This window comes from Streptomyces sp. NPDC086554 (assembly GCF_040686095.1).
GTDB lineage: Bacteria > Actinomycetota > Actinomycetes > Streptomycetales > Streptomycetaceae > Streptomyces.
This window is the reverse complement of sequence record NZ_JBFBJK010000007.1, coordinates 113,897-228,790: the sequence shown is the minus strand read 5'-3', so window position 1 is coordinate 228,790 and position 114,894 is coordinate 113,897. Positions and strand designations below refer to the sequence as shown.

At 71.2% G+C, this 114,894-nt stretch carries 99 protein-coding genes, 1 tRNA gene and 6 pseudogenes (1 of these 106 running past the window's edge); 59 read left to right on the top strand and 47 right to left on the bottom strand.

Features of this window, described 5'->3' with window-relative positions:
- The first annotated feature begins 237 nt into the window (after positions 1-237).
- The 5 genes from AB0O76_RS14075 to AB0O76_RS14055 all read left to right on the top strand — a co-directional run bounded on the left by AB0O76_RS14075 (position 238) and on the right by AB0O76_RS14055 (position 2,455).
- Positions 238-1,104 carry a DUF6192 family protein gene (locus AB0O76_RS14075; RefSeq protein WP_365489469.1) on the top strand — a complete coding sequence of 289 codons (867 nt, stop codon included), beginning with the start codon at positions 238-240 and terminating at the stop codon, positions 1,102-1,104.
- Between the two features lie 3 nt (positions 1,105-1,107).
- Positions 1,108-1,518, top strand: a complete 411-nt coding sequence (locus AB0O76_RS14070; protein WP_365489466.1) for a hypothetical protein — start codon at positions 1,108-1,110, stop codon at positions 1,516-1,518.
- Positions 1,519-1,592: 74 nt separating this feature from the next.
- Entirely contained in the window at positions 1,593-1,718 is a 126-nt protein-coding gene (locus AB0O76_RS14065; protein ID WP_365489463.1) for a hypothetical protein, read from the top strand.
- Positions 1,719-1,724: 6 nt separating this feature from the next.
- Positions 1,725-1,886 (top strand): transposase, encoded by a 162-nt coding sequence (locus AB0O76_RS14060; protein WP_365489790.1) that lies wholly within the window; start codon positions 1,725-1,727, stop codon positions 1,884-1,886.
- Between the two features lie 29 nt (positions 1,887-1,915).
- Positions 1,916-2,455: a transposase gene (locus AB0O76_RS14055; protein WP_365489787.1), complete on the top strand. Its 540-nt coding sequence runs from the start codon at positions 1,916-1,918 to the stop codon at positions 2,453-2,455.
- Positions 2,456-2,562: 107 nt separating this feature from the next.
- Here the strand turns inward: AB0O76_RS14055 and AB0O76_RS14050 are convergent, their stop codons facing one another.
- Positions 2,563-3,597: a LacI family DNA-binding transcriptional regulator gene (locus AB0O76_RS14050; RefSeq protein WP_365489460.1), complete on the bottom strand. Its 1,035-nt coding sequence runs from the start codon at positions 3,595-3,597 to the stop codon at positions 2,563-2,565.
- A gap of 194 nt (positions 3,598-3,791) precedes the next feature.
- Between AB0O76_RS14050 and AB0O76_RS14045 the strand changes: the two genes are divergently transcribed.
- The gene (locus tag AB0O76_RS14045) at positions 3,792-4,841 is read left to right on the top strand and encodes a LacI family DNA-binding transcriptional regulator (protein WP_365489457.1); all 1,050 of its coding nucleotides are present in this window, start codon (positions 3,792-3,794) and stop codon (positions 4,839-4,841) included.
- Between the two features lie 134 nt (positions 4,842-4,975).
- On the opposite strand, the gene AB0O76_RS14040 is transcribed toward AB0O76_RS14045, so the two are convergent.
- Genes AB0O76_RS14040 through AB0O76_RS14025 form a run of 4 tightly spaced genes read right to left on the bottom strand, consistent with a single transcriptional unit; the run spans position 4,976 to position 9,697 of the window.
- Positions 4,976-6,394 carry a glycoside hydrolase family 32 protein gene (locus AB0O76_RS14040; protein ID WP_365489455.1) on the bottom strand — a complete coding sequence of 473 codons (1,419 nt, stop codon included), beginning with the start codon at positions 6,392-6,394 and terminating at the stop codon, positions 4,976-4,978.
- 32 nt (positions 6,395-6,426) lie between these two features.
- On the bottom strand, positions 6,427-7,290 hold the full coding sequence (locus AB0O76_RS14035) for a carbohydrate ABC transporter permease (protein WP_365489784.1): 864 nt from the start codon (positions 7,288-7,290) through the stop codon (positions 6,427-6,429).
- A gap of 23 nt (positions 7,291-7,313) precedes the next feature.
- A complete protein-coding gene (locus AB0O76_RS14030) occupies positions 7,314-8,258 on the bottom strand; it encodes a sugar ABC transporter permease (protein WP_365489452.1) in 945 nt (314 codons plus the stop codon).
- Positions 8,255-9,697, bottom strand: a complete 1,443-nt coding sequence (locus AB0O76_RS14025) for an extracellular solute-binding protein (protein ID WP_365489450.1) — start codon at positions 9,695-9,697, stop codon at positions 8,255-8,257. The genes AB0O76_RS14030 and AB0O76_RS14025 overlap by 4 nt, the downstream gene beginning before the upstream one ends.
- Positions 9,698-9,875: 178 nt before the next feature.
- Here AB0O76_RS14025 and AB0O76_RS14020 point away from each other — a divergent pair, with 178 nt between their 5' ends.
- Complete coding sequence (locus AB0O76_RS14020) at positions 9,876-11,447, top strand: glycoside hydrolase family 32 protein (protein ID WP_365489448.1); 1,572 nt, start codon at positions 9,876-9,878, stop codon at positions 11,445-11,447.
- A gap of 4 nt (positions 11,448-11,451) precedes the next feature.
- On the opposite strand, the gene AB0O76_RS14015 is transcribed toward AB0O76_RS14020, so the two are convergent.
- The 15 genes from AB0O76_RS14015 to AB0O76_RS13945 all read right to left on the bottom strand — a co-directional run bounded on the left by AB0O76_RS14015 (position 11,452) and on the right by AB0O76_RS13945 (position 25,996).
- Entirely contained in the window at positions 11,452-12,528 is a 1,077-nt protein-coding gene (locus AB0O76_RS14015) for a mechanosensitive ion channel family protein (RefSeq protein WP_365489446.1), read from the bottom strand.
- A gap of 117 nt (positions 12,529-12,645) precedes the next feature.
- The gene (locus AB0O76_RS14010; protein WP_365489443.1) at positions 12,646-13,545 is read right to left on the bottom strand and encodes a hypothetical protein; all 900 of its coding nucleotides are present in this window, start codon (positions 13,543-13,545) and stop codon (positions 12,646-12,648) included.
- A complete protein-coding gene (locus tag AB0O76_RS14005; RefSeq protein WP_365489440.1) occupies positions 13,542-14,552 on the bottom strand; it encodes an SPFH domain-containing protein in 1,011 nt (336 codons plus the stop codon). The genes AB0O76_RS14010 and AB0O76_RS14005 overlap by 4 nt, the downstream gene beginning before the upstream one ends.
- A gap of 87 nt (positions 14,553-14,639) precedes the next feature.
- A complete protein-coding gene (locus AB0O76_RS14000) occupies positions 14,640-14,933 on the bottom strand; it encodes an SAM-dependent methyltransferase (RefSeq protein ID WP_365489437.1) in 294 nt (97 codons plus the stop codon).
- 5 nt (positions 14,934-14,938) lie between these two features.
- Positions 14,939-15,649 carry an Asp/Glu racemase gene (locus AB0O76_RS13995; RefSeq protein ID WP_365489782.1) on the bottom strand — a complete coding sequence of 237 codons (711 nt, stop codon included), beginning with the start codon at positions 15,647-15,649 and terminating at the stop codon, positions 14,939-14,941.
- 107 nt (positions 15,650-15,756) lie between these two features.
- Positions 15,757-16,248, bottom strand: coding sequence for a MarR family winged helix-turn-helix transcriptional regulator (locus tag AB0O76_RS13990; protein WP_365489434.1), 492 nt, complete (start codon positions 16,246-16,248; stop codon positions 15,757-15,759).
- A 39-nt stretch (positions 16,249-16,287) separates the two neighbouring features.
- Entirely contained in the window at positions 16,288-17,139 is an 852-nt protein-coding gene (locus tag AB0O76_RS13985; protein ID WP_365489431.1) for an alpha/beta hydrolase, read from the bottom strand.
- Positions 17,136-17,792, bottom strand: a complete 657-nt coding sequence (locus tag AB0O76_RS13980; RefSeq protein ID WP_365489429.1) for an isochorismatase family protein — start codon at positions 17,790-17,792, stop codon at positions 17,136-17,138. The genes AB0O76_RS13985 and AB0O76_RS13980 overlap by 4 nt, the downstream gene beginning before the upstream one ends.
- Positions 17,789-18,466 (bottom strand): SRPBCC family protein, encoded by a 678-nt coding sequence (locus tag AB0O76_RS13975; RefSeq protein WP_365489426.1) that lies wholly within the window; start codon positions 18,464-18,466, stop codon positions 17,789-17,791. The genes AB0O76_RS13980 and AB0O76_RS13975 overlap by 4 nt, the downstream gene beginning before the upstream one ends.
- Positions 18,466-18,993 (bottom strand): (2Fe-2S)-binding protein, encoded by a 528-nt coding sequence (locus AB0O76_RS13970; protein ID WP_365489423.1) that lies wholly within the window; start codon positions 18,991-18,993, stop codon positions 18,466-18,468. The genes AB0O76_RS13975 and AB0O76_RS13970 overlap by 1 nt, the downstream gene beginning before the upstream one ends.
- The gene (locus tag AB0O76_RS13965) at positions 18,990-21,350 is read right to left on the bottom strand and encodes a xanthine dehydrogenase family protein molybdopterin-binding subunit (protein WP_365489421.1); all 2,361 of its coding nucleotides are present in this window, start codon (positions 21,348-21,350) and stop codon (positions 18,990-18,992) included. Before AB0O76_RS13965 ends, AB0O76_RS13970 begins: the two co-directional genes overlap by 4 nt.
- On the bottom strand, positions 21,347-22,195 hold the full coding sequence (locus tag AB0O76_RS13960; RefSeq protein ID WP_365489418.1) for a xanthine dehydrogenase family protein subunit M: 849 nt from the start codon (positions 22,193-22,195) through the stop codon (positions 21,347-21,349). The genes AB0O76_RS13965 and AB0O76_RS13960 overlap by 4 nt, the downstream gene beginning before the upstream one ends.
- Positions 22,196-22,233: 38 nt before the next feature.
- Positions 22,234-23,631, bottom strand: coding sequence for an MFS transporter (locus AB0O76_RS13955; protein ID WP_365489414.1), 1,398 nt, complete (start codon positions 23,629-23,631; stop codon positions 22,234-22,236).
- A gap of 17 nt (positions 23,632-23,648) precedes the next feature.
- The gene (locus tag AB0O76_RS13950; RefSeq protein WP_365489411.1) at positions 23,649-24,920 is read right to left on the bottom strand and encodes an FAD-dependent monooxygenase; all 1,272 of its coding nucleotides are present in this window, start codon (positions 24,918-24,920) and stop codon (positions 23,649-23,651) included.
- Between the two features lie 44 nt (positions 24,921-24,964).
- Entirely contained in the window at positions 24,965-25,996 is a 1,032-nt protein-coding gene (locus AB0O76_RS13945; RefSeq protein WP_365489408.1) for a hypothetical protein, read from the bottom strand.
- A 371-nt stretch (positions 25,997-26,367) separates the two neighbouring features.
- Here AB0O76_RS13945 and AB0O76_RS13940 point away from each other — a divergent pair, with 371 nt between their 5' ends.
- From AB0O76_RS13940 to AB0O76_RS13915, 6 genes are read left to right on the top strand one after another with little or no spacing between them, the layout of a single operon-like run.
- A complete protein-coding gene (locus tag AB0O76_RS13940; protein ID WP_365489405.1) occupies positions 26,368-27,504 on the top strand; it encodes an ROK family protein in 1,137 nt (378 codons plus the stop codon).
- Positions 27,505-27,557: 53 nt separating this feature from the next.
- Positions 27,558-28,814, top strand: a complete 1,257-nt coding sequence (locus AB0O76_RS13935; protein ID WP_365489403.1) for a sugar ABC transporter substrate-binding protein — start codon at positions 27,558-27,560, stop codon at positions 28,812-28,814.
- A complete protein-coding gene (locus AB0O76_RS13930; protein ID WP_365489400.1) occupies positions 28,811-29,758 on the top strand; it encodes a sugar ABC transporter permease in 948 nt (315 codons plus the stop codon). Before AB0O76_RS13935 ends, AB0O76_RS13930 begins: the two co-directional genes overlap by 4 nt.
- A complete protein-coding gene (locus AB0O76_RS13925; protein ID WP_365489397.1) occupies positions 29,751-30,623 on the top strand; it encodes a carbohydrate ABC transporter permease in 873 nt (290 codons plus the stop codon). Before AB0O76_RS13930 ends, AB0O76_RS13925 begins: the two co-directional genes overlap by 8 nt.
- 33 nt (positions 30,624-30,656) lie before the next feature.
- Entirely contained in the window at positions 30,657-31,742 is a 1,086-nt protein-coding gene (locus AB0O76_RS13920) for a Gfo/Idh/MocA family oxidoreductase (protein WP_365489394.1), read from the top strand.
- Positions 31,739-32,752 (top strand): Gfo/Idh/MocA family oxidoreductase, encoded by a 1,014-nt coding sequence (locus tag AB0O76_RS13915; RefSeq protein ID WP_365489391.1) that lies wholly within the window; start codon positions 31,739-31,741, stop codon positions 32,750-32,752. Before AB0O76_RS13920 ends, AB0O76_RS13915 begins: the two co-directional genes overlap by 4 nt.
- A gap of 585 nt (positions 32,753-33,337) precedes the next feature.
- Here AB0O76_RS13915 and AB0O76_RS13910 read toward each other — a convergent pair.
- Positions 33,338-34,705: a CAP domain-containing protein gene (locus AB0O76_RS13910; protein ID WP_365489388.1), complete on the bottom strand. Its 1,368-nt coding sequence runs from the start codon at positions 34,703-34,705 to the stop codon at positions 33,338-33,340.
- A 190-nt stretch (positions 34,706-34,895) separates the two neighbouring features.
- On the opposite strand from AB0O76_RS13910, the gene AB0O76_RS13905 reads away from it, so the two are divergent.
- Positions 34,896-36,233: a radical SAM protein gene (locus AB0O76_RS13905; RefSeq protein ID WP_365489385.1), complete on the top strand. Its 1,338-nt coding sequence runs from the start codon at positions 34,896-34,898 to the stop codon at positions 36,231-36,233.
- Positions 36,234-36,252: 19 nt separating this feature from the next.
- Here AB0O76_RS13905 and AB0O76_RS13900 read toward each other — a convergent pair whose 3' ends face one another.
- The gene (locus tag AB0O76_RS13900) at positions 36,253-36,870 is read right to left on the bottom strand and encodes a helix-turn-helix domain-containing protein (RefSeq protein ID WP_365489382.1); all 618 of its coding nucleotides are present in this window, start codon (positions 36,868-36,870) and stop codon (positions 36,253-36,255) included.
- 80 nt (positions 36,871-36,950) lie between these two features.
- Between AB0O76_RS13900 and AB0O76_RS13895 the strand changes: the two genes are divergently transcribed.
- The 4 genes from AB0O76_RS13895 to AB0O76_RS13880 all read left to right on the top strand — a co-directional run bounded on the left by AB0O76_RS13895 (position 36,951) and on the right by AB0O76_RS13880 (position 40,648).
- Positions 36,951-38,003, top strand: coding sequence for a saccharopine dehydrogenase NADP-binding domain-containing protein (locus AB0O76_RS13895; protein ID WP_365489379.1), 1,053 nt, complete (start codon positions 36,951-36,953; stop codon positions 38,001-38,003).
- 5 nt (positions 38,004-38,008) lie between these two features.
- A complete protein-coding gene (locus AB0O76_RS13890) occupies positions 38,009-38,980 on the top strand; it encodes an NAD(P)H-binding protein (protein WP_365489376.1) in 972 nt (323 codons plus the stop codon).
- A gap of 87 nt (positions 38,981-39,067) precedes the next feature.
- Positions 39,068-39,802: an SDR family oxidoreductase gene (locus AB0O76_RS13885; RefSeq protein WP_365489374.1), complete on the top strand. Its 735-nt coding sequence runs from the start codon at positions 39,068-39,070 to the stop codon at positions 39,800-39,802.
- Positions 39,803-40,093: 291 nt separating this feature from the next.
- On the top strand, positions 40,094-40,648 hold the full coding sequence (locus AB0O76_RS13880) for a GNAT family protein (protein ID WP_365489371.1): 555 nt from the start codon (positions 40,094-40,096) through the stop codon (positions 40,646-40,648).
- Between the two features lie 20 nt (positions 40,649-40,668).
- Here AB0O76_RS13880 and AB0O76_RS13875 read toward each other — a convergent pair whose 3' ends face one another.
- Positions 40,669-42,198: an amino acid permease gene (locus AB0O76_RS13875; RefSeq protein ID WP_365489368.1), complete on the bottom strand. Its 1,530-nt coding sequence runs from the start codon at positions 42,196-42,198 to the stop codon at positions 40,669-40,671.
- A 98-nt stretch (positions 42,199-42,296) separates the two neighbouring features.
- Positions 42,297-43,289 (bottom strand): hypothetical protein, encoded by a 993-nt coding sequence (locus AB0O76_RS13870; protein WP_365489365.1) that lies wholly within the window; start codon positions 43,287-43,289, stop codon positions 42,297-42,299.
- A gap of 296 nt (positions 43,290-43,585) precedes the next feature.
- On the opposite strand from AB0O76_RS13870, the gene AB0O76_RS13865 reads away from it, so the two are divergent.
- From AB0O76_RS13865 to AB0O76_RS13830, 8 genes are all read left to right on the top strand, one after another.
- Positions 43,586-45,058 carry an FGGY family carbohydrate kinase gene (locus tag AB0O76_RS13865; protein WP_365489362.1) on the top strand — a complete coding sequence of 491 codons (1,473 nt, stop codon included), beginning with the start codon at positions 43,586-43,588 and terminating at the stop codon, positions 45,056-45,058.
- A 48-nt stretch (positions 45,059-45,106) separates the two neighbouring features.
- Positions 45,107-45,298, top strand: a complete 192-nt coding sequence (locus tag AB0O76_RS13860; protein WP_365489359.1) for a hypothetical protein — start codon at positions 45,107-45,109, stop codon at positions 45,296-45,298.
- A complete protein-coding gene (locus AB0O76_RS13855; RefSeq protein WP_365489356.1) occupies positions 45,295-46,737 on the top strand; it encodes an FAD-dependent oxidoreductase in 1,443 nt (480 codons plus the stop codon). Before AB0O76_RS13860 ends, AB0O76_RS13855 begins: the two co-directional genes overlap by 4 nt.
- Positions 46,734-47,966: an FAD-dependent oxidoreductase gene (locus AB0O76_RS13850; protein WP_365489353.1), complete on the top strand. Its 1,233-nt coding sequence runs from the start codon at positions 46,734-46,736 to the stop codon at positions 47,964-47,966. The genes AB0O76_RS13855 and AB0O76_RS13850 overlap by 4 nt, the downstream gene beginning before the upstream one ends.
- A gap of 194 nt (positions 47,967-48,160) precedes the next feature.
- Entirely contained in the window at positions 48,161-49,348 is a 1,188-nt protein-coding gene (locus AB0O76_RS13845) for a thiolase family protein (protein WP_365489350.1), read from the top strand.
- 83 nt (positions 49,349-49,431) lie between these two features.
- Entirely contained in the window at positions 49,432-50,949 is a 1,518-nt protein-coding gene (locus tag AB0O76_RS13840; RefSeq protein ID WP_365489347.1) for a long-chain fatty acid--CoA ligase, read from the top strand.
- Between the two features lie 46 nt (positions 50,950-50,995).
- Entirely contained in the window at positions 50,996-51,742 is a 747-nt protein-coding gene (locus AB0O76_RS13835) for a sulfite exporter TauE/SafE family protein (protein WP_365489345.1), read from the top strand.
- 305 nt (positions 51,743-52,047) lie between these two features.
- A complete protein-coding gene (locus AB0O76_RS13830; protein ID WP_365489342.1) occupies positions 52,048-52,788 on the top strand; it encodes a cobalt-precorrin-6A reductase in 741 nt (246 codons plus the stop codon).
- Here the strand turns inward: AB0O76_RS13830 and AB0O76_RS13825 are convergent, their stop codons facing one another.
- The 3 genes from AB0O76_RS13825 to AB0O76_RS13815 form a co-directional block, all read right to left on the bottom strand.
- On the bottom strand, positions 52,789-54,786 hold the full coding sequence (locus AB0O76_RS13825) for an MDR family MFS transporter (RefSeq protein ID WP_365489779.1): 1,998 nt from the start codon (positions 54,784-54,786) through the stop codon (positions 52,789-52,791).
- Positions 54,787-54,955: 169 nt separating this feature from the next.
- Positions 54,956-55,738 (bottom strand): precorrin-6A synthase (deacetylating), encoded by a 783-nt coding sequence (cobF, locus tag AB0O76_RS13820; protein WP_365489339.1) that lies wholly within the window; start codon positions 55,736-55,738, stop codon positions 54,956-54,958.
- A gap of 137 nt (positions 55,739-55,875) precedes the next feature.
- The gene (locus tag AB0O76_RS13815) at positions 55,876-56,394 is read right to left on the bottom strand and encodes a DUF309 domain-containing protein (RefSeq protein ID WP_365489336.1); all 519 of its coding nucleotides are present in this window, start codon (positions 56,392-56,394) and stop codon (positions 55,876-55,878) included.
- 108 nt (positions 56,395-56,502) lie between these two features.
- Here AB0O76_RS13815 and AB0O76_RS13810 point away from each other — a divergent pair.
- A tRNA-Pro gene (locus AB0O76_RS13810) sits at positions 56,503-56,576 on the top strand.
- A gap of 215 nt (positions 56,577-56,791) precedes the next feature.
- Here AB0O76_RS13810 and AB0O76_RS13805 read toward each other — a convergent pair.
- Together AB0O76_RS13805 and AB0O76_RS13800 are read right to left on the bottom strand one after the other, a co-directional pair.
- Positions 56,792-57,688, bottom strand: a complete 897-nt coding sequence (locus AB0O76_RS13805) for a Sir2 family NAD-dependent protein deacetylase (RefSeq protein WP_365489333.1) — start codon at positions 57,686-57,688, stop codon at positions 56,792-56,794.
- Between the two features lie 244 nt (positions 57,689-57,932).
- Positions 57,933-58,121 carry a response regulator gene (locus tag AB0O76_RS13800; RefSeq protein ID WP_365489776.1) on the bottom strand — a complete coding sequence of 63 codons (189 nt, stop codon included), beginning with the start codon at positions 58,119-58,121 and terminating at the stop codon, positions 57,933-57,935.
- On the opposite strand from AB0O76_RS13800, the gene AB0O76_RS13795 reads away from it, so the two are divergent.
- From AB0O76_RS13795 to AB0O76_RS13785, 3 genes and pseudogenes are all read left to right on the top strand, one after another.
- The gene (locus tag AB0O76_RS13795; RefSeq protein ID WP_365489773.1) at positions 58,036-59,367 is read left to right on the top strand and encodes a bile acid:sodium symporter family protein; all 1,332 of its coding nucleotides are present in this window, start codon (positions 58,036-58,038) and stop codon (positions 59,365-59,367) included. The two genes, AB0O76_RS13800 and AB0O76_RS13795, sit on opposite strands and share 86 nt — an antisense overlap.
- Before the next feature lie 97 nt (positions 59,368-59,464).
- Positions 59,465-59,560 (top strand): annotated as a pseudogene (locus AB0O76_RS13790) (aminoglycoside phosphotransferase family protein); the annotation flags it as partial.
- Between the two features lie 18 nt (positions 59,561-59,578).
- Entirely contained in the window at positions 59,579-60,058 is a 480-nt protein-coding gene (locus AB0O76_RS13785) for an NUDIX domain-containing protein (RefSeq protein ID WP_365489330.1), read from the top strand.
- A gap of 70 nt (positions 60,059-60,128) precedes the next feature.
- On the opposite strand, the pseudogene AB0O76_RS13780 reads toward AB0O76_RS13785, so the two are convergent.
- Positions 60,129-60,221, bottom strand: a pseudogene (locus AB0O76_RS13780) (IS5/IS1182 family transposase); the annotation flags it as partial.
- A gap of 19 nt (positions 60,222-60,240) precedes the next feature.
- Here AB0O76_RS13780 and AB0O76_RS13775 point away from each other — a divergent pair.
- The 6 genes and pseudogenes from AB0O76_RS13775 to AB0O76_RS13750 form a co-directional block, all read left to right on the top strand.
- A pseudogene (locus AB0O76_RS13775) lies at positions 60,241-60,573 on the top strand (short chain dehydrogenase); the annotation flags it as partial.
- Positions 60,574-60,826: 253 nt separating this feature from the next.
- Complete coding sequence (locus tag AB0O76_RS13770) at positions 60,827-61,624, top strand: VOC family protein (protein ID WP_365489327.1); 798 nt, start codon at positions 60,827-60,829, stop codon at positions 61,622-61,624.
- A 443-nt stretch (positions 61,625-62,067) separates the two neighbouring features.
- Positions 62,068-63,606, top strand: a complete 1,539-nt coding sequence (locus tag AB0O76_RS13765) for an amidase family protein (RefSeq protein WP_365489324.1) — start codon at positions 62,068-62,070, stop codon at positions 63,604-63,606.
- Positions 63,607-63,779: 173 nt separating this feature from the next.
- Positions 63,780-64,940 (top strand): alkaline phosphatase PhoX, encoded by a 1,161-nt coding sequence (locus AB0O76_RS13760; RefSeq protein WP_365489321.1) that lies wholly within the window; start codon positions 63,780-63,782, stop codon positions 64,938-64,940.
- 24 nt (positions 64,941-64,964) lie between these two features.
- Positions 64,965-65,678, top strand: coding sequence for an MBL fold metallo-hydrolase (locus AB0O76_RS13755; RefSeq protein WP_365489770.1), 714 nt, complete (start codon positions 64,965-64,967; stop codon positions 65,676-65,678).
- A 222-nt stretch (positions 65,679-65,900) separates the two neighbouring features.
- A complete protein-coding gene (locus tag AB0O76_RS13750) occupies positions 65,901-66,509 on the top strand; it encodes a response regulator transcription factor (protein ID WP_365489318.1) in 609 nt (202 codons plus the stop codon).
- A 67-nt stretch (positions 66,510-66,576) separates the two neighbouring features.
- Here the strand turns inward: AB0O76_RS13750 and AB0O76_RS13745 are convergent, their stop codons facing one another.
- The 5 genes and pseudogenes from AB0O76_RS13745 to AB0O76_RS13725 form a co-directional block, all read right to left on the bottom strand.
- A complete protein-coding gene (locus AB0O76_RS13745) occupies positions 66,577-68,766 on the bottom strand; it encodes an ATP-binding cassette domain-containing protein (protein ID WP_365489315.1) in 2,190 nt (729 codons plus the stop codon).
- The gene (locus AB0O76_RS13740; protein WP_365489312.1) at positions 68,763-70,478 is read right to left on the bottom strand and encodes an ABC transporter ATP-binding protein; all 1,716 of its coding nucleotides are present in this window, start codon (positions 70,476-70,478) and stop codon (positions 68,763-68,765) included. The genes AB0O76_RS13745 and AB0O76_RS13740 overlap by 4 nt, the downstream gene beginning before the upstream one ends.
- A gap of 69 nt (positions 70,479-70,547) precedes the next feature.
- Positions 70,548-70,676, bottom strand: a complete 129-nt coding sequence (locus AB0O76_RS13735) for a SapB/AmfS family lanthipeptide (RefSeq protein ID WP_365489309.1) — start codon at positions 70,674-70,676, stop codon at positions 70,548-70,550.
- A 6-nt stretch (positions 70,677-70,682) separates the two neighbouring features.
- A complete protein-coding gene (lanKC, locus tag AB0O76_RS13730) occupies positions 70,683-73,295 on the bottom strand; it encodes a class III lanthionine synthetase LanKC (RefSeq protein WP_365489306.1) in 2,613 nt (870 codons plus the stop codon).
- Positions 73,296-73,460: 165 nt separating this feature from the next.
- A pseudogene (locus AB0O76_RS13725) lies at positions 73,461-73,937 on the bottom strand (LysR substrate-binding domain-containing protein); the annotation flags it as partial.
- A gap of 362 nt (positions 73,938-74,299) precedes the next feature.
- Between AB0O76_RS13725 and AB0O76_RS13720 the strand changes: the two are divergent.
- On the top strand, positions 74,300-74,995 hold the full coding sequence (locus tag AB0O76_RS13720; RefSeq protein ID WP_365489303.1) for an SDR family oxidoreductase: 696 nt from the start codon (positions 74,300-74,302) through the stop codon (positions 74,993-74,995).
- Here the strand turns inward: AB0O76_RS13720 and AB0O76_RS13715 are convergent.
- Complete coding sequence (locus AB0O76_RS13715) at positions 74,947-75,972, bottom strand: LysR family transcriptional regulator (RefSeq protein WP_365489300.1); 1,026 nt, start codon at positions 75,970-75,972, stop codon at positions 74,947-74,949. The two genes, AB0O76_RS13720 and AB0O76_RS13715, sit on opposite strands and share 49 nt — an antisense overlap.
- 112 nt (positions 75,973-76,084) lie before the next feature.
- Between AB0O76_RS13715 and AB0O76_RS13710 the strand changes: the two genes are divergently transcribed.
- Entirely contained in the window at positions 76,085-77,287 is a 1,203-nt protein-coding gene (locus AB0O76_RS13710) for a M6 family metalloprotease domain-containing protein (protein WP_365489297.1), read from the top strand.
- Between the two features lie 64 nt (positions 77,288-77,351).
- On the opposite strand, the gene AB0O76_RS13705 is transcribed toward AB0O76_RS13710, so the two are convergent.
- Genes AB0O76_RS13705 through AB0O76_RS13685 form a run of 5 tightly spaced genes read right to left on the bottom strand, consistent with a single transcriptional unit; the run spans position 77,352 to position 83,062 of the window.
- Positions 77,352-78,359, bottom strand: a complete 1,008-nt coding sequence (locus tag AB0O76_RS13705) for an oligopeptide/dipeptide ABC transporter ATP-binding protein (protein ID WP_365489295.1) — start codon at positions 78,357-78,359, stop codon at positions 77,352-77,354.
- Positions 78,356-79,360 carry an ABC transporter ATP-binding protein gene (locus AB0O76_RS13700; RefSeq protein ID WP_365489292.1) on the bottom strand — a complete coding sequence of 335 codons (1,005 nt, stop codon included), beginning with the start codon at positions 79,358-79,360 and terminating at the stop codon, positions 78,356-78,358. The genes AB0O76_RS13705 and AB0O76_RS13700 overlap by 4 nt, the downstream gene beginning before the upstream one ends.
- Positions 79,360-80,346 carry an ABC transporter permease gene (locus AB0O76_RS13695; protein ID WP_365489290.1) on the bottom strand — a complete coding sequence of 329 codons (987 nt, stop codon included), beginning with the start codon at positions 80,344-80,346 and terminating at the stop codon, positions 79,360-79,362. Before AB0O76_RS13695 ends, AB0O76_RS13700 begins: the two co-directional genes overlap by 1 nt.
- Positions 80,343-81,305 carry an ABC transporter permease gene (locus tag AB0O76_RS13690; RefSeq protein WP_365489287.1) on the bottom strand — a complete coding sequence of 321 codons (963 nt, stop codon included), beginning with the start codon at positions 81,303-81,305 and terminating at the stop codon, positions 80,343-80,345. Before AB0O76_RS13690 ends, AB0O76_RS13695 begins: the two co-directional genes overlap by 4 nt.
- Positions 81,306-81,319: 14 nt before the next feature.
- On the bottom strand, positions 81,320-83,062 hold the full coding sequence (locus AB0O76_RS13685; protein ID WP_365489285.1) for an ABC transporter substrate-binding protein: 1,743 nt from the start codon (positions 83,060-83,062) through the stop codon (positions 81,320-81,322).
- 262 nt (positions 83,063-83,324) lie between these two features.
- On the opposite strand from AB0O76_RS13685, the gene AB0O76_RS13680 reads away from it, so the two are divergent.
- The 8 genes from AB0O76_RS13680 to AB0O76_RS13645 all read left to right on the top strand — a co-directional run bounded on the left by AB0O76_RS13680 (position 83,325) and on the right by AB0O76_RS13645 (position 91,748).
- The gene (locus AB0O76_RS13680) at positions 83,325-84,479 is read left to right on the top strand and encodes an FAD-binding oxidoreductase (RefSeq protein ID WP_365489282.1); all 1,155 of its coding nucleotides are present in this window, start codon (positions 83,325-83,327) and stop codon (positions 84,477-84,479) included.
- 49 nt (positions 84,480-84,528) lie between these two features.
- Positions 84,529-84,843, top strand: a complete 315-nt coding sequence (locus AB0O76_RS13675) for a (2Fe-2S)-binding protein (RefSeq protein WP_365489279.1) — start codon at positions 84,529-84,531, stop codon at positions 84,841-84,843.
- Positions 84,824-86,284 (top strand): NAD(P)/FAD-dependent oxidoreductase, encoded by a 1,461-nt coding sequence (locus tag AB0O76_RS13670; RefSeq protein ID WP_365489276.1) that lies wholly within the window; start codon positions 84,824-84,826, stop codon positions 86,282-86,284. The genes AB0O76_RS13675 and AB0O76_RS13670 overlap by 20 nt, the downstream gene beginning before the upstream one ends.
- Before the next feature lie 74 nt (positions 86,285-86,358).
- Entirely contained in the window at positions 86,359-87,279 is a 921-nt protein-coding gene (locus tag AB0O76_RS13665; RefSeq protein WP_365489273.1) for a dihydrodipicolinate synthase family protein, read from the top strand.
- A gap of 47 nt (positions 87,280-87,326) precedes the next feature.
- Positions 87,327-88,334: a proline racemase family protein gene (locus AB0O76_RS13660; RefSeq protein ID WP_365489270.1), complete on the top strand. Its 1,008-nt coding sequence runs from the start codon at positions 87,327-87,329 to the stop codon at positions 88,332-88,334.
- The gene (locus tag AB0O76_RS13655; protein ID WP_365489267.1) at positions 88,331-89,716 is read left to right on the top strand and encodes an aldehyde dehydrogenase family protein; all 1,386 of its coding nucleotides are present in this window, start codon (positions 88,331-88,333) and stop codon (positions 89,714-89,716) included. Before AB0O76_RS13660 ends, AB0O76_RS13655 begins: the two co-directional genes overlap by 4 nt.
- A 46-nt stretch (positions 89,717-89,762) precedes the next feature.
- Complete coding sequence (locus AB0O76_RS13650) at positions 89,763-90,437, top strand: GntR family transcriptional regulator (RefSeq protein WP_365489264.1); 675 nt, start codon at positions 89,763-89,765, stop codon at positions 90,435-90,437.
- 45 nt (positions 90,438-90,482) lie between these two features.
- Positions 90,483-91,748 (top strand): alpha/beta fold hydrolase, encoded by a 1,266-nt coding sequence (locus tag AB0O76_RS13645; RefSeq protein ID WP_365489261.1) that lies wholly within the window; start codon positions 90,483-90,485, stop codon positions 91,746-91,748.
- Positions 91,749-91,760: 12 nt separating this feature from the next.
- On the opposite strand, the gene AB0O76_RS13640 is transcribed toward AB0O76_RS13645, so the two are convergent.
- Positions 91,761-92,882 carry an NAD(P)/FAD-dependent oxidoreductase gene (locus tag AB0O76_RS13640; protein WP_365489258.1) on the bottom strand — a complete coding sequence of 374 codons (1,122 nt, stop codon included), beginning with the start codon at positions 92,880-92,882 and terminating at the stop codon, positions 91,761-91,763.
- Positions 92,883-93,104: 222 nt separating this feature from the next.
- Here AB0O76_RS13640 and AB0O76_RS13635 point away from each other — a divergent pair, with 222 nt between their 5' ends.
- From AB0O76_RS13635 to AB0O76_RS13625, 3 genes and pseudogenes are all read left to right on the top strand, one after another.
- Positions 93,105-93,488 (top strand): hypothetical protein, encoded by a 384-nt coding sequence (locus AB0O76_RS13635; RefSeq protein WP_365489256.1) that lies wholly within the window; start codon positions 93,105-93,107, stop codon positions 93,486-93,488.
- A gap of 132 nt (positions 93,489-93,620) precedes the next feature.
- Complete coding sequence (locus AB0O76_RS13630) at positions 93,621-94,322, top strand: hypothetical protein (protein WP_365489253.1); 702 nt, start codon at positions 93,621-93,623, stop codon at positions 94,320-94,322.
- Between the two features lie 66 nt (positions 94,323-94,388).
- Positions 94,389-94,535 (top strand): annotated as a pseudogene (locus AB0O76_RS13625) (cyclase family protein); the annotation flags it as partial.
- Here AB0O76_RS13625 and AB0O76_RS13620 read toward each other — a convergent pair.
- Positions 94,525-95,003 (bottom strand): annotated as a pseudogene (locus tag AB0O76_RS13620) (MMPL family transporter); the annotation flags it as partial. The pseudogenes AB0O76_RS13625 and AB0O76_RS13620 overlap by 11 nt on opposite strands.
- A 419-nt stretch (positions 95,004-95,422) precedes the next feature.
- Between AB0O76_RS13620 and AB0O76_RS13615 the strand changes: the two are divergent.
- Positions 95,423-95,911: an NUDIX hydrolase gene (locus AB0O76_RS13615; RefSeq protein WP_365489250.1), complete on the top strand. Its 489-nt coding sequence runs from the start codon at positions 95,423-95,425 to the stop codon at positions 95,909-95,911.
- Between the two features lie 2 nt (positions 95,912-95,913).
- Here AB0O76_RS13615 and AB0O76_RS13610 read toward each other — a convergent pair whose 3' ends face one another.
- Positions 95,914-96,429, bottom strand: a complete 516-nt coding sequence (locus AB0O76_RS13610; protein WP_365489247.1) for a flavin reductase family protein — start codon at positions 96,427-96,429, stop codon at positions 95,914-95,916.
- Positions 96,426-98,015 carry a tryptophan halogenase family protein gene (locus tag AB0O76_RS13605; protein WP_365489244.1) on the bottom strand — a complete coding sequence of 530 codons (1,590 nt, stop codon included), beginning with the start codon at positions 98,013-98,015 and terminating at the stop codon, positions 96,426-96,428. Before AB0O76_RS13605 ends, AB0O76_RS13610 begins: the two co-directional genes overlap by 4 nt.
- A gap of 255 nt (positions 98,016-98,270) precedes the next feature.
- Between AB0O76_RS13605 and AB0O76_RS13600 the strand changes: the two genes are divergently transcribed.
- From AB0O76_RS13600 to AB0O76_RS13580, 5 genes are all read left to right on the top strand, one after another.
- Entirely contained in the window at positions 98,271-99,731 is a 1,461-nt protein-coding gene (locus AB0O76_RS13600) for an NAD(P)/FAD-dependent oxidoreductase (protein ID WP_365489241.1), read from the top strand.
- Entirely contained in the window at positions 99,732-102,956 is a 3,225-nt protein-coding gene (locus tag AB0O76_RS13595) for a ferritin-like domain-containing protein (protein ID WP_365489238.1), read from the top strand.
- A 24-nt stretch (positions 102,957-102,980) separates the two neighbouring features.
- The gene (locus AB0O76_RS13590; protein ID WP_365489235.1) at positions 102,981-104,237 is read left to right on the top strand and encodes a cytochrome P450; all 1,257 of its coding nucleotides are present in this window, start codon (positions 102,981-102,983) and stop codon (positions 104,235-104,237) included.
- 149 nt (positions 104,238-104,386) lie between these two features.
- Positions 104,387-106,288: a BTAD domain-containing putative transcriptional regulator gene (locus AB0O76_RS13585; RefSeq protein WP_365489232.1), complete on the top strand. Its 1,902-nt coding sequence runs from the start codon at positions 104,387-104,389 to the stop codon at positions 106,286-106,288.
- A 504-nt stretch (positions 106,289-106,792) separates the two neighbouring features.
- Positions 106,793-109,651 (top strand): AAA family ATPase, encoded by a 2,859-nt coding sequence (locus tag AB0O76_RS13580; protein ID WP_365489230.1) that lies wholly within the window; start codon positions 106,793-106,795, stop codon positions 109,649-109,651.
- 35 nt (positions 109,652-109,686) lie between these two features.
- On the opposite strand, the gene AB0O76_RS13575 is transcribed toward AB0O76_RS13580, so the two are convergent.
- Both AB0O76_RS13575 and AB0O76_RS13570 read right to left on the bottom strand, forming a co-directional pair.
- Positions 109,687-110,742, bottom strand: a complete 1,056-nt coding sequence (locus tag AB0O76_RS13575; protein ID WP_365489227.1) for a class I SAM-dependent methyltransferase — start codon at positions 110,740-110,742, stop codon at positions 109,687-109,689.
- The gene (locus tag AB0O76_RS13570) at positions 110,705-111,370 is read right to left on the bottom strand and encodes a TetR/AcrR family transcriptional regulator (RefSeq protein WP_365489224.1); all 666 of its coding nucleotides are present in this window, start codon (positions 111,368-111,370) and stop codon (positions 110,705-110,707) included. The genes AB0O76_RS13575 and AB0O76_RS13570 overlap by 38 nt, the downstream gene beginning before the upstream one ends.
- Positions 111,371-111,540: 170 nt before the next feature.
- On the opposite strand from AB0O76_RS13570, the gene AB0O76_RS13565 reads away from it, so the two are divergent.
- From AB0O76_RS13565 to AB0O76_RS13550, 4 genes are all read left to right on the top strand, one after another.
- A complete protein-coding gene (locus AB0O76_RS13565; RefSeq protein WP_365489221.1) occupies positions 111,541-113,010 on the top strand; it encodes an MFS transporter in 1,470 nt (489 codons plus the stop codon).
- Between the two features lie 224 nt (positions 113,011-113,234).
- Complete coding sequence (locus AB0O76_RS13560; protein WP_365489218.1) at positions 113,235-113,849, top strand: SchA/CurD-like domain-containing protein; 615 nt, start codon at positions 113,235-113,237, stop codon at positions 113,847-113,849.
- A complete protein-coding gene (locus AB0O76_RS13555; RefSeq protein ID WP_365489215.1) occupies positions 113,846-114,247 on the top strand; it encodes a cupin domain-containing protein in 402 nt (133 codons plus the stop codon). The genes AB0O76_RS13560 and AB0O76_RS13555 overlap by 4 nt, the downstream gene beginning before the upstream one ends.
- Positions 114,244-114,894 carry the 5' portion of a beta-ketoacyl-[acyl-carrier-protein] synthase family protein gene (locus AB0O76_RS13550; protein ID WP_365489212.1) on the top strand. 615 nt of this gene lie beyond the right edge of the window, so the window shows 651 of its 1,266 coding nt (coding positions 1-651); its start codon is at positions 114,244-114,246; its stop codon lies beyond the right edge, outside the window. The genes AB0O76_RS13555 and AB0O76_RS13550 overlap by 4 nt, the downstream gene beginning before the upstream one ends.

The following is a 114,894-nucleotide window of genomic DNA, read 5'->3' as shown; positions in this document are numbered from 1 at the left end:
CTCCCCGGTGCCGCAAACGGGCCTGGCACAGGCGGCGCGCGTCGCCCGGGACGGTGTGAGGCCGCGCGCACGGCGGACGCGGTGTCGCTTCACGCGCCGTGCGCGTGCGCTCTGTCCGGCGGGCGGAGCCGTCGGATGGTGCGAAGTAGCGGTGTTCCAGGGTGAGTTGGCGGCATCGGCAGGGTGTCGCACCCCGGGCCCGTGGGGGTGGCCAAGGTGTCTGGGACAGTCGGGAGTGTGACCCGGGAACGCTACGACGAGCTGGTCAAGCTGGGGCGGGACTGGGTCGCCACGATGAGTTCGGCTCAGTGGCAGGTCGGAGACGCGGCCCTGGAGATCGAGCCGATGCGCACGCATGGCGGCCCGAAGGAGATGTTCAACGTCAGCGAGGCGATCCGCCTGTTCGCGGAGGACATCGGCCTGGCCTACACGACGGTGCGGGATTACCGGTGGGTCGCCTCGCGCTGGCCCAAGCAGCGCCGGCGCTCGGACGTGTCCCACACCATCCACAAGATCCTGGCCTCGATCCCCGACGAGGTGGAGCGGTTCAAGGCGGTGAACAACCCTCCGCCCCACCCCCGCTACGCATCGCCTCGGTGGACCAACGACAGCGCGAAACGGGTGGTGGGCTGGAAGGTCGACTCCCCGCAGGACGTCCAGGAGAAGGTCGAGGCGATCCACGACCTGGCCAGTGATGATGCGGTTGCCGCGGTGGTGACCACGGACTTCCTGCGCCGCCCCGCGGTCGCGACCAAGGCGATGGCCGACGACACGGCCCGGCATGCCGTGAACGAGGCCCAGTTCGACCGGTTCCGCCAGCAGGCCCAGTACGTCCACGAGGAAGCGGCCCCGCAATTGCGGCAGATGGAGCACGGCACGCAGTTCATGGACCTGGTCGCGGCCTGCGCGCAGTTCGTCGCGACGGCCGGAAGGATCGTGCCGAACCTGAAGGGCGAGCACTACGACGACGCCGAACGCGACACGATCGAGCGCGGCCTGGCCCGGGTTCGCGCGGCGGCGGACTGGATCGCGAACGCCGTCACCCGCGGCGAGGTCGACCTGGACGAGCAGCTGGAGAAGCTGCTGAAAGGCTCGGGTGAGTAGGCGATGGGGCGGGGTGTCCCCGCTCACGTCCATGCCGAAGCCGTCCTGAAGGCCCTGCTGGAGGCCCGTCCGTCAGGGCTGGACATCACGCAGATGATGGCCGCCACCGAACGCACCCGCGCGCAGTGCTACACCGGGATCACGCACCTGCGGAAGATCGCCGCTGCCCGCAGCCTGCCGCCGGTGACCTGGGACAAGGTCTGGGGCTACCGGATGCTGGAGGACACGCCGGAGGTGTGGATCGGCTACAAGCGGGCGTTCTTCGACCTCGTCCGCCACCGAGTGACGAACTTCATCGAGGGCATCCTGCTCGCCCACGAGAAGCAGGAACCCGAGGACCTCTACATCCGCACCGTGATCACGCAGATGAGGGCGGTGGAGTCCACCTTCGCCCTCCTGGCCGGCCTGGAATGACCTGAGCAGAAAGGCAACGGCCGCGACCGCCGGGCAGTTGGCCCCTCACCCCGCGGTCGCGGCCCGGCTCTGTCATGCTGCCGCGTTACCACTACCCCTCGGACCTGTCCGACCTCGAATGGGTCCAGCTCGAAGGCCTCCTGCCCGTCCCCGCCTGCCAAACCGCCAAGGGCGGCGCGCCGGAGAAGTGGCCGCGCTGACGGGTCATCGACGCGATCCGCTACATCGTCGACAACGGGACGAAATGGCGCGCTCTTCCCGCCGACTTCGGCATCCCCTGGCGCACCGTGTTCGGGTATTTCGCGCGCTGGGCGAAGCGGGCGTCCTCACGAAGATCCTCGACCAGCTGCGGCGGCGCATCCGCCTGAACAGCGACCGCTGCCCCTGGCCAGTCCGCGTGATCATCGACGCGCAGTCCGTCAAGGGCGCCGAAACCGTCTCCAGTGCCACTCGCGGCTATGACAAACGCAAGGACATCAACGGGAGGAAGCGCCACCTCATAGTTGATCAAGATGGCCTCTTCGTCGATCTCCTCGTCACGCCCGCGGACGTCCAGGAGCGGGCCGCCGCCCACATCCTGCTCACCCGCCTGCACGCGGCTCACCCCGAGATCGTGCTGGTCTGGGCCGACAACGCCTACGGCGGAGTGGAGTTCACCGCCTGGGCGCAGAACACTCTCGGCATCACGATCAAGGTCGTGCCCCGGCCGGACGACGCGAAGGGCTTCATCTTGTTGCCGAAGAGGTGGGTGGTGGAGCGGTCGAATTCGTGGACGATGCGGGCCCGCCGCAACACGAGGGACTACGAACGCCTCATGTCTCACTCCGAAGCCCACATCCAGTGGGCCTTCATCACCCTCATGACCCGCCGCCTCGCCCGCCAACACCGCCGCTCCGCGGCGGCGCTGGCCCAGGAACAGCTCACAGCGGCCGCCTGACCTTTGGCGTTCGCCTTTCCGTCCCGTCGACGCCGAACCGAACGGGAAATGGGATCACCCTCGCAGATCATGCCTACAACCTGCACGAAGAGATGTGACACAGCTTCTCAGCGGGCCCCCGCCGGCGGGCGGACCGAGTCCCGGGCGACCACGGGGCACGTCAGGCGGCGCGCGGCCGCACGGTCCACCGGCTCACCCGCTTCGGAGGCGTCGAGCAGCATACGGACCGCCGTCGCGCCCATCTCGTGGTGCGGGAGCGCGATCGTCGTCAGGGCCGGGACCAGGCGGTCGGCCATCTGGTCCTGGTCGTCGTAACCGACCACCGAGAGATCACCGGGTACGTCGATGCCCAGACGGGCAGCGGCGAGCAGCGTGCCCATGGCCACCCGGTCGTTCGCGCAGACCACACCCGTCGGCCGGGCGGGACCGTCGAGCACCCGCAGCGCCGCCGCGTACCCCTCGTCGATCTGCCAGCCCGCGCGGAGCACCCACTCGTCGCGGGCGGTGATCCCGGCGGCCCGCAGTCCGTCGCGGAAGCCGCGGGCCCGGTCCGACGCGGCGATGTCACCGGTCGAGCCGCCGAGCAGGGCGATGTCGCGGTGCCCCGCCTCGATCAGCACGTTCACCGCGGAACGGCCGCCCGCGCGCTCGTTCGGCACCACCGACGCGTACGAACCGGGCTCGAGCGGCAGGCAGTTGGCGAGCACCGTGCGCGACGGGTCGATGCCATCGGGCACGGCGGTGCGGCGCATCGACATCGCCGCGTACACGATCCCGTCCACCCGGCGGGCCCGCAGCTCGGCGACCGCCTCCGCCTCGGCGGCCGGATCGAGCCGGGATTCCAGGAGCAGCACCTGGTGCCCGCGCTCACGGGCCGCCTCCATCGCACCGAGCACCAGACGGCCGGCGAAGGGGCTCGTCGCGATCTCGTCGCTGAGCAGTCCGATCACCGCGCTGCGCTGCTTGCGCAGCGAGCGCGCCACCTCGTCGGGACGGTAACCCAGCTGGTCGGCGGCCTTCCTGATGCGCGCCTGGGTCTTGGCGGAGAGGTTCCCCGCGGCGCGGCCGCTGAACACGAAGGACACGGCGGCGCGTGACACCCCGGCAAGCTCGGCGACATCGCGGGCGGTGGGGCGGCTCACGTCGCGTCTCCTCCTGGTGTGTGACTGCGGGCGACAATCGTCACGGCCAGTATCGCCGGAACGTCCGGCCGTACCGGGACGCAGGGGTCGCGACCCCGGCAGGACCCATCGGACAGGCCCTAGGCTGACGTGGATCAAGGTGGAGCACCCGTGCGGCATCGAAGGGGGCGGGGAACATCGAGAGCGCCGACAGCGTGAGCAGGGACGCGGACAGGCCCGAGCGGCCGACGTCGAAGGACGTCGCGCGTCTCGCCGGGGTCTCGCACACCGCCGTCTCCTTCGTCTTCAACGGCCGGGCCGACGGCAATCTCTCGCCCGCGACCCAGGCGCGCATCCGCAAGGCCGCCGAGCAGCTCGGCTACCGGCCCAACGCCGTCGCCCGTGGCCTGCGCCGCCGCCGAACGGCCGTGATCGGCCTGGTCACCGACCACATCGCCTCGTCGCCGTTCGCCGGTGCGCTGCTGCGCGGCGCGATGGAGACCGCCTGGGACCGCGAGCACCTGGTGCTCACCGTCGACTCCACCGGCGACCCCGCCAAGGAGGACGCGGCCGTCGCCGAGCTCCTCGACCGGCGGGTGGACGGCATCATCTACGCCGCCATGTCCCTGCGCTCGGCCCGCGTCCCCGTGGGCCTGAACCGCACCTTCGCGGTGCTCGCCAACTGCCTTCCGGACGACGGGTCGCTGCCCGCGGTGATCCCCGCCGAACGCTCCGGCGGCCGGGCGGCGGCCAAGCTCCTGCTCGACGCGGGGCACCGCAGGATCGCCCTGGTCGGCGGGCTCGACGACATCGCGTCGACGGAGCGCCTGCGCGGCTTCCGGGACGCGCTGCGGACGGTGGGGGAGCGGGCGGGCAAGGACCGGATCGTGCGCGGGGGAGGCGAGATCTCGGCCGGGTACGAGGGAGCGATGCGCCTGCTGGACGGCGTGCCGGCAGAGCACCGCCCCACGGGCATCGTCTGCTACAACGACCGGGTCGCGGCGGGCGTCCTGCACGCCGCGGCCCGTCTCGGCATCGACGTCCCCGGCGAGCTTTCGTTGGTCGGCTACGACGATCAGGAGCACATGGCGGGGTTCCTGGACCCGCCGTTGACCACGGTGGCGTTGCCGCACCGTGCGATGGGAGAGGTGGCGACGGGGCTGCTTCTGGACGCCATAGAGAACGCCACGCCCCCCGCCGTGGAGGTCCGGCGTCTGGAGTGTCCTGTGGTGGTGCGTGACTCGGTGGGGCCGCCTCGTTCGTGAGGGCGCGGGGTACGAGGCGCGGGGCGCGGGGTGCGGTCCGACTGCGGGCGCGTCGTGGCTTGCCGCGCCCACGCGGCGGAGCCGCACATGTCACAGCCCCGCGCCCCTGCGGGGCGCTTCTTGCTGAGGCCCGCTCACTCGTGCCCCGGCGGTATCACTTCCCAGCCGGTGACCCTTGCGCCTTTTCCGTCGACCGTCAGTTCGGCGACGTCGTCCGGTCGCCGGTACACCCGTTCCGTTGCCACCGCGCGGTCCGCCACGAAGAGTTCGAGCAAGGAGCCGTCGACCAGGATTCGGGCGTCAAGTCCCCCTGAAGGGGAGGGAGTTGAGCTTAGTGTGATCGGTGCCGTGCCGTCGGGGCGCTCGCGGGGCCAGGCTGTGCGGTCCAGTGTTGCCGTGCCCGCCGCCGGGTCGAGCGTCAGCGTCAGCTCCGCGCCCGATGTGGCTCGCAGCAGCGTGACCGTGGTGGGTGCGGCGGCGGTGATCTCGATGTCGTACGCGACAGGGAGCGGTGTACGGCCTGCCCCCGGCTCCGTGAGGAACGGCTCCGCCGCGCGCAGGAGTTGGAGTTCCGGCGCCGGGGTGACGCGTACCCTGCCGTCGGGGTGCGTGCCGACCACGCGCGGTGCTGTCAGGACGCCGGACCAGCCTGCCTCGTCCACTTCCCGCTGCCCCCGCGCCTCCCAGGACCAGCCCCAGAGCAGATTGCGGCCCGCCTCGGTGTCGTGCAGGACGGCGGGCGCGTAGCAGTCCCTGCCCAGGTCGAGCGGACCGCCGACGCGGGGGGTGAATCCAGTCAAGTCGCCGTCTGTAGATGTGATGAGACGCCCCGTCAGATACGCCGTCGACAGGGGAGAGCCGTCCCACAGCGACACCACCAGCGTCCAGTCGCCGCCGTCCCCCTCGTACAGCTGGGGGCACTCCCAGCCCACCGCGCCGCCGCCGAACGTCTGCTCCGCCACCGGATCGTGCCCGTCCACCAGCACCCCGGCGAAGCGCCAGGACTTGAGGTCGTCGCAGTCGTACAGGAGTACCGACGGTGTGCCGTCGGCGTGGCCCGCGCCGACCACTGCCCAGCGGCGCCCGCCGTACCGGAAGACGAACGGGTCGCGAAACATCGTCACGTCCAGGCCCGGTGGCGGGCCTGGCACCACCGGCTCGGGGAGCGTGCGCCAGGTCGTCAACTCCGGGGATTCCGGGGCCACTTGGGCCAGGCAGATGGTGCCGAGCCCGGTGTGTTCGTGGTCCACGCCGGTGTAGACGGCGGTGGGGATGCCCGCGTCGTCCACCACGCAGCCCGACCAGCAGCCTCCCTCGTCCGGGCCGCCCGGTGTCGGGGTGAGCGCGATGGGGTGGTGCTCCCAGTGTGCGAGGTCGGCGCTGGAGACGTGGCCCCAGTGCATGTTCGCGTGCATGGGAGCGTCGGGGTTGTGCTGGTAGAAGAGGTGGTAGCGGCCGCGCCAACGGAAGGGCCCGTTGGGGTCGTTGATCCAGTTCGCGGGCGGCCTGACCCGGAAGCGCGGGGCGTGGACGTCGGATGTGGGGCGGGACATGCCCGACGGTTCACTTGTGGGGCGGGACATGCTCAACGGTTCACTCCAGCGGATGTGATGCCCTCGCGCAGAGGGCGCTGGCCGACGGCGAAGACGGCGATGGCGGGGATCATGGAGAGCGCGACGCCCGCGAGGACGACGGAGACGGATCCGGTGCCGAGGTTGCCCTGGAGCGAGACCAGACCGAGCGGGAGCGTGAAGTTGTCGGTCGACGTCTCCAGGATCAGCGGGCGGAAGAACTCGTTCCAGTGGTAGTTGAAGGCGAGGACACCCACGATGGCCAGGCCCGGCGCGGCCAGCGGCGCGTACACCGAGCGGAAGATCCGCCAGGGTCCCGCACCGTCGATCATCGCCGCCTCGCCGAGATCCTTGGGCATGCCGAGGAAGTACTGCCGCATCAGGAACGTCCCGAACGCGGTGGGCCAGGCGGGGATGATCAGGCCGAGCAGCGTGTCGGTGAGGCCCATCGACTTCAGGACCAGGAACACCGGCACGATCGTGACCTGCAACGGCACCATCATGGTGGCGAGGACCAGGCCGAAGAGCGGCTTCTTGAAGCGGAACTCCAGGCGCGCGAAGGCGTATCCGGCGAGCCCCGCGGTGATCATCTGTCCGACCGCGATCAGCGCGGTCACCAGGGTCGAGTTGAGTGCGAGCAGCCATACGTCGATCTGCGCGAAGACCTGGCTGTACGCCTCGGTCGTCGGCTCGGACGGGATGATCTGCGGGGGCAGGTTGAAGGACTCGGCGGGGGCCCGCAGCGAGGTGGACACGGTCCAGATCACCGGGCCGAGGGTGAGCAGCGCGACCACGGTCAGGCCGGCGATCCGGGCCCAGGACGCCCAGGACGCCCAGGACGCCCAGGACGACAGGCCGTACTTCATGCCGTACTTCATACGGTTCACAGGGCTCACCCGGCTCACTGGTAGTGGACGAATCGCCGGCTGAGCCGGAACTGGAGTGCCGTGACGGCCAGGATCAGGGCGAAGAGCAGCACGCCGACCGCCGAGGCCTCGCCGAACCGCAGCTGCTCGAAGGCGCTCTGGTAGATGACCATCACGACGGTGCGGGTGGAGTCGCCGGGCCCGCCGTCGGTGAGGACGTACGGCTGCTCGAAGACCTGAAGGGCGTTGATGATGCCCACCACCGAGGCGACGAGGAGGGTGGGGGAGAGCAGGGGCAGGGTGACGGCGAGGTGCTTGCGGATGCCGGTGGCGCCGTCGAGCGAGGCGGCCTCGTGGATCTCCTTGGGGATGTTGTTCAGGCCCCCGACGAAGAGCAGGAAGGAGAAGCCGAACTGCTGCCACACATAGACCAGGACGACCGCGGCCATCGCCGAGTCCTCCGAGGTGAGCCAGGGGACCGGGTCGATGCCGACATGGCCGAGCAGCCAGTTGATCACCCCGAATTCCTGGTTGAAGAGGTACTTCATGACCACCGAGATGGATGCCGCGGACAGCACGAGCGGGAAGAAGAACGCCGAGCGGAAGGCCGAACGCAGCCAGCCGGGCAGCCGGTTGTTGAGCGTCAGCGCGAGAGCAAGCGCGAGCAGCAGCTGCAGGGCGACCGCGAAGAACATGAAGAGGAGGGTGTTGGTGAAGGAGACGAGGACCGTGTCGTCGGTGAAGGCCTCGCGGTAGTTGTCGGTCCCTGCGAACGTCGGCGACTCGATGACGTCCCAGTGGAAGAAGCTCAAGACGACGGACCCGACGATCGGTACGACGGTGAAGACCAGGACGCCGATGACGGTCGGCGCGAGGAAGAGCGTGGCCAGGAGGCGTGATCCACGGTCTCGGGCGGTGGGACGGGGCGCCTGCTTCTTGACGGCGGGCGGGGCCTCTGCCGTGTGCTGGGTGGTCGTCATGCGTCACGCTCCATGGCCTTCTCCAGATCGCCCTGCAGCCGCCGCAGCGCGGGACGCACCCCGCGCGGATCGGCGAGCGCGCTACCGGTGTGCTTGAGGAGGAGCTGCTCGACCTCGGCGACCTGGGGCGGTGCCGGGATCGGTCCTGTGGTGGGGAACTTGTCGAGGGTGTCGTAGAAGACCTGCCAGTTCGTCGGCCCGGTCTTCTCGTAGCGGGCCGCCTGAACCATCGAACGGCGGGCCGGGGTCGTCTGGTTGGCCTGGAAGAGCTCGGTGAGCACGTCCTTGCGCACGGAGTATTTGATGAACTCCCAGGCCTCGTCCTGCTTCTTGGACGTACGCAGGACGGCGTATCCCGCGGCGCCGAACTGATGGCGCTGGGTGCGCCAGCGCGGGAAGTACTGCACGTCGTACCCGGTGCGCGGCATGCCCGCCGTGTGCAGGCCGCCCGCCCAGAAGCCGCCCGCCGGGGTGACGCCGACGCGGCCGGTGGAGAACACCCCGACCAGGTTGTTGCCGCTGCCGCCCTCGGGGCGTGAGCAGAGCCGGTCCTGGATGAGCGAGGCCAGGTAGTCGTACACCTCCTCGACGCGGTCATGGGTGGCCTGGGGGGTGCGCCAGCGGTAGCCGCCGCCCCGGCCGCGGCGCTGGTCGGCCGGGTAGAAGTCGTTCCACAGCCAGTCGCCGCCGGGGGCCTTGGACTCGACGAGTACGTTCGTGTCGTTGGCGAACAGCCACGGGACGACGCCGCCCCACAGACGGTTGGTCCAGAAGTACGGCGTGAAGTGCGAGCCGCCGCCGCGCTTCAGGTCCCGCAGCAGCGCGGTGAACTGGTCGCGGGTCCAGTCGGGCGGCGGCAGTTCGGAGCCCGCCTTCCGCAGGACCCGGGTGTTGAGGTACATGTCGGCCGCGTTGAACTCGACCGGGAGCTGATAGAGGCTCCCCTCGTACATCATCGACTCGACCAGCGAGGGATGGACGTCCGCGAAGTACTCGCGCAGTTCGTCCGCGTCGCGCTTCACCCAGGCGTCGAGCGCAACCCCGAGACGCTGTGCGAAGAGCTGCACGCCCTCGGTGGCGACATAGACGACGTCGGGCTCGGTGCCCGCGGCGATCTGGGTGAGGATCTTGGCGAAGAAGTCCGACCAGTCGGTGGCCTGGATCGGCAGCAGCCGCACCTTGATGTCGGGGTGCAGCTTCTCGAAGCCTTCGCGCAGGGCGCGCTGCGCGGCCGGATCGATGGCGGAGCCGAGCGTGGCGACGACCAGCGAGTCGCCGTCCCGGCCGGGGATGTCGGCGCCGGTGAGCCGGTCCCAGCTCGCGGCGGTCCCGGCGAGGGCGGCGGCGCCGGCGCCGTAGCCGCCGTAGCGGAGCAGCGTGCGGCGGGGGAAGGTGCGGCGGGGGAAGGTGCGGTCGGGAGGGTGGGGCGAGTCGGTCATCGGAGGGCCTAACTCGTGTTAGTAAATTTCTGTGACCCAGATGATGAGAACCGTGTTGCGCCGGTGTCAAGTCCTCTGCGGCGCTTGACCTTTAACGAGTTAGGTCTACAGTCCTCACCCAGCGCGAACCAGCGTGCGTCACCGTGAGCCGCCAGTGACAGGAGAGTGACGAGAGACGATGCGTGAGATGACCCGAAGGGCGCTGATCCGGGCCGGAGCCGTGGGCGCGGCACTGGCCGCGATACCCGCCGGATCGGCGGCCGCCCTGAGCGCTGCCTCCGCCCTGGACCGCAAGTCCGCCAAGCGGGGCGCGAGTTACCGCGCCGAGTACCACTTCACCGTCCCCGACCAGTGGAAGAACGACCCTCAGAAACCCATCTGGATCGACGGCGAGTACCACTACTACTACCTCTACAACGCCGACTACCTCAGCGGCGGCACCACCACGGGCACCGCCTGGCGCCTGGCCACCAGCACCGACCTGGTCTCCTTCAAGGACCGCGGAATCGCGATCCCCAAGGACACCACCCCCAACGGCGACGTCTGGTCCGGCTCCGCGGTGGTCGACACGGAGAACACCGCGGGCTTCGGCGCGGGCGCGGTCGTCGTCCTGGCCACCATGGAGCCGGACCGGACCGCCAACACCCAGGCCCAGTACCTGTGGTACTCCACCGACAAGGGCCGCACCTTCAAGAACCACGGCACGGATCCGGCCGTCCCCAACCCGGGCGTGAAGGACTTCCGCGACCCCAAGGTGATCCGCGACGAGGAGCGCGGCCGCTGGGTGATGGTGCTCGCCGAGCACACCAAGGTCGGCTTCTACCACTCCGCGAACCTCAAGGACTGGACGTACGTCGGCGGCTTCGTGAAGGAGGGCATCGGCGTCCTGGAGTGCCCCGATCTGTTCCGCATCGCCACCGCCGGCGGCACCGCGAAGTGGGTGCTCGGGGTCAGCGCCAACGGCAAGGCGTCCGGTCTGCCCAACACCTACGCGTACTGGACGGGCGAGTTCGACGGCACCACGTTCACGCCCGACGCGCCGGAGCCGCAGTGGCTGGACCACGGCTTCGACTGGTACGGCGCCGTCACCTTCGAGAAGCACGCCGCGAACGGCGCCGTCGACCCGGCCGTCCGCTACGCGATCGGCTGGCTCAACAACTGGGATTACCCCAACACCACCCCGACCATCGACGCCGACGGCTTCAACGGCACGGACTCGATCGTCCGCGAGATCACCCTGCACCGCGCCGCGTCGGGCACCCACTACCTGGCGTCCCGCCCTGTGCAAGCCCTGGACCAGCATGTCTCACGGACCGTCGATCTCGGCGACGTGACCGTCGACGGCCAACTGGTCCTCGACTACACGGGTACGGCGTACGAACTGTCCACCGAGATCACCTGGGACCAGCTGACCGGCGCGGGCGTCCAGCTGCGCAGGTCCGCCGACGGCAGCAGGCACATCGACGCGGGCGTGTACGGCGACTACGCCTTCGTGAACCGCCGGGGCGCCGCCAACCCCGACACCTCCGGCAAGTGGCAGGAGAGCAAGACCCCCTTCGACGCATCGGCCCACAAGGTCACGCTGCGCGTCCTGGTCGACCGCACCTCGGTCGAGGTCTTCTTCGACGACGGGCGGCACACCCACTCGATGGAGGCGTTCCCCTACCTCACGGACACCCGGCTCGCGCTGTTCACGATCGACGGCAGGGCGGTCTTCAGGAACACCGTGATCCGGGAGTTCACCGTCTGAGCGGTCACGAGGACGAGGCGTCCCGCTGCTGCGGGATCAGGCTCGGCGGCAGCTCTCCCTGCTGGACGTTCACCGTCCTGACCGGCGACGGGACCCGGATGCCCTCGGCGCGGTAGCGCTGGTGGAGCTGCTTGATGAACTCGTGCTTGATGCGGTACTGGTCGCTGAACTCGCCGACGCCCAGGATCACCGTGAAGCTGATCCTGGAGTCGCCGAACGTGTGGAAGCGGACGGCCGGTTCGTGGTCGGGGAGAGCGCCGTCGACGTCCTTCATGACGTTCTCCACGACCTCGGTCGTGACGCGTTCGACGTGCTCCAGGTCGCTGTCGTAGCTGACGCCGACCTGCACCATGATCGACAGGTCCTGCTCGGGGCGGCTGAAGTTGGTCATGTTGGTGCCCGCGAGCTGGGCGTTGGGGATGATGACGAGGTTGTTCGACAGCTGACGCACCACCGTGTTGCGCCAGTTGATGTCCACGACGTAGCCCTCCTCGCCGCTGCTGAGCCGGATGTAGTCGCCGGGCTGCACCGTCTTCGCGGCGAGGATGTGTACGCCCGCGAAGAGGTTGGCCAGGGTGTCCTGGAGGGCCAGGGCGACCGCGAGACCGCCCACGCCGAGCGCGGTGAGCAGCGGGGCTATGGAGACGCCGAGTGTCTGCAGGACGACGAGGAACCCGATCGCGAGGACCACGACGCGGGTGATGTTCACGAAGATCGTCGCCGAGCCCGCAACTCCCGACCGGGACTGGGCCAGGGACTTCACGAGGCGGGTGACCACCCGGGCCGCCGTCAGGGTCGCCGCGAGGACGAGCAGCGCGGTCAGCGTCATCGTGACGTTGCGGCCGGTCCTCGGGGTGAGCGGGAGCGCCGCCGCGGCGACCGCGGCGCCGGCGGTTATCGCCGCGCAGGGGACCAGTGTGCGTACGGCGTCGACGATGATGTCATCGCCGCTCCAGAGGGTCCTGCTGGCCCGTTCACCCAGCCACCGCAGGATGACGCGCAGCAGCAGACCTGCCGCGATGCCGGCGGCCACCGCGATACCGGCGGCGATCAGGTCGTGCCATGTGAGGGCTCGCTCCATCAGTTCATTCTCCAGGTTGTGCGGGCGCGCCGGACATATGTTCGTGTCCGGCGTCGCGAGCGTCATCCTGCCCCATCGGCACACCGCTGCCGCCGGGGGGCCGCACTCAGCCTGCCGTCAACTCACCAGGCGCAGGGCGATGTCCGACATTCCGATGCGGACGCTCTGACCCCAGGTCAGTTCGAGCGCGTCGCTCTCCACCCCGTCGCCGAAGGCGACCAGGCGGTCCGACTCGACGGTGACGCGCAGCCGCTCGGCCGCCGCGAGGACTCCCTCCACGCGGGAGGTCCCGGTCGCGGGCGACGGCCACGCCTCCCGTACGAACCAGATGAGCCTCCGCTCGACGGGGCCTGGCATCGGCAGGGCGCTCCCGCTCTGCTGCCACAGCGAGCGCAGCCAGCCGGTGGCGCCGGTACCGGTGCCGACGAGGACGCCGGAGGAGGCCTGCGCCTCGGGGGTTGCCGTGTCGGTGTCAGGGCCCAGGCGGTAGCGGGCGGTCTGGTGTCCTGGTGGGCCGAGGTAGATCTCGTTGAGGGCGAGCAGCCGCTGGGTGTCGTCGGACACGGCCTCCACCATGGTGAGTTCGTCCACGCCCGCTCCGGGCCCGAGCGCCGCCGCGAGGAGCTTGGCCGCGTCCGCGCCCCGGTGGCGTACGAGAACCCCGGGATTGCGGCCGGGCTCGGTGTCGATGCCGACGACCGGCTGCCCGGCGAGATACTTCGCCGCGTTGGCGACGAGACCGTCCTGCCCGACGACGACCACGACGTCCTCGGGCCCGAAGAGGAAACGGTCGAGATCGGCGCGCTCCACCCGCGCCCGCCGCCACCGCGCGGGTACGGCGGCCGCCACTTCGGCGAGTGTCCGGTGCGTACGGTGATGCCGCTCGGCCACCTCCTGGATGCTCCGGCCGCGCGATGCGAGGAAGAACTCGGCCTGCCCGTGGGTGCCGTGCCGGGCGAGCAACTCCTCGTACTCGGTGGTGCGATGGACCAGGACCGCGCGCGGCGCGAGGCTCATGGGCGTTCACCCGCGCCGTGCCCCAGCTTGGCGAGCAGGCCGGTGATGACGTCGGGGGAGAGGGTGAGGCTCTCGATGCGGGGGACGTTCTCGGCGAGCCGGGTCGCAGCGAGGGCGTGCAGCGTGGCCGCGTCCACCGCGGAGTGCGCGGCGAGCCAGGCGGCCTGGGCCGCGGCCTTCGCCTCGCCGACCGTGCGCGCCGACTCGGCCTCGGCCCGGGCAAGGCGCTCGGTGCGCTCGGCCTCCGCTGTCGCGCGCACGGCGTCCGCCGCCGCGTTCTCCTCGGCCTCGCGGCGTTGGTTGGTGCCGCGCTGCTCCACCAACTCCTCTTCCTGGCGGGCCAGTTCGATGCGGCTGGTCAGCTCGTTCTCCGCGATGGCCTTCTCCCGCTGGACGGCCACGGCACGCCGTTCGTACGTCGCCCGGTCGGCGTCCTGCTGGATGCGCTCACGGGCGGGGGTGCGCAGCGCCCGCTCCACCTCGGGCTCCGGGCGGATCGCGACGACGCGCACGGCCACCACCTCGATGCCGGTGGCGGGCAGCCGGGGCTCCCCGGCGAGGCCCTCGGAGATCCGCTCGCGGACCGAGGTCACGCCGTCGGCGAGCGCTTCGGACAGCGGGGTGCGGGCCAGCACGTCGAGGGCGTTCTGCTGGGCGGACTCCGTGAGCAGAGCGGCGAGTTGCTCAAGGGGTGCCCCGCGCCAGGCTCCGGTGCCGGGGTCGACCGCGAAGTCGACGCGGGCCGCGGCGAGGGCCGGATCGCTGATCCGGTACGTCACCGTGGCCTGCACGGTGACGTCCTGGAAATCGGCCGTACGCGCATGGAAGGTGACCGCCAACTCCCGGTCGTCGACCGGCACTTCGGAGATCGCCGCGCTGAGCGCACGGAACCAGAAGCTGAGCCCGGGCCCGTCGTGGACAAGGCGGCCGCGCTTGTGGAGGCGGATGTGGGCGGTGGGCGCGGAGCGCAGATGGTGCAGCCAAAGACGCCTGGTGATGTCGGCCATGGTGGAATCCCTCCCTGTTCTCGTCGCATCGACGATATGGGGTGCTCCTGCTTATCGTCAAGAAGATGAAAAGGGGAGGGTGGCGGACTACTGCTTGCGGCCCACTCCGGCGTACAGCGGTACCGGAGTCCCGTTCCTGGCCTCGCCCACGCCGAGCTCCGGATGCCAGTCCGGCAGCCACGCGATGCCGGGATCGAAGTCGCTCGCCATCTGGGACAGGACCAGATGGCTGCCCGGCGCGAGCGCGGCCCAGAGCCGCTCCACGATGTCGTACGCGCCGTCGTCATCGCGGACATGCGTCAACTCCCTTGAGGGCGGCGGGCATTCGGGCGTACCCCAGGTGTGGCGGGTGCGCCCGGCCATCGTGCCCGGTCGGTGCACCGCCCTCAACCGTCACTCGGATCCCGCAGCAGACTCCCCGCGCCCGGCACGACCGGCGGCAGGCCGAGCTCGGTGAGGATCCGGTACGCCGTCGCGGTGGCCGCCGTCAGGACGGGCAGGCCCGCGGCGTCCTCCACCGCCTGCACCGAAGCGAGCGACGGCATCTGCACACACGCGGAGAGGACCAGCGCGTCGGCGCGGCTCAGGTCGAGGCGCCGCCAGTGGTCGCGCAGATCGGCGGGGTCCAGGCGGGCGACGGCCAGATTGTCCGGCACCTCCAGGCTGAGCGCGTCCACGACTTCCACCCCGGCGTCCTCGATGTAGTCGACGACCAGCTGTGTCAGCGGCTTCATGTACGGAGTGACGATCGCGACCCGGGACGCGCCGAGCGCCTTGATCCCGTCGAGCAGCGCGCCCGCGCTGGAGATCACCGGCGCCCCGGCGCCCTCGGACCGCAGCGCGGCGGAGATCTCGTCCTCCGCCACGCAGTGGTGGCCAGGACCCTGGGCCATGATCGCGACGAGGCAGGCGGTGGCGACCACGTCGGGCCTGGCGTCGGCGAGTTCAAGGGCCGCGCGCTCGGTCTGCGCGTTCATCGCCTTCAGCTGCTCGGGCGTCACATGCTTCATCCGCATCCGGCTGCTGTGGAAGACGAACCGATCCTGTGGGGCCACGGACTCGCGCTCGCGCAGCATGCGCGGCAGCTCCGTCTCCATCGTCAGGTTCGAGCTGGGCACGATCAGGCCGATGTGGTGGTCGGTCGCGGTCGTCGCCTGCACTGCCACGGGTTCCTCCGGTGTCCGCCGTACGCCATCACGTACGGCTATGAGTCCTCGGCGAGCCCCTCCCAGTGATCGGCGAGGGACGTGAGGAGTTGCATGACTTCTTCGCGCCGCTCATCACCGAACGGCTCGAGGAGCCGCTGGTCGAGTTCGCGGGCACGACGGTGGGAATCGCGGAGGGTGCGTTCGCCCTCCGCGGTCAGATAGAGCAGCTTGCGGCGGCCGTCGTCGGCGGCCGTCTTCCGCACGATCAGCCCCCGGTTCTCCAGGCGCCGTGCCACGTCCGCCATCGTCGACGTGTCCAGGGCCACCGCCGACGCCATGGACCGCTGGTCATGTCCCGGCGAGGCGTCCACGGCCGTGAGCACCGCGAACTGCGGGCCGGTCAGCGTCGGGTCGACCGCACGGATCCAGACCGCGAGATACGCCTGGTACAGACGCCGGACCTGGTAGCCGGGCGCGGCCGTGAGGGCGGCGGGCGGCCCGGGCTGCCCAGCGGATGCAGTCATCGATGGGATGGTTTCGTCAGCCATGGAGCCCACTTAAGCACGGGGGCTGATCGGTTCGTTCGGTCAGGTCAGCATCGGGCGCAGGGCCTCGCGGAGGGCGGAGACGGCCGCTCGCGTGTTGTCCCAGAACAGCATGTGGCCCGCGTCCGGGATCTCGGAGAGGACGGCCGACGGGAGCAGTCCGGCCGCCTCGGCGGCGCCCGCCGCCGTGACCACGGGGCTGTCCGCGCCGTGGAGCAGCGCCGTCGGCCCGGGCACGGACGGCCACCAGTCGAAGAAGTCCTCGGTCTCGAAGCCGCGGTGCGTGGCCGCGACCGCCTCCTCGTCGCAACTGGCCAGCCAGCGGGCTCGCAGCTCCTGCTCCCTGCGGGGCCAGCGCGGCCACGACAGGGCCACCTCGTCGGCGTCCGTACCGCGCCGCGCCTGCGCGAGCTGGTCGAGGAAGGCCGCCAGAGGGGTCGGGTAGGGGCCGCGTCCTGGCCCGCTCATCGGCGGGTCGCCGAGCACCGTGCCGCGCAGCGCCACCTTGCCGCGGACGGCGGTGACCGCGGCGATGCGTGCGCCCATGGAGTGCCCGAACAGCACGGGACGGTCGAGGCCGAGCCCGGTCACGACGGCTTCGACGTCCTCGGCGTACTCCTCCAGGGTGTAGGAGCCGCCGCCGTCGGAGAGCCCGCGGCCTCGCACGTCGAGGACCAACGGGCGTACGAGGTCGGTCAGTTCACGCGCCACGAAGTCCATCGTGACGGCCGGGCTCGTGATGCCGGGCAGGATGAGGAGAGGGGTGCCGGGGCCGCCGTGGTCGAGGACGTGCAGCCGGGTGGTCCCCGAGCGGACCCAGCGGCCGGTGGCGGGAACGTCGTCGAGGTCGGCGAGCGCCGCCTGCGGCAGACAGCGGTCGGGCGCGGCGGTCATGCGGTGGTCCTCCCGGTGAGGGTGCCGAGGTAGTCGATGGCTTCTTTCAGGTCGATGACGTCCCCGTACTTGGCCTGGATGTCGAAGAGGCTCGCCTCGTGCGGACCCGTGGCGCGGTCGCCCACGCACTCACGCGGCACGAGGACGGAGAACCCGCTCTGCACGGCGTCGACCGCCGTCGCCCGCACACAGCCGCTGGTCGTCGCCCCGCACACCAGGAGCGTGTCGCAGCCGATTCCGGTGAGGAGGGCGGCGAGCGAGGTGCCGAAGAACGCCGAAGCGCCCTTCTTCACCACCGTCAAGTCCTGCTCTTGGTACGGCAGTCGGGGATCGAGGGCGACTTCATCGCTGCCCTCGACCAGCGACCGCATGCCCTGCGCCTTGTGCAGCCAGGTGACCGCGTCGCCCGTGGCCTCGGCGGGCGTGTAGGCGATCGCGGTGAAGATCACGGGCACTCCGGCCGGACGACCGCTCCCGATCAACTCCCCGACCGCACCGACCACTTCGGTCAGATCCGCGCCCGACGGGAAGCCGTCCTCGGTGAAGCCGCGCGTGAGGTCGACGACGACGATCGCGGGGCGGCTGCCGCGGCGTACGGGAGCGCCGAATCCGGCCCGTTCATAGGTACGTTCCGTCTCCTGGCCGTAGTTCACGAGGTCCTCCTCGGTGCGCGCAGGGCCGCAAGGTCGCGTGCCTGCGCGCCGAGCCGGCCCAGAAGCCAGCCCTCGAAGACGCCGAAGGCGAAGGCTCCGGCGACCAGGCCGTACTTGGCGGCGGCGGGGCCGATGAGCAGGGACAGGCCGTCGAGTTCGGGTTCGGCCGGTAGCGCGGGGTGATTGGCGCGGGGCGCCGCGGAGGGCAGGGCCGCGGCGGCCGGTGTCCGCTCCTGGTCGAGCAGACTGCCCAGGTTCTGGGCGAACTGCTGCAGGATCCGGTCGGACACCGTGGCGATCGCGCCCTTCCCGAACTGGGCGATCTTGCCCCGGATCACCAGATCCGTGGAGAGCTGGAGCAGCGCGCCCTCGGCGGCCGCGAGCACCTCAAGGGCGACCTCGGCCTCCGCGTCGCCGCTCCCGTGGGTGTCGGCCCCGCGCGCCTGGACCCGCAGCCGCCGTCCCGCAGGATCGACCTCCAGGAAGCGGACCGTGCCCGCGTACGCGGCGCTGATCGGGCCGACCTTGATCTTCACGGAACCCCGCCAGGTGTCTCCGTCGCGTCCGTCGAGCGCGGCGCCCGGCATGCACGAGGCGACCCGCTCGACGTCGTTCATCAGGGCGAAGATCTCGTCGGGCGAGGCCTTCACCGGGACCGAGTTGGTGAGCTGCATCAGGACTCCTTGGGTCCGCGGGTACAGCGCCGGGCGACGGCGCACCCGTCGATCGCCTCGACGATGGTCTGGTAGCCGGTGCACCGGCAGAGGTTGGCGGCGACGACCTCGCGTATCTCGTCCTTGGTCGCCTCGGGGCGCTCGGCGAGGAACCCCTCGGCGAGCATCAGGAAGCCCGGGGTGCAGAAACCGCACTGGAGACCGTGGTGATCGCTGAACGCCCTTTGCAGATCGCTCAGTTCGGCACCGTCCGAGAGCGACTCGACGGTACGGATCCGGGCGCCGTCGGCCTGCGCCGCGAACATCAGACACGCCCGTGCGGGCCGGTCGTCCACCAGGACCGTGCACGCGCCGCAGATACCGTGCTCGCAGCCGACGTGGGTGCCGGTCAGACGCAGATCGTGGCGGAGCACGTCGACGAGGGTGCGCCGGGGTTCGGTGATCACCTCGTGCTGCTCGCCGTTGACGTCGAGGGTGAGCAGCAGAACATCGGTGGTGTTGCCGGTGCCGGTGGTGATGTCGGTCATGGGGAGGGCTCCAGGTTCAGGGCGCGATGCACCGTCTCCGGCGTGATGGGGGTGTGGTCGAGCTCCACGCCCGTGGGGCGCAGCGCGTCGTTGACGGCGTTCAGCACGGCGGCCGGCGCCCCGATGGTGCCGCCCTCGCCCGCGCCCTTCGCGCCGGTCTCGGTGAACGCGCAGGGTGTTTCGAGGTGGTGGATGAGTACGTCGGGGATCTCGTGCGCGGTGGGCACCTTGTAGTCCATGAAGCTGGTCGCCGACGGCTCGCCCTGCGCGTCGTACGTCACCTGCTCGAAGAGCGCGCCCGCGATGCCCTGGGCGATGCCGCCCCGGCACTGCCCCTCCACCACTTGGGGGTTGATGGCGACACCGCAGTCCTCGACGCAGACGTAGCGCAGGATCTCCACCTGCCCGGTGTCTTCGTGGAGTTCGACGACGACGCCGTGGGTGGCGTTGGAGAAGGTCCCGTCGTTCAGGACGTCGAAGGTGGCGGTCGCCGAGAGCCCCGGCTCGATGTCCTTGGGCAGCAACTGCGCCTGGAGATAGGCGACATCGGCCAGTTCCTCGTACGTGAGGACCCTGCCGTCACGGTGCCGTACGCACCCGGCCGCGAGCTCCACCTCGTCCGGTCCTGCCTCCCACCGCGCCGCCGCGATCCGGCGCAGCTTCTCGCCGAGCTTCGCCGCCGCGACGCGCACCGCGCTGCCGCCGATGGTGATGGAGCGGCTCGCGAAGGTCCCGAAGCCGTAGGTGATGCGGTCCGTATCACCCTGATGGAGTCTCACCTTGCCGATGTCCAGGCCGAGTTCATCGGCGACGATCTGGGCCATCGTCGTCTCGTGGCTCTGCCCGTGGCTCATCGTGCCGGTGGTGACGGTGACCGCGCCGCTGGTGTCCATCCGCACCTCGGAGATGTCGAAACCGGGGACGACCCGCATCTTGCGCTGCGCGAAGGCGGCGGAGCCGTAGCCGGTGCGCTCGCTGAAGCAGGAGTAGCCGATGCCGATGTGGCGGCCTTCCGCCGCTGCCGCGGACTGCTTCTCGTACCAGCCCTCGTCCTTGACGAGCCGCTCGCACAGGTTCAGCGACTCCAGATAGGAGCCCGGGTCGTACGTGATGTTGTTGACGCCCGTGTACGGGAACTCGGTGATGACGTTGCGGCGCCGGATCTCGACCGCGTCCAGGCCCAGTTCACGGGCGGCCCGCTCGAAGAGCCGCTCCATCACCATCACGTACTGCGGCCGGCTCACCCCCCGATAGGGCGCGGTGGGCGCCTTGTTGGTGGTGACCGCGCGGCCGCGCACCCGGTATGCGGGCACCTTGTAGACACCGGGCATCTCCGCGGACGCCATCAGCGGCTCGATGCCCGCCGTGAACGGATAGCAGGAGTACGCACCCATGTCGCACACCACATCGGCATCGAGCCCGAGGATCCTGCCGTCCGCGTCGAAGGCCGCGCGCACGTCGTAGTGCTGCTCGCGGGCGAGGAACGACGCGGACAGGGCGTCCTTGCGGTCCTCGATCCACTTCACCGCCCTGCGCAGCCGCAGCGCCGCAGCGGCGGCGGCGATCTCCTCGCGCCCGACGACGCACTTCTGGCCGAAGCCGCCGCCCATGTCGGGCACCACGACCCGGACCGCGCGCTCGTCGAGACGCAGGCATCCAGCGGCCACCGTCCGTACCAGGTGCGGGACTTGGGTACAGGTCTGCACCACGAGCTGTTCCTCGCGGTCGTCCCAGTGGGCTACGGCGCCTCGCGTCTCCAGCGGCAGTGCGTTCTGCCGTCCGGTCCGCGACTCGACGTGGACGACACGGGCGGCGGTGTCGAAGATCTCGTCGATGCCGTCCGTGGCGAAGAGCGAGACGTCCACCAGGGTGTTGCCCGCGGCCCCGTCGTGGATCAGGGGAGCACCGGCCGCCAGGGCCTGCGCCTCGGACATGACCGGTGGCAGTACGGCATAGGCGACCTTGGCCGCCTCCAGGCCGTCCTCGGCTGCGTACGCGTCACGCGCCACCACGATCGCGACGGGCTCCCCGACATAGCGCACCCGGTCGCGGGCCAGGACCGGCGTCGCGGTCGGTACGAACTCGCTGAGCGGGCGGCCCAGTTGGGCGGTGATGTCGGTCAGGTCCAGGTCGTCGGCCATGAACGCCGCGACCACGCCCGGCACTTCACGCACCGCCGTGAGATCCACCGATGTGATCTCGCCGTGCGCGACCGTGCTGCGGACGAACTGCGCGTGCAGCATGCCCGGGAGCGCGATGTCGTCGACGAAACGCCCGCGCCCGGTGAGCAGACGTGGATCCTCGCGTCGTGCGACGGAGCGGCCGACCAACTGCCCTTGTTCCACTGGCTCGTTCATCGGGACATCGCCTCCTCGCAGGCGCGCCGGACCAGCGTGCGGATGAGCTGCTTGCGGTAGTGGGTGCTGCCGGACGCGTCCGCCGGCGGATCGACGGCTTCGGCCGCAGCCGCGGCGCACTCGGCGAAGGAGCCGCCGCCCGCGAGGACGGCCTCCGCCTGCGGGACCCGCGTCACCGCCGCGGCGACCCCGCCGAGCGCCACCCGACCGCCGCGTACCGTGCTGCCCCCGACGTCGAGGTCCACAGCGGCGGAGACCAGGGCGAAGTCACCCTGCCGTTCGGCGAATTCGGTGAGCGCGGCATGCGGCGCCGGGCGCGGGAAGACGATCTCGACGAGGATCTCGTCGAAGTCGAGTGCGGTCGTGTAGTAGCCGAGGAAGAAGTCACCGGCCGCGATCCTGCGCTCGCCGCGCGGACCGCGGGCCACGAACTCGGCGTCCAGCGCAAGCGCGAGCAGGCACCACTCCGCGGTGGCGTCGGCGTGCGCGATGCTGCCGCCGACGGTGCCACGGGTGCGGATCGGCAGATGCCCTATCCACCGCATGGCGTCGCGCAGCACCCTGAAGTCCGCCCCGAGCCGCCCCGCCGGGTCGCGCTCCACCGTGTGATGGGTGGTGAGCGAGCCGATACGCAGCTCGCCCCCGCCATTCGTGTGGAGCCGGTCGAGCTCCCGCAGGCCGCCTATGTCGACCAGGTGCCGGGGCCGGGCGAGCCGGAAGTTCATCATCGCGACCAGGCTCTGGCCGCCGGCCACGACCTTGGCGTCGTCACCCAGCTCGGCGAGCAGCCGGGTCGCGCCGTCCAGGTCGCGGGCGCGGTGGTAGGCGAAGGGGGCGGGCTTCATGGTCCTCCTGTCGTACGTACGGTGCGTGCGGGCGTCGGTCAGAGCGCCGCTTGCTCGGTGACCGGCAGGGGCGCTGCGGTCGCCGGAGGCTCCCCCTCACCGTCCAGGACCCGCCCGTTCGTCTCCGGAGCCGCCACCGCCATCCAGCCGACGGCCACCAGGACGGTCCCGCCGAGCACGGCGAACGTCAGCGGAAGACCGAGCACCGGCCACATCAGCGAGCCGAAGATGAGCGGTGCGAACCCGGTGAGGACGCGGCTGACCGAGGACGCCCAGCCGAAGCCGCTGGCCCGCAGGGGAGTGGGGTAGAGCTCGGAGACGTACGCGTACAGGGCGGGGATGGCCAACTGCGCGAGGAAGCCGAAGACGGCGATCGCCACGACCGAGCCGGTCGGCACGTCCCGCACCAGCGCGAACACCACCAGGGCGGCCGATGCGACCGGCGCCGAAACGCCGATCAGCCACTTGCGGCCGACGATGTCGACCAGGGCGGTGGAGACGAGGACGCCGACGATGCCGACACCGCTCATCAGGGTCGTGCTCATGAAGGCGGCCGTGTCGCCCTGGCCCTCCTCCTTCAGGATCGAGGGCATCCAGCTCAGGGCCGCGTAGTAGACGAGCATGATCGTGGCGAAGAGCAGCCAGGCCGCGGACGTGACGCGTGGGCTGAAGCTCCAGATGCGGCGCAGTTGATCGGCCGCGGCGGCCACTCCGCGCGGCCCTTCGTCCGGCACCGGCTCGGGGATGACGTAGGGCTCCACGGCGGCGCCCGTCCGTGCCACCAGGTCGTCGATGACCTTCCGTGCCTCGGCCTCGCGCCCCTTCTTCGTCAGATAGATCGGCGACTCGGGGATGCCTCGGCGGGCCCAGAACAGGAGCAGCGCGGGCAGCACCATCGTCGCCAGCATCCACCGCCAGTTGCCGGCGAGGGTCAGCATCGCCGTGGAGACGAGCCCGCACAGGGTCACGCCCACCGGCCACCACGCGTCGAGCGCGGTGAGCACCCGGCCCCGGTACTTGCGCGGCGAGAACTCACCCACGAGGGCGTAGTCAACGGGGATGCAGCCGCCGAGCCCGACCCCCGCGAGGAACCGCAGGGCGAGGAAGACCGGATATGTCGGCGCGAGCGCGCCGAGGACCGAGAACAGCGCGAAGATCAGCAGCGTGACGCTGAACGCCTTCTTGCGCCCGATCCGGTCGGCGACCGCGCCCCAGGCGACGGCTCCCACGGCCATGCCCACCAGGTTCGCGGTGGCGATCAGGCCCCGCTCGCTGAGCGACAGGTCGAAGTGCTTGCCGAGGAGCGGCATGAGGAAGCCGTTCAACGCGATGTCGTACGCGTCGAAGAGGTAGCCGAGGCCACCGATGATGAAGATCTTTCCCTGGACGGACCATCTCCAGGGCAGTTCCTGAACGATCTGATCGCCTGTTTTCACGTTCGCTCCAAGTGGGTTCAGCGCGTGAACTGGTAGGAGAACGCACCGAGATCGGGGTCGTTGAGCGGGCTGCCGCCCCAGAGCCAGTCGTACGAGAGGTCCGACTCGCCGTCGAAGTCGCGCCGGAGCTTCTCGTCCCTGGCGCGCTGCTCGGGACCGTCGGGGAAGTGGTAGAAGGTCTTGTTCTGCAGCGAGGCGTCCTGGACCATCCCGGCGTGCTTGGCGCGCCGGTCGACATAGCGCCGCAGCGCCCCGTCGATCCCGCCGACGGTGACCGCGCCCAGCTCCTCGGCGAGCACGGCGGCGTCCTCCATGGCCTGCGATGCGCCCTGCGCCTGGTAGGGGAGCATCGCGTGGCAGGCGTCGCCGAGCAGGGCGACCCGGCCGTCGAGCCACACCGGGTCGCGGCGCCGATGGTAGAGCGCGAAGCAGGAGACGTCCTCCTTCGCCTTGGACAGCATCGCCGGCACGCGGTCGTCCCAGCCGGGGAAGGCGTCCACGAGGTCCTGCGCGGTGGCCGCGACGGACCACTTCTCGGCGACCTCGTCGGTGCAGGGCACACAGGCCACGATGTTGAGGAACTCGCCGCCGCGGATCATGTAGTGGACCAGATGCCGGTCGGGTCCGTACCAGATGGTGGACTGGTAGCGGTCGACCAGCCAGCGCGTCGCCGGGTCGGCGGCGATCAACTCGCCAGGTATCAGGGCGCGGTAGGCCATCTCGCCGGAGAACTGCAGGGTGTCGGGTGCGCCCATGAGGTCGCGCACCGCCGAGCGGATGCCGTCGGCGCCGATGACCAGGTCGGAGGCGAACCGCCGCCCGCCGTCGGTGACGGCCACCGGGCGCTCGGGGTCCGTGCGGTCGAGCTCGGCGACCTTGCTGGCGGTGTGCAGCGCGACGACCGGTCCCGGCCCTGCCGGGTCGACGCACGCGTCCATCAGGACGCGGTGCAGATCGGCCCGGTGGTAGTGCCAGTACGGCGCGTTGAACTGGTCCTTGCAGCGCTGCCCGAGCGAGGTCAGGCCGATGACGCTGCCGTCCTTCCAGCGCCGCCGCACCTGGTCGAGCGGCTCGGTGTGAATGGCCTCCAGCTGTCGCCGCAGACCGAGGCCGAGCAGGATCCGGCTGGCGTTCGGCGCCGTCTGGATGCCCGCGCCGACCTCGCCGAGCTGCGCCGCCTGCTCGAGCACGGTGACCCGAAGGCCGCGCTGCCGCAGCGCGAGGGCGGCGGTCAGACCACCGAGGCCGCCTCCGACGACGGTGACTTCGTACGACTGACTGGACGCCACACTTCCTCCAACTTCCGTGTACGTACGCGTGGTTGGCGCGCGGGTCAGCGCTCGGTGAGCCTGCCGTCCGTGACGACCCGGGTGCCGTCGACCGCGACCGTGCAGCCGCGCACGGCGATGTCGAGGTGTGCGTACGACTCACGCCCGAGGACCGGGTGGGGCCCGGTGGACCACAGGAAGTTCCCCGCGAAGGCGCGGGCGTCCATGCCCATCAGGTCGTCCTTGCCGTACATCGCGGTGGCGAACCAGTCGGCCGTACGCATCAGACCCCAGCCCATGTGGGAGAGGCTGCGCGCCCACTGGTCGTCGGCGTCCTCGAAGAACGTGGAGAGCAGTTCGGCCTCGGCGCCGCCCGTCACCTTCTCGATCTGGCCGCCCGCGATCTGCAGGGTCACCGGCTGACGCACGTACTCCTTGAAGGGCAGCAGGATGTCGCCCTCGGCGAGCACGATCTGCCCGTCGGAGATCTCCGGCCAGCACAGCACCATGGTGCTCGGCCAGTGGTCCCAGCGGCCCGGGTCGTCGGCGAAGCCGCACTGGAACTCGGGCTTGGAACCCGCGAGTTGAACGGTCAGATCGGTGCCCGCGTCCGAGGTGACACGCATGACGGAGGACCGCTTGAGCAGCTGGACGCCTTCGAGCACCTCGTCCTTGTCCGCCTCCTTGGGGAGATTGCGGATGAGGACGTCGGGCGCGTCGCAGACGAAGATGATGCGGGTGCCCGCGCGCAGGATCTCCTGCTGGACCGGCGCGTGGATGAAGCCCTCACGGGTGAGGTCGACGACCAGGTCGGCGGACTTCAGCAGGTCCTGCGCGGTGGAGTCGTTGAGCACGGACACCAGGCCGGGGCCCGCGCCGGTGTGGGTGCTCGGCATCGGCGCGGGGCTGCCGCCGGGCACGGTCGCGGCGATGACATGCGCGCCGCAGGCCTTCGCGGCACCGAACGCGGCCGCCACGTAGTCACCGCGGCTGCCCGGCTCGGAGAGCACGACGACGTGCTCCGACTCGCTCAGCTTGCACAGGCGCAGTTCACGGGTGAAGGCGTCGAGCAGATCGACGGACGAAAGATCGAACACGGGGGATCCCTTCTTTCGGGCTGCCGAGGGCATGCGGGGCATGCGGGCAGCACGACTCCGGACACATCGTGCGAGGGGAATGGGGCAGCTGTGAGGGCAGCGCAGGCAGGCCTGACCGGCCCGCCGTACAGGGTCTGAACTGCGGATACGAGGCGGTGGGTGACCGCCCGACTGAGATAATCCGAACACGTACGATCTGCCTTGGCAAGGGGTCGCGCACGGAGTTAACACGGGTGTTTCTCTCTGCTTCCGACACTGCGAAGGGGGTTCCCAGCCGCGTGTGGATATGAAAGTGTCCTGCCAAATATCCGGGGGCACGCGTCGACCAGCCGTTCAACAGCGCTGCCTCGGCCTCGATCTGGGGTGAAGAAGTGTTGCGTAACGAGACGCGGGGCCATGACCTCGCCTCACTGCGGCGGCTCAACACGACGGTCGTGTTGCGTGCCCTGCACCGCCGCAGCCCGCAGACGCTCGCCGAACTCGCCACCGGCACCGGGCTCTCCCGGCCCACCGTCGAGTCGGCCCTCGAAGAGCTGGCCGCGCACGGCTGGGCGGGGGAGGCCGAGCGCGACGAGGGCGAGCGCGCGCCGGGGCGGCCCGCGCGGCGGTTCCGGTTCCGTGTGGAGGCGGGCAGGGTCGTGGGCGCCGACATCGGGCTGCACAAGATGGTGCTGCTCCTCGCCGATCTCGGCGGGACGGTCCTCGCCGCGCACCGCGAGGACATCGACCCGGACCTTGGCGGAGCCGCGCGGCTCGACCTTCTCCGCAGGGGACTTGAAGCCTTTCCGGACGCGCACTCGGTACGTCGTGACACCATCCTCGCCCGCTGTGTGGGCGTACCCGGCGTCGTCGACTCCGGCGGCACCATCACCTCCTACGTGATCCCCGAGTGGTCCGGCGTCGGCCTCGGCCGGCTGCTCGCCGACGGGGAGCCGGGGCACACGCTCGTCGAGAACGACGTGAACCTCGCGGTTCTCGCCGAGCGCTGGCAGGGCGCGGCCACCCTCGCCGGTGACGTCGTCTGCGTCCTGACCGGACACCGTGTCGCGTGCAGCCTCACCATCGACGGGCGGCTGCACCGCGGGCGGCGCGGCGGCGCGGGTGAACTGGGGCTTCTTCCGCTGCTCGGCATGAACACCGCGCAGGACGCGCTCAGTTGGAAGGGCGCCCGGCGCACGGGCGAGTCCGAGGTGGCGGCGCTCGTCCGTGCCGCCGACGCCGGGGACCCGCGCGCCCTCGCCGCCGTCGCGGACTTCGCCGACCGCATCGCGCCGGGCATCGCCGCCCTCGCGCTCGCCGTCGACCCGGAGCTGATCGTGCTCACCGGCGGCGCGACCCCGCTCGGCGGGCATCTCGTCCCGCTGATCGACGAGCGGCTGCGCCCGCTGACCCTGTATGTCCCGCGCATCGCGCTGAGCACGCTGGGCGAGCAGGGCGTGGCGATCGGCGCCGTACGCAAGGCACTCGACCAGGTGGAGGCCGGGCTCCTCGCGGGCTCGGCGACATAGGCAACCCGCACCATTCCCGGCCACTCATGGCAGCGACCGAAGCGGAGGCGCGTATGCGCAGGAGAACTCTGCTGTACGGAGCGATGGCGGCACCCCTGCTCGCCGCCTGCTCCGGCCAGAGCGAAAGCACGGACACCGGCGGCGGCCGCACCACCCTGTCGTACGGGGTGTGGGACGTGGCCCAGGTGCCGGGACTGCAGAAGGTCATCGACGCCTTCGAGAAACGGAACCCCCGGATATCCGTGCGCATGGAGCTCACGCCCTGGTCGAGCTACTGGACCACCCTGAAGACCGCGATGCGCGGCGGCACGGCCCCCGATGTGTTCTGGATGAACGCGGTCAACTTCCAGCTGTACGCGTCCAACGGCGTCCTGGAGCCGTTGGGCGGGCACATCAAGAGCGATGCCACGCCCGTGGACCGCCACCCCGAGTCGCTGGTGAAGCTCTACTCCTACCAGGGCACCCAGTACGGCCTTCCCAAGGACTTCGACACCATCGGTCTCTGGTACAACAAGGCGCTCTTCGACAAGGCGGGCATCAAGTACCCGGACGCGACGTGGACTTGGGATGACGTGCGCGACGCCGCCGCCGAACTCACCAACCCCCGCGAGCGGGTGCACGGCATCGCCGCCGAGATGGACCGCCAGTGTCAGCTCTACCCGGCCATCCACGGTGCGGGCGGCTACGTCCTGAAGGACGGGAAGTCCGGCTTCGGCGACGAGCGTTCCATCGAGGGCCTTCGCTACTGGACCGACATGATCGACCGCGCCTTGTCACCGCCGCAGAGCGCGATGGTCGAGTCCAAGGGCCGCAACCGCTACTGGTCGGAGAAGGCCGCCATGGTCTACGACCTCTCCGCGATGGCCGGGCAGATGTACGCCGTACCCGCGCTCAAGGACCACGGCGGCGTCGCCGTGCTGCCCAAGGGCCGCGAGCGGGCCACGATCATCCACGGCCTGGCCAACGTGATGTCCGCCAAGAGCCGCAAGAAGGCGGCCGCCTGGAAGTTCGTGCACTTCATGGCCGGCCGTGAGGCCGCCGAGATCCAGGCGTCGGCGGGCATCACGATCTCCTCGTACGCCGGGACGCAGGATGCCTGGCTCAAGTCGATGCCCGAGTTCGACCTCAAGCACTTCATAGAGATGCAGGAGTACGCGGTGCCGTACCCGAGCTCGAAGAACACCGCGGTGTGGGAGAACCTCCAATACCCGCTCCTCGGCGCCGCGTTCAGCGGCAAGGGCGGCATCGAGAGCGCCGCCCGCACGCTGGGCAAGCAGATGGACCGGGCCCTGAAGGAGGAGCGCGCATGATGAGCGTCCTGCCCTCCACGGCGGCCGCGAAGGCGGCACAGCGCCGGGGGACCGCCACGGGCTCCGCGCCCAAGTCCCGTGGCCGGCGCACCGCCTACCTCTTCATCGCGCCCCTCGGCATCGGCTTCGCCGTCTTCTACTTCTGGCCGCTGCTCCAGACCTTCTACTTCAGCTTCACCGAGTTCGGAGCGTTCGGCGGCAACACCTGGACGGGGACGGACAATTACGTACGCGTCCTCAAGGACGTCACCGTCTGGCAGGCGCTCGGCAACACACTGATCTACTGCCTCATCGGGCTTCTCGCGCTGCCGCTCGCGATCGTCGTCGCCGCGCTCCTGAACCGGCGCGGGCTGCGCGGCGTCGCGGTCTACCGCGCCCTGTACTTCATCCCGTTCGTGACGCTGCCCGTGGCCGTAGGCCTCGTCTGGAACTGGCTCTACAACGGCGACTACGGACTGATCAACGAGGTCATCGAGTGGTTCGGCGCGGACCGCCGCTACTGGGTCTCCGACCCGTCGACCGCCGTGTACGCGATCGGCACCGTGATGGTCTGGTCGACCACCGGCTACTACTTGATCATCTTCATGGCGGGGATCAAGAACATCCCGCAGGACTACTACGAGGCCGCCGAGTTGGACGGCGCAGGCCCACTGCGCCGCTTCTTCACCATCACCCTGCCGCTGCTCAGCCCGACGATCTTCTTCGCGTCCATCGTCTGCATGATCAACTCGCTGCAGACCTTCGACCTGATCTACATCATGATGGCCGAGAAGAACCCGGCGATCGGCGACACCCAGTCCGTGGTGAGCCTCTTCTACAAGTGGGCCTTCGTCGAGAACGCCCAGGGCGCGGCCGCCGCGCTCGCCTTCCTGCTCATGCTGATCATCGCGGCGCTGACGCTGGTGCAGTTCAGGCTGCAGAAGAGGTGGGTGCACTATGCGTGAGTCCTCGCCCCGTCGACGTATCAAGGCCGGACGCTTCAACGCCGGACGCTTCAACGCCGGATCGGTCGCCACCCACGCGGTGCTCTCGCTCGGCGCCCTGGTGATGGTCTTCCCGTTCCTGTGGCAGCTCCTGACCTCGGCCAAGTCCCTCGCCGAGACGGCAAAGGTGCCTCCGACCTTCCTGCCCGACACCTGGAACTGGTCGAGCTATGAAGAGGTGTTCACGGCGCTCCCGTTCAGGGAAATGCTGGTCAACAGCCTGCTCAACACCGTGGGCCGGACCGTCGGCCAGCTGGTGTTCTGCTCCCTCGCCGCGTACGCCTTCGCGCGGATGCAGTTCAAGGGGCGCAACGTACTGTTCGCGCTCTTCCTCTCCGTCCTCATGGTGCCGAGCTCGCTGCTCGTCCTTCCGCAGTACGACATCATCCAGCGGCTCGGCCTGCTCAACTCCGCGCCCGCGCTCTTCCTGCCCGGCATGTTCAGCGCGTTCGGCACGTTCATGCTCCGGCAGTTCTTCCTCACGCTGCCCAAGGATCTTGAGGAGGCCGCGCGCATCGACGGCGCGGGGTCGCTGCGCATCTTCTGGTCGGTCATGCTGCCGCTGGTGCGTCCCGCGCTCGCCGCGCTCGCCGTCATCACCGCCATGTGGTCGTGGAACGACCTCCTGTGGCCGCTGATCGTCAACACCGACCCGGAGAAGATGCCGATCAGCGCCGGACTGACCTCCCTGGAGGGGCAGTTCGAGACCAACTTCCCCGTGATGATGGCCGGTTCGCTCATCGCGAGCCTGCCCATGCTGCTCGTCTACATCTTCCTGCAGCGGCACTTCGTGCAGAGCGTCGCGCTCTCCGGCTCCAAGAGCTGACTCCCCCTTCCGGCATCAGGAAAGGCAACTCCCTTGATACGACCGCTTCATATCGGCCTGCTCGGCGCGGGCGGCATCGCACGCGCCCATCTGCCCGGCTGGCTGGAACTGGGTGCGCGCGTCAGCGTGTACACCGTCGACGGATCGGCCCAGAAGCTCGCCGCCGAGCACGAAGGGCGCGCAGGGTACGAAGGGCAGGTCGCCGCCGTGTCGAGCCTCGACGCGCTGCTCGACGACTGCACGGCCGTCGACATCTGCACCCCCACCCCCACCCACAAGGAGCTCGCCCTCGCCGCCGTCGCCGCGGGCCGGCACGTCGTCTGCGAGAAGCCCCTGGCCCTGACCGCGCGGGACGCCGAGGAGATCGCGACGGCCGCCGAAGCGGCGGGCGTCCACCTGCACCCCGCCCATGTCGTGCGCTACTTCCCGGCGTACGCGGCGATGCAACAGGCAGTGAAGCGCGGCGAGTTGGGCGACTTGGCGGTCCTGCGGTTCACGCGGGGCGGGGCGCGTCCGCAATGGGCGCCCTGGTTCGGCGACCCCGCCAAGTCCGGCGGCGTGATCATGGACCTGATGGTGCACGACATCGACATCGCCCGCTGGATCGCGGGCGATGTCGTCCGGGTGCACGCGCAGACGCGCGGCGTCGAGCACGCCACCGGCGCGGTCGCCGAGGTCGTCTCGGCGACCGCCGTCCTCACCCACGCCTCCGGCGTCATCAGCCATGTCACAGGCCTGTGGGGGCTCGCGGACCAGCAGTTCCGTACGACGTTCCGGATCGCGGGGGCCGACGGCCTGCTGCGGCACGACTCGACGTCCGTGCCCGGCTACCGCATCACCGCACAGGGGGTGCGCGCCGCCAACGAGGGCATCCCTTCCAGCCCCATGACGGAGAGCCCCTACCTGGCGGAGCTGCGGGAGTTCGCCGCGTCATGGCAGGAGGGCGGTGCCGCGCCACGGGTGAGCGCGCGGGACGGCATCGAGGCGGTGCGCATCGCCGAGGCGGCGATGGAGTCGAGTCGCACGGGCCGTGCGTTGCAGATCCGGACGGACGCCAAGCCCATGGACGCCATGGACGCCATTGAGGCCATTGAGGCCAATCAGGAGGTCACGCGATGAAGGTCGCCGTGCTGTCGTTCGCCCATGTCCATGCGGGCGGGTATCTGCGGCTGCTCGCCCGGATGCCGGGAGTCGAGGTGATGGGCAGCGACCCGGACACCGGGTCGGCCGCGCCGGGTGAAGTACGGGGGCGTGCATTCGCCGACGATCTGGGGGTCGCGTACGCGGAGACGTACGAGGAAGCTTTCGCCTGGGGCCCGGACGCGGTGATCGTCTGCTCGGAGAACGCCCGCCACCGCCCGCTGGCCGAACTCGCGGCGTCGCACGGCGTGAACATCCTGTGCGAGAAGCCCCTCGCCACGACGGTCGCGGACGGCGAGGCGATGCTCGCCGAGTGCCGGGCGGCCGGGGTGCGGCTCGCGGTCGCCTTCCCGGTCCGCTTCAGCCCCGCGTACGCGGCGGTGAAGGCGGCGGTCGCCTCGGGCGAGGCGGGCCGAGTCCTGACCGTGTCCGGCGCGAACAACGGCGTCATGCCGACCCGCGCCCGGCGCTGGTTCGCGGATCCCGAACTCGCGGGCGGCGGCGCCCTGATGGACCACACGGTCCACATCGCCGACCTCCTGGACGACCTGTTCGGCGACGCACGCCCCGTCGACGTGTACGCGCAGACCAACAACCGGCTGTACGAGGGCGAGGTCGACGCCGAGACCAGCGGGCTCGTCACCGTGACCTACGACAACGGCGCGGTCGCCACGATCGACTGCAGCTGGTCCCACCCGCGTTCCCACCACTCCTGGGGCGGTCTCGAACTCACCGTCGTCGGCGAGCGCGCGACGTTGGAGATGGACGCCTTCGACCAGTCGGTGCACGGCTACAGCGAACGGAGGCGCCAGGGCCTGGAACTACCCTTCGGCGCCGACCTGGACGAACGGATGCTGCGGACGTTCCTGCACGGGCCGCAGGACACCGGCATGGATGTCGCCGACGGGGAGGGCGGCCTGCGGACACTGAAGATCGTGACGGCGGGCTATGCGTCGGCGCGGAGGGGGGTTCCGGTGGCGGTCGCCTGACGGGCCCGGCCGGCGTTCCCGGCTGGCGGCCTTGGTCGAGGGCTCCTGCGGAGAGCCCTGGCGGTGGCGCGGGCTGGTGCGTGAAGGCCGCATCGCGCGCTCTGGCCTGGGCGGATGGGGTTCTGGTGGTGGTCGGCTGACGGGCCCGGCCGAGGGCTCCTGCGGAGGGCCCGGTGGTGGCGCGGCCTGGTGCGTGAAGGCCGCATCGCATGCCCTGGCTCGGGCGGATGGGGGTTTTGCCGGCGGTCGGCTGACGGGCCCGGCCGGCGTTCCCGGCTGGCGGCCTTGGTCGAGGGCTCGGCGGAGGGCTCCGGTGGGTGTGCGGGCTGGTGTGTGAAGGTCCCACCGCACACCCTGGCCCGGGCGGATGGGGGTTCTGGTGGCGGTCGGCTGACGGGCCCGGCCGGTGTTCCCGGCTGGCGGCCCCGGCCGAGGGCTCCTGCGGAGGGCCCCGGTCGATGGTCCCGCCGGAGGGCCCCGGTCGATGGACCCGGCGGTGGCGCGGACGCGGGCCGGTGCGTGAAGGCCCCACCTCGCGCCCCGGCCCGCTCTGCAGGCAGACGCCGTCCGTGCCGCCGGGGTTGCTCAGCCGCCGAAGAGCTGGGTCCAGTAGGTGCCCGCCGAGCCGCCGCCCGCGAGTCCGACGCCGAGGTGGGTGAAGGAGGGCTTGAGGATGTTGGCCCGGTGGCCGGGGCTGTTCATCCAGCCGTCCACCACCTCGGCCGGACTGCGCTGGCCGCAGGCGATGTTCTCGCCTATCGCGCGGTGCGCGCTGCCCGCGGCGGACGCACGGTGCCAGGGTTCGCCGCCGTCCGGCGACGTATGGGAGTAGAAGTCGCGCGCGACCATGTCCGCGCTGTGCCCCTGCGCGGCCACGGTGAGGAGCGGGTCGGGGGAGAGGGGCCGCAGACCGGCCGCCGTCCGCTCGGCGTTGGTGAGCCTGAGCACGGCGGAAGCCCAGTCGGCCAGGCCCTGCGGAGTGAGCGGGGTGGCCCACACCGCCGTCCAGAAGACGTCCCCGGAGCGGCCGTCGACGCACTGGGCGACACCGACCTGCGCGTACGCCCGGTCGATGACCGTACGCCGCGACTGCTCGCCCGAGAGGCAGTACTCCACGAACTCGGCGGGTGTGCGCGGCCCGGAGACCAGATGCTCGCCGATCGTCAGATACGCGTACCCGCCCGCGACGACCCGCTGGTAGAGGGACGAACCGTCCGCGTTCTCGGAGCTGAGCGACGACCGTGCCGCCATGCCGGCGGTGTGCGCGCTCGCGGCCGCGGTCAGCCGGGCGTCGAGCGCGACGGGCGGTGCCCCGGCCTTCCCGCGCGCGGCGTTCACCAGGGGCAGGAATCCGTCCAGGCCGGGAGGCGCGGCAGGGGCGGGCGCCGCCGCCCGGAGCGGCGGAGGCGGAGACGAGAGCAGCGGAGACGGGAGCGGCGGAGGCGACGGTGCGTAAGGCGCGGGTGGGCCCTCGTCCTCCGTCACATCCACCCCGAAGTCCCGCGCCACCCCCGCCAGCCCGTCCGCGTACCCCTGACCGAGTGCCCGCAGCTTCCAGACGGGGCCCCGGCGGTAGATCTCCGCGAGCAGCAGCACGGTCTCGCGGCCGGGGCGCGGCGGGGTGAAGCGGGCCACGAGCTGCCCGCCGGGACCGTGCACCTGAAGTGCGATGCCGGGCAGCCGCTCCAGGGGAGTGCCCGGATCGGCGGGGCTCACGGCCACGGTGACGCGGCTCGCACCGGCGCGCAGGCGCCGCCCGTCGACGGTCACCGTGTCGCCCTGGAGGCGGGCACCGGACGTCGCGGGCTGGTTGTAGAAGACGAAGTCGCCGTCGCCCGCGACCTTCCCGCTGTCACCGGTGACGATCACGGACAGGTCGAAGGGGCCGGGCACACGGAGGGTGACCGCGCCGTCGGGCAACGGCACATTGCCGCCGGGAACCAGCTCGTTCATGCAGGGACAACGGCAGGCCGGTGCCGCGAGGTTCCCGGCCACCCCGTGGAGGGAGACACGTCACGCAGGGCTACCACTGGGGTCTGAGACCGACCGGGACCGGAGTCGGATCCGCGGCGCACGGCACGGGTATTAGCGTGGGGGGCACGGGAAAGCACAATTCACCGACAGGATCCGAGGTGCCCGGCCGATGGCAAGCCGCAGCGAGAGCCGTACCCAGCTCGTCGAGTCACTCATGGAGCGGTTCCCGCAGGTGCCCAGAGAGGCGGTGATCAAGGAAGACCTGCTCAGGGGCGGCATCGCCTTCGACGAATCGGCGCTCAGCGACAATGAGGGCGGCGACGTCAAGCCGAAGTCGTACTTCATCTTCTCCTTCGACCACGGCACGCTTCCCGAGCTCGGCGCCGCGGCCCTGCGCCGGCCGCCCGAGGAGATCGTCCTCACCGGCGGTCCGTACGAACTGCGCCGCACGGTCGTCTCGGTCCGCGTGAACCCGTCCTCGCCGTACCGAGTGGCGGCCGACGACGACGGCGTACTCGGCCTCTATCTGGACGGAGTGCGGATCTCCGACGTGGGCCTGCCGCCGATGCCGGACTACTACCGGCACACGTTGGAGAACGGCAAGTCCGTCATGGAGGTGGCGCCCACCATCCAGTGGGGCTACCTCATCTATCTGACCGTCTTCCGCGTCTGCCAGTACTTCGGCGCCAAGGAGGAGTGCCAGTACTGCGACATCAACCACAACTGGCGCCAGCACAAGGCGGCGGGCCGCCCCTACACGGGCGTGAAGCCCGTCGACGAGGTCCTCGAAGCGCTCGCCATCATCGACAAGTACGACACGAACAAGTCCTCCACCGCCTACACGCTGACCGGCGGCGCCGTCACCTCGAAGGTCGGCGGCAAGGACGAGGCCGACTTCTACGGTCAGTACGCAAAGGCCATCGAGGAGCGCTTCCCCGGCCGCTGGATCGGCAAGGTCGTGGCGCAGGCACTCCCCAAGGCGGACGTGCAGCGCTTCCACGACTACGGCGTGCGGATCTACCACCCCAACTACGAGGTGTGGGACCCGTATCTGTTCGAGCGGTACTGCCCCGGCAAGGAGCGCTATGTCGGCCGTGACGAGTGGCACCGCCGCATCCTGGACTCCGCGGAGGTCTTCGGCCCGCGCAATGTGATCCCGAACTTCGTGGCGGGCGTGGAGATGGCCGAGCCGTTCGGCTTCAAGACGGTCGGCGAGGCCATCGACTCCACCGTCGAAGGGCTCCAGTACTTCATGTCGCGCGGCATCACCCCGCGCTTCACCACCTGGTGCCCGGAGCCGACGACGCCGCTGGGCAAGGCCAACCCGCAGGGCGCGCCGCTGGAGTACCACGTCCGCCTGCTCGAGGCGTACCGCGCGACGATGGAGGCCAACGGCCTGACGTCGCCGCCCGGTTACGGCCCGGCGGGCCCGGGGCGTGCGGTGTTCTCCGTCTCCTCCTTCATGGACAGTCTGTCCGCGGAGGAGGCCGCCCCTGAGAAGGTCTAGGGGGCCTCAGAAGGTAGGTCTAGGGGGCGGCGAGCGCCGACAACAGCCGTTCGGCCTCCGCCGTCACCGATGTGAGGGCGGAGGCGGGGTCGGGCGAGCGGGCCAGGAGCATGCCCGCCTCGCACAGCGCGCCGAACATCATCTGGCAGCGCACGTCCAGATCCCCGTCGCCGAAGTGCCCCGCGGCAGCCGCAGCACGCATTCCGCCGGCCAACACCCGCAACGTATGGGCGTATTCGATGGCGCGGACGGTCTCCCAGCCCAGGACCGCCGGCGCGTCGAGCAGCACGATCCGCCGGAATCCGGGGGTGAGGCAGTGCTCCAGGAAGCGGCGGCAGCCGCGCCGCAGCGCGGACCAGGCGTCCGGTTCCTCGGCCGCCGCGCGCTCCAACTCCGCCGCGATCTCCTCCTGTTCACGGACGAACACCGCGCGGAAGAGCGCCGCCTTGCCCTCGAAGTGGTGGTAGGCCGCGCCCTTGGTGACCCCGGCCTCGGCCGCCACGGCGGCGATCGAGGTCGTCGCGTACCCGTCCCGGCCGAAGAGCCGCTGCGCCGCGGTGATGAGCTGCGCGGTGGTCGCGTCGGAGCGTTCTGCCTGGGTACGGCGGGCAGTTGGGCGCGAGGACGGGGTGGTCACGGTCGGCTCCTTGACGGACATACTCAGGGTACGTAGGTTCCGCACCAGTTGCATACCTTCGGTATGGAAGCGAGTTGAGCATGACAAAGTCGCTCTTCGCAATCTACGGAGCCTATGGCCACACCGGACGCCTGGTGGCGTCCGAACTCCTGGACAGAGGAGAGGAGTTGCTCCTGGTCGGCCGTGACACCGAGGCGCTGCGCGCGCTGGCCGACGAACTCGACGCGGGGGAGCGGATACGGACCCGCACCGCGCCCGTCGACGACGCCGCGGCGCTGCGCGAGGTGATGACAGCCGCCGACATCGTGATCCACTGCGCGGGCCCCTTCGCCGTCACCGGAGCACCGGTCGCGGCGGCGGCCGCCGAGGCCGGCTGCCACTACATCGACCACGCCCTCGAACCCCACCACGTGAAGGGCGTCTTCGACACCGCGCAGGCCACGGCAGAGCGCACCGGTGCCGTCATGATCCCCGGGCTCAGCTTCTACGGCGGTCTCGGCGACCTCCTGGCCGGGGCGGTGTCGGACGGCATCGCGGGCATCGACCGGCTCGTCATCGCGTACGCCGTGCATGGCTGGCGGCTGACCACCGGCGCCAAGAACACCGCGAGCCACCTCTTCGCCGAGACCGAACGCCTCACCTTCAGCGACGGCGCGCTGCACGCGGGCTATGTCGAGCCCCGCAGTGCCGTCTTCCCCTTCCCGCCTCCGCTCGGCCCGCGCACGATGATCGCTCCGTTCCCGTCGATCGAGGTCGTGACGGTGCCCCGCCACGTCCCCGTACGCAACGTCGACCTGATGCTGAGCAACAGCGCCTTCGAGGAGCCGGACGCCTTCGAGAGCGAGCACATCGGCGCGGCGGAACGGGCGGGCACCGACTTCACCATCGCCGTCCAGGCGATCCGGGAAGGCGAAGGGGGCGGCGCGGCAGGGCAGTTGACGGGCCACGATCTGTGGCGGGCCGGGGCACTGGCCTCGGTGGAGGCCGCGGTGCGGATCGCCGAGGGCAGGGGGCCGACGAAGACAGGGGTGCTGGCACCCGGGGAGGCATTCCAGGCAGAGCCCTTCCTGCGGGACCTCGAACGGCTCGGCGCGTTCACCGTGACCCTCGACGTCGAGAAGAAGGGGCGGTGAGCGCGATGAGCACCTCGACCACCTCGGGTGCGCCCATCCTGGTCACGGGAGCGGCCGGTGGCCAACAGGGCTCCACGGGCCGTCACGTCGTACGCCTGCTGCGCGAACGCGGCCACGCCGTGCGTGCCTTCGTCCACTCCGACGACGAACGTGCCACCGGGCTGCGGGGGTTGGGGGCGGAGGTGGTGGTCGGCGACCTGCGGGAGATCACCGACGTGCTCGCGGCGGTACGTGGGGTGCGCCGTGCCTTCTTCACCTATCCGGTAACCGACGGCCTGCTGGAGGCGACCGGCGCTTTCGCCGCCGCGGCACGACGGGAGGGGCTCGAACGGGTCGTCGAGGTCTCCCAGTTGGCGGCCGCGCCGGACGCGGGGACGCCGAGGATGCGGCAGCACTGGGTCGCCGAGGAGGTGTTCGACTGGGCGGGGGTCGGGGCGGTCCACCTCCGTGCCGGGGTCTTCTTCGAGAACCTGGACTTCCTGGTGCGGGCCGGGGGCGGGAGTGAGCTGGCGATGCCGTTGGGGTCGCCGGAGACGGTGCTTCCGCTGATCGCGGGGGAGGACGTCGCCCGGGTGGGCGCGGGTCTGCTGGCGGATCCACTGCCGGTGGTGCCTTCGGCCGTGGTGCTGCTTACGGGGCAGGTGCTGTCGGTGGGGGAGGCCGTGGAGACGTTCGGCGGGGGCCTGAAGTACGTCGATGTCCCGCCGGGGGAGTGGCGGGAACGGGCGATGTCCCTGTACGGGGACGCGCATGTGGTGGCCCACCTGGACAAGCTGTGGGAGCTGTTCCGTTTGATCGGGGCGCACCACGAGTTGTATCGGGTGACGGAGGCGATTGAGGGGTACGGGGGGCGGGTGCCGGGGACGTTGCGGGAGTTCGTCCTCAAACTCCCCCAAGCTCTTAAAGAGCAGGGGGGACCCCCTCGACGGGCTGAAAGAACCTGGCCGATCAAGTGGGTGGGCGGGGTCGGTGAATGATCGATCAAACGGGATTACGATCGCCTCAGCTCAACCGTGCCGGCCCAGGCCTGCCCAGCAGATCTGCCCAGACCCGTGGAGGAATACATGCCGCACACCCCCGTCACAGTCATAACCGGCGGCAGCCGCGGCATCGGCGCAGCCATCTGCACCCGCCTCGCACACGAGGGTCACCACATTGCCCTCGGCTACCACTCCGACGCCGCAGCCGCCGAAAAGGCCGCCGCCACCGTCCGCGAGGCCGGCGCCCGCTGCGTCACCGTCAAGATGGACACCGCCGAAGAGGCGGACGTCGACCGCCTCTTCGAGACCGCCGCCGCGGAACTCGGCCCGGTGACCGGCCTGGTGAACAACGCCGGGGTCGGCGCCCCCGTGGGCCCCCTCGCCGATGCCGATGCCGACGCCATGCGCCGCGCGCTCGAAGTGAACGTACTCGGCTATCTGCTCTGCGCGCGGCGCGCGGTCCGCGACATGACCCGCACCGGCGGCGGCGCCATCGTGAACATCTCCTCCGCCGCGGCGACCCTCGGCGCCCCGGGCGAGTACATCCATTACGCCGCCGCCAAGGGAGCCGTCGACACGATGACGGTCGGCCTGTCGAAGGAGGTCGCCGCAGACGGCATCCGCGTGAACGCCGTCGCCCCGGGTGTCATCTGGACCGAGTTCCACGCCGACCCCGAGCGCCCGGCGAAGCTCGCGGCAGGGATCCCCCTGGGCCGCTCGGGCCGGCCCGAGGAGATCGCTGCGGCCGTCTCCTGGCTGCTCTCGGACGAGGCCTCCTACGCGACCGGCACCATCCTGCGCGTGGCGGGCGGAAGGTGAGCCGGGCGGCACTCGTCCCGGGCGTGAGCTGAGCGGGACTCATCCTGGGCGTGAGCTGAGCGGGACTCATCCCGGGCGTGAGCTGGGCGGCGCTCATCCCGCGTGTGAGCCGAGCGGCGCTCATCTCGCACGTGAGCCCAGCGGCGCTCATCCCGCGCGTGAGCCCAGCGGCGCTCATCCCGCGCGTGAGCCGAGCGGCGCTCATCCCGCGCGTGAGCCAGCGGCACACACTCCGCGCGTGAGCCCAGCGGCACACACCCCCGCGCGCACCGCACTCCCTACGCTTGGCGCATGATCAGCGACTCCGTACGTATCGCCCCCGACGTCGTCATGCGCCCCGCCACCCTGGAGGACGCGGACGGTGTCGCCCGCGCCCGCCTGCGCAGTCGCGCCCACCTGGAGCCGTGGGAGCCCACCCGGCCCGAGGACTACTTCACCCCGCAGGCGCAGGCCGCCCGGCTCCGCGCCCAGTTGGAGGAGTGCCGGGCCGGGCGGACGGCGCCCTGGGTACTCGACCGCGAGGGAGACATCGTCGGGACGGTCACCCTCTCCGCCATCTCCCTCGGCCCCTTCCGCAGCGGAATCCTCGGCTACTGGATCGACGTGGACCACATCGGCCGCGGCCTCGCCTCCGCCGCCGTCACGCAGGCCTGCACGTCCGCCGACGCCGAACTCGGCCTGCACCGCGTCGAGGCGGGCACCCTCCTCGACAACGTGCCCTCGCAGCGCGTCCTCGCCAAATGCGGCTTCGAGGAGTTCGGTGTCGCGCCGAGCTATCTGCATATCAACGGCGCCTGGCGCGACCACCGGCTCTTCCAGCGCATCCTCAACGACTGTCGGCCGTAAGGGAATCCGGCCTGGACGGCTTAGACGATGTCCTCCGCGATCTCCGCCTGCTCCCGCTCCGATCCGTACGCCGACGGCGTGCTGTAGGAGCGGCGTGCCACGAACCACCAGATCGTGGCGAGGGTCAGCACCACGGCCAGGGCGATCGACGCGTAGTTCATGGATTTGGCCGTCACCGGCGAGACCTGCGGCAGGCAGAACAGGACCGTCACGAACGCCACCCAGAGCACCGCGACCCACCCGATGGGCTTGCTCCAGCGGCCCAGGTTCCACGGGCCCGGCTGGAATCGGTCGCCCGCGCGCAGCTTCAGGAAGATGGGGATGGCGTAGGCGGGCGTGATGCCGATGACGTTGATGGCGGTCACCGCCGTGTACGCGGTCGTCGAGTACAGGGACGGCAGGGCGATCAGCGCGGCGAGGCCCACCGACAGCCACACCGCAGGCACCGGGACCTGTGTGCGGGAGCTGACCTTGCGCCAGATCGCGGAGCCCGGCAGCGCGTTGTCGCGGCTGAACGCGAACACCATGCGGCTCGCTGCCGCCGTCTCCGCGTTGCCGCAGAACAGCTGCGCCACGATCACGATGAGCAGCAGCGCGGTCGCCCCGGACTCGCCGAGCGCGTCGATCATGATCTGCGCGGGCGGCACGCCGGTCTCGCTGCCCTGCGTACCCGCGTAGTCCTGGATCGCGAAGGTCAGCCCGGCGAGGAGGATGAAACCGGCTATCCATGAGGCCCAGATGGCGCGCACGATGCCGCGCGCCGCGGACACCGACGCGTTGGACGTCTCCTCCGACAGGTGCGCGGACGCGTCGTAACCGGAGAACGTGTACTGGGCGAGGAGCAGGCCGATCGCCGTGACGTAGAGCGGGTTGTCCCACCCGGTGTCGTTGACGAACTCCGTGAAGACGAACGACGGCGACTGGTGGTGGTCCGGCACGATCGCGAGGACTCCCACGATCACGGCGACACCGGCCACGTGCCACCACACGCTGATGGAGTTGAGCAGACTCACCAGACGTACGTTGAACAGGTTCAGGACGGCGTGAAGGAGCAGGATGCAGAGGAAGATCAGGAAGGTCTTCTCCGGTGTCGGCGTGAAGCCGAACTGCAGGTTCAGGAACGCCCCGGAGAACAGCGCGGCGCCGTAGTCGATGCCCGCGATCGCGCCGAGCAGGCCGAGCAGGTTGAGCCAGCCCGTGTACCAGCCCCAGCGGCGGCCGCCGAGCCGGTCGGCCATGTAGTAGAGGGCCCCGGACGTGGGGTAGGCGCTGGTGACCTCGGCGAGCGCGAGGCCGACGCAGAGCACGAAGAGGCCGACACCCGCCCATCCCCAGAGCATCACGGCGGGGCCGCCGGTGCCCAGGCCGAACCCGTAGAGGGTCATGCAGCCGGACAGGATGGAGATGACGGAGAAGCTGATGGCGAAGTTGCCGAAGCCGCCCATCCGGCGGGCGAGGACCGGCTGGTAGCCGAGTTCTCTGAGTCTCTCTTCCTCGTCTGGCAGCGGAGTCGAGGCCGCGGCTGGGCTCGACCAAGTGGTGCGGGACACGGATGTACCTCCGTCAGGGAGCGGGGGGGGGGATCGGGGAGCGGGTTGTGCTGCTTCGATGGCCTGCTTCGATGGCCCGGCAGGGCTCGCGGGCTGCCTCAGCCCGGATCTCGTACGGCGCTCATACAGCGGGTGCGCGCCTGGACGAACGCCTCGGCCGCCGCCTCCGCGTCACCGGGTGCCCGGGTGCGGTACGTCCACGGCGCCACGGTGTAGAAGGGGTCGAGGACCGTGAACACCCTTACGGCGTCCTGGAATTGGTGCGCGCCCCATAACGCGTGGGCCAGATGGTTGAGGTCGAGGAGCGAGGTCGCCGCGGGCAGCGTGTGCTCGAACCACAGGTGCAGGGCGCGCAGCGCGGACCGGGTCGCGTCGTCGCCGATCCAGTGCAGGTCGAGGGCGCGCTCGCCGCCGCCGTCCTTGCGGTACCGCTCGACCCGTACGTACAGGGGCAGTAAGTGGAGCGCGGATCCGGCGGGCGCCGAACCGGCCGCCCAGTGCGCGAAGTTGACCGCTTCGGTCAGCGGTCCCGAGGGTCGACGCGCGTAGGCGAACTGCAGCATGCGGTGGTAGGCCTCGCGATTGCCGGGGTCGCGCTTGTCGGCCTCGGCGAGCAGATGCCAGGGGCCGGGGAACAGCATCGGCTCCGGGGCGGGCACCCGGTGCTCGTCCCACCGCTGCCCCTTGTCGAGCTGGGCCAGGGCCAGCAGACAGACCCACGGCACGGGATCCTCGGGGGACGCGTCCGCCAGGGCGCCGCAGGCCGCGGCCGCCTCGCGCCACAGCTCGTTGGTGTGGCGGTGCCCGGCCCGGCGGGCGCGCAGGGTCCGCTCGACGAGCACCCTGGTGTGCAGGACGGCGGCCGCCTCGCTGAGCGGCTCCTCCTCCTGCCAGGCCCTGACCACGTCGGAACCGGCGACGGCGGCCGCCAGGATCTGTGTGCGCTGTGTCCACAGGCCCCAGTCGGGCGTCGCGTCGAGCAGGTTCCGCGTCGACACCCAGCGACCCGCCTTGAGGTCCTGGAGCACGGCGCGCAACTGTTCGTCGTGGCCCGCCGGGTGATAGACGGGGCGGCCGGACGGTGTGGGCATGAATCCTCAGTGGGGATCAGTGGGGATCAGCGGGGATCTGTGGGGGAGGGGGCGGAAGGTCGGACGGCTTGATCGGTTGGCGTGAACTGGCGTGCGGGACAACCGTGTTGCTCGGCGGTCAGTGTAGATCTGGATGTTCCGTTTCCACGGCGGTTTGTGGATGTTCTGGGATCGATTTGCGCCCAACTTGCGCTCAACTCGGCGCGCCGGTTGGCAATTTGAGCTCACTTCGGGGCGGAAGCCGGGCGGAAGAGGGGCCCTTGACGCCCTCGTGGCCGCTGTAGCAGGCTTCCGCGGTGATCACGAATGGCAGCGCTCCGCGCGGCGAGGCCGTCCTCGCCATCGACCAGGGCACGTCCGGCACCAAGGCGCTCGTCCTCTGCCCGGAGCGCGGCGTGATCGGCTCCGGCGCCGCGCCGGTGCGCCCGCGCCATCTGCCCGGCGGCCGGGTGGAGGTGGATCCGGCCGCGCTGCTCGCCTCGGTCGTCGATGCGGGGCGCCGTGCCCTGGACGATGCGGGGGAGCCGGTCGCCGCCGTCGGGCTCGCCAACCAGGGCGAGACGGTGCTCGCCTGGGACCCCGCGTCCGGCCGGCCGCTGACCGAGGCGATCGTGTGGCAGGACCGGCGGGCGGAACCGCTGTGCACGGAACTCGCTCCATACGCAGATGAGTTGAGGGAGTTGACGGGGCTCCCCCTCGACCCCTACTTCGCCGCGCCCAAGATGGCGTGGATACGCCGCCATCTCACCCGGGACGGCGTGGTCACCACCAGCGACGCCTGGCTCGTGCACCGGCTCACCGGAGAGTTCGTCACCGACGCGGCGACGGCCGGACGCACCCAGCTGCTCGGCCTGGACGACGTCGCCTGGTCGCCGAGGGCCCTGGACATCTTCGGGCTCGGCGGCGAGCGGCTGCCGCGCGTCGTCGACGCCGCGGGCCCGGTCGGCACCACGACGGCCTTCGGCCCCGAACTCCCGCTGACCGGCCTGCTCGTGGACCAGCAGGCCGCGCTGCTCGCCCAGGACGTCACCGAGCCGGGCACCGCGAAGTGCACCTACGGCACCGGGGCCTTCCTGCTCGCCCAGACCGGCTCGCGCCCGCGCCGTGGCGAATCCGGCCTGGTCAGCTGTGTCGCCTGGCGGCTCGCGGGGGAGAGCAGCTACTGCCTGGACGGGCAGGTCTACACCGCCGCGTCAGCCGTGCGCTGGCTCACGGACCTCGGGGTGATCGCCGGGGCCGAGGACATCGACCCGGTGGGCTCGGCCGTGCCGGACGCGGGCGGCGTCACCTTCGTACCCGCCCTCGCCGGGCTCGCGGCGCCCTGGTGGCGCGGCGATCTGCGCGGCTCGATCACCGGGCTCGGCCTCGACACGACCCCCGGTCACCTGGTCCGCGCCCTGTGCGACGGCATCGCCGCCCAGGTCGTCTCGCTCGCCGACGCCGTGGCAGCCGACCTGGGCGAGCCCCTGACGAGCCTGCGCGTCGACGGCGGCCTGACCCGCTCGGCCCTCCTTATGCAGACCCAGGCGGATCTGCTCCAACTGCCCGTGGAGGTCTCGGCGTTGCCCGATGTCACCGCCCTCGGTGTGGGCGCCGTCGCGCGCCTGGGTCTGGACCCGAAGCTCGGTGTGCGGGACGTGGTGCCGCGGTGGCGGCCCGCCGCCGTGTACGAGCCACGGATCGACGCGGCGCAGGCGGCCGAACGCCTCGCCGGCTTCCGCTCGGCGGTCGCCGCGCTCCTGGACCGCGCGCCCGCGCCGTCGTCATGACGGCCGCCATCGGGCAGTCGCGATGACCATCACCACGGGGGGTACGCGATGACCGCCACCGCCGGGGGGTATGCGTTGACCGCCACCGCCGAGGCGTACGCGACGACCGCCACCGCCGGGGGGTATGCGTTGACCGCCACCGCCGGGGGGTACGCGACGACGGCCACCGCCGAGGGGTACGCGACGACCGCCACCACCGAGGGGTACGCGACGACCGCCACCACCGAGGGGCCGCGATGACCGTCACCGCCAAGGGCCCGCTGCCGTCCGAGCCCTACGACGTGACCGTTGTCGGCGCCGGCGTGGTCGGCTCGGCCATCGCCCGTGAACTGGCGGCGCACCACCGGCTCCGCGTCGCCCTGGTAGAGGCCTCCGGCGACGTCGGCGAGGGCACGTCGAAGGCCAACACGGCGATCCTGCACACCGGTTTCGACGCCGTGCCGGGCTCCCTGGAGGCCCGCCTGGTGCGCGAGGGGCAGCGCCTGCTCGCCGCGTACGCGGCCGATGCGGGGATCCCCGTCGAGCCGGTCGGCGCGCTGCTCGTTGCCTGGGACGAGGAGCAACTGGCCGCTCTGCCCGCCCTGTTGGACAAGGCGCGACACAACGCGTACCCGGCGGCCCGCATCATCGACGCCGACGAGGTGCGGTCCCGCGAACCGCACCTGGGGCCCGGCGCCCTCGGCGCGCTCGACGTCCCCGGCGAGTCCATCATCTGCCCCTGGACGACGACCCTCGCGTACGCCACCCAAGCCGTACGCGGGGGAGTGCACCTGCACCTGAACTGCCGTGTCGAAAAGGGCACTTGGGTGGAGTACCCGGCCGCCGGATGCCGCGAGCTGACCACGTCCCGTGGCGTGCTGCGCACCCGCTACCTCATCAACGCCGCGGGACTGCACGCCGACGACCTCGACCAGCAGCTCCTGGGGGACGGCGAGTTCACCGTCACCCCCCGCCGTGGCCAGCTCATCGTCTTCGACAAGCTCGCCCGCGACCTGGTCCGCCACATCATCCTGCCGGTGCCGACGGCACTGGGGAAGGGGGTCCTGGTGGCGCCGACCGTGTACGGAAACGTTCTTCTCGGGCCCACGGCAGAGGAGTTGGACGACAAGACGGCCACGGGGACGACCGCGGACGGGCTCGACATGCTGCGCACCAAGGGGCGACGGATCCTGCCCGCGCTGCTCGACGAGGAGATCACCACGGTCTACGCGGGACTGCGGGCCGCCACCGAGCACGACGACTACCAGATCCACGCCTCCCCCGAGGAGCGCTGGATCACCGTGGGCGGCATCCGCTCCACAGGCCTCACCGCGTCCATGGCGATCGCCGCGTACGTCGTTGACCTGCTCGCCGATGCGGCAGGACCCGAACTCGACCTGACGCACCCCGGTGACCTCGACCCCGTGCTCATGCCGAACCTGGGGGAGGCCTTCCCCCGCCCCTATCAGCGCGCCGACCTCATCGCAACCGACCCCGCCTACGGCAGTATCGTCTGCCACTGCGAACGCGTGACGCGCGGGGAGATCAGGGACGCTCTGATCAGCACGGTCCCGCCCGGTTCCCTTGACGGCCTGCGGCGGCGGACCCGGGCGCGCGGCGGGCGGTGCCAGGGGTTCTACTGCGGGGCCGCGGTGCGCGAACTCTTCGACGGATGGGGCGAGTCGGGGGCGGCGCGATGAGGCGGCAGCGGGCGGTCGACGTACTCGTGATCGGCGGCGGACCCGCGGGGCTCGCCGCGGCCGGGCGGCTCGCCACGGTCGGCGCGGGCGCGGTGGAGGTCCTGGAGCGCGAGGTGCGGGCCGGCGGGGTGCCGCGCCACTGCCACCACCGGGGCTTCGGCCGCTGGGGGGTGACGGGGCCGCAGTACGCCGACCGCTTGGTCGAAGCGGCCCTCGGCGCCGGGGCGGCCGTACGGACCGGCGTGACCGCCACCGGTTGGGCAGGGGAGCTGACGGTCGACACGACAGGGCCGCACGGCCTGGAGCGGATCACCGCGCGTGCCGTGGTCCTGGCCACCGGGGCGCGGGAACGGCCGCGCGCCGCACGCCTGGTGCCGGGGACCCGCCCGGCGGGCGTCTACACGACGGGTGAACTGCAACAGGCGGTGCACCTCCACCACCAGCGGATCGGGACCCGCGCGGTCGTCGTCGGGGCGGAGCCGGTGAGCTACGCGGCGCTGACCGCCCTGCGGCGCGCGGGCGTCGAGGTCGCCGCGCTCGTCACCGAGGAGACGCGGCCGCAGGTGGGCCGGGCGCGGGCCGCGTCGGCCAGACTGGGGCGCCGGGTGCCGCTCCTGACGGGCGCCACGGTCGTGGAACTCCTGGGCAGGGGGCGCCTTTCGGGGGTGCGGCTGCGGCACGCCGACGGGCGGCCGGGGGCGATCGCCTGCGACACGGTGGTGTTCACCGGGGACTTCGTGCCCGAGCAGGAACTGGCGCGGCGCGGGGGCGTGCCGCTGGACTCCGGGACCCGGGGGCCCGCCGTGGACGGCGCGTTCCGTACGGCGTCGCGCGGGGTGTTCGCGGTGGGCAACGTGCTGCACGCGGTGGAACCGGCGAGGGCCGCGGCGCGGGAGGGCTCGGACGCGGCGGCCGCGGTGCGCCGCCACCTGGAGGGCGCGGACTGGCCGGCGTCCGCAGGGCTGTCCGTCGAGGCCGTCGCGCCCCTGCGGTGGGTGGCACCGAACCGCCTGGTACCGGGCGAGCCACCGGTTCCCGGCGCCCGCTTTCTGCTGCGCACGGCGGAAACCCTGGTCCGCCCCGTCCTGCTGGTCACCCAGGACGGGCGGTGCCTGCACCGGGCGAGGGCGCAGCGGAGGGTCCTGCCCCATGGGTCGCTGCACCTCTCGGGGTCCTGGGTCGGATTGGTCGACGCGGCGGGTGGCGCGGTGCGGATCGGGCTTGGCTGAGGGCTCCGCTGGAAGGTTGGTACTGAATCTGCGGGCCGGATGTGGCTGGTCGCGCAGTTCCCCGCGCCCCTTCCGGGGCGCGGAGCCGCACTTCCCCCCACTCCCCACCCCCGACTAGACTCCAAAACTAGCAGTGCTAATTTATGTCGTGAGACCACCATGTGAGATCAACCGTGACGATCCGGAGCCGTATCGTGCGCCCAGTCCACTTCGCCGCAGCCCGCCGCACCCCCATCGGCAAACTCCGCGGCGCTCTCTCCTCCGTACGCCCCGACGACCTCGCCGCCACGGTCGTACGCGGTCTGATCGCGGGCGTCCCGCAGCTCGACCCCGCCCGGATCGACGACATCTACTGGGGCGCCGCCAACCAGGCGGGCGAGGACAACCGCAATGCGGCCCGGATGGCCGCCCTCCTCGCGGGCCTCCCGGAGTCCGTGCCGGGCGCCACCGTGAACCGGCTCTGCGCCTCGGGCATGGAGGCCGTCACCGCCGCCGCCCGCACCATCGCCGCGGGCGAGGCCGACATCGTCCTCGCGGGTGGCTCCGAGTCGATGAGCCGCGCACCCTTCGTGCTGCCACGCCCGGACGAGGCCCTGCCGCACAAGATGGAGACGTTCGACACCCGGCTCGGCTGGCGTCTGCTCAACCCGGCGATGAAGGAGCTGCACGGCGTACTCGCGATGGGCGAGACCGCCGAGGAAGTCGCCGTGCGCTACGGCGTCTCCCGCGAGCGCCAGGACACCTTCGCGTTGCGCAGCCATCAACGCGCCACCGACGCCCGTAAGAACGGCCACTTCGACGACGAGATCCTCCCGGTGACGCGGCCCGACGGGACCGTCGTCGACCTCGACGAGTGCGTCCGTGAGGACACCTCGTACGAGAAGCTGAGCGGCCTGTGCCCCGTCTTCCGCAAGGGCGGCACCGTCACCGCGGGCAACGCGTCCCCGATGAACGACGGAGCGGCCGGACTCCTCCTCGTCAGTGAGGAGGCCCTGAACGGCCTCGGGCTCGAATCGCTCGGGCGGTACGTCGCCGGAGCCTCCGCCGGTGTCCATCCGGACGTCATGGGCATCGGGCCCGTCCCCGCCACCCAGAAGGCGCTCACCCGCGTCGGGTGGTCCATCGGGGATGTCCAGGAGGCCGAGTTCAACGAGGCGTTCGCGGCCCAGGCCCTGGCCTGCGTCGACGCCCTCGGCATCGACCCGGACCTTGTCAACCCGACCGGCGGCGCCATTGCGCTCGGCCACCCCCTCGGCTGCTCCGGCGCCCGCATCCTCACCACGTTGCTGCACCGTATGCGCCGCACCGGCGCAGGACGCGGCCTGGCCACGATGTGCGTCGGCGTGGGCCAGGGCAGCGCGCTGCTCGTCGAGCGCGGCTGAGCCCACTCCAGCCACCAGACCGCCACCGCGTCACCCCGCAAGGCCGCAAGGCTGCAAGGCCGTACGGAAACGGAGCACCACCCATGGCCACGTTGTCCCTCGCCTCGATCCTCGCCGAGCCCGCCCGCCGCAGGCCGGCGCACACCGCCCTCGTCGAGGGCGAACTCCGGCTCTCCTTCGGCGAGTTGTGGAGTCAGGCCCGAGCGCAGGCCGCGGCGCTCGTGGGCCTCGGGGTCGGGCCGGGGGACCGCGTGGCCCTGATGGCGCCCAACACCGCCGAGTTCCCGCGCGCCTACTACGCGATCCTCGCAGCGGGCGGTGTCGTCGTCCCGGTCCATCTGCTGCTGTCCGCCGAGGAGGTCGAGCACGTCCTGCGGGACAGCGGCGCGACCCTGCTTCTGTGCCACCCCGCGCAGGCCGAGACGGGCAAGGCCGCGGCCGCCGCAACCGGCGTACGTATGCTCGCCCTCGGCGCGGACGGCGAGCTGGACACCCTGGCGCGCGAGGCCGAGCCCCTGCCCGGCTACCTCACCCGTGACGCCGATGACCCCGCCGTCGTCTTCTACACCAGCGGCACCACCGGCGTCCCCAAGGGCGCCGTGCTCAGCCACTTCAACCTGGTGATGAACGCGACGGTCTGCGCCTTCGACGCCCACGACGTGCACCGCGACGACATCGCCCTCGGCGCGCTGCCGCTCTTCCACGCCTTCGGCCAGACCGTGTCGATGAACGCCACCTGGCGCGCGGGCGCCACCCTCGTCCTGCTGCCCCGCTTCGACGCGGCGCGCGCCATCGAGCTGATGGCGGCGGAGGGCGTCAACACCTTCCACGGGGTGCCGACGATGTACGTGAACCTCGTGGCGGCAGCGGCCACCGCCGCCGAACTGCCCACGCTGCGGCAGTGCGTGTCCGGAGGCGCCTCGCTCCCCGTCGCCGTACTCGAACGCTTCGAGGAGACCTTCGGCGTACCGGTCTACGAGGGCTACGGCCTCTCCGAGACCTCGCCCACCGCCTCCGTGAACCAGCCCGTCTTCGGTACCAGGGCCGGCACCATCGGCCACCCGGTGTGGGGCGTCGACGTGGAGATCGCCCGCGCCGAGGTCGAGGGGCGCATCGAGCTCCTTCCGACGGGGGAACTCGGCGAGGTCGTCATCCGCGGCCACAACGTCTTCTCCGGGTACCTGGGGCGTCCGGAGGCCACCGAGGAGGCCGTGGTCGACGGCTGGTTCCGCACCGGAGACCTCGGCACCAAGGACGCCGACGGATTCCTGGCCATCGTCGACCGCAAGAAGGACGTCATCATCCGCGGCGGCTTCAACGTCTACCCGCGCGAGGTCGAAGAGGTCCTGATGCGGCACCCGGACGTCGCGCACGCCGCGGTGATCGGCTTGCCCGACGACGTGCACGGCGAAGAGATCTGCGCGGTGGTCGTCGCGCGGCCCGGCTCGGACCCCGACGGTGCGGGCATCACCGCCTGGTCCAAGAAACACCTGGGTCGCCACAAGTACCCGCGCCGCGTGGAGTTCACCGACGCGCTGCCGCTCGGCCCCAGCATGAAGATCCTCAAGCGGGAGCTGCGGGCCACCTACAGCAGGGCCTAGCCCGTTCGTCCCCGGACGATAGATGGGTCTAGCATCTGTTCCTGACATGGACATATCGCTCTGGGAATTCGCCGCGCTCGCCGCGGCCGCACTGCTGGTCGGCTTCTCGAAGACCGCCGTCAGCGGCGCCAACACGGTCAGCCTCGCCGTCTTCGCCGCGGTCCTCCCGGCCCGCGAGTCGACCGGTGTGCTCCTTCCGATCCTCATCGCGGGCGACGTGCTCGCCGTCCTCATCTATCGTCGGCATGCCCACTGGCCCACCCTGTGGCGGCTGTTCCCGGCCGTCGCGGCCGGTGTGGTCGTGGGCACCGTCTTCCTGATGTGGGCCGACGACGCCGGTGTGCGTACGTCGATCGGGGCGATCCTGCTCCTGATGGCGGCCGTCACACTGTGGCGCCGCCGGGCCGCCCCGGCGGACGAGGGGGAGCCCGGCAGCGGCTCCCGCCTCAAGGCCCCTGCGTACGGCGTGCTCGGCGGATTCACCACGATGGTCGCCAACGCGGGCGGCCCGGTCCTGTCGATGTATCTCCTCTCCGCGGGCTTCCGGAAGCTGAGTTTCCTGGGCACGTCGGCGTGGTTCTTCCTGATCGTCAACACCTCCAAGGTGCCGTTCAGCGTGGGCCTCGGCCTGATCGACGCGCACTCGCTGCTCCTTGACGCCGCGCTCGTGCTCTTCGTCCTGCCGGGCGCCTACATCGGCAAGGTCGCCGTGCACCGCATCAACCAGCGGCTCTTCGAGCAGCTCGTCATCGGCGCGACCGTCCTCGGCGGACTCCAACTGCTGCTCCGCTGACACGCCCTCGTGCCGCCTCATCCATGGGCCGCCGCGTCCTCGTGCCGCCTCGTCCACGTGCCGCCTCGTCCTCGTGCCGCCTCGTCCTCGCGCCGCCTCGTCCACGCGCCGCCTCGTCCACGCGCTGCCTCGTCCAACGGGCCGCCTCATCCTCGCGCTGCCTCATCCTCGTGCCGACGCGTCCTCGTGCCGACGCGTCCTCGTGCCGCCTCATCCACTCACCGACGTGTCCTCGTGCCGCCTCATCCACGCGCCGCCAGCGCCTCGCCGACGCGGCGCTGGCGGCGCGACGTAGCCTCGGGGCCATGCATGTGCTCGTCCTCGGCGGAACCACAGAAGCCCGCGCGCTCGCCGCGCGCCTCGCCACCCGGCCCGACGTCCGCGTGACCACCTCGCTCGCGGGGCGCGTCGCCCGCCCCGCCGCGCTCGAAGGCGACGTACGCGTCGGCGGGTTCGGCGGCGTGGACGGCCTCGCCGCCTGGCTGCGCGAGCACCGCGTGGACGCCGTCGTGGACGCCACACACCCCTTCGCCGCCACGATCAGCGAGCACGCGGTCCTGGCCGCCGCGGCCACCGGCGTCCCGGCGTTCCTGCTGCGCAGGCCCGGCTGGCGGCCCGCCCCGGGCGACCAGTGGCACGACGCAGGATCGCTCGCCGAGGCCGCGGCCCTGCTGCCCTCGCTCGGCCGCCGGGTCTTTCTGACCACGGGGCGCCTGGGCCTCGCCGCCTTCGCCGAGCCGTTCCTGGCCGAACTCCACTTCCTCGTACGTTCCGTGGAGCCGCCCGAGCCGCCGCTGCCCCACCACACCGAGATCCTGCTCGACCGCGGCCCCTACACGGTCGAGGGCGAGACGGCACTGCTGCGCGAGCACCGCATCGACATCCTGGTGACCAAGGACAGCGGCGGCGCCGCCACGGCCGCCAAGCTCACCGCGGCCCGCGCGCTGTCCGTTCCCGTACTCGTCGTCCGCCGTCCGCCGGCACCCGATGGCGCGCACGAGCTGCCCGATGTGGCGAGCGTGCTTTCCCGCCTCGGACTCGGCTGATCACACCTCGGCCTTGGCCGACGCGAGCGGCCGCCGCGTCTCGGGCGAAAGACCGTGCTCCAGGTCCTCCACCAGGAGGCGCTTGGCGATCGCGTCGACCGCCCTGATGAGATCCGAGTCGGCGGGCCGGCCCCTGTCCTTCTCCACCTGCTCGCCCAGCCACTTCGCCCACGCCTTGCCGATCACTTCAGCCTCGCGCTCGCCCGCCCGGGTGTGCGAGAAGAGCATCCCGGAGCGGGTGAGGAAGCCCTCATCGACCATGCGGTCGAAGACCGGCACCAGGACCTCGGGCGGCACCTGACGCCGCGCCGCGATCAGGCTGAGATTCGCATGGCCCACCATCCGGTCGAAGAGCGTCACCTGCATCACGGCCCATGCGCCCGCCATGTCAAGGCGGGTGTCGGAGTCCCTGATGACGCGGCGCGCGGTGTCCATGCCGGTCTTGCGGATGATGTTCCCGACCGCCAGTTCCAGGACCTGGTCCGGGGAGCCGCTCGTCGTCGGCGAGGCAAAGCCCTCGCCCATGTCCGCCGAACTCATCCGCGCGCTGTCCCGCAGCTGCACCTGCTTGAGGAACAGGGCCACCACGAACCCGATGAGCGCCACCGGCACCGTCCACAGGAAGACGGTGTGCAGCGTGTCGGCGTACGCCTCGACGATGGGCGCGGCCGCTTCGGGCGGCAGATCGTGCAGCCCTTGCGGGCTCTGCGCCGCCTTGGCCACCACGGCGGGGTCCGCGGCGCCCGTACCGGCCGCGGCGGCGACCCCGTCCTTGAGGTTCGGCTCAAGGGTGTTGGCGTAAATGGTGCCGAACACCGCCGTCCCGAACGAACTGCCCAATGTACGGAAGAAGGTCACCCCTGAGGTGGCCGTGCCCAGATCCGAGTACACGACCGTGTTCTGCACGGCGATCGTCAGGACCTGCATGCAGAGCCCGATGCCGGTGCCGAGGACGAACATGTACACCGATTCGAGCCACGTACTGGTCTCGCTGCCCATCAGCGAAAGGAGATAGAGCCCGAGCGCCATCACCAGCGCACCCACGATCGGGAAGACGCGATACTTCCCGGTCCTGCTCACCACATTGCCGCTGAAGACGGACGCGATGAGCAGCCCGATCACCATGGGCAGCGTCCGCACGCCCGAGACAGTGGCCGAGTCCCCGTCCACGTACTGCAGATAGGTCGGCAGGAACGTCATCGCGCCGAGCATCGCGAAGCCCACGATGAAGCTGAGGATCGAGCAGACCGTGAAGACGGGGTTGGCGAAGAGCCGCATCGGCAGCATCGGCTCGGCGGCCCGCGTCTCGACCACACAGAACAGCGCGAGCGCGACGGCGCCGCCCACGAACAGCGCGATGATCGTGCCCGAACCCCACGCGTACTGGTTGCCGCCCCAACTCGTCGCCAGGATCAGCGCACTGGCCCCGATCGCGACGAACGCGATACCCAGATAGTCGATGACGGGACGCACCGCCGACTTCACGACGGGGATCGTGCGGGCCGCCGCGATCACCACGACGATCGCGATGGGTACGTTGACGTAGAAGGCCCAGCGCCAGGTCAAATGGTCGGTGAAAAGACCGCCCAGCAACGGCCCGATGACGGTGGCCACCCCGAAGACAGCACCGATCGCACCCTGGTACTTCCCGCGCTCACGCAGCGGGATGACATCGGCGATCAACGCCATCGACGTCACCATCAGACCGCCCGCGCCGATGCCCTGCAGGGCGCGCCAGGCGATGAGCAGCGTCATGTTGGTCGAAAGCCCGCACAGGAACGAGCCCGTGATGAACACGATCGCCGAGATCTGAAAGACGACCTTCCGCCCGAAGAGGTCACCGAACTTCCCGACGAGGACGGTGGCGACGGTCTCCGCGAGCAGATACGACGTCACCACCCACGACATGTGCTCGGCGCCGCCCAGATCCGACACGATGGTGGGCAGCGCGGTGCCCACGATCGTCTGGTCGAGCGCGGCGAGCAGCATCCCCAGCATGATGGTCACGAAGACGACGTTGCGACGGCGCTTGTCCAGGACGGGCGGGCCCTGCGCCGGGGCCTCGGCGGCCGGCTGGGCGGTGGTGGTCACACGGCCACCCTCACACCGCCCTTGGGCAGGTGCATGCCGGGCCGGGCCGGTCCGGTGACGGCGGACCCCGGAGGGCTCAGTCCAGGTTGCGCCGCAGCAGATACGTGTCCATGATCCACCCCTTGCGCTCGCGGGCCTCGGCCCGCAAGGCCTCGATGCGGGGCGCGGCTTCGTCGATGGGCCCGGAGACGAGGATCTCGTCGGCGGTCCCGATGTAGGCCCCCCAGTAGATGTACATGTCCCCGCCATCGGGCCGCCCGGCGTACTGCCGGAAGGCCTGATGGGCGTCGAGCATCACCACGAGATCGTCGACCCCCTCAGGAAAACCCCCGTCGGCGAGGCGCCGGCCCGTGGTGATCTGCACGGGTCGCGCGACGCGATTGAGCCCCGTGCGGTGCTTGGCCGCGAGCGAGGAGACACTGCTGATGCCAGGCACGACGTCGTACGTGAAGGCCACCTCGCCCCGTCCGAGCACCTCCTCCAGGATGCCGAGGGTGCTGTCGTACAGCGCGGGATCGCCCCACACCAGGAAGGCCCCGCTCTCACCCTCACCCAGCTCATCGGCGATGAGCCGCTCGTAGATCTCCGCACGGCGGCTGCGCCAGTCCCCGACGGCGGGGGAGTAGTCGGCACCGCCCGCCTTCCGGTCCCGCGCCGGATCCCGCGCCTCGACCACGCGGTACGCACCGTCGGCACGGTGCTCGTCCAGCAGCCCACGCCGCAACTGCACGAGGTCGTCCTTCTCCTCGCCCTTGTCCAGGATGAAGAACACGTCGCTGCTCTTGAGGGCCTTGACGGCCTGCAGGGTCAACTGGTCCGGGTCGCCCGCGCCGATGCCGATGACATGAATCTTTCGCACGCCGAGAGTCTGCCCCACGGGACACGACGGGCGCCCTGCGGGGTGCGGGAGCCACGGCCTACCCCTCCGGCCATCCCCCCCGGCCATCCCCGCGGGGAGCCGCCGCCTACGCGCCGAGCTCCCCACCCGCATCCGCGTCACCCCGCATCCGCGTCACCCCGCAGCCGCGGCGCGCACGAGGCCGCGTCCACCGGGGAGCCGCCCTTCTCCACCCGCTCGGCCAACTCCCGCGCCCAGCTGAGCAGTCCGTCCACCGCGATCCCGTACGGCCGCTCCTCGCGCCGCCCCGCGTCCACCGCGGCCGCCCCGCGCAGCAGCAGGCGTGCACCGCCCGTGGCGTTGCCGCGCGCCGCGTGGGTGAGACCAACGGCCAGCTGCGCAAGACCTTTCCACAGGTCACGCTCGTCATCGGGTCGCGACTTCCAGGCATCCTCGAAGACCTCGTGCGCGTGAAAGGGCCGCCCGGCGTCCAGCAGCGCCTGCGCCTGCGCGATCGTCTCGTCGGGCGTACGCGTGACCCCTTCGGGCTGCCGCTCCACGCCTTCGGCGCCGTACGGCAACGGCCTCCCGAGCCCGTCACGCGGCCGCGCGCTGCGGGCCCGCCCCTCGGCGTCACGGTCACGGCCAGGTCCATCGGATCGGGGTGCGGAACTCATGCGCCGATTGTCCCTCCCCGCACCCCGCGACGAGGGAGCGGACCACCCCCGAACGTGGGGTAAAGTTCTGTCTGCGCGATCACGCAGAACACCGCGGGACACGCGCACCGGGACGTGGCGCAGCTTGGTAGCGCACTTGACTGGGGGTCAAGGGGTCGCAGGTTCAAATCCTGTCGTCCCGACGGAAACGTCGCAGGTAGGGGTCACCTTCGGGTGGCCCCTTCTTCGTGTTTGGAAGGGGTGGCGGGAGTGAGGTCCTTGTCGTCTGCGGGTGGGTACAGGGTGTCGCGTCTCCAGGGTCTACTTGAAGCCTTGACGGTCGATCAGGTCTGGAGTCGCTCCCACCATCACGTCGGAACGACTCCCGGCCTCGCGTGCAGAGCCACACGGCACTGTGTCAGAGGCCGACCTGAGCCACGACGTCTGTCAGCGCACGCCCCAGCGGGAGGTCGATACGGCAGTCGGCCCAGCGGTGACCACGGGTGGGGCCCTGGTTCACGATCAGGAGCGGGGTACGAGACTGGGCCGCCTGGCGAATGAATCGGAGCCCGGACATGACCGTCAGGGAAGAACCCAGCACGAGCAAGGCGGCCGCCCCTCCGACAAGGCCTCGGCACGCCGCTACCCGCTGGGGCGGCACGTTCTCACCGAAGAACACGACGTCCGGTTTGAGGACCCCGGTACCGCAGGCGGTGCACGCCACCACTCGGAACTCGCGGACCGCCCCATCGGGCAGCTCCATGTCCCCGTCAGGGTTGACGCGCGCCGATTGGTACTGCTCGGCGATGGCCTCGAACCTCGGGTTGGCCTCCCGCAGCCGGTTGGCGAGCTCCGATCGAGCACTGACACGACCGCAGCCGAGGCAGATCACTCGGCCCAGGCTGCCGTGGAGCTCAACCACGTCCGGCGACCCTGCGGCCTGTTGCAGCCCGTCGACGTTCTGGGTGATCACGCCAGTGACGAGGCCTGCTTCGGCCAGTGCGGCGACCGCCAGGTGACCGGTGTTCGGACGGGCCCGGTTCATGGCCCGCCAGCCCAGCTGACTGCGGGCCCAGTACCTTCGGCGCGCGTGGTCGCCGGCGGTGAACTCCTGGATGGTCATGGGTACGTGGTTGCGCCGAAGGGAGCCGTGTTCCCCGCGGTAGTCCGGGATGCCGGACTCCGTCGACAGGCCCGCTCCACTGAGGACGACGACACCTCCCGCACGCACGGCGGCGACAACTGCCGACAGGTCGGTCGAGGCAGGAGGCGGGTCACCCTGAGGCTCCCAGGTCAACGTGGGTCGCATCCTCATGACCGCCAGCTTAGGTACCCCGCCGGACCGTAGGCCCGGAGCAGCGGCAGCGTGCCGTCGGGATCCTCGCTGGATGAGCCCGCCGGCCTGCGCTGACGCCACGGATCGCTCCGTGCTGGGGAGGCTTCCTCCCGGCGAGCCGCCGGCATCCGCGCCTGGTACACCGTATGGCTGCAGGGATGTGAAGACGCCCGATGGCCCACGCAGCGTGGATGGTCAGCCGCCACTCCACCTTGGCCTTCGGTCAACCCGTACCGGCGGTGCCCAGTCCGGTGGGCGCCGGTGCCCGGGTGGCGGCCACGCCGTCAAGTCCGGGCATGGCCAGGTCGGTCAGGACGACATCGGGAGTGGTCCGCTCGACGACGGCGAGCAGTTCGTCGCCCCTGGCAGCCGCGCCGACGACCTCAACCTCGTCACCGGCTGAGAGCCACAGGCGCGGCCCATCGGCCGCACGGCGCGGTCGCGCGAGTCACCCACCCGGAGGCCTGTCCAAGCGAGTTCGTTCCGGCAGCCCGCCTGCGCTGCCCAGTCGAAGGGGGCTGACTGAGCTCACTGGGCTCCTGTCGTCCGGTCGGCGGCCTCGGTCGCCGGGTTCCGGGCGCGGGGTCCTGCGCCTCTCCGCCGCGGTCGGCGTGCGGGAGCTGTTCTGTACGGTCGTGGACTTTTCGAGCAGCCTCCCGGAGTCTGTTCGCGTGGACTCGCCGCTGACCACCTATCTGCTGCCCGCCGTCCTCGCCGTGATCATGTTCGGTCTCGGACTCGGCCTGTCTGTGGCCGACTTCCGCAGGATCGCGGCGTATCCGCGGCCTGTGGCCGTCGCGCTCGTCTGCCAGCTGGTGCTGCTGCCCGCCGCCTGTCTGGGCCTGGTGCTTGCCTTCGACCTGAGTCCCGCGCTCGCCGTCGGCATGATGCTGCTCGCGGCCTCTCCCGGCGGCACGATGGCCAATATCTTCAGCCATCTCTTCGGCGGCGACGTCGCCCTCAACGTCACGCTGACCGCCATCAATTCGGTCATCGCCGTCGTCACGCTGCCGATCGTCGTGAACCTCTCCCTCGACCACTTCATGACCGGCACGGACGAGGCGCTGGGACTGCGCTTCGACAAGACACTGCAGGTCTTCCTCGTCGTGCTGGTGCCGGTCGCGGCGGGGATGCTTGGCCGACACCGCCGTCCGGACTTCGCGGAGCGCTCCACGCGGATGGTCAAGGTGACGGCGGTTGCCGCGCTCGTCGGCATCATCATCGCCGCGCTTGCCGCCGAGCGTGAGAACGTACTGGGCTATCTCGCCGACGTCGGCCTTGTCGTCTTCCTTTTCGGCGCGATCTCCCTGACCATCGGCTACGGCGCGACCCGGCTGGCTCGCGGCGACCACCGGCAGTCCGTCGCCACCTGCTTCGAGATCGGCATGCACAACACCACGCTGTCGATGGCAATCGCCCTCAGTCCCTCGCTCCTTGACAGCACCCGGATGGCCATCCCCTCGGCGGTGTACGCGGTGGTGATGTTCGTCATGGCCCTGACCGCGGGCTTCCTGCTGCGCCGCATCGCCCCGGCCGAGGCTGCCGCCGTCAGCGCGGGAGCACCTTCGGCGTCCACCTCCGAGAGCCGGCCGCCGAGCAAGCGGGTGGGCCCGAGGTGGCCACGGAGGCGGCCTGCAATCGGCCGGGAGAAGCTGTGACCCCGGCGATCGGGCCCGGCGGCAGCGTGAGTCATGGCCACAGGGTGACCACGGGGGGCCGAGGAGTGGGCTGCGACGAGGGAGCACACGCGGCGGCATGCGAAGCCTGCTGGGGGTTCGCCGGCTGGTCGAGCACGGCTTCGACCCGTCCGCGCCGGGCTGCGAGGTCGATGTATTGAGATCCAGGATGTGAGCACCACATAGCGTCAGGATGGTGGAAACAACGCACCGGCCCGCCGCTCGGGTCATCTGTCTGGACGCTGCCCATCGCCTGCTTCTTCTGCACTGGCGTGATCCGTTCGACGGGACGTGGCTCTGGGAGCCTCCCGGTGGCGGTATCGAGCCGGGCGAGACGCCGCTGATGGCGGCACGACGAGAACTGGCCGAGGAAACCGGACTCGACCCGGCTGCGGTGCTTGATCGGTCTGTGCCAGTCGACCGTGATGTTCAGTGGAACGGCAAGCGGTACATCGGGACGGAGCACTTCTTCGTTGCGCAGTTCGCCGACGAGCAACCATCGCTCGTGCGGACCGGCTTGCTCCCCGACGAGCAGGTCAACCTGGACACGCACGCCTGGATCGCATGGTCGGATCTGAGCTCGCTGCCAGACCCGGTTGAGCCGCCACAGTTGCCGGCCGTGCTCGGCACCCTGGTGCCGGACGGTCCGTGGCGTGATCGGGATCGTGCATGACGGGCGGCCACAGCGCCTGCTGTATGAGGGTGAGCCGGTCGGTCGACTCGTAGCGGACAGCGAGCTTGTCGTACCTGGTCGCGACGCCTCGTGAGGCGTCGACGGCGAGATGAATCCTGGTGGTCAGCCCGCCGCGCGAGCACCCCAGGCCGTGGTCGTCCGGCCCGGATCGGCAGCCCCTCCTTTCCCATCCGGGAGTCGCCCCGACGAGTCTGCTCGCCGCACGCCCCGAGGTCGGCCGGAGCAAGGACACCATGGGTGTGCGCCTGATCCGGGCGCTGTCCGCCCGCGGCATCATCGTCGGGACGGTCGAGAGCGCGCAGTTTCCCGCCCTCCTCGCCGCCACCTCTCCCGACGCCAGGCGCGGCGGGTTCTACGGGCCGCGGGGACTCGGGCACATGGGCGGCCCTCCCGGAGAGCAGAAGCTCTACTCCCGGCTGCGCAGCGCAGAGGAGGCCCGGCGGACCTGGACCGCCTCGGAGAACCTCACCAAGGTCTCCTTCCCGACCGCGTAACCCACCCGAGGGGCACACGGTGGCGATGGTCGGCGACGGCAGCGACGGCACCGCGGCGGACGACGACGTGCGCAGCCACGGCTCCTGGTACGGGCAGGAGTTCCGCGTGTGGCACGGCACCGACGACGGCCCGCCCGCCCGTGCACGTCCTCGACCCGCAGGCCACCGCCAAAGGCCCTGGCGGCGGTCGACGCGCGACTGTCAGTGCCGAGTGCCAGGCTGGTGCCACACAGTATCTGCGAAGGGAATCGTCGTGATCACCACTGACCTCGCTCCCGGCTCCCCCTGTTGGCTCGACCTCGGTGCCCCGGACGTCCGGGCCGCCGCGGCCTTCTACGGCGCGGTGCTCGGCTGGGAGTACGAGTCCATGGGCGAGACGGAGGACATGGACGGCGGGATGTTCAAGAAGGACGGCAAGACCGTCGCCGGGCTCGGCAAGCTCAGCGAGGAGGGAGCGCGCTCGGCCTGGATGATCTATTACACCGTCACCGACGCGGACGCCACGACTCAGGCCGTGGAGCGCGCCGGCGGCACGGTGCGGGTGGCGCCGAGGGACCTCGACGACTGGGGCCGGATGGCGCAGTACAGCGACCCGCTGGGGGGTCAGTTCGCCGTCTGGCAGCCAGGGAAGAACTCGGGCTTCGAGCTGGCGGACGAGCCGGGCTCGCTGTCCTGGACCGAGCTGTACACGAGCGACGCCGCGGCCTCCCGGGAGTTCTACGGCGGAGTGTTCGGCTGGCAGTTCAGCGACACGGAGCTGCCGGGCGGCGGTGGCACGTACACCCTCATCACGCCCGCCGGGCTGCCTGAAGAGCGCATGCAGGGCGGCCTCATGCAGCTCCATACAGAGGACCTCGCGCTGGCGGGCGGGCGGCCGTACTGGCACCCGGTCTTCGCTGTCGCCGACTGCGACGCCGCGGTCGCGAAGGTCACCGAGAACGGAGGGAGCGTGCAGATGGGACCGGCGGACGCGGAAGGCGTCGGCCGCCTGGCCGTCTGTCTCGACCCGTCGAACGCGGACTTCGTGGTGCTCACCCCCGCCCAGAGCTGAGCCGACTGTCCGCCGGAGCGGCGGCTGGGGCATCAACCGGTTTGGGTCCAGTCGGCGACCTCCGGGAGGCCGGTGCCGTGGGTGCGGATGCAGACGTGGTGGCGGGTGCGGGTGTCGGCGATGCTCACCCCGGACGTCCTCGCCGAGCACGGTCACCACCGGCACCCGGTATCCCACCGGTGTCCGGTCGGCAGAGAGTAGAGAGGGCGCGGGACCGGCGCGATGTCGCTGTTGTTCGGGGCGGCACGCAGACTGGCCACCGACGCGCTGGTCATCAGCGCCAGGTCACCCACGTCAGCGTGGGATTGGCCGGCGGGTCGGCGGCTGGGATCGGGGACCTGAAGTCGCTGAAAGCCGCACCCTGCCCAACCCGGTGCGTGCCGCGATCTGTGGAAGCCCCGCACCCTTGCGCCGGACGCGGCCCGTGTAGTCCGCTGACCCGCATGAGGAAGAAGAGCATGGCCGCAATGACCGCCGCCCTCGTCGCGGGGGCGCTTCTGACGGGCGTACCGAAGACCGGTGCGCAAGCTGCCGAGGACCGCGGCGTCGATCTGGACACCGTGACGATTCCGGAGTTACAGGCGCGCATGGCGGACGGTTCGCTGACCTCGGCGGCGCTTACCCGGGCCTACCTGCGGCGGATCGAGGACGTCGATCCCAGGATTCACTCGGTGCTGCGCACCAGCCCGACGGCGCTGCGCCAGGCGGCCGCCAGCGACGCCAGGCACCGGCGCGGCAAGACCCTGGGGCCGCTGGACGGTATCCCCGTGCTGGTCAAGGACAATGTGAACACCCGTGGAATGCCGACGACGGCCGGATCGCTCGCGCTCGCCGGGAGCCCGCCCGGCACCGATGCCGCGCTTGTGACCCGGCTGCGGAAGGCGGGGGCGGTGATCCTCGGCAAGACCAATCTGTCCGAGTGGGCCAACTTCCGTGCTGCCAAGCCGACTTCGGGGTGGTCGGCGGTGGGCGGGCAGACCAATAATCCGTACGTCCTCGACCGGAACCCGTGCGGATCGTCGTCCGGCTCCGCCGCCGCGCTCGCCGCGTCGTTGTCGCAGGTCGCCATCGGCACCGAGACGGACGGCTCCATCGTGTGCCCGGCAGGGATGAACGGCGTCGTCGGCCACAAACCCAGCCTCGGCCTGGTCAGCCAGTCGGGCGTCGTCCCGATCTCAGCCGAGCAGGACACGGCCGGGCCCATGGCGCGCAATGTGGTCGACACCGCGCTCACGCTGTCCGTGCTGAGCGAGGGCAAGGGCTCGTACGGTGACGCTGCCCGCACCAGCCTCCGCGGCAAGCGGATCGGGCTGTGGCGCCTGCCCTCGCTCGGAGACGACGTGGACGCCGTGATGATCCGTACGGCGAGGAAGCTGCGCAAGGCCGGAGCCGTGGTCGTCGAGGTGACGCCCCCGTACCAGGCGCGGCTCGCCGAACTCGAATTCCCCGCGCTGCTCAGCGAGTTCCACCGGGACATCGACGCCTACCTCGGTACGCGCAAGGGACCCCAGAACCTCGCCGAGCTGATCGAGTTCAACCGTGCCCACCCCGAGGAACAGACCTGCTTCGCCGGTCAGGAGCTGTTCGAGCAGGCAATCTCCGCGCCGCCCACCACCGACCCCAAGTACCGTGCCATGCGCGCCGAGTTGAAGGACCTCTCCCGGCGCTCCCTCGACGAGACCATGGCCACCCATCGCCTGGACGCCATCGCGGCGCCCATGAACCCGCCCGCCTGGACGACCGACTGCGCGCGCGGCGACAACGACGTCATCCCTTCGTCCACGCCGGCGGCCGTCGCCGGATATCCGTCCCTCTCGGTGCCCGCCGGGTCCGTGGGCGAACTGCCGGTCGGCCTGCTCCTGATGGCCGGTGACCACCAGGACGCCGAGCTCCTGTCTCTGGGGGCCGCGGTGGAGCAGCGGCTGAAAGCCTGGCGCGCGCCGCGCTATCTGCCGACGGCCGGGGCCGACGCGTCACGGTGAACGGCGCGGCCGAGATCATCGGCCGCGCGCAACAGGCCGGCAGCAGTCGCTTCCGCTTCATCGGTCGTTGATGCACCGTCAACCCGGGACTCGTACGTTCCGGAAGCGCCCCCCCGCGACCCCGCCGCCCGACCGGTGCGGCAGGGACGGTCACGAACCCCTGGAGTGATCAAGTGGAACGTCGTAGTTTCCTGCGTGGAGCGGTCGTCGGCGGCACAGCAGCGGCATTCGGCTACACCCTGATGCAGGGTGCGGCCTACGCGGCGCCGGCCCAGAAGGGCCCGGGCCCTTACGGAGCGCTCGGCACGGCGGATGCCAACGGCATCCAGCTGCCAAGCGGATTCACCAGCCGGGTGATCGCCCGGTCCGGCCAGAAGGTCGGCTCCACCGCCTACACCTGGCACAACGCCCCCGACGGCGGCGCCTGTTTCGCCGACGGCACGGGCTGGATCTACGTCTCCAACTCGGAGATCTCCTCCACCGGCGGCGCGGGCGCGATCAAGTTCAACTCGACGGGCTCCATCACCGGCTCGTACCAGATCCTGTCCAACACGAACCGCAACTGCGCCGGCGGGGCGACCCCCTGGAACACCTGGCTGTCCTGCGAGGAGGTCAGCACCGGCTACGTCTACGAGACCGACCCGTGGGGCGTGAACGCCGCCGTGCGCCGCGATGCCATGGGCCGCTTCAACCACGAGGCGGCCGCCGCCGACCCGGTCCGCAAGGTGATCTACCTGACCGAGGACGCGTCGGACGGCTGCTTCTACCGGTTCGTTCCGTCCACGTGGGGCAACCTCTCGGCAGGCACGCTCCAGGTCCTCAAGGCCGGAACGGCCACCTCCGGCAGCTTCACCTGGGCGACCGTGCCCGACCCGGACGGCTCGCCGACGCCGACCCGTGACCAGGTCTCCGGCGCCAAGCTGTTCAACGGCGGAGAGGGCTGCCACTACGCCAATGACACCGTCTGGTTCACCACCAAGGGCGATGGCCGCGTCTGGCAGCTCAACCTGGCCGCCGGCACCTATGAGCTGGCCTATGACGACTCCCTGGTCGTCGGTGGCGGAGCCCCGCTGACCGGTGTCGACAACGTCACCGGCGCGTCCTCCGGTGACCTGTACGTCGCGGAGGACGGCGGCAACATGGAGATCTGCATCATCACGCCGGACGAGGTGGTTGCGACTTTCCTGAGGATCAACGGCCAGTCCTCCTCGGAGATCTGTGGCCCGGCCTTCTCGCCGGACGGCAAGCGGCTCTACTTCTCCAGCCAGCGCGGTACGAGCGGCAGCTCGTCCGGCGGCATCACCTACGAAGTCACGGGCCCCTTCCGCAGCTGACCGGCCCACTGCCACGAGCCGGAGATCATCGCCCTCGCCTACGGCGAGGGCGCGTTCTTCTCTCCGCGCGCCGAGGCCTTTCCCGAGGCCACGGCCGCCCAGTGGGCCGAGGCCGACCGCTACGACCCGGGCGCGGTCGACGCCGAGGGCGGCTGGCGGCTCCAGTTCCGCGCGTACGCGATCCGCGGCGACAAGGGCCTCACCGTCGTGGACGCCGGGATCGGTCCGGTGGACGGCCCGGCAGGCTCGTGGGCGCCCGTGCCCGGTGCGCTCCCCGAGTCGCTCGCCGCCGCGGGCATCGACCCGGCCGAGGTCGACACCGTGGTGCTCACGCATCTGCATACCGACCACGTCGGGTGGGCGGTCGTGACCGAGGCGGCCGTCCCCTCAGTGGGCGGCGCGGTGGGCGGCGCGGTGGGCGGCGCCCCTTCGCCCGGCAGTGCGACCAGCGGCCGCCGCCCCTATTTCCCGAACGCCGAATACCTGCTCCAGAGGGCCGAGTTCGACGCCCTCGACGCGCTCAACCCGCAGCTTCGCGAGACCCTCACCGACCCGCTCGAGGCGGCCGGTCGGCTCCGGCTCCTGGACGGGGACACGCCGCTGCGCGCGGGACGCGCGGTCGCCACGCCGGGTCACACGCCCGGTCACCAGTCGAGGGAGCGCATGCTCGGCCACGAAACCGCCATCACGCTGCACCTGGCGACGCCGCATCTGACGGAGCCGTTCATCTCGACATGACCTGCCGCCTCGCGGCGCGGACTTTGCCGATGATGTCGCGGGGCGGGCGCGCATGGTTCGGCCCGCGACGTATCTGCTTGCTGTGCGCATCGGTGGTGGTGCGGAACCTTGACGGGGCGCCTTCCGGCAATGGGGTGGACAGGCGGGGATACTTCGCACGGCGTCGTCGGAGGGTCCGGGGCGTGTCGCGCGACAGAGGCCGGGTACGGCCGGGCGGGAGTGATGTTGATCCGTGTTCTTCTCGTCGAGGAGACAGATCTGGTGCGCGGGGCACTGGCTGCCCTGCTGACACTTGAGGAGGACATCCAGGTGGTCGCGGCGTCGCCGGGGTTCGGCCAGGCGGTCGCGCGGGCGCTGTCGTACCGGCCCGATGTGGTCGTCATCGACATCGAAGGCGGTGAGGAGAGTGCGCTGGGCACCTCGCGGGAGCTGGCCGCGCGGCTGCCGGAGTGCCGGACCCTGCTGGTGGCCGGCTCGGCCTGCCCCGAGTATCTGCGACAGGCGCTGGAGCTGGGGGTCGCAGGCCTCATCGGTAAGAACGGCTCCTGCGACATCCTGGCCCAGGGGGTCCGCAAGGTGGCGGCGGGCGAGCGGTTCATCGACCCGGAACTGGCGTTGCTGGCGCTCTCCTCGACACAGAGCCCGCTGACCCCGAGGGAGCTGGAGGTTCTGCGCCTTGCGGCGGACGGCACACCGACGCGGGAGATTTCCGAGCGGCTTTCGCTGTCGGTGGGAACGGTCCGCAATCATTTGAACGCGGTCTCCAGGAAGACCCAGGCGCGCAACCGTATTGACGCGATCCGGATCGCCCGGGATGCGGGCTGGTTGTAGCGGGGGCTGCCATCGGCCGTCAGGTTCGGCCATCTCTCGCCCCGGTCCACTGGCCCGGCACCGCGGATCAGTGCCGGACGTCGGCCGCCGAGTGGTCCCAGTGGCCGATCAGGTCGCGGTAGAGGGCGCATTCGGCCACCAGCTGGTCGTGCGTGCCGAGGCGGCAGTGCGGGCCGTCCATGACGAGGACGAGGTCGGCGCGCAGGGCGGAGCTGATCCGGTGGGCGCAGACGATGAAGGTGGCCGGGCGGCAGGCAAAGGCCTGTTCGGCGACCGACTCGGCGGACGGGTCGAGGTGGCAGGTGGCCTCGTCGAGCAGGACAAGGCGTGCGGGCGGCAGCAGGGCGCGGACCAGGGCGATCAACTGGCGCTCACCGGCGGAGAGCAGGGCCGGGTTCACCGGCGCGTCGTAGCCGCCGAGGCGTTCGGCGAGCGCGTCCGCGCCGATGGCGTTGGCTGCCGCGTCGAGGTCGGGTGTGGTGGCCGTGGGGTGGAGATAGACGAGGTTCTCGCGCAGGGTCCCCGCGAATACGTACGCCTCCTGCGGGATCAGCACACGGGACCGGGACAGCCGTCCGGGGTCCAGGGCCCGGACCGGGACGCCGCCCAGGAGGATGCGGCCGGCCTGCGGGTCGAGCACCCCGGCGATGAGCGCGGCGAGGGTGGACTTGCCCGCGCCGCTGGGACCGACGACAGCCAGGTGGGTGCCCGGGGGGAGGGTGAGGTCCAGATCCCGGACGACCGGTTCGGCGGAGCGGGCGTAGCCGAAGGTGACACCGCGCAGCTCGACACCGCCGTCCGCGGGTTGCTCGCCCCCTGGCAGACCCGCCACTGTCGTGGGTGGTGGGCCGCTGTCCCTGGGCTTGCCTGGACCGGCGGGGGTGAACGGGATATCGGTCGGCTCGACACTGGCGTCCGCGGGTTGTTCGCCCCCGGTCGCATCCGCCGCTGTCGTGGGCGGTGGGCCGCTGTCCCCGGGCTTCCGCGGGCCGATGGTGGTGAACGGGGCATCGGTCGGCTCGGCGCTGCCGTCCGCGGGTTGTTTGCCCCCGGGCACACCCGCCACCGTTGTGGGCGGTGGGCCGCTGTCCCCGCCCGGCCCGGTGGCGGTGAACGGGACATCGCCCGGCTCGGCGCTGCCGTCCGCGGGTTGTTTGCCCCCGGGCACACCCGCCACCGTTGTGGGCGGTGGGCCGCCGTCCCTGGGCTTCCGCGAACCGGTGGCGGTGAACGGGACATCGTACGGATCGACACCGGCGGCTCGGGACGGGATTGTCGTCGATGTCCCTGCCTCCGCCGAGGCCGCCGGGCCTGCCGTCTCCAGCATCCGGCCGAGCGTCACAAGGAGCCATAGCCCGCTGCCGCCGAGCCCCTGGACGAAGCCCCGCAGGGCGGGTTGCAGGCCCTGTGACACGTAGGTCAGCGCGCCCAGGATCGCGCCGGCCGTCACCCCGCCCCGGACCAGCCAGGGGGCCCCGGCCAGGATGAGCACGACCGGCAGCCAGCCGCCCACGCCCAGCGCGGCGGTACGCAAGGCGGTGAGCCGGGCCAGGGCGCGGGCCGCACTCGCCGCCTCGTCGATGCGGGCGCCGGTCCGCCCGCGTACGTGTTCCTCGGCGCCGCAGGCTGTCACGTCCCGCAGCCCTTCGGCCACCGCGCTCACCTGCTCGGCGATGGCCTCGTCGGCGAGGACGACCGCCCGCTGGCGGGCCGCCATGGCCCGCAGGGCCAGCAGGAAGAGGGTGAGCCCGGCCGTGAGCGGGGGGAGGACGAACAGGAGCAGGGCGGGATGCAGGGCGGCCAGGCCTAGCAGCACGCTCACCATCGTGACCGCGAAGGTCTGCACGAACATCACGACCGCCCCGTACGACTCGCGGGCGATCTCGACCTGTTCGGTCAGCCGTGCCACACCGGCCGTGTCGGCGCTCTGCCCGAGGCGGGCGGAGCGGTGCAGCGTGCCGGTGGCGACGAGCGTGACCAGGTCGTCGCGGAACGGCTCGACGACGCCGGCCAGTTGGAGCGTGGCATGCCGGGTTCCCCAGGCGCCGATCAGGAAGGCGCAGGCCAGCAGCCCGAGCCAGCCGAAGCCCTCGGCGTTGCGGCCCGCGAGGAAGCCGTTGTCGACGGCCCGGGCGACCAGCCAGCCGGACAGCAGCGCGGGCACGGCCTGGACCAGCGACCAGCCGGTGAGCCGGACGAACTCCGCGCGCCGCGTGCGCAGCGTGGAAAGGAGCAGGCGCCGCGCCCCCGGCTTCACCCGGCACCTCCGTGGCCGAAGACGGCCCGGTACCCGGGCTCCGCCCAGAGGCCGCGGTGCGTGCCTCGTCCCCGGACGTGGCCCGCGTCGAGCCAGACGACCAGGTCCGCGCGGGCGGCGGTGGAGGCCCGGTGGGTCACGACGAGCCGCGTACGGCCGGCGAACTCCCCGTCCCCGGTGAGCACCTGGCTGATGTGGTGCTCGGTGACGGTGTCGAGGCTGGCCGCCACGTCGTCGAGCACGAGCAGCCGGCCGTACGGCAGAGACTGGACGAACGTGCGTGCCAGGCCGACCCGTTGGGTCTCCCCGCCGGACAGCGGGGCCGCGGAGAGCCGGGTGGCGTACCCCTCGGGCAGCGTCCGGATGAAGGTGTCGGCGCGCGCGGCGGCAGCCCCCGCCGGCACCTCCGCGTCCGAGGGTGTCCGTGGCCCGAAGCCGATCGCATCGGCGAAGGTCTCGCCAAGCAGCACCGGGCGTTCGAAGCCGTACGCGACGGCCTGCCGCAGCTCCGCACGGTCCACATCGCGCAGCGGCACCCCGTCGAGCCGCACCTCGCCCTCGTCGGGGTCGGCCAGCCGCCCGGCCAGCGCGGCCAGCAGGGATTTGCCGGATCCGGAGCGCCCTACGACGGCGGTCAGCGCGCCCGCGGGCAGATCCAGGTCGACGCGGTCCAGTACGGTGCCGGCCTCGGTGGTGCGCACGGTCACCCGGCGGAACTCAAGCCGCCCGCCGCCCCCGGCGGGCAGTCGCGCGCCGCCGTACGCCACGAGGGGTTCGCCAAGCACCTCGGCGACCCGCCCCGCGGTGGCGCGGGCGAAGGCGAGCCGGTTCACGGAGGCCACCAGCGAACTCACGCCGGTGGCCAGCAGGACGTACTCGCTCGCGGCGAGCATCTGCCCCGGTGTGATGCGGTCCCGGGCGAGCTCCACTCCGGCCACGGCAAGGACGGCGACCTGCAGCAGGGGGACGATCGCCGCGTCCCGTGCGGAGACCCGGGCGAAGGCGCGCCACATGCCCAGGCCGTGGCGGTGCAGTTCCGGGAGTGGCTCAAGGACCCGGTCGGCCTCGCGGGCCGTGGTCCCGGCGGCGGTGATGGTGCGGATACCCCTGAGGGCGTCGACGAGCCGGGCGGCGATCCGGCCCTGTGTGGCGAAGTATCTGTCGTTCAGGTCGGAGACGTCGCGGACGAAGGCGCGGACCACGAGGACGACCAAGGGCAGTCCGGCCACGAAGGTGAGGCACAGCCAGGGGTCGATGAGGGCCAGGGCGACCACGGCCCCGACGGGAGGGACCAGTTCGGTCACCCCCCACACCAGGCCCGACGGGGCGTCACCGGCCCGGGCGGTGTTGCCCACCAGACGGGCCACCAGGTCTCCGGGGGTGTAGCGGCGGGTGGCGCGGGCTCCCATGCCGAGGACGTGCCCGAGCAGGGTGTGCCGCAGCCATGCAGTGGCGCGGGCGTCGGCCACGGCGCCCGCGTAGTCGTCCGCCGCGTCGCACACCACGAGCAGCGCGACGGCGATGGCGGACAGAGTCAGCCACAGAGTGGCGTCGCCGTGCCCGAGCACGGCGTCGACGGCGCGGCCCATGACGGCGGGCAGGGCGACGTAGACCCCGGCGAGCACGAGGGATGTGGCGGCCAGGACGCCGCCCCACGCACCGCCCCGCCGGACCGTCGCAAGGAGCAGACGGTCCGCCGTTCGTCGGTCCACCGGCCGCTCCCGTCGTCGTACGGTTCCCGAGAAGGGGCGGGGGCACCCGAAGTGCCCCCGCCGTGGCGGTCAGAGGACGTGACACAGCAGGCTCAGGTAGCTGCCCGTGTGGCAACCCTTGCTTGCCCGGCTACCCGGCGGCGGCCGGTAGCCGGTCTCCGTGTCGATGGTCAGACCCTGGAGTTCGAGGAGTGACATATGTCCTCACCCCCTCTCTTGCAATCGGCTGGGGACGGGGAGGTCATCAGCGGTCAGGCCCGGTGTCAGGAACGGCAGTCCGGCCGGCCGGGAGTGGAAGGCGGCGCCCAGGGCGAGCAGAACGCCCGCGCCGCCGGTGGCCAGGTCCATGGACAGCCGCATCAACTGCTCGCCGGGGAAGGCAAGGCGGCCGTCGAGCAGGCAGGCGTGGCGGGCCAGACGGCGTACGTGGCCCGCGATCACGGGGTCCCGTACGGCGGCGGTGCCGGGCGGGTGCGCGCGGCTGAGGTGGAGGATCATCCCGGCGACGCCGTCGAAGAGCCCGGGTTCGAGGTAGAAGGACGCGCCGGCCGCCTTGCGGATCGCCTCCGCGGCCGTCGAGAACCGCTCGTCGGTGCGGTGGATCAGGTAGTCGTCCAGGACCATCCCGATGCCCACACTGCCGTCGGCGAGATAGGGCATGGTGCGGAAGCCCTCGTTCACCTCCATCGACCCGTCCTCGCGCACGACGCAGCGGCGCAGGTCCTGGCGCAGTGCGGTGGCGGCCAGGTCGAGGAGCGCCGGGTCGCCGACGTCCTCGTACAGGCGGAGGAACAGCAGTGCGGGCCCGGACGATCCGTGCATCAGGCCCGCTCTCGGGTGGGCGCCGCCGCTGGTCTCCGGCACGCCGTCGGCCGGGCCGAGGCGGTCGGCGACGGCTTCCGCCACGCGGCGGGCGGCGTCCCGGAAGGCGGTGTCCTGGGTGGTGGTCGCGAAGTGCAGCAGGTTGAGCCCGATGCCGGACAGGCCGCCCTTGAGGTCGAGGGCCAGTGACTCCCACCGTTCGCCCAGGCACATGTCGAGGATCTTGACGGCCTCCGCGTGGTGCCCGAGGTGGTCGAGGACGTAGGCGATGCCGTGCATGCCGTTGTAGAAGCCGAGGCGGGTGCCGGATTCCGGGTGGAGTGCGTGCCGGATCAGCCAGTCCTCGTGGTCGGGGTGGCGTCCGGCGCCCGTCACGTCCAGCGCGTACAGCACGCCTGCCGCGCCGTGGGCCACGTCGAGGCCGCCGCCCGGGACGGTGAACTGCTCGATGTCGCCCGGGAAGAGCCGGTCGTGGCGCTCGGGTGTGGCGGCGGCCAGGACGGCGTCCGTGATCGACTCGCGGGCGCGCAGCCAGCCGGGCCCGTCGGGCTCAAGGCGGGGTCCGTCGTCCGTGCCGGTGGCGATCCCGCCGTCGCCCGTGAGGGTACGTACGGCCACGTCGAGGAACGCGCGGGGCACCGGGAACAGCTGTGCGGCCTCCTCGGCGAGCTGCCGCGCCTTGCCGCCGTCGAGGTCGATCAGGCCGGTCAGGGGCATGAACAGGAAGAGCCTGAGACAGGCCAGCGCATACCGGTCGATGTCGAAGCCGGTGGCGTCGCTCGGCGCGAGGAAGCCGGGGGCGGCGAGGACCTGGTGCCGCGCGTCCGCCACGTCCGACGCGCCCTCGAAGTCGATCAGCACCACCTTGCCGTCCGGACGGACCAGGACGTTGTACGTGTGCACGTCGCCGATCACGATGCCCCGGCCGTGGACCGCCTCCACCGCCTCTTCCACCTGCCGCAGCATGTCGAGGGCCCACGTGGTGTAGTCGGCGAACGCCGCCGGGTCCGGGTTCAGCACGGTGAGCGGATAGCGCTCGACGAACAGCGCGTGCAGGGGCCTTCCCTCGACGAACTCCTCCACGAGGAAGTGGTGTCCGCCCAGTTCGAAGTGGTCGTGGATCGCCGGGACGCAGGGCAGGCCGCGCAGCCGTTCCAGGGCTTCCCGCTCACGCTCGAGGCGGACGACCGCGTCCGCGCCGTCCGGGGTGAGTCCCGCGTGGGGCCGCGCCTCCTTGAGGACGACGCGCTCCTGCGTGCGCGTGTCCACGGCGGCGTACAGTCCGCCGGCATTGGAGAAGTGCAGCGCCTCCTCGATCCGGTAGGGCAGGTCGGCCACAGTGGTCCGCCGGCTCTCGGCGAGGTGAGGTTCGAGGAATCCCGGCAGCCGCACCCACTGAGGCACCTGGAAGGTGGGACCGCGCACATCGGGCACCAGACGCCCGGAGGGATCCTCCACTGCCTGCTCAAGCACGCCGTCGGCCGACACGCAGTACCGGTCGGCGAAGGCCCCGTACCTGACGTAGAGCGGACCGGTGCCCCAGCGCAGGTCGCTGAGGATGTACGGCCCCGGCCGGCCGTCGAGGACGGTGCCGAGATCGGTGAGCACGCGCTCGCACTGGGCCTCGTCCACGGGGTAGACCGTCACGAACTTGCCGCTGGAGCCGCGGTGCGCGTACTTCGCGTTGGCGAGGAACAGGGCGTCCACGCCCGGGAGGAACTTGAAGGCGATGCGGCGCGGTACGCAGTAGTCCCACACCGCATCGAGGATCGCCTGCGCGTTGTCCGGACACGCCGAGACGTGGATCTTCCAGCCCTGCGGGGGAAGTACCGCGTCGGCGGGGCGGCAGACCACCCACTCGCCGAGTTCCTCGCGGGCCCACGCCGCCGGGGGCCCGCACCTGGTCTGCCGGAAGCCGCCGCGCGTCCCGCCATGGTGCGGAGCGTCGTAGAAATGCGGGTTCGTGAGGCAGTACACCTCGTACCGCTTGTCCACGGAAGCCTCCAGCCTGCGACGCTCCAGCACCTGAGCGGGTGCCCTGCCGTGTCGGCCAGCCGCCCGGTGCCTCTCACCTCCCACGATGGCAGAGCGCGGCAACACGGACATCGTCGGTCTGTCACCGGGCGCACGTGAGATTCACATGGCCCGCCTGTGCACATCTCACGTGCCCCGCACATGGGGATGGTCCGTTGGTGGTTCGGGCAACCAGTCGCGGGTCGGGTCGTACTCCAGCCATCGGCTTCGCCCCGCTTCCTCCGCGCAGGCGGCGGCGAGGCGGTTCAGGCCCGGGTGTCCGTTGCCGGTGCGCCACAGCAGTGACCAGGCGTACAGCGGCGTGGGATCGATCAGGGGGACGGAGCGCAGCCCGGGGACCTCCGGCAGTGGCACGTCGGCGGGTACCAGCGAGAAGCGTTGCGGCTCTTCGGCCACCTCGGCGAGGAAATGGGCGAGGCCCAGGTTGACGCTCGTGGCCGTGTCCTGGATGCCGAACCGGTCGGCGAACCGGTGGAGGAAGTCGAGTCGGCCCAGCGCACCGGGCGCCCACAGCACGCTGTCGCGCAACTGGTCCGGCCGCAGAGCCGGTTCGGCCGCGAGCGGATGGTCCGCGCTCAGTACGGCGTCCAACGGTTCGAGGCGGCCTTGCACCGCACGCCACCTACCTGTCCGTCCCGCACGGCGACCACCTTCTCGGCAACGCGCGGCCCGACTGGCTGCCCCACCTCAGCGACCACCTCACGCACACCCTGACGGGAACACCGGCATGAACCGCTTCACCGACAAGACCGTCCTCATCACCGGCGGCACTAGGGCCTGTCCGATGGGTCCTGCCGGGGTCGCGGGCCCTGGCACGCCCATCTGCGGCGTTGTCGTCGGTTGCCAACGCTCCGCGTTGTCGCCCTCCTCCGCCTTGCAGCTGCACGCACCAGGGCCCGCTCGGCCCTGCTGAATCGGCACCCGGCGCGATGACCGGCCTGACCCATCGGACAGGCCCTAGCGGCATGGGCCTTGCGACCGCACACCGCCTCGTCGCCGAAGGCGCCCACGTCATCGTCACCGGCCGTACCCGCGCACGGGTGGACTCCGCCGTCGAGGAGCTGGGCCCGTGCGCCTCGGGAATCGTGGCCGACGCCGCCGACCTCGGCGCGGTGGACGCGCTGATGGAGGCCGTCCGGGACCGTCACGGCCGGCTGGACGGCCTCTTCGCGAACGCGGGCACCGGCACCTTCCTGCCGTTCGAGAACATCACCGAGCCGGACTTCGACCACGGCATCGACGTCAACTTCAAGGGCGTGTTCTTCACCGTGCAAAAGGCAGTGCCGCTGCTGGCGGACGGAGGCTCGATCGTCATCAACGCGTCCTGGACCCTCCACCGGGGCAACAGCGTCCTGACCCTCTACTCGGCGACCAAGGCCGCCGTGCACAACCTGGCCCGGACCCTGGCCGCCTCACTCGCCCCGCACGGCATCCGCGTCAACGCCGTCAGTCCCGGCTATATCGACACCCCGATGTACCCCGCCGACGCGCTGACCACAGCGGAGGCGGATGCGGTCACCGGCCAGATCGTCGCCGGGCGCTTCGGACGCCCGGAAGAGGTCGCAGCGGCCGTGGCATTCCTCGCCTCGTCCGACGCGTCCTACATCAACGGTCAGGATCTCGTCATCGACGGCGGCCTGGTCGGTGCCGTCCCCGCCTGACGATCGGCAGTGCACCCCCGCGGTCGGGCGGCCCTCGGATTCAGCTCACGCCAGCGTGCGTACGCGGGGCTCTCCGAGCAGGCCGCCTGATAGCCGTCGACGACCCGGCGCAGGATCTCGGTGCTGACGGCCGCCAGCGGGCCGCCCTGGTGCCAGGCCAGAATGTGCCGGTACCACAAGGGGTTTCCGGCCAGGGGGCGGACAGCGACGCCCGGCACCTCGATGAACGTGGCCTGGCAGAGGCTGACGGCCAGGCCCGCCCGTACGATCTCGATCAGCTGCCGCCCCTCCGCCTCGTAGGGGGCGGATGGGGCGCGGTCCGCCGAGGCGCAGAGGGAAGCCCAGTATTCGCGGGTCCGGTCGCCGTCGGGCCGTGGGACCGCCCAGTCCTCCTCCAGGAGGTCGGCGAGGGAAATCTCGTCTTGCGCGGTGAGCGGGTGGGCCGCCGGCAGGAGGGCGAACACCGGCTCGTCGGCGATGGTGTGACATGCCACGCCCTTGCGTTGCGGCAGCTCCTGTCCGGGGTGGTCACCGAGCACCGCTGCCTCGAGGCGGCCCGCGGCGAGGTCGTCGAGCAGGGCGACGGGGGAGTACCGGCAGCGTGAGGTCAGATCGGCTTCGGGCAGCAACGCCCCGACGGCCAGCAGGAGATGGCCGAGCAGCGGAGCGCCGACCGAACCCACACGGATCCGGCCCGACCCCGAACTGTGCCGGGTGGCGCGGGCCGTGTCGGCGAGCAGACCCTCGACGCCCGGCAGGATCGCGCGGGCCCGCGCGATGACCAGCTCGCCGAAGGGCGTGGGGGTGGCGCCGGACTGCTGCCTGTCGAACATGATGCCGCCCAACATGGCCTCGATGCGGCGCAGTTGGGCGCTGAGTCCTGGCTGCGTCATGCGGAGCGAGGCTGCGGCGCGGGTGAGGCTCCCGGCCTCGGCGATCGCGCACACCACCCGCAGGTGCCGTATCTCCAGATCCATGGCGCGGATGTTATGGACCGGCGACAGCTTCCGGACAGGGGCATGCATCCGCAGTCTTATGTGAAATGTCACACGTCATTCATTGGGAGGCTTCATGAGAGGCAGTGTTCACATGAGACGCCTGTACTCCTCACCGACGGCCCGGACGGTGCTTCTGCCGTTGCTGCTGGCGCTGTTGGCCCCGCTCCTGCTCTCCGTTCCCCCTTCGGCCTCCGCCGCGACGGCCGCGGAAAGACCGTCCGCCTGTGCACTGCGCGGCACCACCGGCTGGACGGACGAAGGGCACGACACGGACTACTCCGTCTTCAAGCGCCCGAAGGGCACCATCAAGGTCGGCATGATCTTCGTGGACTTCGCGGACGCGCCCGCGACCGAGTCACCGGCCGACGACGCGGCCCAACTCACGCCCGGCGCCGACTGGTTGCGGAACGCCTCGTACGGCAAGGTACGGCTCGACATCACTCAGCACCGGAGCTGGGTGAGGATGCCGCACAACTCCACCGACTACGGCTACGAGCGCGGCCTCTCGCACGAGGAGCACGAGGCGTACGTCAAGGACGCGGTCACCGCGGCCGACCCGGGCGTGGACTTCTCGCAGTACGACATGGTCTACGTCGTGGCGACGAAGAACGCGAAGGCGATCTCGTTCACCCCCACCTATGTGTACGAACCGGGGACGGCGGGCGTCGTCGCCGACGGCAACCGCATCAAGTGGGCGGTCACCTTCGGCCAGGACATGTGGCACTGGGGGAAGAAGCTGGTGGCCCACGAGACCGGTCACACCTTCGGGCTGCCCGACCTGTACGCCTTCGACACGGGCAGCGACGGCCATCGCTTCGTGGGCGGATGGGACGTGATGGGTCTGATCGGCGGGGCCGGGCCGCAGTACTTCGCCTGGCACTCCTGGAAGTTGGGCTGGACGGACGACAGCCAGGTCGTGTGCCGGGCCTCGAAGGGCAGCGACACGGTCCGTCTCACCGCGGTCGAGTACGGGTCCGGAACCAAGATGGCGGTCGTCCGCACCGGCCCCACCACCGCCTACGTCGTCGAATCGCGACGGGGTGTCCAGGCGGACAGCGGCGTCTGCTCGACCGGTGCGCTGGTCTACAAGGTCGACTCGTCCACGGCGACCGGCGAGGGGCCGATCAGGGTCATGGACGCCGAGCCGACTGCCACGCCCGCGTCGGGCTGCCGCCCGCTGGACGACGCCCCGTACGGGGCCGGTGAGTCGTTCACCGATTCCGCCGCGGGCGTCCGCATCAAGGTGCTGAGCGCGGACGCGTACGGCGACACCGTGCGGATTACCAAGTCGTAGCGCGGCGTACGCAGTTGAGACGGCTGTGCCCCGGCTCCGTCGAGGAGCCGGGGCACAGCCGTGTTCAGGCCGCCTCGGGGAAGTGGCACGCCACCTGCCGCGCCGTGCCCGGTGCCGTGATCCGCAGTGTCGGCGCCTCGGTGCGGCAGATCTCCTGCGCCTTGGCGCACCGCGGGTGGAAGGTGCAGCCGGGCGGGGGAGCGGCCGGGCTCGGCGGATCACCGAGCAGCGTGATCCGCTCGCGGGCCCGCTCGGCCGCCGGGTCCGGCAGCGGGACGGCGGACAGCAGGGCCCGGGTGTACGGGTGGGCGGGAGCCGCGTACACCCGTTCCTTCTCGCCGATCTCGACGATGCGGCCCAGGTACATCACGGCGACCCGGTCGCAGACCCGCTTGACCACGGACAGGTCGTGGGCGATGAAGAGATAGGCGAGGCCGAGTTCGCGCTGCAGCCGTTCCATCAGGTTGACGATCTGGGCCTGGACGGAGACGTCGAGGGCGGAGACCGGCTCGTCGGCGACGACGAGCCGGGGCCCGGTGGCCAGGGCGCGGGCGATGCCGATGCGTTGGGCCTGGCCGCCGGAGAACTCGTGCGGATAGCGGTCGATGTGCTCGGGGATGAGCCCGACAAGGTCCATCAACTCCACTGCCCGCCTGCGGGCATCCGCCGCCGAACTGCCTTGTACGAGCAGCGGATCGGAGATGATCCGGGCCACCGTCTGCCGGGGGTTGAGGGAGGAGTGCGGGTCCTGGAAGACCATCTGGAGGTCGGTGCGGAGCGGCTTCAGTTCGCGCTGCGACAGGTGGCTGATGTCGCGCCCGTCGTACGTGAGGGATCCCGCGGTGGGTTCCAGGAGCCGGACGATCAAGCGTCCCGTGGTGGACTTGCCGCAGCCGGACTCTCCGACGAGGCCCAGCGTCTCGCCCGCCGCCACGTCGAAGGTGATGCCGTCGACGGCCCGGACCGGGGCGGAGCGCCGCCTCCCGGGGAACGTCATCGTCAAGTCCCGTACGGACAACAGGGGTTCGGTGGTAGGCGGTGTTTCGGTGGTTGGCGTTTCGGTTGGTGTCATGAGGCCATGCCTTCGTACGCGGGGAAGTGACAGGCGGCCGGATGCCGGTCCGGTCCTTCGAGGGGCGGGAGCTGCGTCTCGCAGCGGGAGCGCGCCCCGGCGGGGACGCCGGCGAGCCGGGGGCAACGGGGCGCGAACGCGCAGCCGGGCGCCGGGGTGAGCAGGGACGGCGGGCTGCCGGGGATCGCCCGCAGCGGAGCGTCGTCGCTGTCGTCGAGGCGGGGCAGGGAGTCGAGCAGCCCGCGCGTATAGGGGTGGGCCGGTGTCGCGAACAGGGTGTCCACGTCGGCCTGTTCGACGGCCCGGCCGCCGTACATCACCAGGACCTGGTGGGCGACCCGGGCCACCACCCCCAGATCGTGCGTGATCAGGACGACCGCGAGCCCCCGTTCCTGCTGCAGCCGGGCGATCAGCTCCAGGATCTGGGCCTGGACCGTGACGTCGAGGGCCGTGGTCGGCTCGTCGGCGATGAGCAGCTCCGGCTCGCAGACAAGGGCCATGGCGATCATCACGCGCTGCCGCATGCCGCCGGAGAACTGGTGCGGGTACTCGCCGGCGCGGCGGCGCGGTTCGGGGATGCCGACCTCGGCGAGGGCGTCAATGGCCCGTTCCCGTGCGGTCTTTCGGCGGCTGCCGAAGTGCACCCGGTGGTGTTCGGCGATCTGTTCGCCCACCGTGTAGAAGGGGTGCAGGCTGGAGAGCGGGTCCTGGAAGACCATGGCCATCCGCCTGCCGCGCAGCCGGTTCAGTTCGCGCTCGGACCGCCCGACCAGCTCCTGGCCGTCGAGGGCGACCGAGCCGGTGACCTCGGCGCCCGTGTGCAGGCCCATCACGGCCATCGATGTGACGGACTTGCCCGATCCCGACTCGCCGACGATGCCGAGGGTTTCGCCACGGCGTACGTCGAAGCCGAGGCCGTCCACCGCCCGTACCGGCCCGCGCGGGGTGCGGAAGTTGACTGTCAAGTCCCGTACGAGCAGGACTGGTTGGTCGGCGCTCATCAGTACCTCACTCGCGGGTCGACGACGGCGTACAGCAGATCGACCACCAGGTTGGCGACGACGATGAAGGTGGCGGCGAGCAGCGTGACGCCGAGGATGACCGGCTGGTCGCCGCTGGACAGCGCACCGTAGAAGAGCCGCCCGATGCCGGGCAGGCCGAAGATGGACTCGGTGATCACCGCGCCTGCGAGCAGCCCGCCCAGGTCCATGCCGAAGAGGGTGAGGATGGGCGTCATCCCGGCCCGCAGGCCGTGCTTGACCACGACCTTGCGGCGCGGAAGCCCCTTGGCGCGGGCGGTGCGGATATACGGCTCAGCCATCGTCTCGATCATCGAACTGCGGCTCTGGCGCGCGTACATGGCCGCGTACAGGATGGCCAGGGCCAGCCAGGGCAGGAGAAGGTTCGATGCCCAGCTGAGCGGGTCGGAGGTCAGCTCCACGTACTTCGGGTAGGGCAGCAGACCGGCCGTGCGGATCAGCCCGTAGATGAGCATCATCGAGGTGAAGTAGACGGGCAGGGACGCGGCGGCAACCGCGCCGACCATCAGGGCGCGGTCGGTGAGGCTGTCCTTGTGCAGGGCGGCGGTGACGCCCGCGGTAAGCCCGAGAAGCAGCCACAACACCGCGGCACCGAGGGCGAGCGACGCGGAGACCGGAAGCCGGTCCATCAGCAGGTCCCACACGCCTTCGCTGTTCTCGTACGAGTAGCCCAGGCACGGGAAGTCGCAGTGCAGTGCGTACTGACCTGAGCCCATGGTGCGGCCCGTGAAGATGCCGGTGACGAAGTCCGCGAACTGCCGCCACAGGGGCTGGTCAAGGCCCATGTGCTCGCGGATCGCCGCCAGGCGTTCGGTGCTGCACGACTTGCCGCAGGCGGCGGCAGCCGGGTCGGAAGGAAGGACGTAGAAGATGGTGAAGGTGACGGCGGCGACGGCGATCAGGACACCGATCACCGCGAGCAGCCGGCGCCCGATGTAGACGGTCATGTGCGGCTCCCCCTCGGGTCGAGCACGTCCCGCAGAGCGTCGCCGAGCAGCGTGAAGGCGAGCACGGTGAGGAAGAGACAGATGCTGGGGATGACGAAGTACATGGGGTCGGTGTCGTAGAAGGCGACGCTCTCGGCGATCATCTGGCCCCAGGAAGGGGTGGGCGGACGGACGCCGACGCCCAGATAGCTCAGGGCCGCCTCGGTGGCGATCATCCCGGGGATGATCAGGGTGGTGTAGGCGATGACGGGCCCCGCGACGCCCGGGAGGATGTCGCGGGTGAGGATGCGCCAGGATCCTGAACCGCCGACGCGGGCGGCGTCGACGTACTCGCGGTGTTTGATCGAGAGCGTCTGACCGCGCACCACACGGGCGATGCCGGGCCAGCCGAAGACCCCGATGACGGTGATCATCAGCACGACCCGGTTCACGTCCCTGGCCACGGACATCATCGCGATCATGAAGATGAGGGAGGGGAAGGACATCGTCAGGTCCATAAGGCGGGAGAGCACCGTGTCGGTGCGCCCGCCGAAGTAGCCGGCCGCGATCCCGGCCGCCGTGCCTGCGATCACGACGATGGCGGTGGCGGTGACGGCGATGAGCAGCGAGACCTGTCCGCCGTGCACGACCCGGGCGAACAGGTCGCGCCCGGTGACGGGTTCGACGCCGAGCCAGTGGTCGGCGGAGATGCCGCCGAGCGCGCCGATCGGCTGCCCGCCGAGATAGGGGTCGACGGCGCTCTTGTCGAATTCCTCGGGGGACCAGCCGCCCAGCTTGCTGAGCAGCGGTGCGGTCGCCGCCATGATCGCGAAGAGCGCGATCACGACGAGGGAGATCCGCACGGAGGCGCGGCGGCGCAGCTCCCGGCGGGCGATCCGCCAGGGCCCGCTGCCCGCCGAAGCGGCCTCGGCGGCCGGTGCGGTGGTGGAGGTGGTGGTCGTCGTGGTGGGGATGGTCATGGTGGCGGTGCTCCTCAACCCTCGCTCTTGGCGGGGTCCTTGAGACCGACCGAGGCGTAGTCGAGCTGACCGCCGAAGGAGGTCTGCCCGTACGCACCCGCGATGTTGGTCCCCACCACCAGCGGCCAGCGTCGGACGAGCACCGGCACGGTCGGCGCCTTGGCGAGGATCTCGCCGTCCAGCTCCTGCCAGGCCTTGGCGGCCTTCTTGGCGTCGGTCATGGCGGCGATCTCGTCCATCCGCTTCATGGTCGCCTTGTCGCGGAAGAGGGAGTGGTTGCCCTGGTTCCCCTTCTCCTTGATGTAGCGGCCGTCGAAGACGAAGGGCAGGAAGGTGGAGCCGGAGGGGTAGTCGGGGCACCAGCCGGTGTAGGCGAGGTCGGTGCGGTTCTTGGTGTCGCCGATGGTGGCGTAGAACGCGGACGGGTCGACCGTCTCGATGGTGACCTTGATGCCGGCCTTGGCGAGCGACTGCTGGACCGCCTCCGCCCGGCCCTTGTCGCCGTTGGAGACCGTCATCTTGGTGCTGAAGCCATCGGGCTTTCCGGCCTCCTTGAGCAGCTGCTTCGCCTTGTCGACGTTCCCGGCTGCGGGGATCTTCAGCGTGTCGGGCTGCTTGCCGTCGAAGAGGGCGGCGGGCATGTAGGCGGTGGAGGTGTCATTGAAGGCGGGGCCGCCGGACGAGGTGGTCACGGCCTCCTTGTCGAGGGCGTACTGCACGGCCTGACGGACCTTCACATCGGTGAACGGGGCCCGCCCGGTGTGCATCTGCACCATGTCGGTGCAGTTGGTCGACTCGGCGAGCAGCCGCTTGCGGACACCGGCCTTGGGCAGCACCTTCACCCCGCTCTCCGGCCGCAGCGCGTACCACGGGACGGTGGAGGCGTCAGCGCCCTGGCTGGCGATCATCCGGTCGTCGATCTGATTGGGCCGCAGCCCCATCACCATGACCAGCTTGTCCGGGTACGCCTTGCGTATCGAGTCGGTCTTGGGGTCCCAGTGCGGGTTGCGGACCAGGACGATCTTCTTGTTGCGCTGATACGTCTGGATCTTGTACGGGCCCGAGGAGAAGGGGCGGTTGTCGTACCTGGGCCCGTTGTCCTTCGCCTTCGGTACCGGGGCGAAGGTGGGCATCACCGTCACGTTGGGGAACTCGGCGAAGGGCTTGCGCAGTTCGAAGACGATCGTCCTGTCGTCCGGCGTCCTGACGGAGTCCAGGTGCTTGCCGTTGGCAGGGCCCTTGTAGCCCTCGGCGCCCTTGAGATAGCGGGCCGCGTAGTCGGCGCCGCCGGGCAGGTCGGGGGAGAAGGACCGCTCGACGTTGTACTTGACGTCCTGCGCGGTGATCGGCGTTCCGTCCTCGTACTTGACCCCTGCCTTGAGGTGGAAGGTCCAGGTCTTGGCGCCGTTGGAGGAGGTGCCGAGGTCGGTCGCGAGGTCGGGGGCGAGCTCGCCGCCGGCGGTTCCGGGGGCTGCCTTGTACGACACCAGGGTGCGGTAGAGCAGGCGGGTCCCGAAGTTCATGTCGCTCATGACCCAGTTGCGGGCCGGGTCGAGGTGCGTGAAGTCGGTGTTCGACAGGACGTTGAGGGTGCCGCCCTTCTTCGGGGTTCCCCCGATCACCTTGCCGATGTTGGCCGTTGCGGGGTTCTTGCCGCGGGGTCCGCCCGTCTTCTGTCCGCCGGAGCAGCCGGCCGTGCCGAGGGTGAGGGCCGCCGCGAGTGCGACGGCGAGGGCGGTACAGGTGCGCTTGTCCATGAGTGGTCACTCCGGAAGCAGTCGAACAGCCAGAGCTGGAGAGCTGGCTGGAATGTGACCCGTAACATAGTAATGTGAAATTGCACTGACAAGGTGTGAGCTACTTCGTTACCCACCCGTTCCCAAGTGGGCTGCTGCGGTTGACCCTTCAACCGCGGGATCGATCGGGATCGATCGGGATCGATGGGGTTCGATGGGGTTCGATGGGGTTCGTTGATCGCGCCCCCTTGGCAGAGCCAGTGCAATGTGAAATATTACTGACGTGCTGACAAGGAACACCGCAGACGTCATCGTCGTCGGGGCAGGCGTGATCGGCGCGGCCTGCGCCTATTACGCCGCCCGGTCCGGCCTCCGCGTCACCGTGCTCGACCGCGGCCCCGTGGCGGGCGGTACGACAGGGGCCGGCGAGGGCAACCTCCTGCTCTCCGACAAAGAGCCGGGCCCCGAGCTCGAACTCGCCCTACTCTCCAACGAGTTGTGGCGGGAGCTCGCCGAAGAGCTCCCGCCCGAGATCGAGTACGAGTCCAAGGGCGGCCTCGTCGTCGCCTCCGACGAGGCGGGGATGTGCGCCCTGCGGGACTTCGCGGCCCGGCAGCGCAAGGCGGGCGTCACCGCGGACGAGGTCGGGGCAGACCACCTGCACGATCTCGAACCCCACCTCGCCGACGGCCTTGCGGGCGGCTTCCACTACCCCCAGGACGCGCAGGTCATGCCCGCGCTCGCCGCCGCGCATCTGCTGCGCGCGGGCGGCGAGCGGGTCCGTCTGCGTCTGGGCGAGGAGGTCACAGGACTGCTCACCGGGTCATCCGGCGAGATCCGCGGGGTGCGGACGGCGAGCGGGGAACACCACGCCCCGTACGTGGTCAACGCGGCAGGGACCTGGGGCGGCGAGGTCGCCCGCCTCGCCGGGGTGGAGCTGCCGGTGCGGCCGCGGCGGGGCTTCGTCCTGGTCACCGAGCCGCTGCCGCGCGTGGTGCGCCGCAAGGTGTACGCGGCCGACTACGTCGCCGACGTGGCGAGCGGCTCCGCCGCGCTGCAGAGTTCGGCGGTGGTGGAGGGCACCCCGGCGGGTCCCGTCCTCATCGGCGCCAGCCGGGAGCGGGTCGGCTTCGACCGGACGCTCTCGGTCGAGGTGCTGCGCCGTCTGGCGGCCCAGGCCACCGCGCTGTTCCCGGTCCTTGCCGGGGTGCGGGCGATGCGCACGTACGCCGGTTTCCGTCCGTATCTCCCGGACCACCTGCCCGCCATCGGCTCCGACCCGCGCATCCCCGGCCTGCTGCACGCCTGCGGCCACGAGGGTGCGGGGATCGGGCTCGCCCCTGCCACCGGCCTTGCCGTCGCGCGGACCCTGACCGGCGGTGAACCGCCGCTCGACATGGCCCCGTTCAGGCCGGAACGCTTCCCACCGACCGCCTGAGCCCACCCGTCACGACCTGAGTCCACCCGCCACGAGAGGAGAGGCGCCCATGGCCCGTACCCCCGCCGACCTGGTCGGCGCATCGCCCGATCCGCCGTTCCCCATCACCTTCGACGGCAGAGCCGTGACCGCCGTACCCGGGCAGTCCGTCGCCGCCGCGCTGTGGGGGGCCGGAATCCTGGCCTGGCGTACCACGCGCAACGGCGGGCGACCGCGGGGCGCGTTCTGCGGGATCGGGCAGTGCTACGACTGCCTCGCCACCATCAACGGAGAGCCCAACCGGCGGGCCTGCCTCGTTCCGGCCCGGCCCGGGGATGCCGTCACCACTCAGGAAGGACACGGCCGTGCCGGACTCGCCATCTGAACCATGCAACCTCGCGGTGATCGGTGCGGGCTCCGCCGGTCTCGCCGGGGCCGTCGCGGCCGCCGAACTCGGCCTGTCCGTCACCCTGTTGGACACCGCGGCCCACACCGGCGGACAGTTCTACCGGCATCCGGCACCCGCGGTGGGCGCCGTCCGGCCAGAGGCCCTGCACCACGACTGGTCCGCCTACACCGATCTGCGCCGACGGCTGGCGGAGAGCGAGGTGAGGCACCTTCCCGGACACCATGTGTGGAGCGTGACGAAGGACGAAGGGGCGGCCGGTGCCTGGGCGGTGCACGCCGTCACCGGGGCCGACGGCGACGGCGAGCATCCCGTGCGCGTACGGGCCCGCGCTGTCCTCCTCGCGACCGGTGCGTACGAGCGTCAACTCCCGTTTCCCGGCTGGACGTTGCCCGGCGTCGTGGGTGCCGGGGGAGCGCAGGCCATGCTCAAGTCCGGCCTGGTCCTTCCCGGGAGGAGGGTCGTCGTGGCGGGCAGCGGCCCCCTGCTGCTCGCGGTCGCCTCCTCGCTGGCCGCGGCGGGTGCGAAGGTGCCTGCCGTCGTCGAGGCGTCCGGCTATCTGCGGTACGCCAGGCACCCCTGGGCGCTCGTCACCAACCCGCACAAGGCGGTTGAGGCCCTGACCCACGGCGCCGCGCTGCTGCGGCACCGGGTGCCGGTGCGGCCGCGCAGTGCCGTCACCGAGGTGCACGGTACCGACCGTGTGGAGGCCGTCACCGTGACCCGTCTCGACCGCGACTGGCGCCCCGTGCGGGAGGCGGGGCGCCGGATCGAGTGCGACGCGCTGGCCGTCGGACACGGGCTCGTCCCTCAGATCGAACTGGCGGCGGGGCTCGGCTGCGCCACCCGCTCCCTGCTCGACGGCACCAGGGCCCTGGCTCTGGACGGCCTTCAGGAGACATCGGTACGCGGCCTGTGGGCGGCGGGCGAGACCGGGGGCGTGGGTGGGGCTCAACTCGCCGGAGTGGAGGGTGAGTTGGCGGGGATCGCGATCGCTGCCCGGGTCCTTGGCCGCGCCGTCCACGGCGGCCGGGCGCGGGAGCTGAAGCGCCGCAAGGGGCGGATGCGGGCCTTTGCCGACGCGATGGCCATCGCCCACGCGCCGGGTTCCGGCTGGCCGCGCTGGCTCACGGACGACACCGATGTGTGCCGCTGCGAGGAGGTCACCGCAGGACGGATCCGCGAAGCGGTCGAGGACCTCGGGGCGCGGGACGTCCGCACCGTCAAACTCCTCACCCGTGCCGGTATGGGCTGGTGCCAGGGGCGGATGTGCGGGGCGGCGGTGGCGTGCCTCGCGTCCCGCGTCGGAGTCGCCGAAGCTCCGCTAGAGCGGCGCCCGTTCGCCACGCCCGTCCCGCTCGCGGCACTGGCCGCGCTCGACGACCCCGTCGTGGACGAGCCGCGGGACGCCGACAGCTGACCAAGGGGAAGCCCCTTCGGGGCGTCCTCACCACCCAAGTGAAATGTCACATTCTCAAGAGAGGTCTCTCTGACATGACCGCCAACGTGAACGCCAACACCTGGAGCAGCACCCGCCCCTGGCGCGGCATCATGGTCGCCACCACCCTGCCGCTGCGCGACGACCTGTCCGTCGACCACGACGCCTACGCCGAGCACGTCCGCTGGCTCATCGACAACGGCTGCGACGGTGTCGTGCCGAACGGCTCCCTCGGCGAGTACCAGACGCTCACCGACGAGGAACGGGCCCGCGTCGTGCGGACCGCGGTCGAAGCGGCGGGCGACGGGGCGCGCGTCATGCCCGGAGTCGCCGCCTACGGCAGCGGCGAGGCCCGGCGCTGGGCGGAACAGGCGGCCGATGCGGGCTGCGGCTCGGTGCTCCTGCTGCCCCCGAACGCCTACCGCGCCGACGAGCCCGCCGTACGCGCCCACTACGCCGAGGTCGCCCGCGCAGGGGTGCCGGTCGTCGCGTACAACAACCCCATCGACACCAAGGTCGACCTCACGCCGGCCCTCCTTGCCCGGCTGCACCAGGACGGCAGCGTCGTCGCCGTGAAGGAGTTCACCGGTGACGTCCGCAGGGCGTACGAACTCGCCGAACTCGCCCCGGAACTCGACCTGTTGATCGGAGCCGACGACGTCCTGCTCGAACTCGCCGTCGCAGGCGCCGTCGGCTGGATCGCCGGCTACCCCAACGCGTTCCCCGCCAGCTGCGCCGATCTGTACCACTCCGCCGTCTCCGGGGACCTGGACACGGCTCTCCCGCTCTACAAGTCCCTGCACTCGTTGTTGCGGTGGGACTCCAAGACGGAGTTCGTGCAGTCGATCAAGCTGTCCATGGACATCGTCGGGCGGCGGGGCGGTCCCACACGGCCGCCGCGCTTCCCGCTCACCGGGGAGATCGAGGAGGGCGTGCGCGCCGCCACCGAGAAGGCCGTCGCCGACGGCCACCGCTGACCACACCGCCCCCCACAGACGAACGCCCCCTGACCGAAAGGAAGCCCATGCGCACGCGCAACGTCTTCCACGCAGTCGACTCGCACACCGAGGGCATGCCCACGCGCGTGATCACCGGTGGCGTCGGGGTCATCCCCGGCGCCACCATGGCCGAGCGGCGGCTGCACTTCATCGAGCACATGGACGATCTCCGGACGCTCCTGATGTACGAGCCGCGCGGACATGCCGCCATGAGCGGCGCGATCCTCCAGCCGCCCACCCGTCCTGACGCCGACTACGGAGTCCTCTACATCGAGGTTTCCGGACTGCTCCCGATGTGCGGGCACGGCACCATCGGGGTCGCTACCGTCCTGGTCGAGACGGGCATGGTGCCGGTGACGGAACCGGTCACCACGGTCCGGCTCGACACCCCCGCCGGGCTCGTGACCGTCGACGTGCAGGTGTCGGACGGCGCGGCCACGGCGGTCACGTTCACCAACGTACCGGCGTTCAGCGTCGCCCTCGACAGCAAGATCACCGTCCCCGGGTACGGCACGGTCACCTACGACCTCGCGTTCGGCGGGAACTTCTACGCCTTCGTCGAACTCGACGCCCTTGGGCTGCCGTTCGACCGTGAGCGCAAGGACGACCTGCTGGCCGCCGGGCTCGCCATCATGGACGCGATCAACGCATCGCCGCAGCGGCCCGTGCACCCCGAGCGCCCCGAGATCGCCGGAGTCAAGCACGTCTACCTGGCCGCTCCCGGCTCCGACGCCCGCCGCTCGCGTCATGCCATGGCCATCCATCCCGGCTGGTTCGACCGCTCCCCGTGCGGCACGGGCACCTCGGCCCGCATGGCACAGCTGCACGCGCGCGGCCTGCTGCCCCTGGAGCAGGACTTCGTCAACGAATCCTTCATCGGCACCAGCTTCACCGGCCGTCTGATCGAAGAGACCACCGTGGACTGCGGCATCCCCGCCGTCGTGCCGACCGTGACCGGACGTGCCTGGATCACCGGCACCGCCCAGTACTTCCTCGACCCGGACGACCCCTTCCCCGGAGGTTTCCTCCTGTGACCACCGCCGCACCACTCGCCATCACCTCACACAACCCGGCGGATCCGGCCGAGGTACTCCTGCGGATTCCGGCGCCCGGCGCCTTCGAGACGGTCGACACCGTGGAGCACGCCCGCGCCGCGCAGCCGGGCTGGCTGCTCGGCGGGGCCGCCGCCCGCTCGGCCGCCCTCGGCGCGGTCGCCGACGCCATCGACGCCGCACGCGTCGAGCTGGCCGAACTCGCCGTCCGTGAAGTGGGCAAGCCGCTCACCGAAGCCCGCGCCGAGGTTGCCCGTACCGCCGCGATCTGGCGCTACTACGCCCAAGCTCCGTACGAACCCGTCGGCGCGGTCCACGAGACCGCAGCCGGGCCCGGACTGCTGTTCTCACGGCGTCGCCCGCACGGCGTGGCCGGTCTCATCACGCCCTGGAACTTCCCCTTCGCCATCCCGAGTTGGAAGGCCGCCCCGGCGCTCGCCGCGGGCAACACGGTCGTCCTCAAACCCGCGCCCGAGGCCACGGCGTGTGCGCTGCGCCTGGCCGAGATCGTCCAACAGGTCGTGCCCGCCGGGGTGTTCACCGTCCTGCCGGGCGGGCCGACGGAGGGCAACGCGCTCGTCTCCGCCGCCGACGTGGTCTCGTTCACGGGCTCCACCGCCGTCGGCAAGGCCGTCGCCCGCGTCGCCACGGCCCGCGGGGTGCCGGTCCAGGCCGAGATGGGCGGCCTGAACGCGGCGGTCGTACTGCCGGACGCCGACATCGAGCAGGCCGCGGCCCACATCGCCGCCTCCATCGCCGGGTACGCGGGCCAGAAGTGCACCGCCACCAGCCGCGTCATCGCGGTCGGCGCGGCCCTTGAGCCCCTGCGTGACGCACTCGCCGCAGCGCTGCGTGACGTGCCGGTGGGCGACCCGGCCGACGCGGCGACCGTGTGCGGGCCGCTCATCAGCGAGCACGCCCGAGGCCAGGTGGGCGATGCCTGGCACGGTCTGTCCGCGCTGGCCGGCGGCACCGTGTCCGACAGACCCGGCTGGTACACGGCCCCGACCTTGGTCGAGAAGGTCCCCGCGGGCCACCGGCTGCTGCGCGAAGAGGTCTTCGGCCCCATCGCGGCCCTGCTGCCCGCCGACGACCTGGCCCACGCGGTGCGGATCAGCAACTCAGTGCCGTACGGCCTGGTCACCTCCGTCCACACCGCCGATCTGAACGCGGCGCTGAGCGGACTCGACGGGCTCGACACCGGAATGATCCGGATCAACGCCCCGTCCACCGGCGTCGACTTCCACCTGCCGTTCGGCGGAGCCAAGGCATCCAGCCACGGGCCGCGCGAACAGGGCCGGGCCGCCCTTGAGTTCTACACCTCGAGCCGGACGTACACCCTGTCGCCCGCCGGAGCAACGTGACATTGTACGGTGGTGGTCCGGACCAGAACGAAGGGACCACCCTCGCATGGGGCACCTGAAGAACCGCGACCTCAACGCCAACCGGGAGCGGTTGCGCGACCAGGTCGCCCACGCCCTGCGAGCCGCCCTGATCTCCGGCGAGCTGCGGCCCGGCGCCGTGTACTCGGCGCCCACGCTCGCCGAGGACTTCGGCATCTCCGCGACGCCCGTACGCGAGGCGATGCTCGACCTGGCCCGCGAGGGTCTGGTCGAGCCCGTCCGCAACAAGGGCTTCCGGATCACCGAGGTCGACGAGCGCGACCTCGACCAGTGCACCGAGATCCGGGCGCTGATCGAGATCCCCACGATCGGAATGGTCACCCGCAGTGCGGCGCGCGAGGACCTCGAGGCGCTGCGCCCGGTCGCCGAGGAGATCGTCCGGGCGGCCCGTGACCACGACCTCATCGGCTATCTGGACGCCGACCGGCAGTTCCACCTCTCGCTCCTCGGGCTCAGCGGCAACGACCGTCTGGTCGAGACCGTCAGCGATCTGCGCAAGCGGTCCCGTCTGTACGGGCTCGACGCCCTGGACGAGCGCGGCGAACTGATCCCCTCGGCCGAGGAGCACCTGGAGCTCCTCGACCTGATGCTCGCCGGCGACGCGAAGGCGGCCGAGAAGTGCATGGCCAAGCACCTGGGTCATATCCGCTCTCTGTGGGCCGGCGGCGGTAGTTCTTCCTGAGATCTCGCTGAGGTCTCTCCGCGACATTCCTCGTGAAAGGGACCCATGAACCCGGCGTACGCCACCACCGACCACTGCTTCACGGTCCCGCTGGACCACTCGGTCCCGCACGGCCCGACCATCGAGGTGTTCGCGCGCGAGGTCGTCGAGCAGGGCCGCAGCCGTGAACAACTGCCCTGGCTGCTCTATCTGCAGGGCGGCCCTGGCGGTAAGTCGCCCCGCCCTTCGGCCGGTTCACCGGGCTGGCTGCCCCGGGCGCTCAAGACGCACCGGGTGCTGCTGCTCGACCAGCGCGGCACCGGGCGCTCCACGCCGGTCACCGCGCGCACCGCGTCCCGGTGCGCCTCCGCGGCTCAACTGGCCGCGTATCTGGCCCACTTCCGCGCCGACGCGATCGTGGCCGACGCGGAACTGATACGCCGTCAACTGTGCGGCGACGAGCCCTGGGAGACGCTCGGCCAGAGCTACGGCGGCTTCATCACCCTGACGTACCTCTCGCGCTCCCCGGAGGGCCTGCGGGCCTGCTACGTCACCGGCGGTCTTCCGGGTCTCACGGCGACCGCCGACGACGTGTACGCCCGCACCTACCCACGGGTGCGGGAACGGGGCATCGACCACTACACCCGCTACCCGCACGATGCCCCGCGCCTCCGCAAGATCGCCGACCTTCTGACGGCGGACGACATCCGGCTGCCAGGCGGGGACCGCCTCACCACCCGCCGTCTGCGCACCCTCGGCCTCGCCCTCGGCATGGGCGACGGCTTCGAGCGGATCCACTGGCTGCTCGACGAATCCCTGGATGCGGAAGGCGAGTTGACGGACACCTTCCTCCATCAGGTCGAGGCCCTGACCGGCTTCACCGACAATCCGCTCTTCGCCGTGATGCAGGAGACGCTGTACGGACAAGGGGCCACCCCGAGCGCCTGGGCGGCGTCCCGCTCACTCGCGGGCTTCCCCGAGTTCGCCGAGGAAGCGGACCCCCTCCTGCTCACCGGCGAAATGATCTACCCCTGGATGTTCCGGGAGATCAGGGGCCTGAGGCCCTTCGCGGAGGCGGCGGATCTCCTGGCCCACCGCGGCGACTGGCCCCCGCTCTACGACCCGCACCGCCTGGCCGCCAACCAGGTCCCCCTGGCCGCGGTGGTCTACCACGACGACATGTACGTCGACGCGGAACTCTCCCTGCGCACGGCGCGCGAAGTCGGCGCCACCCGGGTCTGGGTCACCAACGAGTGGGAGCACGACGGAGTCGCCGCGTCGGGCGGCCGCGTCCTGGCCCGCCTGATGGACCTGGCCGCGGGCCGCGCGTAGGGGTTGCGGGGCTCATTGGCCCTGCTCGGTGAACATGCTGATCAGGGCCTGGGGTGTGTTGTCGGCGGAGTCGAGCCCGGGCATCTCGTCGGTGGCGGCCTCGGCGCTGCGGGGGAACAGGGCCTGCTCGTACTCGGTGAGTGCCGTCTCGATGTCGTCGGGGTGTGCGGCGAGGGCCGTGCCGAGTTCCGCGCCGTCGAGCATGGCCAGGTTGGCGCCCTCGCCGTTGGGAGCCGAGAGGTGCGCGGCGTCGCCGAGCAGGGTCACCCCCGGCACCCGGTCCCACCGGTGCGCGGCCGGCAGAGCGTAGAGCGGGCGCAGGACCGGCGCGACGTCGCTGTCGGTGATCAGCGCGGTGAGCTCCGGCGCCCAGCCGTCGAATTCCTGCGCGATCCGCGCGGTGGCCGCGGCGGCATCGGCGAAATCGACGGCGGCGAACCAGTCCCGCGGCTCGGAGAGGCCCACGTAGGCGTGCAGAGTGTCGTCCTTCTCCCGGTGGGCGAAGATCTCCCTGCCCGGCGAAGGAGCGATCAGCATCCCGCCGCCGACCGCTTGCGCCGCGGCCGGGTGCCGTGTGACGGCGTCGAACAGGTAGGTCTCGACGACCGATTTGCCGACGTACTCGGGTGTGGCCGTGGACAGCAGCGGCCGGACCCGTGACCACGCGCCGTCCGCGCCGACCAGCAGGCCGGCGACGACGGTGCCGCCGTCGGCGAACGTCACCTCGTGGCGGCCCTCGCCGAGGGCACGGGTACGGCTGACCTTGTGCCCCCACCGCACGGTGCCTGCCGGGAGCGAGTCGAGCAGGACCTGTCGCAGGTCGCCGCGCTGCACCTCGGGGCGACCGCCCGTGCCGTCGTCGGCCCGGTCGAGCAGCACGGTCCCGTCCCGGTCGAGGACCCGCAGAGCCTGGCGGCCCTCCAGGATGATGGCGTGGAACTCGTCCATCAGCCCGGCCGCCTTGAGGGCGAGCTGCCCGTTGTAGTCGTGGATGTCGAGCAATCCGCCCTGCGCGCGCACCGTGGGGGAGGAATCGGCCTCGTACACCGTGACCGGGATGCCGTGAACGTGCAGGACGCGGGCGAGCGTGAGTCCGCCGAGTCCGGCGCCGATGATCGTGACTGGGGTGTGCATAGTGGCTCCTTCGGGATCGGGCCGCCGGTGAGCTCCGGCCGCCCGTCCCTGGAAAGGTGCCAGCCCCCGCCGACGAGCCACCGACATCCGACCGACAGTCCCCGACAGCGCTCCGACATGGCACCACCGATCGAGGGCCCGCGATCGAGCCGCGATACCGCTCGTTGGTCTCACCGCCGCCGATGACACCAACTGGCCCACTCCGCCGTATCGTTGACCGGCATGGGGGTGCAGATGGCTGCCTCGCCCGGCATCTTCACCGACCGGTTCCGGCGCATTCTCCACGACGCACCGATCAATGGCCCCGTGGTGCTGACGCATTCACGTGCGGACCGGGCGACGGGCCTGTGGCACCGATGGGCCGAAGGGACACCGGGGATCGGATACGCCGGAGTGGCCGAACCGCCCGAGTGCATCGGATCACTGCCGCTGCGCCGCCTCGAAGTCCCCTACCGCCGGCATGAACTCGACCACCGACTCGTCAACATCGACGCACACTGGCGCTACCGCCGTGGCCGGTTGTGGAATCCGGCCGGTGCGCACTCCGACTTCTGCCATGCGGAATCCGCCCACTTGCTGCTCTCCCTGGCCTGCCTTGCCCGTTGAGGCGCGCATTCGCCTCTCTGATACGGAAGTTGTTGGTGGGGCGGTTGAGACGAATGGGCCTGCTGCGCGTACGTGATGGCACACGGAAACCCATCCGGCGGTGTCGTACACCGCTGGGGACAGGAGTCGCACGTGTCGCGCAAGAAGACCCTCACCCGTAAGAAGAAGGTCGCCCTCATGGTGGGCGCCGCCGCGCTGGTGGCGGGAACCGCGGTGGTGATGACCGGTACGAGCCAGGCCTCGGGAGCGTGTGACGGGCTTGCCACCGCGCTGAACAACAACGAGGAGTTCATCGCGGGTCAGCGAGCCAACCCCGACGCCCAGTCCGCGGCGCGGATCGCCAATAGGGAAGCGGTGATCGAGGAGATCAGGCGGAAGCAAGCGGCGTCGGGCTGCGACGCGGGTGCGGACGGTGAGGCCGGGGCGGGTGCGGAGGCCGGAGCGGGCGCGGGCAAGGGTGCCGAGGTCGGCGAAGGAGCAGGTGCCGGTGGGGATGCTGCTCAGCCGCCGGGGGAGGAGCCGGGTGGTGATGCCACGGCCACGGCCACGGCCCCGCCCGGGGACGGCGGAGATGCGGGCGTGGAGGGTGAGGTCGTCTGCGCCGGTTCCACCGTCACGCTGTCCGGCGAGGACGGTGCGCCGGCCGCGTCCAGCAACGAGTTCCCCGTCGGTACGCAGCTGAAGGTGACGAACCTGGACAACTCCAAGTCCACCACGGTGGAGGTCACTTCGGCGTCGGGCAGCTGTGTACTGCTGAACAACGCGGCGTTCGAGGAGGTGCGCGAGGCAGGGAAGTTCCTGATCCGCAAGGCGCGGATCGAGCGCGTCGGATAGGTGCCGGGCGCTTGTGCGGACCTGCCGGTGGCTTCAGGATGCAGGCAGGTCTGAGCCGACGTCAGCATCCGCAGCCTCACCGCGCCGTTGTCGTCCGGCACGCCGGTGCTCGAACTGCCGCCCGAGTTCGGGCAGACCAAGGTGTTCGAACTGGAGGAGATCAGCCGGTACGACGACCGGGGGCCCGCCTGGTACTGGAACAACGCACGCGCAGCTTGTCGATCCGCCGCCCGATGAGGCCGAGGAGCGCCGGGACCAGCGTCAGCGCGCCGAGTACGGCCGTGACGGCGGTGACCGCGGCGCCCGGACAGGGCGATGATCACCGTGCATCCGGTGACCAGCACCACCCGGCCGCTCGTCGCCACCGTGTACCCGGCCGCCGTCGAGGGGTCCTGGGCGAGCAGGTTCTGGCGGTGGCGGGTGACCAGGAAAGGCGGGTAGTGGATCCCGACGTCGAGCCCGATCATCGTCGCAAGGGTCGGCGAGATCAGCGCGCGGTCACCAGGGGCAGCAGCGCGGCGAGGACACTGCCGAAACCGATCAGCAGGACGACGATCGCCACACCGAATCCGATGGCCTCGCTCGTCCGGTCGTCCGGTCGTCCGGCTTCGGTCGGGCCAGCTCGCCCAGCGGGCCGCCGTACTCCACCTCCACGCCGACGGCGCGCAGCGGCTGCACCGCGTGTGACGGAGAAGCCGTAACCCTCATCCGGCCAGTGCGGTGCGAGGTCGGCCCACAGGGGAGCGGTCCAGAAGAAGGTGCCGATCGCGGCCCCCATCAGGCCGAGGACGCAAGCCGTGATGTGGGGCCAGGACAATGGTGCTCTTGTCCTTGTCCCCGGTTCCTCCCTTGCCCTTCTTCCCGGCCGGCTTCTGCTCCTGTCGCCGCCGGGGAGTGCGCGGCTGAACCGGGAGCGCCGACGGTGTGGCCCTGCGCCGCTTCGGCCTCGATGAACCGGCCATCCCGAATTTCCCCTGCTCCGTACGTTTCTTGCGTGCCGCGACATTCCACCACGCCACTGCCGGACCCGATCCGGGGCCGGTTCCCTGTCCTGCGTACTGTCCTTGTGTCGTCCCCAGCCACGGAGAAAGGCACGGCACATGAGCAGCAGTACCTCGCCCGCGGAGCGGCCCGAGCGGGCCTTTCCCACGCCGCACGGGCTTGTCGGTGTCGGTGTTGTCGTCCTCGACGCGAGCGGGCGTGTGCTGCTCGGGCTCGGGCATGACGGGCGTTGGGAGTTGCCGGGCGGCAAGGTCGACCCCGGTGAGAGCTTCGAGGGCGCGGCGGTGCGTGAACTGGCCGAGGAGACCGGTCTTTCGGTGGATGCGGAGGATGTCCGGATCGGCGCGTTCTTCGTGGACGGGGAGCGCGGAGTGACCCGGGTGACGGCCGGGGCAGTCGTGACGACGGATTCGGGCGCCCCGGCCGCGGTGCGCGAGCCGGACAAGATCGAGCGGTGGGCCTGGTTCGCGCCCCAGGACGTACCGGCCGAGCTCTTCGCGCCGTCGGCTGCCGTACTGCACGGGTGGCGGCCGGAACTGGGTGTGGTGTCCGGTGCGTTCCACCGCTATCCCACTGCCGCTGGGTGACTTCACGGCTCACCCGGCCAGGCGGCGAACCTGCGCAGCCCGTACAGCAGCGGCTGCGGCGGTTCGTCGGCGAGTTCGGCGTTCATCACCTCCCCGAAGACGACGGTGTGCGTGGACACGGTGGTGAGTTCGCTGACGCGGCACTCGGCGACGGCGAACGCGTCGTGGGCCAGCCAGGGCAGGCCCACGGGGCCCAGGCGCTTCCAGTGCACCCGGGCGAACCGGTCGTCGACGGGGGAGGAGAAGACCTCCGCCGCCGTCCGGGCCCCGGCGTGCAGCAGGTTCAGCGCGAACCAGCCCCGCTCCCGCACCGCCGCCAGGGTGCTGCTGCCCGCGGTGAGACAGACCAGGACCGTCGGCGGGACCATGGTCACGCTGCACAGCGCGGAGCAGGTCGCCCCGCGCGGCTCCCCGAGCTCGTCGATGCCCGTCACCACCGCGACACCGGTCGGGAAGCCGCTCATCAGGGTCCGGTAGCGGTCGCCTTCGACGGGCCCGGTCTGCCTGCGCCCGTTCATGCGCTGTGCAGGCGGCTCAGATAGTCGTGGTGCGATGGCAGCGTCGCGAGCAGCGCGCGCTGCTCCTCCTCGACCTTCGCGAAGAGGGGACGTGCCCCCTCCAGGGACTCGGTGCGGTGCAGCAGCGCGGGCAGCGGGTGCTCGGGCTGCAGGCCCAGACCGGAGAAGATGCAGTAGTAGCTGCCGTTGGTCCAGAAGTTGCGGAACTCCGCGTCGAAGTTGCCGTAGTACTCGCTCTCGCCGGCGGTCGGTGCGTTGACGGGCAGCCCCGCCCGGTACATGGCGATCTTCTCCTGGATCTGGTCGGAGAGCTTCAACTCCTTGTTGGCCCGCCAGAATTCGGTGTCGTTGCGCGGCGCGAGCGCGAAGTGTGCCTGCAGGAAGTCCCTGGAGTCGTCGAACATCGCCTCGATCTCGGCGTTGAAGCGGTCGCTGAGCACCGGCTCGAACCGCTTGTCGGGGAAGTGCTTCGCGAGCTGGTAGATGGCCGCGGTGATGAAGTAGATCCCCGTCGATTCGAGCGGTTCGAGGAAGCAGGACGACAGGCCGATGCTCACGCAGTTCTTGACCCAGGCACGCCGGTTGCGCCCGACCCGGAACCGCACATGGTTCAGCGGGGCCTGCTCGGGGTCCAGGTCCCACAGCCGGCAGAAGTCCTCGGTGGCCTCGTCCTGGCCGGTGAACTCGCGGGAGTAGACGTATCCGGTGCCGAACCGCCCGAGCAGCGGAATGCGCCAGGTCCAGCCCGACTTCATGGCGATCGCCGAGGTGTAGGGCTCGACGCCGTGCGCCGCGTCGTCGTGCGGCACCGCGGAGGCGACCGCGCTGTTGCACAGCAGGTGGTCGCTCATGTCGACGAAGGGCTCCGCCATCGCCTGGTTGATCAGCAGACCCCGGAAGCCGGAGCAGTCGACGAACAGGTCGCCGTCGAGCAGCGTGCCGCTCTTGGTGCCGAGCCCGGTGATGAACCCCCGCTCGTCCCGGTGCACTTCGGTCATCTCGTCCTGGACGTGCAGCACGCCCTGCTTGTCGGTCGCGTACCGGCGCAGGAAGTCCGCCACGAGATGCGCGTCGAAGTGCCAGGCGTAGCGGGTGACCCGTTCGCCGTCGAACCTGCGGGGAGCCGTCTTCGCGTCCATCAGCGGCGGTTCGCGGAAACAGGAGTAGTCGTACGGCAGATCCGTCGCGCCCCGCTGCCGCTCATGGACCCAGTAGTGCGACAGCGGAAGGCCGTCGTGCTCGGGCAGGATGCCGAACGGGTGGTAGAAGTGGTCGGGCCGCCCGTCGAGCGTGCGCCCCTGGGGCTGCCCCTCGCCCTCGGTACGCCAGTTGATGAACTTGACCGCCATCTTGAAGGACGCGTTGCACTCGGGCATCCACTCTTCCTCCGCCAGGCCGAGATGGTCGAACAGGACCTTCTGGAGGTTGGGCACGGTCGCCTCGCCGACACCGATGCGTGGTATGCCGGGAGCTTCGAGCACGGTGATGGCGGCGGTGTTCCTGAGTGACTTCGCCAGATAGGCGGCGGTCATCCAGCCGGCCGTGCCGCCGCCGAGAATGACGATCTTCTTGATCCTGCGGTCCACTGCGGGACTCCCCCCTTAGATCGTTCGCCTGCAGATCGTTCGCACATCGCTCATGGCGCGGAGCGGCTCGATGCTAGGCACCGGGTGTGCGGGGGTGACGCGGACAACGGTACGGTCCGGCAGAACCCATGCGGCCGCGCGGGATGCCGCCACGCACGGTCACGGGCCGGGGTAGTACGAGCCGGACGATTCACGGGTACGGGCCGCGCGGTGGGGGATGTGGCGGCCGCGTGCCAAGCAGCAGACTCGGCTCCCGTGTTGATATCGAGCGGAAGGCGGACCGGCGGCGCCGTGGTCATCGGTGCCGGGATCTCGGGCCTGGTGGCGGCCCACGAGTTGGAGCGTCTCGGCCACCGCGTGGCCGTGCTCGAGGGCAGCGAACGGATCGGCGGCCGCATCCACACCCACCGCTTCGGCGCCGGGGACGACGCGGCGTACGCGGAGCTCGGCGCCATGCGGATCCCTCAGACCCACACCTTGACCATGCGGTACGTGGCGAAGCTGGGTCTGGAGTCCGCGCTGCGCCCCTTCTCGACGATCCTGAGCGACGAGAACAACTACCTGCCCACCGGGCGGGGGTTCGTCAGAGTCCGGGAGGCGGCCGGGCCCGTAGTGGAGGACCTGCGCAGGGACCTGCCCGTCGGCCGATACCGCCCCGCGACCGTCGTCTTCGGGGCGTGGCTCGCGGCCACCGTCCGGGTGCTCGGCCCCGGAGAGCTGCGGGACGGACTGGTCGGGGACCTCGCGGGACTGCTCGACCTCGCCGACGGGGTCGACCTCGCGCCGTATCTGCGCGGCCCCGCCGAGGACCGGATCGACCTCGGCCAGGTCTTCCGTGACCACCCCGGACTGCGGGCGGGCTGCGGGCGACGGCTTGAGGGATTCCTCGACGACATCCTCGTCGAGACGGGCCCAGGCCTGTGGTACCTCAGCGGCGGCATGGCCCAGCTCACCGACCGGCTCGCCGCGTCGCTGCGCGGACCGGTCCTGCGGCGCCAGGAGGTGACGGGGCTCGGCGTCAGGACCGGCGGCGTCGACATCCGGGTGCGCACCCGGCGCGGCACGCGGACGATGGCGTACCCGCTGGCCCTGTGCACGCTGCCGTTCTCCGTGCTGCGCGGCCTCGACCTCGACGGGTTCGACGAGGACAAGCGCGACATCATCCGCTCCGTCGAGTACGGGGCGGCGACCAAGGTGGTGCTGCACTGCCGGGAGGCGTTCTGGGAACGCGACGGCATTCTCGGCGGAGCCTCCGCCACCGGCGGACGGACCCGGCAGACCTACTACCCGCCGCGCGACGCGGGGCCGGGGCGCGGCGCCGTACTCCTGGGCAGTTACGCGATCGCCGAGGACGCCGATCTGCTCGGCAGCCTGCCGAAGGCGCGGCGCCCCGAGGCCGTCGTCGAGGAACTCGCCCCGCTGCACCCCGAGTTGAAGGAACCGGGCATGGTGCTCGACTCCGTGAGCGTCGCCTGGGGGCGCAACCCCTGGAGCCAGGGGTGCACCTCGCGCCGCTGGGGCAAGGACGCGGCCGCGCGGACCGTCGAGCGCCGTCGCGCGGCACGGCCGCAAGGCCGTCTCTTCTTCGCCGGTGAGCACTGCTCATCCTGCCCCGCGTGGATCAACGGAGCGATCGAGTCGGCGCTCGGTGCGGTCAAGGCCATGGACGCCTACGTCCAGGGGCCACCCCAACGGCACGACGATGCGGAGGATTGAGTGAGCGTCTTCGACGTCCCCCGGCTGCACTTCGCCGGCACCGCGGTGACCCGGCTGCCCACCGGGCCGCGGGGCGGCCTTTACGACCTGGCCCGCAATCAGGCCGTGACGGAGGACGGGCCCTACCCCGTGGACGGCCCGGTGGGGGAGTACCACGACCACCTCGGCCGGATCGGCGCCAAGGGTCACAACTTCGGGGGCAACGGGCACTTCTGGGTGGACGCTACCGTCCGCGGCTGGGAGCGCGCCCCCGGCGAGATCGACACCACCGACGCGGTGGTCGGCCGGCACGTCGACATGTGGGGCCACTACAACGACTACTTGGCCACGACGTACAACCGGGCCCGTGTCCTCGACGTCGACCCCGCGTCGAACTGGACCACCACCCTGATGATCGGCCAGTTCTGTTTCGGCAGGCTCGGCCGCTCCCACGACGTCGGCTACATGGCGGTCGGGGACGTGCGCGGCATGCAGCCACCGCACCGGCAGAACCCCCGGTACGTGCGTCCGGCCGAAGGGCGGCCACCGGACGCGCGGTTCAGCCGCTCCGTGGTGCACCAGTTCGCCGTGGACCGCGAAGAGGGCCTGGAATGGCTGGACGAGGCGGAGTCGTCCGAAGCGGCACGGCTGCTGCGGGAGCGCACCACGGGCGGCGGCGCCGACGGCCTCCTCGTGCGGTTCGCGCTCAGCAACATGGCGACGCCACAGGCCGAAGACGCCCCGGACTTCTGGCAGTTGAGGGGCACGATCGCGCCCTGGCACCGCGACGAGCCCCGCAACTGCCCCGTGGGGCGGCTGCTCAGCGCCCGCCGCACCCCCGGTCCACTGCACAGCGCGGCGGTCGAGGTGACCGACGAGCACGCCACCCTTGACCTGATCACCGCCGTGCCCGTCGAGTCCCGCAGCCCCGAGCCGGGCCCCGGCCCCCTTCACCGGCTCGGCCCCCGACTGGACGTCGGCGACCTGGAGTTGCGCACCAGTCACTCGGGCCGGCTCGTGGCCCGCGTCCCGAGGGCGGCGTATCTGGGGGACGCCGATGTGTCCGGCGGGCTCGTCACCGTACCCGTGGAGCGGGGCCGCACCGACGAGCCGCTGGTCCTGACCGGGCTGCGGGACGGCGGGCCGCCCGTGGTGCTGCTCACCGAGGAGGAGACGACGGTCGCCGTCGACGACGCGAGCCTCTTCCTGGAGCACCCCGACCGCAGGACCGGCGAGAGCCACGCCGTCGAGGTGGAGATCCGTACGTACCGCCTCGGGCGTCCCGCGGCCGTGCGCGATCTGAGGGTCGAGCAGTACTTCAACCCGAGGGCGCTGCCCGCCGATCCGCGCGCCAGCGCGCCCCGGGCCAGGAGCACCGACATCCGGACGCTTGACCTGCGGCCCGGCGGCCTCTACGACACGGGCCCGTACGCCGCGAGCTGCGTCATCGCCACCGACCGCGAGGGACGCGGCCGCCTCACCCTGCGGTCCGCGGCTCCCGGAGCGGCCCGGCTGCTGTTCCGGCCTGCCGCCGAACCGCCGCCCTGCGACCCCGCAGAACCGGGATCAGCCGCCCGTGGCTACGACAACGACGACCTGCTCGGCTACTGGCCCGCGATGGGCGCCATTGCGGTCCGTACGCTGCCCGACACCTGGCACCTCGACGACATCCCGCAGGACGCCATCACGCCCGAGCTGCTCTACCGCGAGGTGTTCGCCCCGTACGAACTGCTCTACTCCTTCATGAAGGACGAGATCTTCAGCCTGCGGGACGCCTGCAAGGTGGCCACCTATCCGCGCCTGATGTGGCTGATGTGCGACCCGCGCAACAAGGACAAGACCTTCTACATGCCGCCCACCCGCGACATGACAGGACCGCAGACCCGGCTGCTCCTGAAGTATCTGCGCGCCGACGAGAGCGGCCGCGCGGCCCCGCCCGCCTTCGTGCCCGCACGGGCCCGCGAGGGCGCCATCACGACGCGGCAACAGCTCTACGACGGTCTTCGCGAGGCGGCGACCATCGAACTGGCCGTCATGATGCAGTACTTGTACGCCGCCTGGTCCATCCCGCTGTACGAAGCGGGCCGGGAGTACGTGCGGCGCGGCGAGTGGAGCGAGGAGCAGTTCCGGCTCGCCTGCGGGGACGGCGGCGAGACGCTCAGCAACGGAATGCGCGGCAGCCTGCTGCACGTGGCCCGCGAAGAGATGATCCACTTCCTGGTCATCAACAACATCATCACCGCCATGGGACAGCCCTTCCACCTCCCCGCCATCGACTTCGCCACCGTCAACAGCGGTCTTCGGCTGCCCCTCGGGCTCTGTCTGGAGGGCTTCGGACTGAGCAGCCTGCAACGGTTCATCGAGCTGGAGCAGCCGCACTCGCTGCGGCGCGGCCTCGCCGACGACCCGGCGGCCGCGAACACCTCCACAGGGGGCGGGCTCTATCCGTACGACTCGCTGAGCGACCTCTACGAAGCCATCAAGGAGGGCATCCGGCGGGTGCCCGACCTGTTCCTCGTCGACCCCGGACGGGGCGGCGGCGAACACCATCTGTTCATGCGGGAGTCGGTCAACGCGGTCCACCCCGACTACCAGTTGGAGGTCGACGACGTACGCAGCGCGCTGTTCGCCATCGACTTCGTCACCGAACACGGCGAGGGCGGAGTCATCGACACGACCAAGCCCGACGGCGAAGCGCACTTCGACACGTTCCTTCGGATGTCCGATCTCCTGATGGCGGGCCATCTGAAGGACCCCGGCGACCGGCGCGCGCCCTGGACGCCCGCCTACCCGGTCCTGCGCAACCCGACGCTGCACGCCGCGAGCGGCGCGGCCGACCAGGTGACCGAGCCCGCGGCCCGGTCGGCGATGGTGCTCTTCAACCGCTCGTACTTCCTGATGCAGCAGCTGATGATCCAGCACTTCGGCTCCGCGGCGGACGCGAGCCTGCGGCGGTCGAAGCTGATGAACGCCGCCATCGACGTGATGACGGGCATGATGCGGCCGCTGGCCGAGCTGATCGTCACCCTGCCGTCCGGGCGGCCCGGCAGGACCGCGGGGCCCTCCTTCGAACTGGAGGAGCAGCCCGGCTTCCTGGCCCGCCCCGACGTCGCGAGGCGGTCCATAGCACTGCGCTTCGCGCATCTGGCCCGATCGGCCGAAGAACAGCCGGGGCTGCCGCCGCGGGTGGCCGAACTGATGCGGTACTACGCGGACTTCTTCCGGGAGTTCGATACGCGCGAGTAATACCGACCTGGGGAACGGAATCCGATGCAAGGGACTTTTCTCGAACGGCTCAGGAAGAACATCGAGGAACCGTACGCCCTCTACCGGGAATTCAGGGAGAACGACCCCGTCCACTTGCTGCCGGGGCGCGCGGGCGCCCCGGAACAGCAGTGGTTCGTGTTCCGCCACGACGATGTGGCCCAGGTGCTGACCGGCCGTCATTTCGGCCGCAGGGCCGCCGTCGGATACCGCGGATCAGGGCCGCCGCCCGCACTCATCCCGCCGGGATTTCCGCGGCTTGCCAGGAGTGTCGAGAACTGGCTCGTTTTCATGGATCCGCCGGCGCACGGGAGGCTGCGTTCGCTGATCGCCGACCGGTTCGCGGACCGGCTGCGCAGTGGTGAACTCAACGAGGCGGTGGACAGGATCACCGCGGATCTCGCCCGGGGTCTCGCCGGGCGGCCCACGGTCGAACTGGTCGACGATTACGCGGCCCCGCTGCCGCTGCTCGTGGTGCTTGAGGTGCTCGGGGTCGACCCTGCGGACCGGGAGGCGCTGCGCCGGTACGCGCTCGCGCTGCGCGAGGGGAGCAGCTTCCGCCCCGGCGACCGGGCGGCCCGGCTCGCGCGGGCGGAGGAGGCGGCGGGCCGGCTCGACGACTACTTCCGGACGGCGGTGCTCGACCGGCGCCGCACGCCCCGTGAGGACCTGATCGGCGAACTGGTCGCGGCCGACGACGGGAGCGGCCCGCTGACGGACGACGCGCTGGTGGGGACCTGTGTGCACCTGCTGACCTCGGGGCACGAGGCCACGTCCAACGTGGTGTCCAAGGCGGCGCTCGCGCTGCTCGACGCCCCCGCGGTCCTCGCCGAACTGCGGGCGCGGCCCGAGGCGCTGAGCGGGGCCGTGGACGAACTGATCCGCTACGACGCGCCGGTGCAGATGGTGACCCGGTGGGCCTACCGGGACGAGCGGGTCGGCGGGCGCGAGGTGCGCCGCGGTGACAAGCTCACGCTGGTCCTCGGTTCCGCGAACCGGGACCCCGCGCGCTACCCCGATCCCGACGAGCTGAGGATCGGCCGTGACGTCGGCCGGCACTTCGGCTTCGGCATGGGGATCCACCATTGTCTGGGATACGGCCTTGCCCGCGTCGAGACCACCAAAGCGCTTCAGTCCATCCTTGAATTACTTTCTGAGGTGGACACGACCGATGTGCGGGTCCGGTACGCGGACGACATCGTCTTTCACGGTCCCGAAAGGATTGAACTGAAGGTCCGTCAGACAGCCGGGCCCGAACGCTGAACAAAAGACAACGGACCCCTGTGTAGGGCCGAATTCAGCCAAAAACAACCTTGCCTCTATTGATCAAGTAGATCGCGGTATGCTGCGATTTGCCATCCCAATCGGCATACGCTCCGATACGTGAAGAGCAAGATTTGGGGGAAGTCCGTATGAGGTTTCAGGTCCTGGGGAACTTCGAGGTTCTCGCCGGCGATCAGGTACGAACGCCGAGTGCGCCAAAGCTGAGAAAGACCCTGGCCCTCCTGATACTGAGGCACAACCAAGTGGTGTCGACCAAGGAACTGATAGACGAGTTGTGGGGAATGCGGCCGCCCAGTAAAGCGGTTCGGGCCGTGCACACCTACATATACGAACTGCGCCGGGCCCTTGAGGAGCCGGAGCTCGGCGCCGACCCCTGTCGCCTGCTGACCCGGCCGAACGGCTACCTCGTCCAACTGCCGTGCAACGCCGTCGACCTGAACGCGTTCCGCGCCCTGGTGAAGGATGGCAGCGAGGCGCTCTCCGCGGGAAATCCGGCCCGCGCGGGACGGATGCTCGCCCGCTCGCTCTCGCTGTGGCGGGGCAGCGCCCTGGCCAATGTGGACTGCGGCGAACACCTCGAACCGCACGCAGCCGAGCTGGAGGAGAGCCGGATGCGCGCCCTGGAGCTGCGCATCGAAGCCGACTTCCAGCTCGGCAGGCACCAGCAACTGACCGCCGAACTCAAGGCGTTGGCCGCCGCGATGCCGCTGCACGAGGGGGTGTACGCGAAGCTGATCCTGGCCCTGTACCGGTCCAACCGGCGTGGCGAGGCGCTGAAGGTGTTCCAGGACCTGCGCCGGCATCTGATCAGGGAACTCGGACTTGAGCCCGGACCCGAACTCCAGCGGCTGCAGCAGGCCGTGCTCGCCGCCGACTCCACCCTCGACCCGCCGTCGACGCCCGAGGCACGGACCTCGGCCCCCGCCCGCTGGGTCGCCGTCGGACCGCCCGCCCAACTGCCCCGGGACAGCGTCGACTTCATCGGCCGTGAGGCGGTCGTCGGGGAGCTGGCCGGGACGCTGCGGCGCGGCGGTGCGAACGACACCGCGATGCCGCTGGTGTCCCTCATCGGCATGCCTGGCGTGGGCAAGACGGCCACCGCCGTCCACCTCGCCCACACCGTCCGCCGGGAGTACCCCGACGGCCAGCTCTTCCTCTCGCTGCGCGGCACGCGGGCCGTCCCGCTGAGCGCGATGGACGGCACGGAGCAGATCCTGCGCGGGATCGGGGTGCCGTCCGAGGAGCTGCCGACCACGCTCGCCGGGCGGATCGCGATGTTCCGCACCTGGTCGTCCGGCCGTCGTGTGCTCCTCGTGCTCGACGACGCCGACTCGATGGCGCAGGTCGACCCGCTGCTGCCGGGCGGCACGGGCTGCGCGGTGCTCATCACCGGACGTACGCGCCTTTACGGACTTCCCGGTGCCCGCAGCGTGCGCCTCGGCCCGCTCGCCGTCCCCGACGGCGTCGACCTGCTCGCCCGGCACGTGGGCCGCGAGCGGATCGCCGCCGAACCGGACGCGGCCCAGGGCCTTGTCCGCTTCGTAGAGGGCCTTCCACTGGCCGTCAACTTCCTCGGCGAGCGGCTCGCCGCGCTGCCCAACGCCAAGGTCTCCGCCGTGCTCGAAGGGATCGAGTCGGCCAAGGGCGTGTGCGGGCTCTCCGAACTGGCCGCCGTGGGCCTGGATCTGTACGGCCGGTTCGAGGCGAGCTTCAGCAGGCTCGACCAGGAGACCCGGACGATGGCGCTGCGCCTCGCGCTGATGCCGCGCCGCCGGTTCGACGTGGCCCAGGCGGCGCGGACGCTCGGCGTCGACAGTGCCGTCGCCGAGCTGCTGCTGATGCGCCTCTCCGACGCGTCACTGCTCGAGGCCGCCGGGCCCGAGGGGGCTTCCCCCGACCAACGGACGTACTGGTTCTCGGAGTTGGTGAGGGAGTACGCCACCGAGCGAGGATCGGACCGGGCACTCGCGTCGCTGCCACGGGTCGCAACGGGGTGCGAGGACCGGTTCCGGGAGGAGTCCTGGCGCTGAGGCCGACGGGCCGCGCTGATCCGTCGGGCCGCGCTGGGCCGCGACGGACCACGCGGCTGCGCGACCGGATCGTGCGGGGGCATGGCGGGTGGCGCGCCGAGGAGCGGTTGCGGGAGGAGTCCCGGCGTTGAGACCGACGGGCCGAGGGGAGCCGCGACGGACCGCGCGGGGGGCGCGGTGCAGGAGGGTGGCGCGCCGGGACCGGGTTTCGGCAGGGGTCCCGGTGCTGAGCCCGACGGGCCGCGCTGATCCGTCGGACCGCGGCGGCGCAGCCGGACCGCGTGGCGGCGCGGCGCACGGCGGGGGCGCCGAGGAGCGGTTCCGGGAGCAGTCCCGGCGTTGAGCGGCACGGTGGGCCGAGTGGCAGCGCGGCGGGCGGCGCATCAGCGTCGCCTGAGCGCTCCTTGACAGGCGGTGGTCAGCCTGGGGTCTGTCGTCAGGGCTCGTGGAGTCGCACGGCTCCCGGCCCGCGAAGGCCGCAGTGCGCGAACGGGGGGCGGGAGCATGACTGTCTGCACGGAGTTACGACGCCAAGGACCGGGCATCGGCCAGGACCCGCACTCGCGGGCCCTCTGGTGCGGGCACGAACGGCAGTGGGAGCGATTGTGCGAACTGCTCGACCGCGCCGCGGGATCGGGCGGCGGCGGCATCCTCCTGGTGGAGGGACCGCCGGGCGCCGGCCGCAGCAGGCTCCTCGCCGACGTGGCGCAGGCCGCTTCGGCGCGCGGCCTCTCGGTGGCCCGCGGCGCCGCCGACGAGGTGCGCAGCGCGGTGCCGCTCGCCCCGCTCGCCGCGGCGCTCGGCGCCGACCTCGACACATCGCCCGACGGGACCGCGTCCGTGTCCCGGCTGATCGGCCACCTCCGCTCGCACGTGGAGGAACGGCTGCGCCGCGCGCCGACCGCGGTCGTCATCGACGACCTCCAGTGGGCGGACCCGGCGACCCTTGCGGCCCTGGTCATGCTGGTCTCGCGGTTCGCGCCCCGGCCGCTGGTGTGGGTCCTCGCGCGGCGCGTGGGCGCCGGATCGCGGGCGGACGACCGGCTGTTCCGCCAGCTGCGGCTGGCCGCGGGGGCGGACCTCGTCAGCCTGGGACCGCTGCCAGGACCGGCGGTGCGGCAGATCGCCACCGAGGTGCTGGGCGCCGTACCCGCACCGGAGCTGATCGCCCTTGCCGACGGCGCTGACGGCAATCCGGCCGCGCTCGTCGCCCTGATCGAAGGGCTCGCCGAGGACGGCGCGGTGCACATCAGCGACGGCACCGCCCACTTCGCACCGCACGCCGAACAGGGCCGCCCGCCACGGCGGTTCGGGAAGCTCGTACGCGAACGCCTCGACATGGTCGGGGCGCCCACCCGGCTGCTGCTCGACGTGGCGGCCGTCCTCGGACCGTCCTGCGCACCGGACGACCTGTCCCACATGCTGGCCGACCCGGTGGCGAGCGTACTGCCGGCGCTCCAGGAGGCGCTGGACTCCCGCATCCTGGTCTGCGAGGGCGACAACGTGGCCTTCCGGCACGAACTGGTCAGGCTCGCCCTCCTGTCGACGATCCCCTCACCGCTGCGCTGCGCCCTGCACCGGCAGGCCGCGGACATGATCCTCGGGCGGGACGGCGGCCTCCTTTCCGCGGCCACCCACCTCGTGCACGGCGCGCGGTCCGGCGACGGCCGCGCGGTCGACGTGCTCGGCCGGGCGGCCGCCGAGATCGTCGCATCCGAGCCGGGCCCGGCCGCCGAACTCGCCCTGCGCGCCCTGGAGATCGCCGGTCCCGCCGAGCCCGCGCCGGACGCCGTCACGGACACCGCCGTCGAGGCGCTCACCCGTGCGGGGCCGCTGCCGCGCGCCGTCGCGCTGGCGACCGATGCACTGGCCCGGCCGATGTCCCCGGACCGGAGCACCTTTCTGCGGCACTGGCTGTCCACCGGGCTGCTGCTTTCGGGCCGCTGCGGTGAGGCGGTGGCCGCGGCCGAGCAGGTCCTCGACGGGAGCACCGGGCCGTCCTGGCCGCACGACGAGGCCCTGGCCAACCGGGTGTTCGGGCAGCTGGCACGGGACGGGGCCGCCGCTGCCCGTGCGGCGGACCCGGCCACCGGGACCGACCTGGCTGCCGAAGCGGGCGGCGACTCCGAGCAGCCGCCGGGACGCCTTGCCGCCCTGGCCGAGCTGCGCTGGTCGGCGGGCCGCACCGGCGAGGCGCTGAACCTGGCGCGGGAGGCGGTGAAACGGGCCGACAGCGGAGCCCCGGCACCCTGGCATCTGCCGCCCCGGCTGACCCTGGCCACCCTGCTGTGCAGGCTCCGGGAGGCCGACGAGGCGGGCGCCGTCACCGATGCGCTCGCCGAAGAGGCGCCGGCGTCCGGGACTTGGGCGCTCCGCGGTGCCTCGATGATCCTCGCATCGCGTGCCGCGCTGGCCCGCGGTCTGCCCCAGGAAGCGACGGAGCTGGCCACCGCCGGGCTCACGGCAGCCGAGCAGGCGGGAGTTCCCCTGCACGTGCCGCTCGGTCTTACCGTCCTTGCCGAGGCGGCGCTCTGGCGGGGTGAGATCCTCGCGGCCGATGAACAGGCCGGGCGGCTGCGGGACGCGGCACGGGAGTACGAGGGGGAGGCGGCCCGGATGGGCCGGGTGCGGGCCGACTGGATCACGGCGCAGGTCGCCGCCGCGCGCGCCGACCACGACGGCGTACGTGCCGCACTCGGCGACGTCCGCCGCGACCCGGAGGCGCTCGCACGGCTGCTCGTCGACGAACCGACGGCCGCGGTCTGGCTGATCCGCGCGGCACGCCCCGCGGGCACCCCCGAACTTGCCGACGAGACGGCCCGGTTGATCGCCGCACTCGCCGCGGACAACCCTGGTGTCTCCGCGCTGCTCGTCACCGCCGCGCACGCCCGCGGGGTGCACGAGGCCGACGCCGGTGCGCTGCGCTGGGCGGTGGACGAGCACCCCGACGCCTGGTCCCGCGCCTCCGCCGCCGAGGACCTCGGCACGCTGCGGGGCGACGCGGACAGGGAGGAGGCCGTCGCCGCCCTGGACCGTGCCATGGCCGGATACGCCCGGGTGGACGCAGGCCGGGACGCGGCCCGCGTACGCCGCAAACTGCGCGAACGCGGGGTGCGGCGCCGGCACTGGACGCACGCGGAGCGCCCCGACTTCGGCTGGGCGAGCCTGACCGTCACCGAACGCTCGGTGGCCGCGCTGGTGGCACAGGGCCTGACGAACCGGCAGGTCGCCACCCAGATGTTCCTCTCACCGCACACCGTGGGCTTCCATCTGCGCCAGATCTTCCGCAAGTTGGGCATCCGCTCACGGGTCGACCTCGCCCGGATGGACGCCGACGGCACCGGTGGCCAGGGGGCCAAGTAGCCGGGGCGTGGCCACCGGTGCCGTACGGGAACCGGTCAGACCACCCGCTCGGCGAGAAGGACGGACGTGGGCATGTGCGGTGCCTCGTGCCGGGAGACGATGCTGAGTCCGGCCGCCGCGAGCATGTCCTGCATCTGGTCGCCGTCGTACACCTGGCCCTCGGCGGTGATGATCAGCATCAGGACCGAGAAGATGCGGGCCACGCCCTCCGGGTCGGTGTCGGGGCCGCCGGGCACGAAGTCCTGGACGACCACCCGGCCGCCGGGCTTGAGGGCCTCGGCAGCCCGGGTCAGTAGCTCGACACAGCTGCGCTCGCCGAAGTTGTGCAGGACGTTGTTGAGCAGGACCAGGTCGTACGGACCGCCGTAGGGCGCGGTCAGGACGTCTCCGCTGAGCTCGGTGACCCGGTCGGCCACGCGCAGCCGTTGCGCGGCGGCCCTGTGCGTCCCCAGCACGTCGGGCCAATCAAGCAACGTCACGCGGGCCGCCGGGAACTCCGCGGCGAGCAGGCAGCCGTACAGTCCGCTGCCCGCGGCCAGGTCGAGGATGTCGAGCTCAGGGCGCGATACCGCCCAGGGGCCGAGCAGCCCGGCGGTGAAGCGGGCGCCCTGCACGGCGAACTGGCCGCTGGCCTGGGCGAATTCCCGCCAGAAGGGATGCTCGTCCTTGCTCTCGGACGCCAGTACGCTGCCGCCCGCGCGGACCGCGTCGGCGAGTCGGCGGTCGCCCTCCCAGAGGTAGTCGTGTGTCTGGATCCGGGCGGCGTCGCCGAAGTAGGTGTCCTTGCCGAAGACGAGATAGCGCTCCGAGACCGGGGTGAGCCGGTACTCGTTCCCGGTCCGGTCGAGCATGTCGATGCCGGTGAGGGCGTCGAGCAGGATGCGCGTCGCGCGCTCGTCGGCCTCGATGGAGAGGGCGACGGTGCGGGCGGTGCAGGGGCCGGTGACCAGCGCGTCGAAGACGTGCAGTTGAATGCCGGCCCGGAGTACCGCCGACTTGTGCACCCCGTTGAGGATCTTCAGGATCGGGGTGGGCGCGGGGGGCGCCGAGGCGTCAGGACGGGCGGCCGTGCTGGGTTCGTTTCGGGGCATGCCGAGTCTCCTCTGCGGCGGTGCTCGGTTGCAGGACGGGCAGAACCACTTCGTCGACGACGCGCTCGATGGTCCGGTCGTCGGGGGGCGTGCCGTTCATCAGGAAGTGCATGATGATGTGCGCGGGGCCGGTCCGCGCCGCGAGATCGGTGACGGCGGCGGGTGAGATCTCGCCGTTCTCGGCTGCGCGCCGCATGACGGCGAGGATCGCCTCGAGACGCGGCTCCACAAGGCGGGCGCGGAACGCCGCGACCAGTTCGGGGTGGCGGAGCAGATCGCCCATCAGGACCATGGCGGGCGGGCCGATCCGGCCGGATAGGGAGTCGTTCATCCGGTGCAGTGCGGCGAGCAGGTTCCCGCGCAGGCTGCCGGTCTCGGGCAACTCCTCGGTGACTGGGATCAGATGGGCGAACGCGTCGAGGAGCAGCTCCTGCGGGGTGCTCCAGCGGCGGTACAGCGCGGCCTTGCCGGTGCGTGCCCGCGCGGCCACGCCCTTGAGCGACAACCGGCCGTAGCCCACGGCCGCGCACTCGGCGATCGTCGCCGCGTAGATCTCCTCCTCCAGGGCCGCGCCCCGGCGTCGGGTGCGGACCGGATGCTTCTGCTCCGTCTCCTGATCGGCCGTCACCCGGCCCCCTTCCTCCTGGGCTGCGCGCCCGTCCCGGTGCTCGTGGCGGGGGACCTTCGCGCGCTTGTGCTCTCCATGCGGAATGGTTCTACCCTACTAAATAGAGAACCCTTTGGTCTACTATTTCGACGGGTGCCGTCCGGTGCCCCCTCCGAGAGGGGTGTATGACCATGAACACGACCGCCCGGAAAGGGCCTTCCTTCCTGGCCGCCATATCGGTGATCGCCGGCGCCCAGCTGATGGTGGTTCTCGACATCAGCATCGTGAACATCGCGCTGCCGAGCATCCGCAGCGATCTCGGCTTCGCCCAGGGCGACCTGCAATGGGTGCTCAACGGCTACACACTGACCTTCGGCGGGCTGCTGCTGCTCGGCGGGCGCGCCAGCGACATCCTCGGCCGCCGCTCCATGTTCGTCGCCGGCATCTGCGCCTTCACCCTGGTGTCACTGCTCGGCGGATTCGCCCCGGATCCCGGCTGGCTGATCGCCGCCCGCGCCCTCCAGGGCGCCGCCGGAGCCGTCATCGCACCGACCGCGCTGGCCCTGATCAGCACGACCTTCGAACAGGGAAAGCAGCGCAACACGGCCTTCGGCGTCTACGGAGCGGTCTCAGGATCGGGAGCGGTCATCGGGCTGCTGCTCGGCGGGGCGCTCACCGACTCGCTCGACTGGCGCTGGGTGCTCTGGGTCAACGTACCCATCGGGATCGCCATCGCCATCGGCGCGCACTACCTGCTGCCCCGTACGCCCGGAAATCCCGGACGCTTCGACTTCCCGGGCGCGTTCACCGTCACCGGCGGTCTCACGCTGCTCGTGTACGGGCTCGTCCGCGCCCCGGAACACGGCTGGTCGGACGCGTGGACCGTGACGTCGTTCGCCGCCGCCGTGGCCCTGCTGCTGCTCTTCGTCGTCCTGGAGGCACGCGGCAGCCAGCCGCTGATGCCGCTGCGGATCTTCGCCGACCGGGACCGCGCGGGCGCGTACGCGGTGGCCGTGCTCGTCGGCGCCTCCCTCATCAGCACGCTGTTCTTCCTCGCGCAGTTCGTGCAGGAAGTGATGGGCTACTCGCCGCTGCGCAACGGCGTCGCGTTCCTGCCCAACGCCCTGTGCGTGCTCGCCTTCTCCGGCCTGGCGGCCCGCCTCGTCACCCGGATCGGGGCCATGCCGCCGATGGCGGCGGGCGCCGCGTCGATGGCCTGCGGCCTGTGGTGGCTCTCGGGCATCGACATGAGCACGGAGTACGCGTCGGGGCTGCTGCCCGGACTGCTCCTGTTCGGCTCCGGGCTCGGCCTGCTGTTCGTGCCCATGGCCATGACCGCCGTCGCGGCGGTCGCCGATCAGGACTCGGGCCTGGCCGCAGGACTCCTCAACACCTCCCAGCAGGTGGGCGGTTCGGTCGGCCTCGCCTCCCTGAGCACGGTGGCGGCCGACGCCACCAAGGACGAACTGCCCCCAGGACGCCCGGCCCCCGGACAGGTCGCCCGTGCCGTCACCGAGGGCTGGTCCACCGCGCTGTCGGTGAGCGTCGGGTTCGTCGCCGTCGCCCTGATCATCACGCTTCTGGTGATCCGCGCCAAGCCGCAGACGTTCCAGGCACCCGGTGGCACGCGGCCCCGCGAGGAGGTCGAGACGGGCGGCTGACCCGGGCGCTGACCTGGCACCTTGTGTAAGCCCTGGGAGGTTCCTGAGAGCAGGCGTGCAGTCTCGGTCCGTCGGCATATTCCCGACGGACCGAAGACCGCTCGACCAGCTTCACGGGGGGAGCCACGCACATGGCACGCATCGCGCTGGGCATTCCAGTAGCTCATGGTCAAGAACCGCGGCTCGCAGGGCTGTTGGCACGACAGCCTTCCGGGCCGGCACCCGTGGCGACGTTCACCGCCGCGGGCACCGTGCTGCACATCGTCGAGAACGGCACCGGCACGGCGCACGGCCCGACACCGGACGAGGAACCGAAGGCGGACCCGGAGGCCGAGAGCCTGCTGCGCGAGTGCTGCCGCGTGCCCGCCACCCGCTCGACCCGCGGGTTCCTGCGCGCCACGGTGCTCGTGCGCCGGGCCCACTTCGCCCGGCCGCACGCCGGGCCGCACCCGCCGCACCGCCGCGCCCTGCTCTATCCCGTACGCCCGGGAAGGGCGGGGGAGTTATGGCGTCTCCTTGCCGCCGGCATCGCACCGGGAACCTCGCAACACCTTTCGTCCGCCCTGGTCAGCAGCACCGTCTACGCACGGGGCGACACCGTCGTGCGGTTCTGGGAAGCGACCGCCGACGCCGACGAGGAAGTCGGCAATCTCGTCCGAGTCGTCCCGTACTCGGGTCTCGGCGCCAAGCTGAACGACCTCCTGGACTTCGACCAGGACCTGACCACCGAAAGCGGCTTCCGCACCTTCTTCACGCGCTGTGCGATGACGCTCGCGCAACCGCTCCACCCGCACCCGTCCTTGCCGAGTGGCACCGCCAGGCCCGAGGAGGAAGCGTGACCACAACCCGCGTACCCGTCGTCTCCCTCGACGACGCACCGCCCAACCGCCGGCGCGGCGGCGATCTGCGCACCGTGCTCAGCCCGAAGTCCGTCGGTTCGACCTCCGGCTTTCTCGGAGTGGCGCTCATCGACCCCGGCGACCGCGTCGCGGAGCACTACCACCCCTACTCCGAGGAGTTCCTCTACGTCGTCCAGGGCTCGGTCACCGTCGACCTCGACGACGTACCCCATGAAGTCGGCACCGACCAGGGCCTGATGGTGCCCATCGGGATGCGCCACCGGGTGCGCAACACCGGCGACGTACCGGCCCGGATCGTCTTCCACCTCGGCCCGCTCGCGCCCCGCCCGGAACTGGGGCACGTCGACACCGAGACGCTGACCGAGGAGGCCAGGTGAGTCCCCGCCAGGCCGTCATCACCGGCATAGGCGTGGTGGCGCCCGGCGGGATCGGGACCAAGGCCTTCTGGAAGCTGCTCACCGACGGACGGACCGCGACCCGGCGGATCTCGCTGTTCGACCCGACGGGCTTCCGCTCCCAGATCGCCGCCGAATGCGACTTCCATCCGGCCGCCGAGGGGCTGAGCCCCCAGGAGATCCGCCGGATGGACCGGGCCGCCCAGTTCGCGGTCACCGCGGCCCGCGAGGCCGTCGCCGACAGCGGCATCGCGGACGAACTCCCCGCGCACCGCACCGGTGTGAGCCTGGGCAGCGCGGTCGGCTGCACCACGGGACTCGAGCAGGAGTACGTCGTCCTGAGCGACGGCGGCAAGCACCACCTGGTCGACCACCGCTACGGCGTGCCCGAGCTCTACGACTACATGGTCCCCAGCAGCCTCGCCGTCGAGACGGCATGGGCCTGCGGCGCGGAAGGACCCGTCAACCTCATCTCCACCGGCTGCACTTCGGGGCTCGACGCCGTCGCGTACGGCCGTCAGCTCATCGCCGAGGGCTCGGCCGACGTGATGATCGCGGGCGCCACCGACGCACCCATCTCGCCCATCACCTCGGCCTGCTTCGACGCGATCAAGGCCACTTCGTCCAGC

What these genes read in the sequence shown, in the direction of transcription:
- AB0O76_RS13990 (WP_365489434.1), bottom strand. Translation starts at nt 16,248, where the DNA reads ATGGCTGACGAAACCATCCCATCGATGACTGCATCCGCTGGGCAGCCC.
- AB0O76_RS14030 (WP_365489452.1), bottom strand. Translation starts at nt 8,258, where the DNA reads ATGACGACCACCCAGCACACGGCAGAGGCCCCGCCCGCCGTCAAGAAG.
- AB0O76_RS13735 (WP_365489309.1), bottom strand. Translation starts at nt 70,676, where the DNA reads ATGTCACTCCTCGAACTCCAGGGTCTGACCATCGACACGGAGACCGGC.
- AB0O76_RS13690 (WP_365489287.1), bottom strand. Translation starts at nt 81,305, where the DNA reads ATGACCATCCCCACCACGACGACCACCACCTCCACCACCGCACCGGCC.
- AB0O76_RS13580 (WP_365489230.1), top strand. Translation starts at nt 106,793, where the DNA reads ATGACTGTCTGCACGGAGTTACGACGCCAAGGACCGGGCATCGGCCAG.
- AB0O76_RS13825 (WP_365489779.1), bottom strand. Translation starts at nt 54,786, where the DNA reads ATGCTGGGGATGCTGCTCGCCGCGCTCGACCAGACGATCGTGGGCACC.
- AB0O76_RS13650 (WP_365489264.1), top strand. Translation starts at nt 89,763, where the DNA reads ATGGGGCACCTGAAGAACCGCGACCTCAACGCCAACCGGGAGCGGTTG.
- AB0O76_RS13975 (WP_365489426.1), bottom strand. Translation starts at nt 18,466, where the DNA reads ATGCAGCTCACCAACTCGGTCCCGGTGAAGGCCTCGCCCGACGAGATC.
- AB0O76_RS13705 (WP_365489295.1), bottom strand. Translation starts at nt 78,359, where the DNA reads ATGACACCAACCGAAACGCCAACCACCGAAACACCGCCTACCACCGAA.
- AB0O76_RS13935 (WP_365489403.1), top strand. Translation starts at nt 27,558, where the DNA reads ATGCGCAGGAGAACTCTGCTGTACGGAGCGATGGCGGCACCCCTGCTC.
- AB0O76_RS13640 (WP_365489258.1), bottom strand. Translation starts at nt 92,882, where the DNA reads ATGCACACCCCAGTCACGATCATCGGCGCCGGACTCGGCGGACTCACG.
- AB0O76_RS14025 (WP_365489450.1), bottom strand. Translation starts at nt 9,697, where the DNA reads ATGACCGACTCGCCCCACCCTCCCGACCGCACCTTCCCCCGCCGCACC.
- AB0O76_RS14070 (WP_365489466.1), top strand. Translation starts at nt 1,108, where the DNA reads ATGGGGCGGGGTGTCCCCGCTCACGTCCATGCCGAAGCCGTCCTGAAG.
- AB0O76_RS14065 (WP_365489463.1), top strand. Translation starts at nt 1,593, where the DNA reads ATGCTGCCGCGTTACCACTACCCCTCGGACCTGTCCGACCTCGAATGG.
- AB0O76_RS13665 (WP_365489273.1), top strand. Translation starts at nt 86,359, where the DNA reads ATGACCGCCAACGTGAACGCCAACACCTGGAGCAGCACCCGCCCCTGG.
- AB0O76_RS13720 (WP_365489303.1), top strand. Translation starts at nt 74,300, where the DNA reads ATGGGCCTTGCGACCGCACACCGCCTCGTCGCCGAAGGCGCCCACGTC.
- AB0O76_RS13855 (WP_365489356.1), top strand. Translation starts at nt 45,295, where the DNA reads ATGACCGTCACCGCCAAGGGCCCGCTGCCGTCCGAGCCCTACGACGTG.
- AB0O76_RS13905 (WP_365489385.1), top strand. Translation starts at nt 34,896, where the DNA reads ATGGCAAGCCGCAGCGAGAGCCGTACCCAGCTCGTCGAGTCACTCATG.
- AB0O76_RS13960 (WP_365489418.1), bottom strand. Translation starts at nt 22,195, where the DNA reads ATGAAGCCCGCCCCCTTCGCCTACCACCGCGCCCGCGACCTGGACGGC.
- AB0O76_RS13835 (WP_365489345.1), top strand. Translation starts at nt 50,996, where the DNA reads ATGGACATATCGCTCTGGGAATTCGCCGCGCTCGCCGCGGCCGCACTG.
- AB0O76_RS13880 (WP_365489371.1), top strand. Translation starts at nt 40,094, where the DNA reads ATGATCAGCGACTCCGTACGTATCGCCCCCGACGTCGTCATGCGCCCC.
- AB0O76_RS14035 (WP_365489784.1), bottom strand. Translation starts at nt 7,290, where the DNA reads ATGAAGTACGGCATGAAGTACGGCCTGTCGTCCTGGGCGTCCTGGGCG.
- AB0O76_RS13890 (WP_365489376.1), top strand. Translation starts at nt 38,009, where the DNA reads ATGAGCACCTCGACCACCTCGGGTGCGCCCATCCTGGTCACGGGAGCG.
- AB0O76_RS13615 (WP_365489250.1), top strand. Translation starts at nt 95,423, where the DNA reads ATGAGCAGCAGTACCTCGCCCGCGGAGCGGCCCGAGCGGGCCTTTCCC.
- AB0O76_RS13830 (WP_365489342.1), top strand. Translation starts at nt 52,048, where the DNA reads ATGCATGTGCTCGTCCTCGGCGGAACCACAGAAGCCCGCGCGCTCGCC.
- AB0O76_RS13870 (WP_365489365.1), bottom strand. Translation starts at nt 43,289, where the DNA reads ATGCCCACACCGTCCGGCCGCCCCGTCTATCACCCGGCGGGCCACGAC.
- AB0O76_RS14040 (WP_365489455.1), bottom strand. Translation starts at nt 6,394, where the DNA reads ATGTCCCGCCCCACATCCGACGTCCACGCCCCGCGCTTCCGGGTCAGG.
- AB0O76_RS14010 (WP_365489443.1), bottom strand. Translation starts at nt 13,545, where the DNA reads ATGAGCCTCGCGCCGCGCGCGGTCCTGGTCCATCGCACCACCGAGTAC.
- AB0O76_RS13700 (WP_365489292.1), bottom strand. Translation starts at nt 79,360, where the DNA reads ATGAGCGCCGACCAACCAGTCCTGCTCGTACGGGACTTGACAGTCAAC.
- AB0O76_RS13660 (WP_365489270.1), top strand. Translation starts at nt 87,327, where the DNA reads ATGCGCACGCGCAACGTCTTCCACGCAGTCGACTCGCACACCGAGGGC.
- AB0O76_RS13750 (WP_365489318.1), top strand. Translation starts at nt 65,901, where the DNA reads ATGTTGATCCGTGTTCTTCTCGTCGAGGAGACAGATCTGGTGCGCGGG.
- AB0O76_RS13910 (WP_365489388.1), bottom strand. Translation starts at nt 34,705, where the DNA reads ATGAACGAGCTGGTTCCCGGCGGCAATGTGCCGTTGCCCGACGGCGCG.
- AB0O76_RS14005 (WP_365489440.1), bottom strand. Translation starts at nt 14,552, where the DNA reads ATGGCCGACATCACCAGGCGTCTTTGGCTGCACCATCTGCGCTCCGCG.
- AB0O76_RS14020 (WP_365489448.1), top strand. Translation starts at nt 9,876, where the DNA reads ATGCGTGAGATGACCCGAAGGGCGCTGATCCGGGCCGGAGCCGTGGGC.
- AB0O76_RS13925 (WP_365489397.1), top strand. Translation starts at nt 29,751, where the DNA reads ATGCGTGAGTCCTCGCCCCGTCGACGTATCAAGGCCGGACGCTTCAAC.
- AB0O76_RS13970 (WP_365489423.1), bottom strand. Translation starts at nt 18,993, where the DNA reads ATGACCGACATCACCACCGGCACCGGCAACACCACCGATGTTCTGCTG.
- AB0O76_RS13765 (WP_365489324.1), top strand. Translation starts at nt 62,068, where the DNA reads ATGAGGAAGAAGAGCATGGCCGCAATGACCGCCGCCCTCGTCGCGGGG.
- AB0O76_RS13805 (WP_365489333.1), bottom strand. Translation starts at nt 57,688, where the DNA reads ATGAGGATGCGACCCACGTTGACCTGGGAGCCTCAGGGTGACCCGCCT.
- AB0O76_RS13885 (WP_365489374.1), top strand. Translation starts at nt 39,068, where the DNA reads ATGCCGCACACCCCCGTCACAGTCATAACCGGCGGCAGCCGCGGCATC.
- AB0O76_RS13785 (WP_365489330.1), top strand. Translation starts at nt 59,579, where the DNA reads ATGGTGGAAACAACGCACCGGCCCGCCGCTCGGGTCATCTGTCTGGAC.
- AB0O76_RS13590 (WP_365489235.1), top strand. Translation starts at nt 102,981, where the DNA reads ATGCAAGGGACTTTTCTCGAACGGCTCAGGAAGAACATCGAGGAACCG.
- AB0O76_RS13715 (WP_365489300.1), bottom strand. Translation starts at nt 75,972, where the DNA reads ATGGATCTGGAGATACGGCACCTGCGGGTGGTGTGCGCGATCGCCGAG.
- AB0O76_RS13645 (WP_365489261.1), top strand. Translation starts at nt 90,483, where the DNA reads ATGAACCCGGCGTACGCCACCACCGACCACTGCTTCACGGTCCCGCTG.
- AB0O76_RS13915 (WP_365489391.1), top strand. Translation starts at nt 31,739, where the DNA reads ATGAAGGTCGCCGTGCTGTCGTTCGCCCATGTCCATGCGGGCGGGTAT.
- AB0O76_RS13695 (WP_365489290.1), bottom strand. Translation starts at nt 80,346, where the DNA reads ATGACCGTCTACATCGGGCGCCGGCTGCTCGCGGTGATCGGTGTCCTG.
- AB0O76_RS13965 (WP_365489421.1), bottom strand. Translation starts at nt 21,350, where the DNA reads ATGAACGAGCCAGTGGAACAAGGGCAGTTGGTCGGCCGCTCCGTCGCA.
- AB0O76_RS13710 (WP_365489297.1), top strand. Translation starts at nt 76,085, where the DNA reads ATGAGACGCCTGTACTCCTCACCGACGGCCCGGACGGTGCTTCTGCCG.
- AB0O76_RS13985 (WP_365489431.1), bottom strand. Translation starts at nt 17,139, where the DNA reads ATGACCGCCGCGCCCGACCGCTGTCTGCCGCAGGCGGCGCTCGCCGAC.
- AB0O76_RS13995 (WP_365489782.1), bottom strand. Translation starts at nt 15,649, where the DNA reads ATGGAGACGGAGCTGCCGCGCATGCTGCGCGAGCGCGAGTCCGTGGCC.
- AB0O76_RS13850 (WP_365489353.1), top strand. Translation starts at nt 46,734, where the DNA reads ATGAGGCGGCAGCGGGCGGTCGACGTACTCGTGATCGGCGGCGGACCC.
- AB0O76_RS13565 (WP_365489221.1), top strand. Translation starts at nt 111,541, where the DNA reads ATGAACACGACCGCCCGGAAAGGGCCTTCCTTCCTGGCCGCCATATCG.
- AB0O76_RS13930 (WP_365489400.1), top strand. Translation starts at nt 28,811, where the DNA reads ATGATGAGCGTCCTGCCCTCCACGGCGGCCGCGAAGGCGGCACAGCGC.
- AB0O76_RS13575 (WP_365489227.1), bottom strand. Translation starts at nt 110,742, where the DNA reads ATGCCCCGAAACGAACCCAGCACGGCCGCCCGTCCTGACGCCTCGGCG.
- AB0O76_RS14015 (WP_365489446.1), bottom strand. Translation starts at nt 12,528, where the DNA reads ATGGAGCGAGCCCTCACATGGCACGACCTGATCGCCGCCGGTATCGCG.
- AB0O76_RS13840 (WP_365489347.1), top strand. Translation starts at nt 49,432, where the DNA reads ATGGCCACGTTGTCCCTCGCCTCGATCCTCGCCGAGCCCGCCCGCCGC.
- AB0O76_RS13585 (WP_365489232.1), top strand. Translation starts at nt 104,387, where the DNA reads ATGAGGTTTCAGGTCCTGGGGAACTTCGAGGTTCTCGCCGGCGATCAG.
- AB0O76_RS13815 (WP_365489336.1), bottom strand. Translation starts at nt 56,394, where the DNA reads ATGAGTTCCGCACCCCGATCCGATGGACCTGGCCGTGACCGTGACGCC.
- AB0O76_RS13635 (WP_365489256.1), top strand. Translation starts at nt 93,105, where the DNA reads ATGGGGGTGCAGATGGCTGCCTCGCCCGGCATCTTCACCGACCGGTTC.
- AB0O76_RS13860 (WP_365489359.1), top strand. Translation starts at nt 45,107, where the DNA reads ATGACCGCCACCGCCGGGGGGTATGCGTTGACCGCCACCGCCGAGGCG.
- AB0O76_RS13675 (WP_365489279.1), top strand. Translation starts at nt 84,529, where the DNA reads ATGGCCCGTACCCCCGCCGACCTGGTCGGCGCATCGCCCGATCCGCCG.
- AB0O76_RS13895 (WP_365489379.1), top strand. Translation starts at nt 36,951, where the DNA reads ATGACAAAGTCGCTCTTCGCAATCTACGGAGCCTATGGCCACACCGGA.
- AB0O76_RS13685 (WP_365489285.1), bottom strand. Translation starts at nt 83,062, where the DNA reads ATGGACAAGCGCACCTGTACCGCCCTCGCCGTCGCACTCGCGGCGGCC.
- AB0O76_RS13610 (WP_365489247.1), bottom strand. Translation starts at nt 96,429, where the DNA reads ATGAACGGGCGCAGGCAGACCGGGCCCGTCGAAGGCGACCGCTACCGG.